Source organism: Micromonospora sp. NPDC048887 (assembly GCF_040649715.1).
Lineage (GTDB): Bacteria > Actinomycetota > Actinomycetes > Mycobacteriales > Micromonosporaceae > Micromonospora.
This window is the reverse complement of sequence record NZ_JBEZGA010000002.1, coordinates 352,166-466,397: the sequence shown is the minus strand read 5'-3', so window position 1 is coordinate 466,397 and position 114,232 is coordinate 352,166. Positions and strand designations below refer to the sequence as shown.

Here is a 114,232-nt window from a genome sequence, read left to right as displayed (position 1 = left end):
CGGCTACCACGGCTCACCCCCGGCCGCGTCGTGTCGGTCTGGGCGGTCGGTGGCCGTCACTGGGACGGCCACCGACGCGGGATCAGCGGCCGGACTCGAGCGAGCCCGCGCGGCCACCGCCGTAGGAGCCGGCCAGGCCGGCCGCGGCGAGACCGTTGCTGCCGGTGGCGCGGTTGCCCTCGCGGTTCATCTCCACCTCGAGGCCCTGGCCGCGACCGTCGAGGTCACGCAGCTGGCTCTCCAGGTAGGCCTTGAGGCGGGTGCGGTACTCGCGCTCGAACTGCTTGAGCTCCTCGATGTGCTTCTGCAGCGCGGTGCGCTTGGCGTCCAGGCCGCCCATGGCCTCCTGGTGCCGCTGGCGGGCGTCCCGCTCCAGGGCGTCGGCCTTGGCGCGCGCCTCCCGGGTGACCTCCTCGGCCTTGGAACGGGCCTCGGAGAGCAGCTGGTCGGCCTCGCGACGGGCGTCGGAGACGTGGTCGTCGGCGGTGCGCTGGGCCATCATGAGCACCCGCAGCGCCTGCTGCTCGCCGTCGCCGGTCACGCCGGCCGGGCCACCCTGCGCGCGTACCTGCTCCAGCTCGGCCTGCATCGCACGGGCCGCCTGCTCGGCGGCCGCCTTGTCCCGCTGCACCCGGTCGAGCTGGGCCTTGACGTCGTTGAGTTCCGCCGCGAGGCGGGCGTCACCGCCGGGGCCGGCGGGAGCGCCACCCCGACCGCCGCGCTCCACCTGGGCGCGCAGCTCGTTGTTCTCCTCGATCAGACGGGCCAGCTCGCGCTCGACCTCGTCCAGGAAGGCGTCGACCTCCTCCTCGTCATACCCCCGCTTGCCGATCGGCGGCTTTTTGAAGGCGACGTTGTGAACGTCGGCCGGGGTCAGCGGCATCGAAACTCCTCGGGTCAGTTGCGGCCGCGAAAGCGCTCTGGTCAGGCAAACGCGAAGATCAGGCGCCTAAACACGAACTCCATCAGCACGAACAGGATAACCAGGAGCACAAGGGAGGCCAGGTCGATGCTCACGGTACCAATTCGCAGTGGCGGGATCACACGCCTCAACGCTCGCAGGGGCGGATCAGTGACGCTCCACACGACTTCCAGTCCCGCCGACGCTCCCCGGCCCGGCTGCCAGCGGCGACCGTAGGCCAGCACCGCGCCCAGCACGAAGCGCGCCAAAAGGACAATTAGGAAGATGTACAGCACCAGGTAGAGCACCTGGAACAGGATCGACAACACGGCAGGCGACGTCCCTCGGTCATGGTCAGCTCAGGCTGAAGAAGCCGCCCTCAGCGATCTTGGCCTTGTCCTCAGCGGTGACCTGGACGTTGGCCGGTGAGAGCAGGAACACCCGGTTGGTCACGCGCTCGATCGTACCGCGCAGACCGAACGCGAGCCCGGCGGCGAAGTCGACGAGCCGGCGGGCGTCCGCCTCGTCCATCTCGGTGAGGTTGATGATCACCGGTACGCCGTCGCGGAAGTGCTCGCCGATGGTCCGCGCCTCGCGGTACGTGGTCGGGTGCAGCGTGGTGATCTGGTAGCGCTGCTCGTCCTCCGGCGCCACGCGCTCCCGCTCGCGCGGCTGGGCCTGCGGCGCGAGGGCGAGATTGTCCCGGGTGTGGTAGGTCAGGGCACCCGACGTGTCCCCGGCGGAGGACCGGGTGATCGACCGTACGCTGGAGCGATCGACCCGCTCCGGGCGCTCGGTCTCGCCCCGGTCGGTGTCGGCCGAGCGACTGGAGGCGCGCTCGGACAGCCGGCCGCGCTCGCCGAGCCGGCTACGCGTGGTCGGCGGCTCCTCGGCCTCGTCGTCGTCCTCGTCGGCGAACTCCTCGGCGTACCGGCTCGACCGGTAGCGCGACGAGTCCCGGTAGCCACCCTTGTCGTAGCCACCGTCCTCGTACGCCCGCTCGTCGTCCTCCTCGACGAGACCGAGCCAGACCCCCGCCTTGCGCAGTGCACCCATCCCCGCGCCCTTCCGTCCGCCGTGCGGCACGCGCCCCCGTGCCGTGTCGCTTGATCACGAGTGGACGATCATGCCCACCGGACCGGATCGGCAATCCCCTGACGTGCGGTTCGCGGTCCGCCCGTCACGGCCCCCGGCTACGGGAACGCCGTCCTGAACAACACTGATGTAATTTGCTTCCGTCGTGGTGAGGCTACCGCAGCGCAGGGCGCATTCCGAGCAACGCGCTGCCGACACGGACATGTGTCGCGCCGTACCCGATCGCGCTCTCCAGGTCTCCGCTCATGCCCGCCGACAGCGCCGTGGCGCCGGGATGGTCGGCCCGCAGGGCCGCCGCCACCTCGGCCAGCCGGGCGAACGCCCGGTCCGGCTCCCAGCCCAGCGGCGCCACCGCCATCAGGCCGGCCAGCCGCAGACCGTCGGCGCCGGCCACCGCCGCGGCCACCGGGTCGAGCCCGCGCTGCGGGTCGGCCGCGCCCGGCAGCGCCCCGCCCCGGGCCGCGTCGCCGTCGATGCTCACCTGCACCAGCACGTCCAGCGGCCGGTCCCGGAGGGCGCCGGCCGCGGCGTCCAGCGCGGCGGCCAGCCGGACGCTGTCCACCGACTGGACCACGTCGGCGTACCGGACCACCGAACGGGCCTTGTTGCGCTGCAGCTGGCCGATGAAGTGCCAGCGCGGCGACGCCCCGGCCGCGGCCACCGCCTCGGCCTTCGGCGCCGCCTCCTGGTCGCGGTTCTCCCCGACGTCGGTCACGCCCAGACCGGCCAGCGCGACCACGTCCGCCGCCGGGTACGTCTTCGTCACCGCGACCAGTGTGACCTCGTCGCGCTGCCGCCCGGCCGCCGCACAGGCGTCGGCGATGCGGGCCCGGACCCGGGCCAGTCCGGCCGCGAGTTCGGCGCGCCGCTCGGGCCGCACCGCCGTCTGTGACTCCGTCATCGGCGCGGCTCAGGACCCGTTCTTGAGGAAGTCGGGCACGTCGACGTCGTCGAAGAGCACCCGGCGCGACGGCTGCTGCGGCGCCGGCATGGTGGCCGGCGGGCTCGCCGGCGCGTTCGGCTGGGCCGGCGGGTTCTGGTTGCTCTTGCGCGGCGGCTCCACCGCCTTGTACGCCGGCGTGCCCCCGTCGAAGCCGGCCGCGATCACCGTGACCCGCACCTCGTCGCCGAGCGCGTCGTCGATGACCGCGCCGAAGATGATGTTCGCGTCCGGGTGGGCCGCGTCGGTGACCAGCTGCGCCGCGTCGTTGATCTCGAACAGGCCGAGGTCCGACCCGCCCGCGATGGACAGCAGCACGCCGCGCGCGCCGTCCATGCTCTGCTCCAGCAGCGGGCTGGAGATGGCCGCCTCGGCCGCCTCCACGGCGCGGTTCTCGCCGCGGGCGCTGCCGATGCCCATCAGCGCGCTGCCGGCGCCGCTCATCACGCTCTTGACGTCGGCGAAGTCCAGGTTGATCAGGCCCGGCGTGGTGATCAGGTCGGTGATGCCCTGGACACCGGAGAGGAGCACCTGGTCCGCGGTGCGGAACGCGTCCATCATGGAGATGTTGCGGTCGCCGAGCGCGAGCAGCCGGTCGTTCGGGATCACGATGAGCGTGTCGCACTGGTTGCGCAGCTCCTCGATGCCCGCCTCGGCCTGGACCTGCCGGCGCTTGCCCTCGAACGAGAACGGCCGGGTGACCACGCCGATGGTGAGCGCGCCGAGCTTGCGGGCGATGTTCGCCACCACCGGCGCGCCGCCGGTGCCGGTGCCACCGCCCTCGCCGCAGGTCACGAACACCATGTCCGCGCCCTTGAGGACCTCCTCGATCTCGTCGCGGTGGTCCTCCGCGGCGTTCTTGCCGACGTCCGGGTTGGCGCCCGCGCCCAGTCCCCGGGTCAGCTCCCGGCCCACGTCGAGCTTGACGTCGGCGTCACTCATCAGCAACGCCTGCGCGTCGGTGTTGATCGCGATGAACTCGACGCCCTTGAGCCCAACCTCGATCATCCGGTTGACGGCGTTGACGCCGCCGCCCCCGATGCCGACGACCTTGATGACCGCCAGGTAGTTGTGCGGAGGTGTCATCTCCGGTCCTTTCCCTTCGAGATTGGCATGGGCCGACCCCACACGGCTTGGCCGGATCAGCGGTCGAACATGTCCTTCGTCGTCTCCGACGGCTGAACCCTCACCCTCTACTAGAGGCTTAGAGTTATGTCAACCACTGATCTCTTCGGGGCAACGTATGCGCCGCCGCGCCAGGAGCCAAGGACCTGTTCCGGCGTGTCGCCGACCGAGCGACAGGGGACACAGCCCAGCTCGTTGAGCCACGGGTCACTCGAACGTGACCACGTCCGGCGCGCTGACGTCGATCCGGTCCGCCTTGCGGCTCAGCAACGCGGTAGCCACTGTGGACTTGTCCGCGCCCCGGGAGGCGTCGCCCCAGAAGACCTGACGCTCACCGCGCAGCAGCAGCGTGATCCGCGCCAGCCCGGCCACGTCCACCGCGACCAGCTCCGCGCGCAGCTTCCCGCCCAGCGCGGCGAGCACCGCCAGGCCGGCCCGCGTACCCGGGTCGTCGGGGCCCGGCCGGGCGACCCGGATCTGCGGCAACCCGTCCGGCGCCCGGTCCAGGCGCTGGAAGACCACGCCCGAGCCGTCGACGACGACGAAGCCCTCCCCCTGCGGCACCGCCGCCACCGGCGTGCGTTCCCGCACCCGGATCACCAGCGTGCCCGGCCAGTCCCGCTCCACGGTGGCGCTCTCCACCGGCGGCAGCGTGCCCACCCGGCGCGCGGTCGCGGCCAGGTCCACCCGGGCCAGCGGTTCGTCGTCCGGCACCGCCGCCGCGTCGCGGATCTGCACCGGGGTGACCAGCCGCGCGCCGACCACCCGTACCTCGCGCACGCCGAACAGCCCGGTGCCCAGCACCGTCCACGCGACCAGGCCCGCGACGGCAAGCACCGCGGCGGCCACCGCCCAGGGCAGCGCGGCCCGCATCCGCCGCTGCCGGGCCCGGGCCATGAACCGGCGGGTCGACGGCGGCACGGCGTCCGCGTTGGCCCGCACCAGCTGCCAGCGCCGGGCCGGGCTGCGCCGCCCGCCGCCGCCGTCCGGTCCGGGGGTACGGCCACGGGCCGGACCGGGACTCATCCGGCCGTGGTCGCCGCGCCGTCCGGGTCGACGCCGGCGCCGAGGCCCGCGCCCCCGCCGGAGCGGGCGAGCAGCGCGTCGAGCAACTGGTCACCCATCAGCGAGATCGGCGGCGCGCCCATGGTCACCACCACGTCGCCGGTGCGCGCCCGCCGGGCCACCTCGCCCGGCACGTCGTCCCACGACTCGACGAACACCTTCCGCTCGGCCGGCAACGGCACCACCTCGATCAGCGCGGCCGAGCCCTCACCGGGGCGGCGCGTCTCACCGGGACCGAAGACCTCAAGCAGCACCGCCTCGTCGGCGATGCCGAGCGCGGCGGCGATCTCCGCCTGGTTGTCGCGGGTGCGGTAGAGCCGGTACGGCTGGAACACCACGATCAGCCGGCCGTCGCCGGCCACCTCGCGCAGCGTCTGCAACGCCAGCGTCATCGAGGTCGGGTGGTAGGCGTACTCGTCGTAGACGAGCACGCCGTCGGCCACGCCCTTGCGCTCGAAGCGGCGCCGCACGCCGGGGAACGCGCCGAGCGCGGCCTCCGCCGCGGCCACCGGCAGTTCCAGCAGGTACGCGGTGAGCACCGCGCCGGCGCTGTTGAGCGCCATGTGCCGGCCCGGTACCGGCAGCCGGATCTCGCCCAGCGGCCGGCCCTCGATCTCGACCTGGTAGCGCACCCCGTGCGCGGACGAGACGACCTCGCTCATCCGCAGGTCCGCGTCGGCGGACTCGCCGTACGTCCAGACCCGGCGGCCCTCGGCCCGCAGCGTCTCGGCCAGCCGGCGCCCGCCCGCGTCGTCGGCGCAGGTGATCACGAAGCCGGCCGGGTCGGTGAGCCTGGCGAACTCCGCGAACGCCGCCTCCAGGGTGGCCAGGTCGCCGTAGGTGTTGAGGTGATCCGCCTCGATGTTCGTGATGATCGACACGAACGGGCGGTAGATGAGGAAGGAACGGTCGCTCTCGTCCGCCTCGACCACGAAGTGCTCGCCGGTGCCGTGGTGCGCGCCGGAACCCACCTCGGAGATCTCGCCGCCGATCACGAACGACGGGTCGGTGCCGGCCTGCTGGAGCACCATGGTGACCATCGACGTGGTGGACGTCTTGCCGTGGGTGCCGGCCACCGCCACCGTGCGGCGGCCGGTCATCGCGGCGGCGAGCGCCTCGGAGCGGTGCAGCACCCGCAGGCCCCGGCGACGCGCCTCGACCATCTCCAGGTGGTCCTGCGGGATGGCGGAGGAGTAGACCACCGTGTCCACCCCGTCGAGGTTGGACGCCTCGTGGCTGGAGTGGATGGTGCCGCCCAGCGCCCGCAGGCCGGCCAGCGACGGCCACTCCCGCAGCTCGCTGCCGGAGACCGGCAGACCCCGGGTGAGGAAGAGCCGGGCCAGCCCGGCCATCCCGACGCCGCCCACCCCGATCAGGTGGATCCGGCCCAGGTCCTCCGCCGTCATGGTGCCGGCGGGCGTGAACTGCGCGGTGTTCATGAGACGTACCTTCCCGTCGCGGTGTCCCACATCAGCGGGCGACCGCCTCGTAGACGAAGTTCAGCAGCGCCACGTCGCCGTCCCGGCGGCCGTACCCGGCCGCGGCGGCGCCCATCGCGTGCAGCCGCTGCGGATCCCGGATCAGCGGGATCACCGTCCGCTCCAGCCACGCCGGGGTCATCTCGGCGTCGTCGACCAGCAGCCCGCCGCCGGCCTCCACCACCGGCAGCGCGTTGCGCTTCTGCTCCTGGTTGCTGTGCGGGTAGGGCACGTAGACGGCGGGGAGGCCGATCGCGGCCACCTCGGCGCAGGTCATCGCGCCGCCCCGGGCCAGCATCAGGTCGGCGGCGGCGTAGCCCAGCTCCATCTCGGACAGGTACGGCAGCGTGACGTACGGCACCGGCAGGTCGGTGGGCACCGAGACCGGCTCGTTGCGGGCGCCGATGACGTGCAGCACCTGCACGCCGTTGCGGGCCAGTTCCTTGGCCGCGCCGGAGACCGCCAGGTTGATCGAGCGGGCGCCCTGCGAGCCACCGGCGACGAACAGCACCGGCAGGTCGGGACGGAGTCCGAAGTGGGCGCGGGCGGCGTCGCGCAGCGCCGCCCGGTCCAGCCCCGCGATGCCCCGGCGCAGCGGCACACCCACCACGCGGGCGTCGCGCAACGCCTCGGCCTGGGCCGGCTGGTGCGGGAAGCCCACCGCGACGTTCTTGGTGAACTTCATCCCGAGCCGGTTCGCCACGCCCGGCGGCACGTTCACCTCGTGGATGACGATGGGTAGTTCCCGCCGCCACGCGGCCAGGTAACCGGGCACCGAGACGTACCCGCCGAAGCCGACCACGGCGTCGGCCTGGACCTCGTCGATCACCTTGCCCGCCGCGCGCGCCGCCTTCCACATCCGGTCCGGGGTGCGCACCAGACTCATGTTGACCGACCGGGGAAGCTGGTAGGCCGGGATCTGCCGCAGGTCGTAACCGGCCGGCGGGATCAGCTCGTTCTCCAGCCCCTTCGGTGTGCCCAGGCAGGTGATCCGGACGCTCGGGTCGTGTCGGCGCAGGCAGTCGGCGAAGGCGAGCAGCGGGTAGATGTGCCCGCCCGTACCCCCTCCGCAGAGCACCACCGAACGCAGCGGACCCATCAGCGTCTCCTCTCGCTCGCCGCGCCGGCGCGCGCCCGGTCGGACCGGGCGCCGCGGGGCGCGGCCTGGTCGTCCTGCCGCCGCTGCCGGGACCGGGGCACGGACCCTCGGTCGGCCGGAGGCGGCGCCGGTCGGCGGCGCCGGCCGGGAAGCGGCGGCAACGGGGCCCACACTAGCCGGACCCATCGGGCGGGCGGACGGGCGTGCAGCGCTCGCGCGGCGTCCGGCTCGGCGCGGGCGAACGAGGCGAGCATGCCGATCGCGGCGAGCGTCACCACCAGGGCGCTGCCGCCGTCGGAGATGAACGGCAGCGGTACGCCGGTCAGCGGCAGCAGGCCGGTGACGCCACCGATGTTGATGACGGCCTGGCCGACCAGCCAGGCGGTCACACCGGCGGCGGCGAGCCGGCGGAACGGGTCCTCGACCCGGCGGGCGATCCGCATCCCGGTGTACGCGAGCACGGCGAACAGCGTCAGGACCACTGTGCAGCCGACCACGCCCAGCTCCTCCGCGACGATGGCGAAGATGAAGTCGTTGTGCGCCTCGGGCAGGTAGTTCCACTTCAGCGAGCTCTGGCCCAGGCCGACGCCGAACCAGCCGCCGTTGCCGATCGCGTAGCGGGCCTGCACGAGCTGGTAGCAGTAGTCCAACTGCTGCTCGAAGCAGGTCTTCGGATCCGGCGGGTCGAGCCACATGGTGAGACGGCCGAGCCGGTAGTTGTCGGCGTCCCGGGAGCCGGAGCCGGCGCCGAGCGAGGCGGCGGCCACCAGCAGGCCGATGCCGGCCAGACCGATCGCGGAGAGCGCGGCGAAGACCCGGCCCCGCACGCCGGCCGCCCAGAGCAGCCCGACCACGAGCGCCAGCAGGCAGAGCATGCTGCCCAGGTCGTTGAAGCCGACCAGGACGAACAGCAGGCCCACCACCGGGAACAGCGGCGTCGCCAGTTCCTTCCACCAGCCCAGCGCGGCACCCTTGCGGGCCAGCACGTGCGCCGCCCACAGCACCAGCGCGAACTTCGCCACCTCGACCGGTTGCAGCGAGATCGGGCCCAGGGAGAGCGAGAGGAGTTCGGCCTTCAACGGCCCGATCGACGTCACCCCGAACAGCGAGTTCAACGCGACGAGCAGGTTGAGGGTGAGCAGCAGCGCCACCGCCACGCCGACCGCCGGGCGGCTCACCGCCCGGAACGTGCGCGCGGGCAGCCGCTGACAGGCCCAGAACGCGCCGATGCCGATCACCGCGAACACGGCCTGCTTGGTCAGCGACGCGGACGCGTCGCCGCCCTCGGCGAAGTCCTTCACGCTGGTGGCGGAGAAGACCATGGTGAGGCCGATCAGCAGCAGCAGGCCGGCGCTGGACAGCAGCAGGTAGTACGAGGCCAGCGGCCGGGCCAGCAGACCACGCAGCGCGGCCAGGCCACCGGCCGGATCCCAGCGCGCCACGGGCGGGTCGGCCGGTGGCGTGGCCGCCGGGGCACGGCGGGCCGGCGGGTCGCTGGTCACCTGGATGTCTCGTCCCTCCCCCACAGGCCCATCATGGCCGCTCCACCCGCCCGCCCGTGGCGCAACGGCCCGGTCGGCGTGTCGGATCCGCACACCCCCGGCGTCAGCTGACCGCGGCGAGGAACTCGCTGTAGAACAGCCCCAGTGCGATGGCCACGCCGATGCCCGCGATGATCCAGAACCGGACCACGATGTTGACCTCGCTCCAGCCGGCCAGCTCAAAGTGGTGCTGCAACGGCGACATCCGGAACACGCGCTTGCCGGTGGTACGGAAGGAGATGATCTGGATGACCACGGACATCGTGACGATGACGAACAGGCCGCCCAGGATCGGCAGCAGCAGGATGGTCCGGGTGGACATCGCCATGCCGGCGATCAGGCCGCCCAGCCCGAGCGCGCCGGTGTCGCCCATGAAGATCCGCGCCGGGGACGTGTTCCACCACAGGAAGCCCACGCAGGCACCGGCCGCCGCGCCCGCGATCAGCGCGATCTCCAGCGGATCGCGCACTGTGTAGCAGTACGCCTCGGTGTAGTTCGGGTCGGCGCACCAGTGCCGGTACTGCCAGAACGCGATGAGCGCGTACGCCGCGAGCACCATCACCGAGGCGCCGGTGGCCAGGCCGTCCAGGCCGTCGGTGAGGTTCACGCCGTTCGTGGCCGCCATCACCACCATGATGATCACGATCACCGCGCCGATCTTGCCGATCTCCAGCGCCGGGATGTCCCGGATGAAGCTCAGCGTGGTGCTGCCCACCGTCTCGGTGTTCGTCGCGTTGCCGCCGGCGTCGGTCATGCTGGACGGGAAGTAGACCGCCACCGCGCCGAAGACCGCGCCGACCAGGATCTGCCCGGCCAGCTTGCCCCGCTTGTTGAGGCCACCGCTGTGCCGCTTGCGCACCTTGAGGAAGTCGTCGATGAAGCCGACCGCGCCGGAGAACACCATCAGCCCCAGCAGCACCAGCGCCGTGATGGTCGGCTCGACCTGGGCGATCTGCGCGTCCGGCAGCGTGGTCAGAGCCAGGTGCCCGGCCACGTACGCGATGACGGTGGCCAGGATGAAGACCACGCCGCCCATCGTCGGCGTGCCCTTCTTGCCCTCGTTGCTGGCGAGCCCGAGGTTCGACCGGATCGGCTGGCCGGCCTTGAGCCGGGCGAACACCTTGATCGCGATCGGGGTGCCGAACAGCGAGATCAGGAACGCGACGCCGACGGCGACGATGACCGCCCTCATGCCGCGCCGCCCTCCGTGGCCGTCTCCCGGGCGTCCGCGCGCAGCGCGTCGGCCACCTCCCAGGTCCGGTACCGGGAGCCCTTAACCAGCACCACGTCTCCCGGACGCAGCTCGCTCCGCAGCACCTCGACGGCCGCCGCCTGATCGGTGAGCAGCACCGACTCTCCTCCCCAGTTACCTACCGCTGTCGCGCCCTCGTGGATCGGCGCCGCCGGCTCGCCCACCACGAGCAGCCGGTCCACGCCCAGGTCGGCCGCGAGCCGGCCGACCTGCTGATGCCCCTGAAGTTCGAAGTCGCCCAGCTCGGCCATGTAGCCGAGCACCGCGACCGTACGCCCCTCGCCGCGCATGCTGGCCAACGCCCGCAGCGCCACGCCGGTGGAGGCGGGGTTGGCGTTGTACGAGTCGTCGATCACCGTCACGCCGTCGGGGCGCTCGAAGACGTCCATCCGCCGGGTGGAGACCAGGCCCAGCTCGTTCAGCGCCGCCGCCAGCTCGGGCAGCGGCAGGCCCAGCTCCCGGCCGACCGCCGCGGCGGCGAGCGAGTTGGAGACCTGGTGCCGGCCGGTCAGCCCGAGCCGCACCGGCGCGCTGCCCTCCGGGGTGACGAGGATGTACGACGGCCGTCCCCGGCCGTCCAGCGTCACGTCCACGGCGCGCACGTCGGCGCGCTCCGACTCGCCGTAGCGGACCACCCGGGCCCGGGTCCGCGCCGCCATCGCGTCGACCCGCGGGTCGTCGGCGTTGAGCACGGCCAGCCCGTCGGACGGGAGCGCCTCGACCAGTTCCCCCTTGGCGAGCGCGATGGCCTCCACCGAGCCGAACTCGCCGAGGTGCGCCACGCCGACGTTGAGCACCACCGAGATCCGCGGCGGCACCACGTCGCACAGGTAGCGGACGTGCCCGACCCCGCGGGCGCCCTTCTCCATCACCAGGTAGCGGGTCTCCGCAGTGGCCTGCAACGCGGTGTACGGGTGTCCCAGCTCGTTGTTGAACGAGCCGGGCGGCGCCACCGTCGGGCCGAGCCGGACCGCGATCTGGGCGATCAGGTCCTTGGTGGTGGTCTTGCCGGACGAGCCGGTCAGCCCGATCACGGTGAGCGCGGGCAGCCGGTCGACCACCGTACGGGCCAGCCGGCCCATCGCGTCGAGCGTGTCGCCGACGAGCACCATCGGCACGCCCGGCACCTCACGGGTGCCGAGCACCGCCACCGCGCCGGCGTCCACCGCGCCGGCCGCGTAGTCGTGGCCGTCCACCCGCTCGCCGGGGAAGGCGACGAACAGCCCGCCCGGGCCCACCTTGCGGGAGTCGAACTCGACGGTGCCGGTGATCCGGGCGTCCGGGTCGGCGCCGGCCAGCCGGCCGTCGACAGCTGCGGCCACCTCGGCCAGCGTCAGCGGGATCACCGCTGACCCACCAGGTCACCGAAGCGGGCGCGCAGCGCCGCCGCCAGCTCCACCCGGTCGTCGAACGGCAGCACCTCGCCGCCGATCTCCTGGCCGCGTTCCTGGCCCTTGCCCAGCACCGCCACCACGTCACCCGGTTCGGCCACCCGGACCGCCTCCTCGATCGCCGCCCGCCGTCCGGGCACCTCGATGACGCGGGCCGGGGTCGCGGCGGCGTACGCGCCGGCCAGCACCTCGGCCCGGATCGCCGCCGGGTCCTCGGTCCGCGGGTTGTCGTCGGTCACCAGCACCACGTCGGCGCCGCGCGCGGCCACCCCGCCCATCACCGGCCGCTTGCCCCGGTCCCGGTCGCCGCCGGCGCCGAGCACGCAGATCAGCCGGCCGGTGGTCAGGCCACGCAGCGCGGTCAGCACCGCCTCGATCGCGTTTGCCTTGTGCGCGTAGTCGACCACCCCGCGCACCGGGGCGTCGCCGCTGACGAGTTCCAGCCGCCCGGGTACGCCACCGCAGGCGGCCACGCCGCGCGCCGCGGTCCGCGGGTCCACCCCGGCGGCGACCAGCAGCGCGACGGCCAGCAGCGCGTTCGCGACGTTGTGCCGGCCGGGCAGTGCGACGCCGGTGGGCAGCGTCAGGCCGTCCGGCCCGTGCAGCGCGAAGCGCTGCGCGTACCCCTCGCCGTCGACGCCGTCGGCCCACCAGGTCGCGTCCGGGTCGCCGGCCGCCGAGTAGGTGACGGTGCCCGGCCTGTACAGCGGGCGCAGCGCCGGGTCGTCGTGGTTGAGCACCTCGACCCGGCAGCGGCCGTCGAACAGCTTGGCCTTGGCCGCGAAGTAGTCCGCCTCGTCGGCGTGGAAGTCCAGGTGGTCGGAGCCGAAGTTGGTGTAGCCGCCGACGTCGAACCGGACACCGCCGACCCGGCCCATGGCGAGGGCGTGGCTGGACACCTCCATGACCACGGTGTCCACCCCGTGCTCGCGGGCCACCGCGAGCATGGCGTGCAGGTCGGTGGCCTCCGGAGTGGTCCGGACGCTGTCGATCACCAGGTCGCCGAGGCGGGTCTCCACGGTGCCGATCAGCCCGGTGACGTGCCCGGCGGCGCGCAGCCCGGACTCGACCAGGTAGCTGGTGGAGGTCTTGCCGGCGGTGCCGGTCACCCCGATCACGGTCAGGCCGGCGGTCGGGTCGCCGTAGATGGTCGAGGCCACCTCGCCGAGCGCGTCGCGCGGGTCGTCGACGACGAGCACGGGCAGGCCGCTCCCGGCGGCCAGCTCCGCGCCGGCCGGGTCGGTCAGCAGGGCCACCGCGCCCGCCCGCGCGGCGGCGGCGGCGAACTCCGCGCCGTGGCGCCGGGCGCCGGGCAGGGCGGCGTACAGGTCGCCGGGGCGTACCTCCTGGCTGGCGTGGGTCACGCCGGTGACGGCCGGCTCGGCGGCCTCCTCCGGCGCTGTCGCCGCCACGCGGGCGGCGAGGTCGCCGAGCCGTACGGGACGCACGGTTGTGGGACGTGGATTGCCGGGCACGGCGTCAGACCCTACCCGGTCGTCCGGTTCCGACCGCACAGCCGCCCCGGTGGTTCGTCGCCACTCACCGATGATGTCCCGCCGTTCCCGCTCAGCGCGGAAAGACCTCGAACTTCGGGGACTTGTTGGTGAGCGACGGCGGCACCCGGTAGTGGCGGAGAGTGAAGCCCATCATCTCCCGGAACGCGGGCGCGGCGACCGCGCCGCCACCGCCGCCGGGGCTCCACACGAAGACCGCCACCACGTACCGGGGGTTCTCCGCCGGGGCCATGCCGATGAACGAGCCGACCTCGCCGGGCTGGAGCTTGCCGCCGTCGTAGCGCAGCCCGGTGCCGGTCTTGCCGGCCACCCGGTAGCCGGGCACGGCGGCGGCCAGTCCGGTCCCCTGGCCGTCCGGGCCGTCGACGGTGGTGACCGCCTCCATCATCTGGCGCAGCGCCGCCGCGTTGGCCGGGCTGAGCACCGACCGGGTGGTGGGCGCCGCGGCGGGGCTGCGCTCGCCGTCCGCGCCGATGGTCTCCTTGACCAGGTGCGGCTGCACGTACGTGCCGTTGTTGGCGATCGCGGCGTACGCGGCGGCCATCTGCAGCGGCGTGGCGTCCACGCTGTGCCCGATCGGCACCGACCCGTACGCCGAGCCGCTCCACTGGTCCGGCGGGAGCAGCCGGCCGGGTGCCTCACCGGGCATGCCCTCACCCGTCGCCTGGCCCAGCCCGAACCGCTTCTGGTAGTCGAACAGCCGTTCCTTGCCCAGTTTCTCGGCGATCTCGATGGTGCCGACGTTCGACGAGAAGGCGAGCATGCCGGGGATGCTCATGGTGCGGCCGCCGACCGGGTGTGTGTCGCGGAAGGTGACACCGCCCCGCACGATCGTGTTCGCCACCGGGAACGAGGTCTCCGGCGTGATCACGCCCTCCTGGAGCGCCGCGCCGTACGTGATCGCCTTGTGGATCGATCCGGGGTCGACCACGAACGTGGTGGCCGCGTCGTCCCGGTCGGCCGGCGAGGTGACCTTCGTGGGATTGGCCGCGTCGTACGTGGGCTGGCTGGCCTGCGCCAGCACCTCACCGCTCGGGACCTCGATGATCACCGCCGCGCCGACGCTGCCCTTCACCTTCGCCGTCTGCCGGGCCAGGATCCGCTGCGTCATGAACTGGAGGTCCCGGTCGACTGTGAGCTTCAGCGAGCTGCCCGGCTGCGGCTGGGTGGTGCGGCTGTAGCCGCCCGGGATGGGTGCGGCCAGGTCGCCCAGGCCCACCTCGTAGGTCCGCTTGCCGGCCTGCCCGCGCAGCACGTCGTCGTACTTGGCCTCCAGGCCCTCCAGGCCGTTCATGTCCTGGCTGACGAAGCCGATCAGGTTGGCGGCCAGGTCGCCGCCGGGCACCTCGCGGCGCTCGTCGCGGTGCACGTTGATGCCGGCCAGCTCCAGCGCCATGATCTTCTTCGCGGTGCTGATCTCGACACCACGGGCCAGGTAGACGAACTGCGACGGGGTGTCGCTGCCGGGCAGGGTGCGCTCGCGCATCTTCTCGGCCAGGTCGGAGGCGGGCATCCCGAGCAGCGGGGAGAGCAGGCGCGCGGTGGCGAACCGGTCCTTGACCCGGGTCGGGTCGGCGAACACGTACCGGGCCTCGACGCTGTGCGCCAGCGGCTCGCCGCCGCGGTCGAGGATCGCCCCGCGCGCGGCGGGCAGCTCGACCACGGCGAGCCGGTTGGGCAGGCCGCCGTCGGCGTACGCCGGGGTGTCCACGGTCTGGAGGTAGACCAGCCGCACGCCGATGCTGGCGAACAGCGCCAGCGCCAGCACGGTGCCGAGCCGCAGGCGCCGGCGCGGGTCGCCCAGCCGCGGCGGCCGGCGCGGCTTGCGGACCGGGCGGCGGGGCTGGGCGGCCGGGCGGCGCGGCTGGGACCGGCGGCGTGGCGGCGGCGCGTCGTCCTCGTCGTCGAACGGTTCCCGCGCCGGCCGGGACGAGACGGTCCGCACCACGCCGGCCCGGCCGCCCGCGGCGGTGGACCGGCGGCCGGACCGGGCGCCGTCGGTGGCGGGCTCGCGCGTGCCGGCCCGCCCGGCCCGGCCGCCGTCGAGCACCTGCAACGCGGGCCGGAACGGGTCGCCGGACCGGTTGCTCCGGGGGGTACGCCGTTGCTCGGCGCCGCCGCCCTCGCGCACGGTCCGCCCGCGCGGGGTGTACGCGCGGGCGTCGGAGATCCCGCCGAGGCCCGGCTCGCGCGGCTCCGACCCCCGCGACGATCCGCGCCGGGAGCCAGTGGCGTCCCGGCGCGGATCCTCCGATCTCGGCGGCATCGCTCAGCCTCCGTTGCCCTGCTGGCTGGTGACCGACGGGGCGCCCTGCGCGGGGTGCGGCACCCCGATGGTCTGCCCGTCCGGCAGCCGGATGTACGCCGGGTCCTCGGACTCGACCAGGCCGAGCTTGCGGGCGTTCGCGGTGAGGTTGCCGGGCGCCTTCTGCTCGGCGATCTGCTTCTTCAGCTCCTGCTCGTCGACGTTCAGCTTGTTCTGCTGCTGCTGGAGCTTCTCCAGCTTGAAGGCGTTCTCGTTGATCTTGGTGTTGACGGCCAGGATGCCCAGCACCCCACCGACCACGAGCACCAGGATCAACGCGACGAAGGGCGCCCGGGGAACCCGGATCGGCGCCGGCGGGGCGACCCGCAGGCGCGGCGCCGGCGTGCCGGCGACCCGGGTACGCTCGGCCGGCCGCAGGGCGGCGCTGCCCTGCGTCGGGAACTCGCGCGCCCCCCGGGCGCGAGCCTGCTCCCGGCGGTCGGCCGCCGTCGTGTCCGGCGTGGTGCGCTGCGCCGCGGTCCGGCCCCCCGACCGCGGTGCGCGCTGCCCGACGGCTCCCCGGCCGTCGCGCTTCTCGACGTTCATGTCCCCTCCCCCTCCTCGTCCGTCCCGTTCGCGTCCCCCGGGGCCGACCGCGGGTCCTCGTCGGACCCCGGTGACCCCGTCCCCGGTTGGTGCATCGCCTTCACCCGGCGGCGGTACCGTTCGCGGTCGGTACGCCCCTGCCGGGCCGCCTCCGGGTCGAGGCGTTCCGCTGCTCGCAGCCGTACCGAGGCGGCACGCGGGTTCGCGGCCACCTCCGCCTCCCCGGGCAGCTCGGCGCCCCGGCTCAACAGCCGGAACGTCGGGCCCGACCCGGGCAGTTCGACCGGGAGGTCGATCGGGCCCTTACTGCGGACCCGGTCGGCGAGCGCCTGCTTGGTGAGCCGGTCCTCCAGCGAGTGGTAGGACAGGACCACCATGCGGCCGCCCACTGTGAGCTTGTCGAGAGCAGCCGGCAGCGCCGTCTCCAGCGCTGCCAGTTCTCTGTTTACCTCGATCCGCAAAGCCTGAAACGTTCTCTTTGCCGGGTGTCCACCGGTTCGTCGGGCCGGGGCCGGAATGGCGTCGCGGACCAGCTCGGCCAGCCGGGCCGAGGACGTGATCCGGGTCCGCTCCCGCTCCCGGATGATCGCCGAGGCGATCTTTCCGGCGAACTTCTCCTCGCCGTACACCCGCAGCAGGCGGGCCAGGTCCGGGTGGGAGTAGGTGTTCACCACCTCCTCGGCGGTCACCCCCCGGGTCTGGTCCATCCGCATGTCCAGCGGCGCGTCCTGCGCGTAGGCGAACCCGCGGTCGGGCGCGTCGAGTTGCAGGGACGAGACGCCGAGGTCGAACAGCACCCCGTCGATCGCCGGGTAACCGAGCCGGTCGAGCACCTCGGGCAGCTCGTCGTAGACGGCGTGCTCCAGGTGGATCCGGTCGGCGAACCGGGCCAGGCGGACCCGCGCGTGGGCCAGCGCCTCGGTGTCCCGGTCCAGGCCGATCAGCACCGTGTCCGGGTGCGCCGTGAGCACCGCCTCGGCGTGCCCGGCCAGGCCGAGCGTGGCGTCGACGTGCACGGTGCGACCGGGCCGGCCCAGTGCGGGGGCCAGCAGCTCGAGACACCGCTCGAGCAGCACCGGCACGTGCGTGCCGCGTAGCTCCCCCATGTCGACCCCCACCCCGTTCGCCAGCCGTTCCGTCACGTGTCCGTCGTCGCCACGACGCCTCGCCATACCGCCAGATCCCCATCCGCTCCCGCCCGCCGGAGGCCGCGGCCCTCCGTGTCGGATCGTGCGCCTGGCACCGGGGAAGGGGTGCCAGGAACTCGAAAGCGGCTGGAGATCTCGCAGTACGTCGGGCGCCGTCACGCCCTACAGACCGCCGGGCAGCACCCCCTCCTCGATGTCGGCGAAGTCGTCTTCGCTCTCCGCGAGGTAGGCCTCCCAGGCCGCCCTGTCCCAGATCTCCACCCGGGTGCTCGCTCCGATCACGACCAGATCCCGGTCCAGTGCCGCGTACGACCGCAGGTGGCCGGGAATCGTGACCCGCCCCTGCTTGTCCGGCACCTCGTCGTGCGCGCTGGCGAAGAAGACCCGGCTGTAGGCCCGGGCCGCCTTGCTCGTCATCGGCTGCGCGCGCAACTGGTCGGCGATCCGCTGGAACTCGGGCATCGGGAAGACGTAGAGGCAGCGCTCCTGCCCTTTGGTGATCACGACACCCCCCGCCAGTTCGTCCCGGAACTTCGCCGGAAGGATCAACCGGCCTTTGTCGTCCAGGCGCGGAGTGTGGGTGCCGAGGAACATCGGCCCAACCCCCTCGCCCTGAGCGGCGTTCGCGGCGCCGCTGACCCCCCGGGCCGGTGTGGCCCTCCCGGCCTCACCATCGCGCCCCACTCTACTCCACTTCCCTCCACCTGCAACCAGAATCGCCCGCGTGGCGTGGCGTTTCGGCGCGCAAAACCGCACGTCAACGCGGGTGGGGCCGAGTGGAGGGGGTGGAGGGCGCCCCACACCGTCCGCTACCCGACATCGACCGCCGCCGTCCGGCCCGGCGCGCTCCGGCCGTCCGCCGCGCCGTCCCCGGCCGAACGGTTCGCCGTCGGCGGCGATCTGGTGGAGGTGGCGGTCCGGTAACCTCGCTCGCGTGACGGACGCGAAGATGCCCTTGCGGGCGAAGGTGGCCAGCTCCGTGTCGCGCACCGCCGCGGCGCTGTCGCGGGCCGCGGGTCGCGGCGACGGCTCGGTGATCGGCGGCTGGATCGGCCTCAAGATCGACCCGGACCTGCTCGCCCACCTCTCGGCCGGGCGCGCGATCGCCCTGGTGTCCGGCACCAACGGCAAGACCACCACGACCCGGCTCACCACCGCCGCGGTCGGCGTGCTCGGCCGGGTCGCCACCAACTCCTTCGGCGCGAACATGCCCACCGGCCACACCTCGGCGCTCGCAAAGGCCGGCAGCACGCCGTACGCGGTGCTGGAGGTGGACGAGCACTACCTCGCCCAGGTGCTGGAGGCGACCGAGCCGCACGTGGTGGCGCTGCTCAATCTCTCCCGCGACCAGCTCGACCGCGCCAAGGAGGTCGCCATGATGGCGCAGCTCTGGCGCGCCGCCCTGGTCCGGCACCCGCGGGTACGGGTGGTCGCCAACGCCGACGACCCGATGGTGGTGTGGGCCGCCTGCCCGCCGGCCGACCCGGCCCAGGGCCACGTGCCGCCGCACGTCACCTGGTTCAGCGCCGGGCAGCGCTGGCACGACGACTCCTGGGTCTGCCCCGAGTGCGGCTCCACCATCCAGCGCTCCGGTGAGCAGTGGTGGTGCACCGGCTGCCCGCTGCGCCGTCCCGAGCCGAACTGGACGGTCGAGGACGACGGCGTGCTCGACCCCACAGGCGCCTGGCACAAGATCCAGCTCCAGCTCCCCGGCAAGGTCAACCTGGGCAACGCGGCCACCGCCCTCGCCGTCGCCGCCGAGTTCGGCGTACGCCCGGTGGACGCGGTCTCCCGGCTCGGCAGCGTCACCTCGGTGGCCGGCCGCTACGCCCAGGTGGACCGCGACGGGCGCAACATCCGGCTGCTGCTGGCGAAGAACCCGGCGAGCTGGCTGGAGGCGTTCGACATGGCCGACGTCGCGCCGACACTGCTGTCCATAAACGCCCGCGACCCCGACGGGCTGGACACCTCCTGGCTGTTCGACGTGGACTTCTCCCCGCTGGTCGGCCGGCAGGTGCTGATCACCGGCGACCGGGCGTACGACCTGGCGGTGCGGCTGGAGGTCAACGGCGTGCCGTTCCAGCACGTACGCGCCTTCGACGAGGCGGTCCGCGCGGTGCCGCCGGGCCGGCTGGAGGTCATCGCCAACTACACCGCCTTCCAGGACATCCGAGCGGAGTTGGACCGTGTCAACTGAGAGCCTGCGCATCGTCTGGATCTATCCCGACCTGCTGTCCACGTACGGCGACCGGGGCAACATGCTGATCCTGGCCCGCCGGGCCCAGCTGCGCGGCATGCCGGTCGAGGTGCTGGAGGTCCGCTCCGACCAGCGGCTGCCCGCCACCGCCGACATCTACCTCATCGGCGGCGGCGAGGACGGCCCGCAGGCGCTCGGCGCCCAGCGCCTGATCGCCGACGGCGGCCTGCACCGGGCGGTGGCCCAGGGTTCGGTGGTGTTCGGCGTCTGCGCCGGCTACCAGCTGCTCGGCACCTCCTTCTTCGCCAAGGGCACCCGCTGCGCCGGGCTGGAACTGCTCGACCTCTCCTCCGACCGGGGCCCCACCCGCGCGGTCGGCGAGCTGGCCGGCGAGGTCGACCCGCGGCTGGGCATCCCGCACCTGTCCGGCTTCGAGAACCACGGCGGCCGCACCCACCTCGGCCCGGGCGTGTCCCCGCTGGCCCGGGTCACCGCCGGGGTCGGCAACGACGGCGCCACCGAGGGCGCGTGGCGGGGCAAACTGCTGGGCACCTACTCGCACGGCCCGGCGCTGGCCCGCAACCCGGACCTGGCCGACCTGCTGCTGCGCTGGGCGACCGGCATCCACCAGCTGCCCCCGCTCGACGACACCTGGGCCGACCGGCTCCGCTCCGAGCGCCGCGCCGCGGTGGCCGCCGCACCGAGGCCGTGACCGACGCCGCCCGGCCGGGGCGGCGACCGGTGGCCCGCCGGCTCGCCGGGTTGCTGCGGCAACCCTCGGCGCGCCGGTTCGGGCTGCTCCTGCTGCTGCTCGCCGGGTTCGGCGTGACGCTGCTGCTGGTGCCCCGGCCGGACCCGGCCGACCTGCCCCGGCTCGCCGACTCGCTCGGCGGCTACGGCCCGCCCGCAGCGGTGATCGGCGGCGCGCTGCTGCTGGTGGCGCTGGTGCCGCGCACGTTCGTCACGCTGGCGGCGGGCGCGATCTTCGGCCCGGTGCAGGGCGCCGCGTACGCGCTCGGCGCGGCGCTGCTCGCGGCAGCCATCGGCTTCACCGTCGGCCGGGTGCTCGGCCGCGACTTCGTCGCCGAGCGGGTGCGCGGCCGGCTGGCCCGCCTGGACGGCTGGTTCGCCCGGCAGAGCGTCTTCGGCGTGGTCACCGTACGGCTGCTGCCGATCGCCGGGTTCGGTCTGGTCAGCTACGGCTACGGCACCACCGCCGCCCGGGTGCTGCCGTTCCTGGCCGGCAGCGTGATCGCCTCCGCCCCGACCGCCGTCGGGTACGCGGCGATCGGCGCGGCCGCGACAAGTCCCGGTTCGATCAACTGGTACGCGGCCGCGCCTGCGAGCCTCGGCCTGATCGCCAGTGTGCTGATCATCCACCGCTGGTGGCGGGCCGAACGGCGCCGGTCTGCCGGACCGGCCGGCTGACCCGGCGGCGAAGGCGCACAAGCACGCGGAGGACCTCCGGACCGGCCCGGTAACGACCGCACGACGATCCCGCCCGCCGGGCACCGCGCGGCACCGGCGCTCCCTAGCATTCGCGAGCATGAGGCCCTCGTCCCGAGCCCGCATCCGGAGCGCCGCCGTCCTCGCTCCGGTCCTCGCGGCGGCGATGCTCGCCGCCTGCACTCCGGGAGACCCGACGGCCGCCCCGGTCACCGAGGGAACGCCGTCGACGCAGGTGACCGCCCCGCCGCGTGCCGACTTCTGCCTGGTCACCGTGCCGCAGAGCTGGCAGGACGCGGTCCGGGAGAGCCGGCTGCCGAAGGAGCCCGGGGAGAGGTGGTCAGGGTTCGCCCCGGCACCGGACGGCCGCTCCGCGTTCGCCACCGTGCAGCGCGACGGTCTCCCGATGCTGCTGGTCAAGCAGGAGAAGAACGGCGACCGACGGGTCGTGGCCACCATGCCGGACCTGTTCACCTTCCCGCTATGGGGCGACTTCGACGGGCGCTGGCTGGTCTACGCGCGCACCGACCTGTCCCGTGCGGCGCCGCACGGGGAAGGAAGCGCCGAGCTCTTCGTCTGGGACGCGGAGACCGGGGCCGAGCCACGGCAGGTCGCGAACACCGGGCAGAGGGCCGTCCCGTTCCTGTTGCAGGACGGGAAGCTCGCCGTGACCCGGATCCTCGACAAGGACCGGGCCGAGCTGACCCTGCACGACCTGGCGGCCGGAACGGTCCGCACTGTGGCCACCGGCCCGGTGAGCACTGTCGGGTTCCGCGGCGCCGACCTGATCTGGTTCGACAGGGCCACGGGCCGCCTGAACGCGATCGGCCCGGACGGGACGGCGGGCGCTTCCGCACAGCCGGCCCTGGGGCCGGGTGCGGTGGACGTGACCACCGACGGCCGTACCACCGCCTGGGTGTCCCGGGACGAGCGCGACCTGACCGTCTGGCGGCCGGACTGGACGACACCCGTGCGGATCCTGCGGGTCACTCCTCCCCCGCCGACCACGCCCTCGCTGCCACCCGGCGCCAGGCCACCGACCGTCGATCCGTTCCACCGGATCGCCGGGCCCACTGCGGTCGGCGACCTCTTGCTCTTCGACTACCACCTGGGCTGGTACGTGGCCGACCTGCGGACCGGCTCGTACGTCCGGCTGACCGCGGACCACGCCGACGCGATGGTCTCGGGCCCCGCGCTGCTGATGGACCCGGAAGACAACTCGGTCCCCGCGGAGCGGCACGCGTACTCGCTGCTGCGCCTGGACCGGCTGCCGCCACTGCCGGCGTGCCCGTGACGGAGCACGGGCAGCCGCTGCCGGGCGGGTTCGTCGCCGAGGTGGTCCGCGTCGGTGACACGTCCGACGTACGGCCCCGCCGAACGCGGGCTTCGTGGCCGCGCTCCTGCGGCACCTGGAGCCCGTCGGCCTGGCGCCCCGGTACCTCGGCGTCGACGAGCGAGGCCGGCAGGTGCTGACCCACATCGACGGGCGGGTGCCCTGGCGGGACCGGGAGGAACCGGCCTACTTCGCCGCCCCCGCGCTCACCCGGCTGGCCGGCCTCATGCGGGCGCTGCACGACGCCTGCGCCGGCACCGGCCTGGCCGGCGACGCGGAGACGGTCTGCCACCGGGACCTGTCGCCGAAGAACACCGTCTACCGGGACTCGCCGGCCGGGCCACTGCCGGTGGCCTTCCTGGACTGGGACCGGGCCGGGCCGGGCCGCCGGATCGAGGACGTGGCGTTCGCGGGCTGGCACTGGGCCGCGCTGGGCGGGGACGCCGACCCGGCCGAGCTGGCCCGGCGCTGCCGGCTGCTCTGCGACGCCTACGAGGCTGCCGGCCCCGGGGTGTCGGTGCCCCGGTCCGAACTGGTCGCCGTCATGCTCGACCAGCTCGACGGCACATGGCGGGGCATCGACGTCGGCGCCGAGCGGAACGAGCCGGGCATGCGCCGGCTCCGCGCGGCGGGCGTGGTCGACATGGTGCGCGGCTGGCACGGGTGGCTGCTCCGGCACCGCCCGACGGTCGAGGCGGTGCTGGAGGCCGGTTGAGGCGCGTCCCGCGAACAGGACGCGCCTCAAGCACACGGCCGCCGGTCAGGCGACGACCGAGACCATCCGGCCCTTCACCACGATCACCTTGCGCGGCTCCTTGCCGGCCAGCGTGCCGGCCACCGCCTCCAGCGCCGCCGCGCGCACGGTCTCCTCGGTCGCGTCGGCCGGCACCTCGACCCGGCCGCGGACCTTGCCGTTCACCTGAACGGGGTACGTGACCGACTCGGCCACCAGCAGGGCCGGGTCGGCGACCGGGAAGTCCGCGTACGCCAGTGAGTGCTCGTGGCCCAGCTTGTGCCACAGTTCCTCGGCCATGTGCGGGGCGAACGGCGCGACCATCAGCACCAGCGGCTCGGCCACCTCGCGCGGGGTACGCGCCAGCCGGGTCAGGCCGTTGGTCAGCTCGATCAGCTTGGCGATGGCGGTGTTGAACCGGATCCCGTCCATGTCGGCGCGGACCCCGTCGATCGCCTTGTGCAGCAGCCGCCGGGTCGCCTCGTCGGCCGGCTCGTCGGTGACCCGCAGCTGGCCGGTCTGCTCGTCGACGACGGTGCGCCAGACCCGCTGCAGGAAGCGGTACGAGCCGACCACCGCCCGGGTCTCCCACGGGCGGGACACCTCCAGCGGGCCCATCGACATCTCGTACACCCGGAACGTGTCCGCGCCGTACGCCGCGCACATGTCGTCCGGGGTGACCACGTTCTTCAGCGACTTGCCCATCTTGCCGTACTCACGGCGGACCTCGGTCTCGCCGTGGAACCAGCGGCCGTCGACCTCGACGACCTCCTCGGCGGGCACGTAGGCGCCGCGCGGGTCGACGAACGCGTACGCCTGGATCATGCCCTGGTTGAACAGGCGGCGGAACGGCTCGAACGACGAGACGTGGCCCAGGTCGTACAGCACCTTGTGCCAGAAGCGGGCGTACAGCAGGTGCAGCACGGCGTGCTCGGCGCCGCCGACGTACAGGTCGGTGCCACCGCAGTCGCCCGCGCCGCGCGGCCCCATCCAGTACGCCTCGTTCTCCGGCACCACGAAACGCTGCGACTCGGTCGGGTCCAGGTAGCGCAGCTCGTACCAGCAGGAGCCGGCCCACTGCGGCATCACGTTCGTCTCGCGGGTGTAGCGCTTGGGCCCGTCACCCAGGTCCAGCTCCACCTCCACCCAGTCACGCCGCCGCGACAGCGGGGTCTCCGGGTTGCTGTCGGCGTCGTCGGCGTCGAACGTCTTCGGCGAGAAGTCCTCCACCTCGGGCAGCTCGACCGGCAGCATCGACTCGGGCAGCGCGATCGGCGCGCCGGAGGAGTCGTAGACGATCGGGAACGGCTCGCCCCAGTAGCGCTGCCGGGAGAACAGCCAGTCGCGCAGCCGCCAGGTGACCGCGCCGGCGCCGTGGCCGCCTGCCTCCAGCCACTCGATGATGCGGGCCTTGGCGTCGGCCACGCCCAGGCCGTCCAGGTCGATGCCGCGCTCCGGCGCGGCGCTGTTGATCGCCGGGCCGTCCCCGGTGTACGCCTTGCCGTCGAAGCCCTCCGGCGGCTGCACGGTCCGCACGATCGGCAGCTCGAAGACCTCGGCGAACTCCCAGTCCCGCTCGTCCTGGGCGGGCACCGCCATGATCGCGCCGGTGCCGTACCCGGCCAGCACGTAGTCGGCGATGAAGATCGGGATCTGCCCGCCGGTCACCGGGTTGGTCGCGTAGGCGCCGACGAAGACGCCGGTCTTCTCCTTGCTGTCCGCCTGCCGCTCCACGTCCGTCTTGGCCGCGGCGGCCTTCCGGTACGCCTCGACGGCCTCACGCGGGCCGGCGTGCCCACCGGTCCAGGCGTCCTTCGTCCCCTCCGGCCAGGCGGCCGGCGTCAGCATGTCGACCAGCTCGTGCTCGGGCGCCAGCACCATGTAGGTGGCGCCGAAGACGGTGTCCGGCCGGGTCGTGAACACCCGCACCGGGGCCGCGTCGGTCGGGAAGTCGATGTGCGCGCCCGTCGACCTGCCGATCCAGTTGCGCTGCTGCAGCTTGATCGGCTCGGGCCAGTCCAGCGTGTCCAGGTCCTCCAGCAGCCGGTCCCCGTACGCGGTGATCCGCATCATCCACTGCTTCAGGTTGCGCTTGAAGACCGGGAAGTTGCCGCGCTCGGAGCGGCCGTCGGCGGTGACCTCCTCGTTGGCCAGCACGGTGCCCAGCCCCGGGCACCAGTTCACCGGCGCCTCCGAGACGTACGCCAGGCGGTGGTCATCGACGACCTTGCGCCGCTCCCCCACTGTCAGCTCGGCCCAGCCACGCCCGTCCGGGGTCGCGCGGGTGCCGCCCTCGAACTCGGCGATCAGCTCGGCGATCGGCCGGGCCCTCTTCGCGTCGGTGTCGTACCAGGAGTTGAAGACCTGCAGGAAGATCCACTGCGTCCAGCGGTAGAAGTCGGTGTCGATGGTCGCCACCGAACGCCGCTCGTCGTGGCCCAGCCCCAGCCGGCGCAGCTGCGCCCGGTACCGCTCGATGTTGGCCTCGGTGGTGGTCCGGGGGTGGGTGCCGGTCTGCACCGCGTACTGCTCGGCGGGCAGGCCGAACGCGTCGAAGCCCATCGCGTGCAGCACGTTGCGCCCGGCCATCCGCTGGTAGCGGGCGTAGCAGTCGGTGCCGATGTAACCCAGCGGGTGCCCGACGTGCAGGCCGGCGCCCGACGGGTACGGGAACATGTCCAGCACGTACAGCTTCTCGGCGCCCGCGCGCGGGTGACCCGGGTCGGCCAGCGGGCCGGCGGGGTTCGGGGCGTGGAAGGTGCCGTCGCGCTCCCAGGTGTCCTGCCAGCGGTGCTCGATCTCGTCGGCCAGGGCGGCGGTGTACCGGAACGGGGGAATGTCGGTCGCCGGTGCGGCTGCCTCACTCATGGCGTCTCCTCGGCGCGGATCGATACGAAATATGTGGGCGGTCTGCTGCGGGCACAAAAAAGCCCCTCGCGCAGGAGGGGCGGCCGTGCTGTCGCGCTTTTCAGCGCATCAACACGGCTCGGTAAGAAGCAGGAAGAACCCGGCCATGCACGCAGTGTACCTCGCGCCTCTCCGCACCCGCGCGCCAGTTCCGGCCCGCGCCGGTCCCCCGGTCTGGCGAATATTCCGGGCGTAACCGACCGACCACCTGCGGGAGTCGGCGATAACGACAAACATGGTTAGCCTGAGAGGCCAGTGAGATTACTGCGGCAGACGTGGCTCGGCGTCGCGAACCCAACGGCGGGTCCAGGTGCTCTATAAAGAGCTGCCGTCCAGGCGACGAGGAGGAGGCCCGTGACACAACAGACCTGGGACGAGGTGGGCGGTCTGCTGCCGCACGACGAGTTCCGCGCCGCCAGCGAGGCCATCGTGGCCAACATCGAGCAGGTCATCGAGGGCAAGACCGCCACCGTCCGGCTCGCCCTGGCGGTGCTGCTGGCCGAGGGTCACCTGCTCATCGAGGACGTGCCCGGCGTCGGCAAGACCAAGCTCGCCAAGGCGATGGCCCGCTCCATCGACTGCTCGGTCCGGCGGATCCAGTTCACCCCCGACCTGCTTCCCAGCGACGTCACCGGCGTCAGCGTCTACAACCAGGAGACGCACGACTTCGAGTTCCGCCCCGGCGCGGTCTTCGCCAACCTGGTCGTCGGCGACGAGATCAACCGGGCCTCGCCGAAGACCCAGTCGGCGCTGCTGGAGTGCATGGAGGAACGGCAGGTCACAGTCGACGGGGTCACCTACCAGTTGCAGACGCCGTTCATGGTGATCGCGACGCAGAACCCGATCGAGATGGAGGGGACCTACCCGCTGCCCGAGGCGCAGCGGGACCGGTTCACCGCCCGGATCGCCATGGGCTACCCGGACCCGCGGGCCGAGCTGGCGATGCTCGACGGGCACGGCGCCACCGACCCGCTGCCGGGGCTGCGGCCGGTCTCCGACGCGGCCACCGTCCGCCGGCTGATCGGCCACGTCCGGCAGGTACACGTCGCCGACGCCGTCAAGCAGTACGCGATCGACCTGGTCACCGCCACCCGGGAGGCACCCGACCTGCGCCTCGGCGCGTCCCCGCGCGCCACGCTCCAGTTGCTGCGCACCGCCCGCGCGGTGGCCGCCCTGGAGGGCCGCGACTACGTCCTGCCGGACGACCTCCAGGTCCTCGCGGTGCCGGTGCTGGCGCACCGGATCATCCCCACCGCCGACGCGCAACTGGCCCGGCGCACCACCGACGCGATCGTCTCCGAGCTGGTGCACCGCCTGCCGCTCCCGCACGACCGGCAGCGCTCGCCGTACGACACCCGGCCCGGCGGCGGCAACAACAGCCGCGGGCCGTACGAGCCGCGGAGGCCGTGACGTGCGCGACGGCCTGCGTGGGCTGACCACCCGCGGCCGCTCCTTCCTGGCGGCCGCGGTGGCCGCCGCGATCTCCGCCGGCATCCTCGGCGAGAAGGACCTGCTCCGGGTGGCGGTCCTGCTCGCCGTGCTGCCGCTGCTGGCCGCCGCGTACGTCGGGCGCAGCCGGTACAAGCTGGCCTGCAACAGGTCGCTGGAGCCGCACCGGGTGCCGGTCGGGGCCAGCTCCCGGGTGGTGCTGCGGTTGCAGAACCTGTCCCGGCTGCCCACCGGCACGCTGCTGCTGGAGGACCGCCTGCCGTACGCGCTGGGCAGCCGCCCCCGGGTGGTGCTGGAACGGCTCGGCGCGCACCAGGCCAGCTCGGTGGCGTACACGGTCCGGGCGGACGTGCGGGGCCGCTACGAGGTCGGGCCGCTGGTGATCCGGCTGACCGACCCGTTCGGACTGTGCGAGCTGACCCGGTCGTTCCCCAGCACCGACCACCTCACGGTGATCCCGCAGGTCACCCCGCTGCCGTCGGTGCGGCTCCCCGGTGAGTACGCGGGCAGCGGCGACAGCCGGGCCCGCTCGGTGGCGGTGCACGGCGAGGACGACGCCGCCACCCGGGAGTACCGGATGGGCGACGACCTGCGCCGGGTGCACTGGAAGTCCACCGCCCGCACCGGTGAGCTGATGGTGCGCCGCGAGGAGCAGCCGTGGGAGAGCCGCGCCACGGTGGTGCTCGACACCCGCGCCGGCGGGCACCGGGGCGAGGGCCCGACGGCAAGCTTCGAGTGGGCGGTCTCGGCGGCGGCCAGCGTCGCCGTGCACCTGCGCGAGGCCGGCTACAAGCTGCGGCTGGTCACCGGCAACGGCGCCGACGTCGGGGCCACCGAGGCCGGCGGCGAGGGACTGCTCCTCGACCACCTCGCCGACGTGCACCTGGACCGGCGCGGCGAGATCACCACGCTGGTGCAGCAGGTCCGGCAGCGGGCCGACGGCGGTCTGATCATCGCGCTGCTCGGCACGCTCGGCGCCGCCGAGGCGGAACTGCTGGCCGGCTTGCGCGGCAACGGCGCCACCTGTGTGGCGTTCCTGCTGGACAGCAACACCTGGCTCAACCTGCCACCGAACGCCCGGGCCGAGGCGGAGCGGGCACACGGCGCCGCCGCGCTCGCGCTGCTGCAGAGCGGCTGGCGGGTCATCGGGGTGGAGCACGGCACGCGCCTGCCGATGGTGTGGCCGCAGGCCGGACGGGGCTCGCAGGGCTTCGCGCTGCGAGCGGCCATGGCCGAGACGGTGGCCGGCGGACGACGATGACCGGAAGGATGTCCCTGTGACCCCGCACCGCAACATCGGGTTCGTCGCCGCGGCGGCGACGCTGCTGGCGGCGGCACCGCTGTCGGCGATCTTCGAACGCTGGACCTGGCTGATCCAGGCCGCCGTCGTGGTCGCCGTGGTGGCCGGCTCGGCCGCGTTGAGCCGCCTGGGCCGGTTCCCGCTGTGGGGGCAGGTGCTCGCCATGCTGGCCGGGCTGACCCTGGGCCTGACGTGGGTCTTCCCCGGCGGCACCGAACTGCTCGCGTTCGTGCCGACCCCTGCGACGTTCGCCCACTTCGGCGACCTGCTCCAGGCGTCGTTGCAGGACATGCGCTCGTACGGCGTGAAGGTGCCGGACGTCGACTCGCTGCTGTTCCTCGCGGTGCTCGGCATCGGCGCGGTGGCGGTGGTGGTGGACGTGCTCGCGGTCGGGTTGCGCCGGCCCGCGCTGGCCGGCCTGCCGATGCTCGCCATCTACTCGGTGCCGGTCGCGGTGTACGTGGACAGCGTCCCGGCCACCCCGTTCGTGGTGGGCGCCGCCGGTTACCTCTGGCTGCTGGTCACCGACAACGTCGACCGGGTACGCCGGTTCGGCCGCCGGTTCACCGGCGAGGGGCGGGACGTGGACGTCTGGGAGGCGTCCCCGCTGGCCGCGGCGGGACGACGGCTCGCGGTGGTCGGCGTGATCGTGGCGGTGGCGCTGCCGCTCGCGGTGCCCGGGATGACCGGCGGCCTGATGAACAACGTCGGCAACGGGCCCGGCGACGGCAGCGGGCGGCCGGGCCAGGGCGGCAGTTCGGGCCGGGTCGACCTGTTCGCGGCGCTCAGCGGCCAGCTCAACCAGAGTGAGGAAGTCGAGCTGGTCAAGGTCAGCACCGACGAGACGACGCCGTTCTACCTGCGCCTGGGCGTGGTCGACGACCTTCGGCCGAGCGGCTTCCAGGCACGCGTGCCGACCGGGCGGCCGATCACCCGGCCGCTGCCCGACCCGAGGGAACGCGCCGTGCGCGGCGTGGAGCAGCAGCGCTACCGCGCCACGGTCGAGGTGACGAAGAACCTCAACATGCCGTTGCTGCCGGTCTACGCCGAGCCGGTCAAGACCGACGACCTCAACGGCAACTGGCTGTACGACCCGAACCAGCAGGTCGTCTTCTCCAACCGGGACAACGCCCGCGGCAAGAGCTACTCGTTCGACTACGTCCGGTCCACGTTCAGCCCCACGGCGCTGCGCACCGCCCCGTCACTGCCCTCGGACAGCCCGGTGATGCGGCAGCAGACCGAGCGGCCGTCGGTCCCGGCCGTCGAGGAACTGGTCGCGCAGCTGGTGAAGAGCAAGTCGACCGACTACGACAAGGTCCGGGCGATCTACGACTACTTCTCCGTGGAGAACGGCTTCACCTACTCGCTGTCCACCCGCAACGGCAGCAGCGGTGAGGACATCACCGACTTCCTCGCCACCAAGGTCGGCTACTGCCAGCAGTACGCCGCGGCGATGGCCTGGCTGGTCCGGGCCGCCGGCATCCCCGCCCGGGTGGCGGTCGGGTTCACGAACGGCAGCAGGGCCGAGGGCGGCACGTACGTGCTGACCAACCAGAACCTGCACGCCTGGACCGAGGTCTACTTCGGCGGGATCGGCTGGGTGCCGTTCGACGCCACCCCGGCGGCGGCGGTGGCCGGCTCGGTCCGCTCGGCCTGGGCGCCGGACATCGACGCCCCCGAGGAGGTCACCCCCTCGGCCGGCAGCACCGCCGTTCCCGACGCGGCCGGCCCGTCGGCCGGGCCGAACGAGACGGACCGGCTGGACAAGGACGCCGACCAGGGCCTGGCCCTGAACCAGGGCGGCCCGGCCGAGGAGAGCCCGGTCTGGCCGTGGTGGCTGGCCGGCGCTCTGCTGGCGCTGCTGGCTCTGCTGGCCGTACCGGCCCTGCGCCGCTCCGCCCTGCGCCGCCGCCGGCGTGCCCGGACGGTCACGCCCGCGGCCACCGCGCTTCCGGTGCCAGGCCAGCGCGGCGAGACGCGGGAGGTGGTCGTCGGCGTGGACGCCGAGGCGGCCCGCGCCGACGCGCACGCCGCCTGGGACGAGCTGCTCGACACGCTCGTCGACTTCCAGGTCCGGGTGGACCGCACGGAGACCCCGCGAGCGACCGCCGAGCGACTGGCCCGGGAGGCGCTCGCCGAGCGCGGGGACGCCGCGACCGGCGTACGCCTGCTCGGCCGCGCCGAGGAGCGCGCCCGGTACGCCCGCGACCCGCTGACCGACGCGGAGCTACAGCCGGCGCTGCGTACGGTCCGGGGCGCGCTGGCGGCCGGCGCGGACCGCCGCACCCGGCTGATGGCGGCGCTGCTGCCCCCGTCGGTGCTGCAGCGCTGGCGTACCGGCCTGGCCGAACGGTCGGCAAGGGTGGTGACCACGAGCGGCCAGGTCCGCCAGCGCCTCACGCGCTGGAGCCCGCGCCGCCTCCTGGCCGGCCGCCCCGCCCGCTGACCCCCCTCCCGGCCCTCCCGGCCCTCCGGCCGTTCCCCCGGTGATCAAGGAGTTGGTGTCCGGATCCGGCTCTGCTGAGGACACAAACTCCTTGATCACCGGGGTGGGCCGCCTGCTCCGGTGCGACGCGCGCCCGTGCACGCCGCCTGGGCGGGTGAGGGCGGTCGACTGGACGCTTCCGCCCTGGCGCCCGCGAGACCTTGGTACGAAATGGCCCCCATAGGGGCGCTTTCGTACCAAGATCTTTTCTGGGTCCTGCGATGCGGGAGGCTCGTCTTGCTGGGCAGGAAGGGGTGTCGGTGATCATGGCCGAGTGGGTGCGGCGGGGTGCACGCGGGACGGAGGAGACGTCGGCAGGCGGGCGCTGCGCGACGAAAGCTCGGACGGACGGAGACCCGGCGCGCGCTGCGCGGGACGGAGGCGTGACGCCGCGCCGGACGGACGGACGCGTGACGGAAGCGTGACGCCGCGCCGGACGGAAGCGGGACGGAGGCGTGACGCGGCGGAGCGGAGCGGACGGGCCACGTCCACCGGCGGAGCCGCCCCGCCGGCCGGGTCGGAGCGGGCACGACGAAGCGCGGGCCCTCGCCCGCGCATGCCACGGCGACCCGCAGCGGGTCGCTCCGGCGGCGCTTGCCAAAGGTGCCGCCGGTATCCCGCCCCCCGGGTTCAGGGGCGGGACGTGATCAGCGGTGGCCCTCCGGGCGCTGCCGCCAGCGGTCCTCCATCCGGTCGAGGAAGGAGCCCCGGCGACCACCACCACTGCGGCCACGGGGACGACGCCGGCTCGTTGTGCCGCCGACCACGTGCAGGTCGGGCGACTGGGATCGGCGGTGCGACTGCACCGCGTAGCCCAACGAGGCCAGCATGACGACGAAACCCGCCACGGCCACCGCGGGAATCTTGATCACGGCACCGTAGATCAACAGGGCCAGACCAGCGACGACCACGCCGGCAGCGACGAGCACGCGACGCCGCGCGTGGAAACGCGGGTCGCTGGCGCGCACGGCCGAGGCGAACTTGGGGTCCTCGGCAAGCGACCGCTCGATCTGCTCGAACAGCCGCTGCTCGTGCTCCGAGAGCGGCACGGCACTCCTCCCCGGTCACGTTGGTCGGCCCGGTCGGGCCGACAGACCGTGGCAGCCATCCGGCTGCTTACCCGCAAGTCTACGAGGGCCCCCGCGCGTCGGAAAGCGGGACGACCTACGGCCGGGCCGGTTTTTCGACTTGTCGGGTATCACGACGGCCGAGAAGACTGGCCGGACCTATGACGGACCGCCCGAATCGGGCGGCCGCCGCGTCGGCCGCCGCCTCCGCCTCACGCCAGCCGCGCTCCGGCGCGCCCAGGGTGAGCTGCCGTGGAGTCTCCCCGGCCGGGGCGAGACCTTCCATCCGGACACCGACCAGCCGGACCGGCTCGCCGGGGGCGAGCGCGGTCCACAACGCCCAGGCCGTGTCGAACATCTCCCGGGCGGTGTCGGTGGGCACGGCGAGGGTGCGGGAGCGGCTGATCGTCCGGAAGTCGGCGAAGCGAACCTTGAGCGACACGGTGCGCCCGACCTGCCCGGCCGCCCGCAGCCGAGCGCCGGCCTTGTCGGCGAGCGCGAGCAGGGAGCGCCGGATCTCGGCCGGGTCGCTCACGTCGGTGTCGAACGTGACCTCGGCGCCGATCGACTTCTCCACCTGCTCGGGCGTGACAGCGCGCGGGTCACGCCCCCAGGCCAGCTCGTGCAGGTGGGTGGCGGACGCCTCGCCCACAGCCCGGCGCAGCAGGCCGGCCGGCGCCTCGGCCAGGTCGCGTACGGTGCGCAGGCCGAGGCGGCGCAGCGCGTCCGCGGAGCGCTCCCCGACGCCCCACAGGGCGGACACCGGCAGCGGGTGCAGGAAGTCCAGCACCCGGGCGGCCGGGACCACGAGCAGGCCGTCGGGTTTGGCCCGGGTGGAACCGAGCTTGGCCACGAACTTGCTCGGACCCACCCCCACCGAGCAGGTCAGTCGCTGTTCCTCGGCGACCCGGCGGCGGATCAGCGCGGCGATCTCGGCGGGCCGGCCGAACAGCCGGCGGGCGCCCGCCACGTCGAGGAACGCCTCGTCCAGCGACAGCGGCTCGACCAGCGGGGTGACGTCCCGGAAGATCCGCATGACCGCCCGCGACGCCTCGGTGTAGGCGGCGAAGTCGGGCGGGAGGTAGACCGCGCCGGGGCAGAGCGCCCGGGCGCGGGCGGTGGGCATCGCGCTGCGGACGCCGTACCGCCGGGCCTCGTAGCTGGCGGAGCTGACCACGCCGCGCGGCCCGACGCCGCCCACCACCACCGGCTGGCCGCGCAGCTCGGGGCGGCGGCGCACCTCCACCGAGGCGTAGAACGCGTCCATGTCGACGTGCAGGACGGTGCAGCCGGTGTCGTCGGCGTCCGGCCCGAAGCGCGGGTCACCGCCTCGGGGCAACGACTGGCTGCGGCCCATGCCAGCAGGCTAGCCCGCCGGTCCGACAACCCACCGCCCAGCCCGCGGCCATGCCGCCGACCCCGGACGAACCATGCTCGGCCCGCCGCCGGACCGGGCGAGGGCCGGCACCACAGCCACCGCCCCGCCGGCCCCCGGACGAGGCGGAACCGCCCCGGACCCGCAGCGCAGAGGCACGGACGAACCGGCGTCAGCCCCGGATCACCAGCAGCGGGATGGTCATCTCGGCGGCGGTGTCGGCACCGTGGTACGCGACCAGCCGCGACGCCATCGGCGGTTCGGAGCGGGTGGCGACCACCGCGTACGTGTCCCGGCAGACCACCACCACGTCACCGATGCGGGTCAGGTGTGCCTCGGGCACCGGCCCGAACCAGCCGGTCGCCACCGCCTCGGCCCGGATCAGCACCTGCGCGGCCGGGCCCAGCACCTCGGTCCAGGCGGCCGTCACGTCGGCTTCGGCACCCGGCTCGACGTGCAGGTAGCGGACCCGGGGCTCACCGGCGACCACCCGTACCCCGGCCCGCAGCCGGGGGTCGGTGTCCAGGTCGATCCGGTGCCCGGCGGGCACGTCGAGCTGGCCGTGGTCGGCGGTGACGAGCAGCGCGGCGTCCGGCGGGAGCCCGTCGACGAGCCGGGCCAGCAGCGCGTCCACGTCGGCCGCGGCGGTCCGCCAGGGTGCGGAGTCCACGCCGCTGAGGTGCCCGTGCCGGTCCAGGTCGGGGTGGTAGCCGGAGACGAGCGTGGGCCCGTCCCCGGCAGCGAGCGCCGCCAGCATCCGGGCGGCGAGCGCGTCCACGCCCGCCGCGCCCCGGTAGTCGCCGCCCCGGTTGGCGGCGAGCGTCAGGCCGCTGCCGGCGAACTCGGGGCGGCTGACCACAGTCACCGCGACCCCGGCGGCACGGGCCCGCTGGTACCAGGTGGGCACCGGCTGCCAGCTCACCGGATCGGGGTCGCCGGCCCAGTCGACGTGGTTGAGCACCCGGCCGGTGCCGGGCACCCGGACCGTGAAGCCGAGCACGCCGTGCGCGCCGGGCCCGGTGCCGGTGCCGAGGCTGACCAGGCTTGTCGGGGTGGTGGACGGGAAGCCGGTGGTGAGTGGGCGGCCGGCGGTGGCGGCCAGGCCGGCGAGCGTCGGGGCGTACGGGGCGGCGGTGGGGATCTGGTACCAGCCGAGGCCGTCGACGAGCAGCACCGCGATCCGGCGTACCCCGGCCAGGCGCGGGGCCAGGCCGAGCCGGTCGGCCGCGCCCGGTACGCCGAGCAGCGCCAACGCGCTGGGCAGCACGTCGGTCAGGGCGCCGCCGTCGTAGCGCGGCGCCACCCGGTCCAGCGGGCCGGGAGCCGGATCGGGCACCGGACCGGTCATGCCGGGCAGCGGGCGAACAGGTGCAGCTGGGCGGCGAGATCCCGGTACGGGGACCGGGCGGCGAGGGCGCGCTCCAGCTCCACCAGGGCGGCCTGCTGCCCGTCGGCCACCGCGGCCGGGAGAAGGTCGGCGAGCACCCGTACCCCGTGGATCTCCTCCACGACGAGGCCGGCGGCGGTGAGCAGCGCGCCCGCGTCGGCGGCGTCGTAGCGGCGGCGCAGCGTGTCCCGGCCGCCGGTGGTGCCGTTCGGGTCGGCGGCGAGCGCGGCGGCGGCGTCCAGTTGCCCGTTCATCGCCCGGCCGAGCACGGCGGCGGTCCGGCCGGCCACGAGCACGCTCGCCGCGCCACCCGGCCGCAACGCGGCGACCAGCGCTGACGTCACCGGTTCCGGGTCGTCGACCACCTCGAGGACGGAATGGCAGAGCACCAGGTCCACGGTGGCCGGTTCGACCAGTCCGGTGAGCGCGTCGGCGTCGCCCTGCGTCGCGCGTACCCGATCGGCGACCCCGGCCTCGGCGGCCCGTCGGGTCAGCGCGGCGAGCGCGTCGGGGCTGGCGTCGATCACCGTGACCCGGTGACCGGCCTCGGCGAGCGGGACGGCGAAGCCGCCGGTCCCGCCGCCGACGTCGAGCACGGAGAGTCGTTCGCCGGCCCGCCGGTCCAGCTCGGCCCGGAGCACCGACCAGATGACCGCGGTGCGGGGGGTGAGGGTTCGGATCTGCTCCACGCGCCGAGCCTAGTCACCCCCCGGCCCGGGTTCAGGACTCGCCGCCGCCGGCGGGGTCGTCCTCGGCGCGGGAGCGCTGGTGGTTGGCCACCGGGCCGTCGGTCACCTGGTATTCCCGCGGCTCGGCCTCGTGGGTGGGCGCCCAGTCGGCGCCGAGGCGGGTCCGCCGGGCGTTTGCCACGCCACCGGCGTTCGTGCGGTGAAAGGTCATCGGTTCATCCCCCATACCCCGGGTGGGCCACTCTGCCCACCCGCGTCGGGAGTCTCCCGCCTCCGGCTCGGAGAAACCGTAATGTGGATCACTCCATCAACGGAAATCCCTTGACGCCGGTGTGACGGGGGGCTCGATCGCGTCCAGCCGGTCCGCGGTGAGGTTCGTGACGCCCTCGTGCCGCTGCAGCCGGCCCCGCACCACAAGTGCTCCGCTGGTGCGGGCGACTCGACGGTATCTCTGCCACAGCCCCGGGGAGCAAGTGACATTGAGCATCCCGGTCTCGTCCTCCAGGTTGAGGAACGTGACGCCGCCGGCGGTCGCCGGGCGCTGCCGGTGGGTGACGATCCCGCCGACCCGGATCCGCTGCCCGGGTGGCACCTGGCCGAGCCGGGCGATCGGCACCGCGCCCAGCTCGTCGAGGCGGTCCCTGATGAACCGGGCCGGGTGGCTCTCCGGGGACAGGCCGGTGGCCCAGACGTCGGCGACCAGGCGGTCCACCGCGGCCATGCCGGGCAGGGTGGGCGGGTCCGCGCCGGTCACCGTGCCGGGCAGCCGGCCGGGCCGGTCCTGGGCCGCCGCGCCGGCGGCCCAGAGGGCCTGCCGCCGGGTCAGCCCGAAACAGGCGAAGGCGTCGGCGGTGGCCAGCGCCTCCAGCTGCGCGGCGGTGAGACCGACGCGGCGGGCCAGGTCCGGCATGTCCCGGTACGCCCCGTGCGCGGCGCGTTCCGCCTCGATCCGCTCGGCCACGTCGACGCCGAGGGTACGGACGCTGCCCAGCCCGAGCCGCACCGCCGGGCCGCCCAGCCCCCAGGCGTGCGGCGGCTCGCCCGGCACGCTGCCCCACCGGGTCTGCGGCGTGGACTCCAGCACCGCCTTGGCGCCGCTGGCGTTGATGTCCGGCCGGCGCACCTCCACACCGTGCCGGCGGGCGTCGTCGGCGAGCGTCTGCGGCGAGTAGAAGCCCATCGGCTGCGCGTTGAGCAGCGCGGCCAGGAACGGGCCGGGGTGGTAGCGCTTGAGCCACGAGCTGGCGTACACCAGGTAGGCGAAGCTCATCGCGTGGCTCTCCGGGAAGCCGTAGCTGGCGAACGCGGTGAGCTTGCGATAGACGTCGTCGGCCAGCTCGCCGGTGATGCCCCGCTCGGCCATCCCGGCGTAGAGCCGGTCGGCGATCTGCGCCATCCGCTCCACCGAGCGCTTCGCCCCCATGGCCCGGCGCAGCTGGTCGGCGCCGGCCGCGTCGAACCCGGCCAGGTCGATGGCGAGCTGCATGAGCTGCTCCTGGAACAGCGGTACGCCGAGCGTCTTCTCCAGCGCGTTGCGCATCAGCGGGTGCGCGTACGTGACCGGTTCCTGGCCGTTCTTGCGCCTGATGTACGGGTGCACCGAGCCGCCCTGGATCGGGCCGGGCCGGATCAGCGCCACCTCCACCACCAGGTCGTAGAACTCGCGCGGCTTGAGCCGGGGCAGGGTGGCCATCTGCGCGCGGCTCTCCACCTGGAACACGCCCACCGAGTCGGCCCGGCAGAGCATGTCGTACACCTCGGGGTCGTCCAGCGTCATGTCGCCCAGGTCGAGCCGGGAGCCGATCAGGTCGTAGCCGTAGTGCAGCGCCGAGAGCATGCCGAGGCCGAGCAGGTCGAACTTGACCAGGCCGACGGCGGCGCAGTCGTCCTTGTCCCACTGGAGCACGCTGCGGCCGGGCATCCGGCCCCACTCCACCGGGCACACCTCGATCACCGGCCGGTCGCAGATCACCATGCCGCCGGAGTGGATGCCCAGGTGCCGGGGGAAGGTCTGCAGCTCGTTCGCGTACGCGACCACCTGCTCGGGGATGTCCGCCACGTCGACCGCGGCGACCGAGCCCCACCTGTCGATCTGCTTGCTCCAGGCGTCCTGCTGGCCGGGCGAGAACCCGAACGCCTTCGCCACGTCCCGCACCGCCGACCGGGGCCGGTACGAGATGACGTTGGCGACCTGGGCGGTGTGCTCCCGGCCGTAGCGGGCGTAGACGTGCTGGATCACCTCCTCCCGGCGGTCGGACTCGATGTCCACGTCGATGTCGGGCGGGCCGTCGCGTTCCGGGGCGAGGAAGCGTTCGAACAGCAGCCGGTGCCGGACCGCGTCCACGTTTGTGATGCGCAGCGCGTAGCAGACCGCCGAGTTGGCCGCCGACCCCCGGCCCTGGCAGTAGATGTCCTGCGCGCGGCAGAACGCCACGATGTCGTAGACGACCAGGAAGTAGCCGGGGAAACCGAGGTCTTCGATCATCCGCAGCTCGTGTTCCAGTTGCGCGTACGCCTCCGGGTGCGCCTCGGGCGGGCCGTAGCGCTCGCGGGCGCCGTCCATGGTCAGCCGGCGCAGCCAGCTCATCTCGGTGTGCCCGGGCGGTACCGGGTACGCGGGCAGCCTCGGCGCCACGAGCTGGAGGTCGAAGGCGAGTTCCGCGCCGTACTCGGCGGCCCGCGCCACAGCGCCCGGGTACGCGGCGAACCGCGCCGCCATCTCCGCGCCGCTGCGCAGGTGGGCGGTGGCCGCGGCGGGCAGCCAGCCGTCGATCTCGTCGAGGCTGCGCCGGGCCCGGACCGCCGCCACGGTGGTGGCCAGCCGACGGCGGCCCGGGGTCGCGTAGTGCGCGTTGTTGGTGGCCACTGTGGGCAGCCCGGCGGCGGCGGCCAGCTCGGCGAGCGCGTCGTTGCGGTCGGCGTCGACCGGGTGGCCGTGGTCGGTCAGCTCCACCGCCACCGTCTCCGCGCCGAACAGCGCGGTGAGCCGGTCGAGCTCGCGGGCCGCCGCGTCGACGCCCTCGGTGAGCAGCGCCGCGGGCACGTGCCCCTTGCGGCAGCCGGTGAGCACCAGCACGTGGTCGCGCAGCTCGGCGGCGATCTCCTCCAGCTCGCCGTAGACCGGGCGGCCCTTCTCCCCGCCGCGCAGCTGGGCCCGGGAGATGGTGGCGGCCAGGCGCGCGTACCCCTCGTGGCCGTGCGCGAGCACCAGCAGGTGCCGGCCGAGCGGGTCCGGTTCGCCGTTCTGCGGGCCGGGCAGCCCGAGGGACAGTTCCGCGCCGAAGATCGTCGGCAGCCGCAGCGCGCGGGCCGCCTCGGCGAAGCGCACCACGCCGTAGAAGCCGTCGTGGTCGGTGACGGCGAGCGCGGTCAGCCCGAGCCGGGCCGCCTCCTCGGCCAGTTCCTCCGGGTGGCTGGCCCCGTCGAGGAAGCTGAAGTTGGAGTGCGCGTGCAGCTCCGCGTAGGGCACCACGCCGTCCGGACGGGTCAGCTCCGGCGGCTGGTATTCCTGGCGCTTGCGGCTCCACGCCGGTGAGTCGCCGCCGTCGGCGTCGACCGCGAGCGGGTCGACCACGTGCAGGTGCCGCTCGCCCTTGGCCCGCCCGGACAGCACCTGCTCCAACTTGGACCACGGCATCTTCGGGTTGTGGAAGCTCACCGGCGCCTCCCCCACCCGGCGGCCAACCGCCTGAGATCTTGGTACGAAACGGCCCCCCGAGGGGCACTTTCGTACCAAGATCTCTCCCGGCGCTCAGTCATAGATCGCCTCCACCAGCCACTGCCCGCCCTCCACCGCGAGCAGCAGGGCGGCGCCGTCGGCCAGGCTCACCTGGAACCGGGCCCGGCGGCGCGCCTCGGCCGGCGCCCACCAGCGTTCGTCCACGGGCCACGGACCGGCCCAACCGGTGATCTCGGCCGGACGCCCGTCGCCGACGGTGAGCCGGGCCGGCGCCGCGCTGACCGCCAGCCGCGCGGTCACCACGACCGGCTGCCCGGCCGCGTCGCGCACGTCGGCCGGCAACGGGGTCGGCAGCACCACGGCCGGCGACGGTGGCGGGATCCGCCCCGGCCACGGCGGCTCGGCCACCGCCCGGCCCCGCCGGGCTCGCCGTCCGGCCCGCGCCCCGGCATCGGGTACGGCGACCGAGGCGGACGCGGCACCCGGAGCGGCCCCGATGCCCGGGATGAGTGACGCGGCCGGGGACGACAGCCCTGTCGGGGACGGCGACGCTGCCGGGACCGGAGCCCGGGACGGCGGCGCGGCCGGAGCCTGGGACGCCGGGACCGGGGGCGCCGCGTCGGCCGGCAGGGGTGGCGGGCCGGGGCGCGCGGGCACCCGCTCGTCGCCCCACGGGACCAGGCGCACCTGGTCGGCCGGGGAACGCCCGCCGCCGAGCACTGCGGTGACCACCGCCTCGGGACCGAGGATGCCCTGTACCCGGTTCAACGCGCGATGCGCCCGCTCCCGCTCCTCACCGGTCTCCCCCCACAGCCCGGCTTGCAGGCCCGCCTGGGCGAGCACCCCGTCGGGCACCAGCCGCAAGCGGACGATCCCGGCGGTGGGCCGGGCCGGACGCGCCCCGCCCCGGCCGTTGCTGCCGGAGAGCCAGCCGTCGAGCTGCCAGCGGACCCGGTCGGCGATGGCCGCGGCGGTGAGCAGGCCGTCGTGCCGCCAGACCCGGTGCAGTTCCTGGCCGTGCGCGGTGACCGCCTCGATGCCGAGCCGGGTGCAGGCCAAGCCGTATCCGGCCAGCCGCTCGTGCAGCCGCTCGGCGAGTGTGCGGGCGGCGAACGCGGCCGCGTCGACCCGGTCGATCGGCTCGTCGTTGTCGGCGGTGACGGTCAGGTCGGCGGGCGGCTGCCGGACCGCCAGCGGACGGTCGTCCCGGCCGCCGGCGAGCCGGTGCGCCAGTGCCCCGTCGAAACCGAACCGGGCCAGCACGTCCCCGGCGGGCAGCGCCGCGAAGTCGCCGAGCGTGCGGACGCCGAGCCGGCGCAGCAGGTCGGCCAGGGCGGGCCGGCCGAGCGCCTCGACGGGGCGGCCGGCCAGGAACCCGCGGGTGCCGCCGGGGGCCACGATCCGCCCCTCCCGGGCGGCCAGCCCGGCCGCGAACACCCCGTCGGCGATGCCGGCCTGGCTCTCCACCGCGCAGCTCTGCGCGACGTGCTCCACGATCCGCTCGGCCGCCGCCTCCTCGCCGCCGAGGTAGCGGCTCGGCCCCCGGGCCGCCGTGGCGCAGGCGCCGGGCCGGATCACCTCGACGCCGGCGACCACCTCCTCCACGGCGGCCACCACCGGCTCGAACGCGCGCACGTCCCGGGCGGGGTCGTGGTCGACAACGGTGAGGTGCGGGCAGCGTCCCTGTGCCTCGCGGCGGCGCAGCCCGCGCCGGATCCCCTCGGCGCGGGCCCGCTCGGAGCAGGCGATCACCCGGTTGGCGTGCAGCACCACCACCGGGTCGGTGGCGGGCACCCCGTCGACGATCTCGGCGGCGAGGACCGGCCAGTCCGGGCACCAGAGCAGCAGCGTCCGCTGCGGTACGCCGCTCACGCCGGACCGGCAGCGGCGAGCGTACGGGCGGGTGGGGCGACCACGCGCAGCCGGCGCGGCGGCGCGGCGGCCGGGGTGCCGAGCCCGGCCGAGCGGGGGATCACCCGGGTCAGTTCGTCGCCGGGTAGCCACACCTTGATCTCCTTGGGGCGGGCGGCGGCGCCCCGGCCCCGGGCCGAGACGGTCACCTCGCGGCGGCGCAGCCGCCCCCGACCGGGGCCGAGCCCCTGCCAGACGCCCCGGACCACCTGGAGCGTGACGTCCGCGCCGTCCCACCGCCCGTACGGGACGAGCACGCTTCCGCGCTGCCGGGCACGGGCGGCCAGCCGGGTCGCGACCGAGGCGGAGACGGTGGCCGGCACGGCGGTGACCACCACGTCGACCCCGTCGATGAGCGCGGCGACCACAGTTGGCCACTCCGGCCCGGGGTCGGGCACCAGGGCCAGCCGGTCCAGGGCGATGCCCGCCTCGGCCGCAGCGCCCGCCCCGAATGTGGGTACGCCGACCACCGCGCACCACGAGCCGGCCCGGGACGCCTCGGCGAGCAGCGCGAGGATCAGCGAGGTGGTGCCGCTGCGCCGGGGCCGGCCGGCACCGACCGCGACCGTGCTGCCGCGCCGCAGACCCCGGTTGGGCAGCAGCCCGGTCAGCTCGGCCCGCACGGGCAGCACCCGGTGGCCGCCGGCCGGATCGGGTGCGCTCGCCGGCCGGACCAGATCGGCCAGGGCGGCGGAACCGACCACCATGCGGCCCGCCATCGGACCAACCCCCCGTCGTGTTTCGCCACGGGCCTCACCCGTGGATGGTGCTGTGGATCGTGTCGTGCGCGGCACGCGTGTGCCGTGGCGCGGCGCCCGGCCACCCGGAGTCCCGCCGGTGGTGGCCGGGCGCCACGGATCAGGCGGCGGCGGCTCCGGGCCGGGGCGGGGTGTCGGAGGCGCCGCGGCGCAGCGGGCGGGGCAGGCCGTCGAGCGCCGGCTGGTGGGCCACGCCGAGCGCGGTCTCCACCACCGTCACGAACTCCTCGGCGGCGCGCAGCAGGTCGTCGGCCTCCCGGGCGGTCACCACGCGGGGGATGCCGGCCTCGGCGGCGGCCCGCTTGCTCGCGCCGGCGGCGAAGTAGGCGGCCCACTCGTCCAGCTCGGGGGCGACGGTGGCGAGCAGCACCCAGACGCTGGTGATCCGGTTCCGGCGGGTGGGCGCGGGGCGAGCGCGGGCGGCGAGCACGGCGGCGGCGGCACGCAGCGCCGCGAGGTGGGCGGCGGCGTACCGGAGGCCGTCGGGACGGGTGCGGGTGGCCTCGGCCAGCCCGTCGCGGGCCACCGCGAGCAACTGGGCGGGGGTGCGGTGCGGCAGCACGTGCGCGGGCACCGTGGGCGCCTGGGCCGGACTGGTCGGCATGGGTCTCTCCTCCGCGTGTGGCCGGGGCGGGCGCTCGTGCGACGGGAACGTCGCCCGGTCGCCCGGAGCGGTCGGTGCGGAGGAAGACGCACCTTGTGGCGGCCGGCCGGATGTGGACGCTTCCCCACACCCACACCCGGCCGGCGTGCCGGCGGGTCCGTCGCCCGCCGCCCGGGGGTCGTGGGCGGCGGGCGACGACCTGCCTGACGGGCCCGGACTCGCGACTGTCCGAGACCCGGTGCGGCCCGCGGTGCCGCACCTCCCGGAAGCCGGTGCCGCGAAACACCGCTTCCGGAGCGTTCGACGGGTGCGCGACCGGCTCGGACAGGCCGGGCCAGCCGGGGAGCTGAGCCGCTTGCCGTCTGAGCCGAACCCGGCTTCGAGGCGAACCTGACTTCGAGCCGGAATCGAACACTCGTTCTAACTACCCTGACAGTACACCTCCCCACCGACGAAAACGCAACGTGTGACGCGCCGGGACGCACGGGAGGGCGACGGCCCCCGGCGGGCCCGCGCGCGGGTGGGGGAAGAATGGGGGGATGCAGCCACACCCGAACGTGCAGGCGGTGCAGCGCGCGCTCGACGAGGCGGGCGCGCGGAACGGATCGGGCGAGGCCAGCCTCGTCCGGCTGCTGCCCGACGCGGTGCACACCGCCGCCGCGGCGGCCGAGGCGCTCGGTGTCGCCGTCGGCGCCATCGCCAACTCGCTGATCTTCGACGCGGACGACGCGCCGCTGCTGGTGCTCACCTCCGGCGCGCACCGGGTGGACACCGCCGGACTGGCCGCCACGCTGGGCGTGACCCACCTGCGCCGGGCCACCCCGGAGTTCGTCAGGCGGCACACCGGGCAGGTGATCGGCGGCGTCGCCCCGGTCGGCCACCCCGCGCCGCTGCGCACCGTCGTGGACACCGCGCTGGCCGGGTACGACGAGGTGTGGGCGGCCGGCGGCGTACCCCGGGCGGTGTTCCCCACCACGTACGCGGAACTGCTGCGGATCACCACCGGCACCCCGGCCGAGGTGGCGTGAACCCCGGACTCGTCACGCTGCACGTGTGGCGTGTGCCCCGGCGGGCCGTACCCGGTGTGCTGACCCGGATGGCCACCCACCCGGCCCGGCTGCGCCGGCTGCCCGGCGTCCGCTTCGCCAAGCTGCTCGGCACCGGGACCGGCACCGGCTTCGGCCCCGGCGACGCCGATCTGACCCGGTGGGCCGCGCTCGTGGTCTGGGACTCCCCCGCCGACGCGGCCGGCTTCGACGCCTCCCCGGTCGCCCGTTCCTGGGCCCGGATCGCCCGCGCCGCGGTACGGGTCGACCTGCGCCCGCTGACCAGCCGCGGCCGGTGGTCCGGCCGGGAGCCGTTCGGCGCGCCGTCCGGCGGGCGGGTCACCGGGCCGGTGCTGGCGCTGACCCGGGCCCGGCTGCGGGCGCACCGGGCGGCCACGTTCTGGCGCGCGATCCCGCCGGTCGCCGGCGCGCTGCACAGCGCCCCCGGCCTGCTCGCCCGCTTCGGCGTCGGCGAGGCGCCGCTGGGCTGGCAGGGCACGGTGAGCGTGTGGCGCGACCCGGCGGACCTCGTCGCGTTCGCGTACCGTTCCCCGGAGCACCGCGCCGCGATCACCCGCACCCCCACCGAGGGCTGGTACGCGGAGGAACTGTTCGCGCGGTTCGCGGTGGGCGACGTGGTCGGCGACCGTACGGTGCTCGGCTGGGCCGCCGAGGGCGACCCGGAGACGGCGAGAGGGCGCGCATGAGACTGGTGCGGTGGACCCCGGACGACCTCGTCCGGCGGCTGGACGACGTGGTGGCCGTCTACGGCGAGGCGATGGGCTACCGGCCCGACCTGCTGGAGGCCCGCCGCGGCTACATCGCCACCCACGTACGCCGCCCCGGCTTCCGCGCCGTCGCCAGCCTGACCAACGAGGGACACCTGGCCGGTTTCGGGTACGGCTACCGGGGCGCCACCGGGCAGTGGTGGCACGACCAGGTGTACCGGGCCCTGAACACGCAGGCCCGGCAGCGCTGGCTGACCCACCCGTTCGAGGTGGTCGAGCTGCACGTCCGCCCGCCCGCGCAGGGCCACGGCCTGGGCGCCCGCCAGTTGCGCGCCCTGCTCGCCGTGGCCGAGGGCGACACCACCCTGCTGTCCACCCCGGAGGCCGACGAGGAGAAGTCCCGGGCCTGGCGGCTGTACCGCCGGTTCGGCTTCGTCGACGTGCTGCGCCACTTCCACTTCCCCGGCGACGAGCGGCCGTTCGGCGTGCTCGGCCGGGACCTGCCGCTGCCCCCGCCGGACGCCCCGTGAGCGCGAGGAGTGAGCCGGGTTCGCGAGCCCCGCAGTCGCGAACGAAAGGTCGGCACAGTGAGCGCGAGGAGTGAGCCGGGTTCGCGAGCCCCGCAGTCTCGAACCGGAAGCGTCATGAGGGCCCGGCTGCCCTGGGCGCTGCTGGCCGTGCTGGTGCTCGCCCAGATCTGCTACCCGCTCACCGGCGGCGCGACCCGGGCCGGGCTCACTGTGGCCACAGTGGTGCTCGGCTGGCTGCTCTCGGTCGGCCACGCGCTGCTCACCCGGGGCGCCCGTACCGCCGTCGCGCTGGTCGCTGTCGTCACCGGCGGCGGGTTCGCGGTGGAGGCGATCGGCGTGGCCACCGGGTTCCCGTTCGGCACCTACGACTACTCCGGCGAGCTGGGCCCGAAGCTGGCCGGGGTGCCGCTGATCATCCCGCTCGCCTGGACCTGGATGGCCTGGCCCGCCTGGCTCACCGCGGTCCGGCTGGTCCGCTCGCGGGCTGCCCGGATCGCGCTGTCGGCGGTCGGGCTCGCCGCCTGGGACCTGTTCCTCGACCCGCAGATGGTGGCCGAGGGCTACTGGACCTGGCGCGACGCCACCCCGGCGCTGCCCGGGCTGCCCGGCATCCCGGTCAGCAACTACCTGGGCTGGCTGGGCTTCGCGGTGCTGCTCGCCGTCGCGCTGCGCCCGCTCGCCGGGCCGTCGGTGGACCGGGTCGACGGCCGGGACGCCCCGATGTTCGCGCTCTACCTCTGGACGTACGCCTCCAGCGTGCTGGCGCACGCGGTGTTCCTGCGGCTGCCGGCGTCGGCGCTGTGGGGCGCGGCCGGGATGGCGGTGGCGGCGGTGCCGCTGGCGGTGACGCTGTGGCGGGCCCGCCGGGACCGGGCCACCGAGCCGCAGCCGGCGCCGCGCGTCGACGCCCCGGCATGATCGCCGCCCTCGCGCTGGCCGTGGCGGTCGCCGCGCTCACCGGGCACACGCTCGTCAACGCGCTCGCCTGGCTGCGCCGACCGGCCACCGGCCCGGCCGAGGTGACCGAGCCGGTGGCGGTGCTGCTGCCGCTGCGCGACGAGGCCGACCGGGTCACCCCGTGCCTGCGCGCGCTGCTGGCCCAGCGCGGGGTGCCGGACCTGCGGATCGTGGTGCTCGACGACGGCTCGACCGACGGCACCGCCGACGTGGTCCGCGCGGTGGCCGGCGACGATCCCCGCCTCACGCTGCTCACCGGCGTCGCCCCGCCGCCCGGCTGGCTGGGCAAGCCGCACGCCTGCTGGCAGCTCGCCACCCGTACCGCCCCGGAGCCGACAGCGCTGACCTTCGTCGACGCGGACGTGGTGCTCACCCCGTACGCGGTGGCGGCGGCCGTGACCGAGTTGCGCGCGGCCGACGCGGCGCTGCTGTCGCCGTACCCCCGGATCGTGGTGCGGACGGCGGCCGACCGGCTGGTGCAGCCGCTGCTGCAGTGGTTGTGGCTGACGTTCCTGCCGCTGCGCGCGATGGAACGCTCGCGGCGGCCCTCCCTCGCGGCGGCGGGCGGGCAGTTCCTGGTCGTGGACCGGGCCGGCTACCTGCGGGCCGGCGGGCACGCGGCGGTGGCCGACAAGGTGCTGGAGGACATCGAGCTGGCCCGGGCGGTGAAACGGGCCGGCGGGCGGATCGCGCTCGCCGACGGGTCCCGGCTGGCGTCCTGCCGGATGTACGACACCTGGCCGCAACTGCGCGACGGCTACACCAAGTCGCTGTGGGCGACGTTCGGGCACCCTGCCGCCGCGGCGGCCGTGCTGGCGGTGCTGTTCGCGCTCTACGTCGCGCCGCCGCTGCTGGCCCTCGGTGCGCTGCTCGCCGGCGCGCCGGCGGTGGCCGCCGTGGCGTTCCTGGCCTACCTGGCCGGGGTCGCCGGGCGGGTGGTCAGCGCCCGCGCCACCGGCGGACGGGCGTGGCCCGACGCGCTGGGCCACCCCGTGTCGGTCGTGGTCCTCGGTTGGCTGACCGTCCGGTCGTACCATCTGCGGAAGCGACGCCGGCTCACCTGGCGGGGTCGCCCGGTCACCTAGGAGGGGCACGCCATGGCGCGCATCGTGGTCATCGGCGCCGGTGTGGGCGGGCTCGCCGCCGCCGCCCGGCTCGCGGTCACCGGGCACGAGGTCACCGTCCTCGAACGGGCCGGCACGGTCGGGGGCAAGCTCGGCCGGTACGCCCACCACACCCCGGAGGGGGTGTGGCACTTCGACACCGGGCCGAGCCTGCTCACCCTGCCGCAGGTCTTCCACGACCTGTTCGAGGCGACCGGGGCGAAGCTCGACGAATACCTCGACCTGGTCCCGCTGGACCCGATCGTGCGGCACGTCTTCCCCGGCGGCGAGCAGGCGCTCGACTCCTGCGCCGACCCGGACGAGTTCGCCGCCCGGATCGGCGCCGCGTTCGGCGACCGGTCCGCCGCCGACTGGCGCGGCCTGTGGCGACGCGCCGGCCGGGTGTGGGCGGCCTCACACCGGGACATCCTGCGCCGTACCGTCGACTCCCCCCGCGACCTGGCCGCGCTAGCCTGGCGGCTGGGCGACCTGGCCGCCATCGGCCCTGGCCGCAGCCTGCGCGGGCTGGGCCGCCGCCACCTGTCCGACCCGCGGCTGCGGATGCTGCTGGACCGGTACGCCACGTACACCGGCGCCGACCCGCGCCGCGCCCCGGCCGCGCTCGTCGCCGTCCCCTACGCCGAGCTGGCGTACGGCGGCTGGTACCTGCGCGGCGGGCTGGGCACGCTCGCCGACGCGCTGCTGTCGCGCTGCCTGGACCTGGGCGTGGTGGTGCGCACCGACGCCACTGTCACCAGGATCGACGCCGCGGGCGGGCGGGTGCACGGGGTACGCGTGGCCGGGACGGCCGCGCCGGTGCCGGCCGACGTGGTGGTGGCGAACGTGGACGCGCTCACCGTCTACCGGGACCTGCTGCCCGACCCGCGCCGGCTGGCCGCGCTCACCGACCGCAGCCTGGCCGGGTTCGTGCTGCTGCTGGGCGTACGCGGCGACTCCGGGCTGGCCCACCACACCGTCTTCTTCCCCGACGACTACGACGCCGAGTTCGACGCCGTGTTCGGCAACCCGGGTCGCGGGGTGCGGGCCCGCCCGGCGCACGACCCGACCGTGTTCGTCACCGCCGCCGACGACCCGGCGGTCCGCCCGGAGGGCCACGAGGCGTGGTTCGTGCTCGTCAACGCGCCCCGGCACGGCACCGCCGCGAGCGCCGTGGACTGGCGGCGGCCCGGCCTGGCCGAGGCGTACGCGGACCGGATCCTCGACGTGCTGGCCGAGCGCGGCGCCGACGTGCGGGACCGGCTGGTGTTCCGGGAGATCCGCACCCCGGCCGACCTGGACGCGGCCACCGGCGCACCCGGTGGGGCGATCTACGGCACCGCGGGCGGGCTGCTGCGCCCGGCCAACCGGGGCCCGGCGGCCGGGCTCTGGCTGGTCGGCGGTTCCAGCCACCCGGGCGGCGGCCTGCCCATGGTGACGCTGTCGGCGGAGATCGTCGCCGAGGCGGTCGGCCCGGCCTGGTGAGCCGGGCCGGCCCCCGTCAGCCGGCGTCGACCAGGGCGCGGCGGACGGCGGAGAGCAACTGGCCGAGACCGAACCCGGCGAGCAGCACCCAGACCGTGGTGGCCATGGTGACGGTCCCGGCGGTCAGGTCGACGTCGATCAGGCCGGTGAGCCCGGCGACCAGCAGCCCGACCAGCGCCACACAGACCCGGGTCGGCCGCTCCCCCACCGTCACCGCGCCGATCTCCCGCATCCCGGCCGAGACCGCCCGCGCCCGCACGTACTCGTGCAGCCAGGACAGGCCGCCGGCCGCCGCCACCAGCGCGCCCGGCGCCCCGAGCAGCCAGAACGCGATCAGCCAGGCCACCTCGCCGAGCCGGTCGGCGACCGAGTCGTACACGTAGCCCAGCCGGGTGGTGCGGCCGGTGGCCACCGCCACCGCACCGTCGACGCTGTCGGCCACCGCCGCCAGCAACACGAACAACGCACCCAGGAACGGTCCGTCGCCGGGCCGGCCCACAAGCAGCGGTACGCAGAAGCACAGCAGCACCCCGAACACGGTCACCGGGGTCGGGCCGACGCGCAGCCGGCCCAGCACGTAGCCCACGTGGTAGGCGAAGCGCAGCCAGGCGCGCACCACCGGCGCGGCGGTACGCGGATCGAAGCCGCCGTGCAGCCGCGCCCACGCGGTCGCGTACTGGTCCCAGTTCAGCTGTGTGCCCACCACGGATCAACCGTAGAAGCACGGCGCGGGTGTCGTGTGGCGGGTGGTCACACCCGTGCGGCGGCGCGCAGCCGCTGCCACACCTCCCGGGTGGCCGTGGACCGGTTGAGCGTGATGAAGTGGATCCCCGGCACACCCTCGTCGAGCAGCTTCTCGCACATCTCGCTCGCCTGCTCGACGCCGAGGCGGCGTACCGCCTCCGGGTCGTCGGCCACCCGCTCGAACCGCTCGGCCAGCGCCGCCGGGAACGGCGCGCCGGACAACTGCACCGACCGTTCGATGGTGCCGATCTGGGTCACCGGCATCACCCCGGCCAGGATCGGGGTGTCGCAGCCGGCCGCTGCCACCCGGTCACGCAGCCGCAGGTAGTCGTCGGCGTCGAAGAACATCTGGGTGATCGCGAACTCCGCGCCGGCCCGGCACTTGCGGACGAAGTGCGCGGTGTCGCTGTCCACGTCCGGCGAGCGCGGGTGCTTGTACGGGAACGCGGCCACGCCGACGCTGAAGTCGCCGCTGTCGCGGACCAGCCGGACCAGGTCCTCGGCGTACCGGACGCCCTCCGGATGGGCGATCCACTCGCCGCCCGGGTCGCCCGGCGGGTCACCCCGCACGGCCAGCACGTTGCGCACCCCGACCGAGGCCAGCCGGCCGATCACGTGCCGCAGCTCGGCCACCGAGTGGTTCACCGCGGTCAGGTGCGCCATCGGCAGCAGCGTCGTCTCGGTGGCGATCCGCTCGGTCACCGCCACAGTGGTGTCGCGGGTCGAGCCGCCCGCGCCGTAGGTGATCGACACGAACGAGGGACGCAGTGACTCCAGCTCGCGGATGGCCTGCCAGAGCAGCTTCTCCCCGGCGGGGGTCTTCGGTGGGAAGAACTCGAAGGAGAAGGTGGGACGGCCGTCACGGATCAGCTCCCCGATGGCCGGCTGGGGATTGGGAAGGACCGAGGGAAGACCGAGCGCCACAGACCGACTGTAACCGGGACGGCACGCCGTGCCGAGATCTTCCCAGCCCGCGAACACCTGGCCGGTGCGACGTCGTACCCCGGGGGTAGAAACGACGGCAGCGCGGAGGGGCGGCCGGCGGCCGTCCCGGGGGCCCGCGCGGGGGTCGCCACGACGGCGACGCACGGCGCCACCACCTGGCCGGGCGTCCACGTCGCCATCCGCGCCGTCGCTCCCGGAGGTTCCGATGATCCCGTCCCCGCCGCCCGGCCCGCGCCTGCTCGGGCCGCTGCTGGCCGAGTTGCGGGCCGCCCGTGGCTGGAGCCAGCAGCGGATGGCCGCCGAGCTCTGCGCCGCCTCGGGCGTGCCCACGCTGACCCGGCACGAGGTGTCCCGCTGGGAACGCCAGCTCCGGCTTCCCGGCGACTTCTGGTCGGCCTGGCTGGCGACGGTCCTCGGGGTGCCGGGCGAGCTGGTCGCCGAGGCCGCCGCCCGCAGCCGCCGGCTGGGCGTGACGCCCGCGGCGGTCGACCCGGCCGGGTCCCGCGCCCGGCTGGCCCTGCTCACGCTCGCGTACCGCTGGGCCGCCGACCCGGACGGCCGCACACTGGCCGGTCCGTTCGCCGCGGCAGCTCCGCCGGCGGTCCACACCCGGCCCGGTCGGCCCGGGCCGCACGACGTGGGCGCGCCGGCCGGGCCGTTCGCCCACGGCACGGCCGGGCCCGGGGCGGACGGCGGACCGGGGACGTCAGTGCCGGACAACGCCCGCCACCCCGGGGACGGGTGGCACCCGGCGGACGGGGTGACGCTCGCCACGCTGCGGCGCTGGGACGACCTGCTCGGCGGCGGGGATCTCGCCGGGCACGGCGCCCGCCGGCTGCGGCGGGCGGTCCGCGGCTACCGTCGCGCCGGGCCCGCCGGCCGGCGCGCGCTGCTGCCCGCGCTCGCCGAGTCGGCGCAGCTCGCCGGCTGGCTGGCCGCCGACGCGGGCGACCCCGGCGGGGGCCTGGTCGCCTACCGGCTGGCGCTGCGGGCGGCGGTGGCCGCCGGGCAGCCCTCGCTGGCCGGGCACGTGCTCGCGTCGGCCAGTCACCTGCTGGCCGACGCCGGCGACCCGGCCGGCGCGCTGGTCCTGGCCCGGATCGGGTACGCCGCCGGCCGCGCCACCGCCTCGCCCGGCCTGCGGGCGCTGCTGCTGCACCGGGTCGCGCTCGCCGCCGCGCTCGCCGGGCGTCCCCGCGCCGCCGGGCGGGCGCTGGCCGGGGCGGACCGGGCCGGTACGCCGGAGCCCGGCCGGGAGCCGCCCTGGCTCTACTGGCTCGACGCGGCCGAGCTGGCGGCGATGACCGGGCGCACGCTCGTCGCGCTGGGCCGTCCGGCCGCCGCGGTGCCGCTGCTGACGCCGGTGGCAGCCGCGCGTGACCGTCCCCGCCGGGCCGCCGTGTACGGCGCCTGGCTGGCCCGCGGGCACCTGGGCCTGGGTGCGGTGCCCGAGGCGTGCGCGGTGGCCGGCGAGGCGCTGCTCGACGCGGTCCGGTCCGGCTCTCCCCGGGCCGTCGGCCAGCTCACCGCGTTCCGCCGCGGCTTGGCGCACGCTGCGCCCGGTCCGGCCACCCGGGGGTACGCGCGACTGTTCACGGCGGCCCGCCCGTACCTGCCGCCCGGCGTGCCGCGCCACCGGCGGGACCGTCCGGGCCGGTGAGCCACGAGGCACGCCGGGACGCCGGGCGCGGCGATATCGGGTGTGAACCGCTAGCGTCGTGGCGTGACCGACGCTGCTCCCGTATCCCCCGTCGACCGTGCCGGCCTGCGCCAGCGGATCGACAAGGCGCTCACCGAGTTCCTCGCCGGCCAGCGCGGCCGGCTGACCGCCGTCGACGACGGCCTGCTGCCGGTCGCCGAGGCGATCGAGGCCTTCGTGCTGGGCGGCGGCAAGCGGCTGCGCCCGGCGTTCGGCTACTGGGGTTACCGGGGCGCCGGCGGGGTCGACTCCGACCAGGTGGTCGCCACCCTTGCCGCGCTGGAGTTCGTGCAGGCCAGTGCGCTCATCCACGACGACCTGATGGACCGGTCGGACACCCGGCGCGGTGAGCCGGCGATGCACAGGCGGTTCGCCGCCCGGCACCGCGCGGCCGGCTGGGGCGGCGACGCGGACTCCTTCGGCGACGCCGCCGCGATCCTGCTGGGCGACCTCTGCCTGGTCTGGTCCGACGAGCTGCTGCACTCCTCCGGCCTGCCGCCGGCCACCGTGGCCCGGGCCCGGCCGGTCTTCGACGAGATGCGCACCGAGGTGACCGTCGGGCAGTACCTGGACGTGCTGACCCAGGCCACCGGGGACACCTCGCTGGACCGGGCCGCCAAGGTGGCCCGGTACAAGTCGGCCAAGTACACGGTCGAGCGCCCGCTGCTGCTCGGCGCCGCGCTGGCCGGCGCGCCGGCCGAGGTGCACGCCGCCTACTCGGCGTACGGGCTGCCGCTGGGTGAGGCGTTCCAGCTCCGCGACGACGTGCTGGGGGTCTTCGGCGACCCGGAGCGCACCGGCAAGCCGGCCGGCGACGACCTGCGTGAGGGCAAGCGGACGTACCTGGTGGCGGCGGCCCTGGAGACGCTCGACCCGGCCGGCCGGGAGACGCTGCTGGCCGGGCTCGGCGTACCGGACCTGGACGCGGCCGGGGTGGACCGGCTGCGCGAGCTGATCACCACGAGCGGCGCGCTGGAGCGGGCCGAGCGGCACATCACCGCGCTCACCGAGAGCGCCCTGGCCGCGCTGACCGCTGTCGACCTGGACACCGAGGCCCGCCAGGCCCTGGTCGACCTGGCCATCGCCGCCACCCGCCGCCCCGCCTGACCCTCCGCTCTCCCACCCCTCCCACCCCCACACCCGCCCTCCCCACGCCCGCCCCCGAAGCGGTCGATCATGAAGTTGGCGGCACTTCCGGAGATCGACTTCGCCGCCAACTTCATGATCAACGGGAGCGGGCGCGGGTGGGCGCGGGTGGGGAAGGGCGCTAGAAGGCGACGGCCTGGGCGCGGCGTTTGACCTCGCGGGCCAGGTCGCCGCCGAGGGCGACGGCGGGGGTGCCGGGAAGCGTCGGGTCCTCCCGGTAGAGCCAGCGCAGCGCCTCCTCGTCGTCGTACCCGGCGTCGGCGAGCAGGTTGAGCACGCCGGGTAGGTGCTTGAGCACGGTGCTGTTGGCCACCAGGTCGGCCGGGATCCGGCGGACGCCGTCGCGGCGCACCGCGATCAGTTCCCGGTCGCGGATCATCTGGTGCACCTTGCTGATCGACAGGTCCAGGCGCTCGGCCACGTCGGGCAGCGCCAGCCAGCCGGCCGGGTCGGCCGGTCCGGCCAGGTCGGGGCCGGTCTCGGCGGGTACGGAATCGGTCACCCGACCACCCTGCCACGTGCCCGCCGGGGCCGGTGCACGGCACCCCGCACCGCCGCCGGGAGCGCGGCGGTCCCCCCGTGTCGCAACCCGGCGGTAGCATCCTGTTCAACCTTCATCCTTCCGACACATAGACTGCCTGCCGATGGACACACAGGTCGCCGACACGTTGCTGGGCTCGCTGATCGAGGGGCGCTACCGCATTCGCGGTCGCGTCGCCCGTGGCGGCATGGCGACCGTGTACACCGCCACCGACGAGCGCCTGGAGCGCACCGTGGCGGTCAAGATCATTCACCCGACCCAGGCGCCGCAGGCCCAGGCCCGGATGGCCGGCTTCGTCGAACGCTTCACCGACGAGGCGAAGACGATCGCCCGGCTCACCCACCCGAACGTGGTGGCGGTCTACGACCAGGGCATCCACGCCGGCCTGCCGTACCTGGTGATGGAGTACGTCCGGGGCCGCACGCTGCGCGACGTGCTCGCCGAGCGCCGCCGGCTGAACCCGGACGAGGCGCTCGCGATCACCGAGCAGATGCTCGCCGCGCTCGCCGCCGCGCACCGGGCCGGCCTGGTGCACCGCGACGTCAAGCCGGAGAACGTGCTCGTCGCCGAGGTGCCCACCGGGGGCAGCCGAAACCTGGTCGACAGCGTGGTCAAGGTGGCCGACTTCGGGCTGGCCCGGGCCGTCGAGGCCAGCGCCGAGGACGAGAACGGCAACCAGCTCATGGCGACCGTGGCGTACGTGGCGCCGGAGCTGGTCACCCAGGGCCACGCGGACCCGCGCACCGACGTCTACTCCGCCGGCATCGTGCTGTTCGAGATGCTCACCGGCCGGGTCCCCTACGACGGCGACCGCCCGGTGGAGGTCGCGTGGCAGCACGTCGACCGGGACGTACCGGCGCCGTCGACGCTGGTGCCGGCACTGCCGCCGGTGCTCGACGCGCTCGTCGCCCGGGCCACCCGGCGGGATCCGGCCGGCCGGCCGGCCGACGCCGCGGCGCTGCTGAGCGAGGTGCAGGCGGCCCGCGAGCAACTGGGCGACCCGCACGCGCACACCACTGTGCTGCCGCAGCTCAGCGACGAGACAGCCGTCCTGAGTCAGCCGACCCAGATGGTGGCCGCGCTCCAGCCGGTCGAGCGCCCGGCGTGGGCCCGGCTGCCCGAGGGCGGCGCCGCGCAGCGCCCGCACCGGCGCCGCGCCGCCGAGGAGGACGCCGCGGGGACCGGGTTCGCCGCCCTGCGTACCCGGATCATGGGCTCGCCGCGCGGACGGCTCGCAGTCGCCGCGGTGGTCGTGGTGCTCGGCCTGGTCGCCGCGGGTGGCGGCTGGTGGTTCGGGGTGGGCCGCTACACGGTCGCGCCGCAGCTGGTGAGCCTGAGCAAGGCCGACGCGGAGGCGCAGGCCCAGCGCGGCGGCTTCACGCTGCGGTACGCCGCCCCGCGCTACGACGAGAAGGTCCCCAAGGACACGGTGCTCGGGCAGGCTCCCGGATCGGCCGCGCGGATCGTCAAGGGCGGCACGATCACGCTGACCCTGTCGCTCGGTCCGGAGCGGCTGCCGGTGCCGGACGTGGTGGGCAAGGACTACTCGCTGGCCCAGGCCGAGTTGGAGGGCGTCAACCTGGTCGTGGTCAAGGGCTCCTCGCGGTACGACGACGCCCTGCCGGCGGGCGTGGTGCTGGCCACCGACCCGAAGGTGGGCACGGTGGTCAAGCCCGACACGAAGGTGACGTTGATCCTGAGCAAGGGTCGTGCGCCGGTCTCCGTGCCCAACCTGGTCGGCAAGAGCCTCACCGAGGCACGGACCATCCTCGCGCAGCTCGGGCTGAGGCCGGTGGAGACCGTCAAGGACTCCGACAAGCCGAAGGACGAGATCCTCGGCCAGAGCCCGGCCGACGGCACCGGCGTGGAGAAGGGCGCCCAGGTCAAGCTGGAGATCAGCAAGGGCCCGCCGCAGGTGGCCGTCCCCCGGGTGATCGACATGCCGTGCCAGCAGGCCAAGCAGACGCTGGAGAGCCAGGGCTTCCCGGTCAACGTCCAGCTCAACCCGAACGGCGTCGTCCGGATCCAGAACCCGGCCGAGAACACGCCGGTGCCGCCGGGCACGACGGTCACGGTGACGTGCCTGTGAGCGGCTGCGACGGTCGCCGCCGGGTGGGGTCGCACACCCCCACCTCCGGCGGCCTGGCCCGGGCGGCCCTGCCGTACGCCGAGGCGGCCGAGTCCGAGGTGGTGCAGGTCTACGTCTCGAACTCGCGCGGCTGGGCGCTGCCGCCGGGCGACCCGGCGCAGGACGCGTTGTTCCGCGACGGGTGCGGCGAGCGCGGCCTGCCCGTCTTCATCCACGCCTCACTGCTTGTCAACCTCGGCTCCCCCACTCCGGCGACCGTCACCCGGTCGGCCGATACGCTGGCCCACGCGTTGCGGCGAGGGCGGGCGATCGGCGCCGAGGGCGTGGTCTTCCACGCCGGCAGCTCGGTCGACGCCGGTCACGCCGAGGCGGCCATGCGGCAGGTCCGCGCGGCGTTGCTCCCACTGCTCGACGAGGCAGCGGCCACCGGCGGGCCGATGCTGCTGGTCGAGCCGAGCGCCGGGGGCGGCCGGTCACTGGCGTCCCGGGTCGAGCACCTCGGCCCCTACCTGGACGCGGTCGACCGCCACCCGATGCTCGGCGTCTGCTTCGACACCTGTCACGCCTGGGCGGCCGGGCACGACCTGGCCGCCGAGGGTGGCATGACCGCCACGCTCGACACGCTGGTCGCCACGGTGGGCGCGGACCGGTTGCGGCTGGTGCACGCGAACGACTCGAAGGACCTGTGCGGTTCCACCCGGGACCGGCACGAGAACATCGGCAAGGGCACCATCGGCGAGCCGGCGTTCGCCGAGCTGATGCGTCACCCGGCGACCGCCGGGGTGCCGGTGCTGGTGGAGACCCCCACGGAGAAGCACATCGGCCACGCCGCCGACATAGCCACCCTCAAGCGCCTCCACCCCTGACGGGCCCCTCCCCCTCCCCCGCACCACTGCGTTGATCAAGGAGTTTGTGTCCGGCTCCGGCGCGGAATCAGACACAAACTCCTTGATCAACGGGCGTGGGCGGGGCGGGGGCAGGCGCGCGGGGTCAGGCGCGCAGGGCGGTGTGCAGGATGGTGGCGGCGCGGTCGATCTGCGCGTCGGCGACGTCCAGGTGGGTGACCAGCCGGGCGGTACGCGGGCCGAGCACCGAGATAAGCAGCCCTTCCGCCCGCGCGGCGGCAGCCAGCGCGGGCGCGTCCAGCGGGTGCTTGGTCAGGTCGAGCGGCACGATGTTGGTCCGCACCACCGCCGCGAGCACCCCGTGCGGGGCGACCGCCTCGGCCAGCCGGGCCGCCTTGGCGTGGTCGTCGGCGAGCCGCTCGACGTGGTGCGCCAGCGCGTACCGGCCGGCGGCGGCGAGGATGCCGACCTGCCGCATGCCGCCGCCCATCCGCTTGCGGAGGAACCGCGCCCGGGCGATCTTCTCGGCGCTGCCCACCACCAGCGAGCCGACCGGCGCGCCGAGGCCCTTGGAGAGGCAGACCGAGAGCGTGTCGAACAGCACGCCGTACTCGGCCAGCGGCACCCCGTCGGCCACGTGCGCGTGCCAGATCCGCGCGCCGTCGCAGTGCAGCGCCACCCCGTGCTCGTCGGCGACCTCCCGCATCCGGCGCAGCGTCGGCAGCGGGATCACCCCACCGCCGCCCCGGTTGTGGGTCTGCTCCACGGCGATCGCGCGGGTGGGCACCGCGAAGTAGCCGTCCGGCCGGATCATCCCGGCGACCACGTCGGGGTCCAGCTCCGCGCCGACCGCCGGCCACGTCCGCGAGGAGATCCCGCCGTACGCGGCGGCGGCGCCGACCTCGTACGTGACCACGTGCGCGTCGGCGTCGCAGAGCAGCTCGTCACCGGGGGGTACGTGCAACTGGAGCGCGATCTGGTTGGCCATCGAGCCGCTCGGGGCGAACAGCGCCGCCTCGTGGCCGAAGAGCGCGGCCACCTCGGCCTCCAGCGCGGTGACGGTCGGGTCCTCGCCGTAGACGTCGTCGCCCACCTCGGCGGCGGCCATCGCCTCCCGCATCCCCGGCGTCGGCCGGGTCACCGTGTCCGTCCGCAGGTCGATGACCTCAGCCACGGAGCATCTCCGCCACCAGGAACGCCAACTCCAGCGACTGCTGGGTGTTCAGCCGGGGGTCGCAGGCGGTCTCGTACCGGTCGGGCAGGTCCAGGTCCTCGATGCCCTGGGCGCCGCCGAGGCACTCGGTGACGTCCTCGCCGGTCAGCTCGACGTGCAGGCCGCCCGGGTGGGTGTCCAGACCGCGGTGCACCTCGAAGTAGCCGAGCACCTCGTCGACGATCCGGTCGAAGTGCCGGGTCTTGTAGCCGTTTGAGGACTCGTGTGTGTTGCCGTGCATCGGGTCGCACTGCCAGACGACCTTCGCGCCGGCGGCGGTGACCTTGGCGACGATCGGCGGCAGCGCGTCGCGGACCCGGTGGTTGCCCATCCGGCTGATCAGCGTGAGCCGGCCGGGGATGTTGTCCGGGTTGAGCTTCTCGCAGAGCTCGATCGCCTCGTCCGGGGTGGTCGTCGGGCCGAGCTTGACCCCGATCGGGTTGGCGATGCGGGAGATGAAGTCGATGTGCGCGCCGTCGATCTGCCGGGTCCGTTCCCCGATCCAGAGGAAGTGCCCGGACAGGCCGTACGCCTTGCCGTTGGAGATCCGGGTCAGCGCCCGGTCGTACTCCAGCGCCAGCGCCTCGTGTGAGCAGTGCAGCGTGACGGTACGCAGCGCCTCGTCGTCGGTCATCCCGCAGGCCCGGATGAAGGCCAGCGCCCGGTCGATCTCGCGGGCGATCGCGTCGTAGCGCTCGCCGGCCGGGGACCGCCGCACGAAGTCCTTGTTCCAGTCGTGCACCGCGTGCAGGTCGGCCAGCCCGCCGGCCAGGTACGCCCGGAGCATGTTCATCGCGGCGGCCGAGTTCGCGTACGCCCGGATCATGCGCTGCGGGTCGGCGACCCGCGCCTCCGGCGTGGCCTCCAGCGAGTTGATCATGTCGCCGCGGTAGGCGGGCAGGCCCCGGGCGTCGGTCGGCAGGGACCGGGGCTTGGTGTACTGGCCGGCCACCCGGGCGACCTTGACCACCGGCAGCGACGCGCCGTAGGTGAGCACGATGGCCATCTGGAGCAGCGTGCGGGCGTTGGCGAGCAGGTGGCTCTCGGTGTTGTCGGCGAAGGTCTCCGCGCAGTCGCCGCCCTGGAGCAGGAACGCCTTGCCCTCGCAGACCAGCGCGAGCCGCTGCCGCAGCTGGTCGACCTCGTAGGGCGCGACCACCGACGGCACCGTGTCCAGCACCCGGCAGACCTCGGCGACCTGGGCCGGGTCGTCCCACGGCGGGGTCTGCGCGCGCGGCAGCTCCCGCCAACGGTCGAGGCCGAGGGCCGCGTCCTCGGCGGAGTCGGCGGTCGGGCGGCTGGTCTGCAGACCAGGGCTGCCCACGGCGGGGTGACTCAGCTGATGCCACTCATGGCGCATGAGAGAAAGCGTACGGCGACCGAAGCGATCACTCGCCGCCGAGGGGGATGGTTCCGGTCACTGGGAGGACACCGGCGAGGCCGGCGCGGCCGGCGGCGGTCCCGTCGGGTCGGTGGTCCCGCCGCCCGATGCCGGCCCTGCCGGTTCGGGGGTCGGCTCGACCGGAGTGTCGACGGGCACCTCGCCGGAGATGCACCAGTCCGCCCCGTTCCGGGTGACGGTGAACAGCAGCGACCGGGCGACCGTACGCGATCCGGCGGTGACAGTGACCGAGGCGCTGACCTCCTGGCCGTTCGGGCCGGAGCGGACGTCGGTGATGGTCGCCTGCGGCACCGTGAAGTGGTCGGCGAAGTCGCCGTTCGGGCCGGTGGCGGCGGAGTCGAAGGCGGCGTGCATGGGCGCGCAGAGCTGGCTGCGGCCGGCGTCGGCGTCGCGGGCGGTCAGCGCGTCCAGGTACGCCTGCACGCGTTCCCGGCTCTTGGCCGCCGCCTCCTCGGCGGGCGCCTTCTCGCTGGGCCGGGCGTCGCCGCCCTCCTGACCGTTCGAGCCGCAGGCGGCCAGGGCCACCGGCAGGAACGCGAGGAGAGCGAGGCCGGCGAACCGGCCCCGGTGGCTGCGACCCATCTGTCCTCCCGTCGCGTGGACTCGTCGAGCGGCGAGTGTGCCACACCCGGCCCGCGCCGCCGGGTGACTCCCCATCCTGACCCGGATCGGTGCGCTCGGCCAGGACGGCACGCGGGCGGGGAGGGGCCGGTGTGGCCCCTCCCCGCCGGGTGGGTGGTGCGTCGGCCCTCGGCTCAGCCGAGACCGCCCTTGATGGCGCCGATCAGCTCGCCGTTGCCTGTGTCACCGGAGAGCTCCCAGAAGAACGCGCCACCGAGGCCCTGGCTGTTGGCATAGCTCATCTTCCCGCCGATGGTCGACGGGGTGTCGTAGCTCCACCAGTTGCTGCCGCACTTGGCGTACGCCGTGCCGCCGACGGTGCCGGTGGCCGGGCAGCTGTTCTTGAGCACCTTGTAGTCCTCGATGCCCGCCTCGTAGGTGCCCGGTGCCGCGCCGGTGGCGCTGCCGCCGGGTGCGGCCTGGGTCACGCCGGTCCAGCCGCGTCCGTAGAAGCCGACGCCGAGCAGCAGCTTGCTGGACGGCACGCCCTTGGACTTGAGCTTCTGGATCGCCGCGTCCGACCAGAAGCCCTGCTGCGGGATCCCGGTGTACGAGTAGAGCGGCGAGTGCGGCGCGGTCGGTCCCTGGGCGTTGAAGGCGCCGAAGTAGTCGTACGTCATCGGCATCAGCCAGTTGAGGTTGGTCGCGGCGCCGGCGTAGTCGGTGGCGTCGATCTTGCCGCCGTTGCTGCCGTCGGCGGTGATCGCCGCGGTGACCAGGAAGCTGGAGCCGAACTTGCTCCGCAGCGCCGAGACCACGTTCTTGAACGCGTTCGGGCCGCTGCTGTCGCACTGGAGGCCGCAGGCGTTCGGGTACTCCCAGTCGACGTCGATGCCGTCGAAGACGTCCGCCCAGCGCGGGTCCTTGACCAGCGAGTAGCAGGAGTCGGCGAACGCGGCCGGGTTCTGCGCGGCCTGGGTGAAGCCGCCGGACCAGGTCCAGCCGCCGAAGGACCAGAGCACCTTCAGGTTCGGGTACATCTTCTTCAGCTTGCGCAGCTGGTTGAAGCTGCCGCGCAGCGGCTGGTCCCAGGTGTCGGCGACGCCGTCGACGCTGTCCGCGGCGGTGTACGCCTTCTCGTAGTCGGCGTAGCTGTCACCGATGCTGCACCGGCCGCCGGTGGTGTTGCCGAAGGCGTACAGGATGTGGGTCAGCTTCGCGGCCGAGCCGCTGGTGTGGATGTTCTTGACGTGGTAGTTGCGGGCGTAGACGCCCCACTCGGCGAAGTAGCCGACGATCTTCTTGCCACCGGGCGGCGGCGTGGTGGGCGGCTGCGTCGTCGGCGGGGTGGTCGTCGGCGGCGTGGTGGTGGGCGGCGTCGTGGTCGGCGGGGTCGTGGTCGGTGCGGCGGTCGTCGGCGTGCCGCCGCCGGTGCAGGAGCCACCGTTGACCGTGCAGCTCACCGGCGCCTTGTACGCGCCGGTGCCGTTGTAGCCCCAGCTGAAGCTGGCGCCCGGGGCGAGCGTGGCCGCCCAGCTCTTGTTCACCGCCACGTAGCGGTCGCCGCTACGGGTGATGTCGGCGTCCCAGGAGCTGCTGATCGAGGTGCCGGAGGGCAGCGTGAACTCGATGCGCCAGCCGTTGACCGTGGAGCTGGTGCCGTTTGTGACTGTCACCCGTCCCTCGTGGCCGGTCCCCCAGTCCTGCACCTTGGCGAACGTGGCGGTGACGCTGCCGGCGGCCGACGCGGTGGTCATGGGCACCGCGGCGACCGCGAGCGCGACCACGGCGCCGGTGGCCCACAGGGCCCGGCGGAGCGATCTCTTCATACGGCGTCCCTCCAATAGTTAGGAAACTTTCCAAATTGATTGCTGAGACGCTACTCACACCGTCGCCACTTCGTCAAGATGTCGATGCATCGATTTCCCGGACGGCACGGCACCGCCCACGCGGGGGCCCGTAGCCTCGTGCCATGACCGTTTTCGACGTCCAGATCGACGCCCTCACCGGCGGCCCGGCCGGCCTCGGCAGCTACCGCGGCCGCGCCCTGCTCGTGGTCAACGTGGCCTCCCGCTGCGGCCTCACCCCGCAGTACGCGGGCCTTCAGGAACTCGCCGACACGTACGCCGGACGCGGGCTGACCGTGCTCGGGGTGCCGTGCAACCAGTTCGCCGGCCAGGAGCCGGGCAGCGCCGCCGAGATCGAGGAGTTCTGCCAGGTCAACTACGGCGTGACGTTCCCGCTGACGGAGAAGGTCGACGTCAACGGGCCGGACCGGCACCCGCTCTACGCGGAGCTGGTGTCCACGCCGGACGCCGAGGGGCACACCGGCGACGTGCGCTGGAACTTCGAGAAGTTCCTCGTCGCGCCGGACGGCACGGTGGCCGCCCGGTTCGGCCCGCAGGTCACGCCCGAGGATCCTGAGCTGCGCGCGGCGATCGAGAAGGTCCTGCCGGCCTGAAGAGGCACACCCGCCGCCGGGCACGGCGAAGCGGCACGCCCCCGCGGGGAGGCGTGCCGCTGCCGCGGACCGGGTCAGCCGGCGGCGGACCGGAAGACCGGGTAGTAGCCGCCGGACTGCCCCGCGGCCGTCGGGTGGTACGACTTGCTCAGGCTCAGCACGTTCAGGGCGTGCAGCCACTTGGTCCCGCCGCTGCACAGCTGGTGGCCGACGAAGATGGAGCGGACGTCGGCGAATTTGAAGCCGGCCGAGACGGCGGCCGTACGGGTGATGTCGTCGAGCAGGTTGATGCCCTCGTTGATCTTCGCCCGGGACGTCGCGCTGAGCCCGACGCAGGTGGTGCCGAGCTGGTAGAAGACCGGGTAGCCGACCACCACGACGCGGGCCGAGGGCGAGCGGCTCTTGATGCCGTTGTAGACGTTGGCGAGGCGGCCCGGCATCGAGGTGCGGGCCACGTTCATGGCGGACTGCACGGCCGCCACGCACTGGGTCTCCCCCTGGAGCACGCAGGTGCTCATGATGTTGGCGAAGCCGACGTCGTTGCCGCCCACTGTGACGCTAACCAGCGTGGTGGTGGAGGAGAGCGCGGAGAGCTGGCTGTTGATGACGTCCGCCGTGGTGGCGCCGGAGCAGGCGACCGAACGGTACGACGCGGGCTTGATGTTGGTGTTGTAGAGCGCCGGATAAGCGTTCGTACTGCGCAGGCAGTTACCGCTCTCGGACGTGTAGCTGTCGGCGCCGACGCCGGAGGCGTACGAGTCGCCGAGCGCGACATAGCGGTCGGACGGGGCCGCCTGGGCGGGGGCGGCCAGAGACAGAGTGACCCCGACCGAGGCGGCCAGGGTCAGGGCGAGGGTGGCAAGACGGGATCTCCGCACGTCGCACTCCTGGGGGCGTGAAGTGGTGGTGAGAGATAGATATCAATAAGATCACAGGGCATGGAAGATCACCGATTTGCGGCCCGGCGCGCATAGCGACTTACGCCTACAAATCGTTGCCGGGCTCGCGGAGCGGGATGAAGGATTGTTCCGGCGGGAAGGTCAGCCGCATCGCCGGGTCGGCGGTCTCCCGGAAGCCCAGGGCACAGTAGAGCGGCCGGCCCGCCGCCGAGGCCCGCAGGTCGACCCGGCGTACGCCCCGGCCCCGGAACCACGCCAGCAGGGCGGTCAGGCAGGCACGACTGTGGGCGCGCCGCCGGTACGCCGGGTCGGTGCTGACGTTGAAGACGTACCCGATTAGGCCGCTCGGGTCGTCCGGCCCGCCGAGCCGACGCTCCACAGTGCCCCCCGCGCAGGCCGCCAGCGAGGGACCGTCCGGCGCGTCGACCACGAAGGCGGCGAGCCGGGGATCCGGCTCGGCCAGCCAGGTCCGCAGATTGTCTCGGGCGACGTCCTGCCAGCGGCCCGGCGCCGTCGGCACGCCGCTCATGCCGGCGAGCATCAGCCCGCGCAGCCGCACCAGCTCCTCGGCGTCGGACGGCACCGCCCGGCGCGCGTCACCCACGGGCCGGCTCAGACCGGACGGCGGCCGGCGAACCCGCACTCGACCCGGTGGTACCACCGGATGTCGGTGTCCCCCTCCAGCCAGCACCACAGCACCGCCCGGCCGTCACGCTCACCGGGGAAGTCGAGCAGCACCGGGGCGATCCCCTTGACCGCGATGTCGTGCTGGTGGAACTCGTCCACCACCACGTGCAGCCGCGCTTCCAGCGCCTTCACCTCGGCGAGCCCGCCGTGCGCGCTGACGCCGTGGTCGGCCAGGTCGACCCGCAGCTCGGCCAGGTCGGCCCGCAGCCGGATCAGCTCGTCGACTCGCGGCCGCAGCGTGGCCACCAGGTGTCGCGCCTGGGCGAGAGTGAACACCGGGCCAGTATGCGGCACGACCGGTGTCGTCCGGGTCACCGCTCACCCGCACGTCGACCGTCAGGGCCGGGACGAGACGGTGGGTCCGGAATGGCCGCGGGAGACCAGACGACGCCGGCAGCCTCCCGCACCTCGGCCTGCCAGGCGCGCAGGGCCCGCTTGATGCGGTCGTTCTCGCCCCGGGCGTCGTCGAGCAGCCGGGTCCGCTCCCCCAGTTCGTAGACGAGCCGATGCAGCAGCGCATCGACGTCGTCGGTCCGGTAGCCGCGTCGGCCCAGCGACGTGCGGGGCAGTTCGACGGCGCTGAGCCGGTCCGCGGTGAGCGGGCCGGCCAGCGCGTTGCGGCTGCGGTAGACGCCCATCAGACGCCGAACCCGTCCGGCAGGTGGATCCGCTCGGCCGGCACCCCACCGGCGAGCAGCCGCAGCCGCGACCCGGCCACCATCAACGGTGGCCCGCACAGGTAGACCTCCTGACCGGGCCGCCAGTGGTCCAGCGCGACGGTGAGTGCGTCGCCCTGCTCTCCCGCCTCCGCCACGGGATCGTGCGAGAACGCGGGTACGACGGTCAGCCAGTCGTAGCCGCTCTGGAGCTTGTCCAGGCTGATCGGGTCGTAGAGGTCGGCGAAGGTGCGGGCGCCGACGACCAGGGTGACCCGGCGACCGGCCGGCGCGGCGGCGACCTGCTCGACCAGGGCGCGCAGCGGCGCCAGCCCGGTGCCCCCGGCGACGAGCAGCAGGTCCGCATTCGACGCCGGATCGAGGGTCAGGCCGGTCGACCGGGGCGGGCCGAGCCAGATCCGATCACCGGGGCGTACCCGGTGCACGAGCGTGCGGGAGACGGCGGCGACGGCACGGACGTGGAGTTCGACGGTGCCGTCGGCACGCGGAGCGTTGGCCGGCGAGTACCAACGCCACCGGCCGGGCCGGCGCTCGGTGCAGACGGGCAGCGCCTGACCGGGCCGAAACGCCAGACGGCGCCAGGGGCGCACGGTCACCACGGCGATACCGTCGGCCGCCCGGTCGTGGTCGACGACCTGCGCCGGCCACCAGGGCGGGCCGTCGTCGGCCCGCTCGACCGCACGGCTCACCGCCGCCGTGGCCCGCCGGGCGGCCCCAGTCCAGGCCGCCGCCAGCTCCGGTGTCCACCTCACCTGCCGGGACACCGTGGCGACGAGCGCGGCCTCGACGGTGAGTAGGTGCGGCACCAGCCGGTAGCGGCGGCAGGCGCGGCCGAGCACAGCCAACAGCGCCGCCCGCCCGGCCGGGTCGTCGCCACCGCTGACCAGCCGTCCGAACGCGGTGAGGAACACCGCTGCCTCCCGCTCCGGCAGCGTCCCGGGGCAGCGGTCCTCGACCGCGCACCAGAAGTGGCCGGCTGCCTCGCGGGCGTACCGCATGGTGGCGGACCACGACGCGGCCAGGGCGGCGGTCACGAGCCGGCCTCGTCCGAGAAGGCCCGCCGGGCGGCCGTCACCGAGCCCGCCGGCACGTCGAGCGCCCAGAGCACCCCGGCCAGGTAGTCGACCATCCGGCGGTGCTGCGCCTCGGTCAGGCCCAGGCCCCGCCACGCCCCGGCCGCCGGGCGAGCGATGTCGCCCGCCGGTCCGCCGAGCGCCACCGTGAGAGTGAGCGCCAGGTGTCCGGCGAGCCGGGCCCGATCAACCCCGACGAGATACGGCGCCAGCTCGGCGTCCGCCGCCACCAGCCGCAGCCACCGGGCCACCGCCTCGCGCACCGCCGTCGAGCCGGGCCAGCTCTCCGTCGGGTACGCCCCGAGCCCGGTCACGCCCACGGCCAGGCGCCCGGGTCGCCGGCGGCGACCAGCTCGTCCACGCGCTCCTCGGTGAGCCCGGCCGCCCGTAGCGTGCCGCGGCCCCAGCGGGCCAGCCGGCACGGATGCGGCACCCGCTCACTGCGGCACAGTGGACCCGCCGGCCACCGCTCCGGCACATGCACCGCCACCGCGCGTACGGCCAGCGCCACGTCCTCGTCGCTGACCGGGGTGAGCACCGGGAAGTCGTCCAGCACCGCCGCCATGAGAAGCCCTTCCGTCGAGAGTCGGAGCGGCACCGGGGCGGGCGGGGACGGCGGGCGCGCTCGGGTGACGCCCCACCGGAGCCCAGCACCCGCCCCGGGCCATGCGTCCACCCTCGCCAGCTTGCGGCTCATCGGGTACGACTACGCTCTGCACTTGCGCTGTACCAGCTCTGAAGTCGAGTCGCTAAGCTGCTGGCGGCCGGTCTCGACGCACTCGGAGGCGAGCCGATGACGACCGTGCAGAAGTGGACCGGGCGGGAAACCCGGATGCTGCGGCACGCGCTGCGAATGAGCATCCGCGACTTCGCCGAACACCTCGGTGTCAGCAAGCGCACGGTATCGAAGTGGGAAGCCGGTCGGGAGGCGGTGCAACCTCGACCGGAGATGCAGGCCGCTCTCGACACCGCGCTCGCGCGGGCGGGGAACGAGGTTCATCGGCGATTCCGGTCAGGCTTGGGATTGGCCGATGCCGCCGAGCTGCGGCAAGGTGCTGCCGATGTCCAGGCGGAAGGGAACGGTGGCACCTCAATAGCGGACGTCACGGCGGTTTTCCGCAATCGGGCTGAGCTCTCTGCGCACCTGCCCGCGGATCGCATCCTGGACGGCGCCCGAAAGGTTCGAGCGATGGGACTCTCCCTGAACCTGCTGTGCCAGCACTACCCCGATCACCGCTGGCGTCAGCTCATCGAAGGCGGCGCACAGGTCCGATGCCTGTTCCTGGATCCTGATGGCTCGGCGATCCAAGCCAGGGAACGTGAGGAGAGCTTCCCGGCCGGCCAACTCGCGGCACTGACGAAGCTCAACATCGAGACGATGTTGCGGGTGCGTGACCGCCTGTCGGGCGACCTGTACGGCAGCGTGCAGGTCGCCCTCTACGACGAGACGCTTCGGTTCAACGTGCTCCTCATCGACGACCTCTGCCTTGCCCAGGCGTACCTGCCCGCGAGCCGAGGGGTCGACTCTCCGACCTTCGTGATGCGACGCCGAGAACCCACGACGGGGTTGTATCCGGTGTATGAGCAGATCTTCGACTCTCAGTGGGAGCGGAGCCGCCAACTGTGACCTCGTATCGTGAGCTGCTGCCGGTTGCCCTCGATGCTGTTGGCCGGGCAGCCACCTTCATGCGCCGCCAGGCACCAGTCACCTCTACCAGTAAGGGCGACCGCGATCTCGTCTCGGATGTCGACTACGCGATTGAGCGAGACCTTCGATCGTTCCTGCGCGATGCGACGCCCGGCATCGCCTTCCTCGGGGAGGAGGAGGGAGTCAGCGGCACCGGGGATTTGCAGTGGACGCTTGATCCGGTCGACGGAACGATCAATTTCGTTCGCGGTCTCCCCTTGTGCGGCATCTCCCTCGGCTTACTCCACGGAACACGTCCAGCCCTCGGCGTCGTGGACCTACCCTTCCTCGGTGCTCGATACTGGGCCGCCGAGGGTTGTGGGGCATTCGCGAACGGCAATCCGGTCAAGGTGAGCGACACCACCAGCCTGGGCGAAGCCGTCGTAGGGATCGGCGATTTCGCCGTCGGAGCGGATGCCGCGAACAAGAATCGGATCCGGCTGGCACTGATGGCGCGGCTCGCCGCGACGGTGCAGCGCGTGCGGATGAGTGGATCAGCGGCAGTGGATCTCGTCTGGTTGGCGGAGGGGAAGATCGACGCCGCCATCACCCTCTCCAACCACACCTGGGACATGACAGCCGGGGTGGCCATCGCCCGCGAGGCGGGAGCCGTCGTCGTCGACAGCAGAGGGGCCGAGTACACCGTCGAGTCAACGACCACCCTCGCGATCACCCCTGGGCTGGTCGGTCAGATGTTGCAGCACCTGCGGGAGAACGAGACGGCGTGAGCCGATGACGACTGGCAGAGTCCGAGCATGAGCGGCAAGCAGGCGGCCCTGATCGTCATCGACATGCAGAACGGCTTCATCAACGACCGAAGCCGGCATGTCATCCCGAAGGTCGTGGAGCTCGTCGAACGGTGGGAGGCCACGGGTAGGCCGATCGTCTTCACGCGCTACTACAACTATCCGGACAGCCCATTCGAAAGGCTGATCCACTGGTCGAAGATGCAGCACGCGCCGGAGACAGAGATTGTGCCCGAACTGCGTCGACACGCTGCTCGCGCACGAGCCGTTCTCGACAAGCCCATCTACTCGTACTTCACGAGCGAGGGCGCGGACCTGACTGCTCGGGAGGGCTGGACCGATCTGCTGTTCTGCGGCATGGCCACCGAGAGTTGGGTGCTGAAATCAGCGGTGGACACATTCGAGCGCGATCTGACGCCATGGCTCGTCACGGATGCGTCGGCCAGCCACGGCGGTCCGGCCGCACACGAGGCGGGCATCCTGGTGGCACAGCGTTTCGTCGGTGCCGGCCAGCTCATCAACACGAAGACGGTCAGTGAGCTGTTCGATGGTCGATGATGGCGATGGACCGGTTACACGGACGGGTCCCAGGCCGCGAGCTGGTCGAAGATGCGACGGTCGCCTACGAACTGCAGGGAATCCAGCGGTATGCGGCCGTAGAAGAACAGGACCAGGTCACTGGCCGTGCCCCGGGCGGAGACGTCGGCAGTGTCCGCGGCCTCGCCGGCAGCGGGCGTGAGGTGGGCGACCTGCGCCCCGTCGGCGGACAGCCGGAGGCGCCAGGAGCGGCCCTCGGTGGCGTGGTAGTCGACGACGGCAGGCTGGTGCGGCCAGGCGACAGTTGTCGCGCAGAGGGTGAACTGGCAGTCGTCGAAACCGTCGAGGGCGACCTCCTCCGGCAGCGGCTGCGGGGCGCCCACCGTGAGCTGGACGTCGTAGGTGTGCACCGCGATCTCGGGAACCTGGCGCCGCGCCCAGGCACCGGCGGTCTGTGGTGACGGCGAGTCGTCCCACCACGTCCAACAACCGCGATCGGGACCGGCCGCACGCAGCGTGCTCGTCAGCCGCTCGACGGACTCGGTCCACCAGGCAAGCAGAGCCTCGCGTTCCCGGGGCGCACCCACTCCGTCCTCCCAGGCCGACTTCTCCGGCGGCCCGTCCGCAGGCCCCGCGGCGACGATCGCGGCTGTCTTGCGGCGGCCCGTGCCCACGTGTTGGACGAGATCGAACAGCGTCCGCTCCGGATGGGTCGGAACCTTCATGTCGAGGCTGGGCGCCGCGGCGACAGCGGTGCGGAAGGCGGTCGACCGTTCGTCGATGAGCCGCAGATGATCGGAGAACGTCAACGTCTTGTGCACGTCGGCTTTCTACCAGTGCACCCGGTGACCGGACAGCGGTTTTCGCAGCCGGCTGTCAGGACTGGACGCGCTCCGCCTCCTGCACGAACGTGTCGGTCCGGCGCGCGCCCATCCGGTCCAGTTCGTCCAGCACCGCGCCCACCCCGTCCGCGCCGACCAGCACCGTGACCCGCAATCGGGCGGCGAGGGGCTGGTCCTGCCAGTAGCCGCGCGGCAGCAGGCTCGCCTGCGGCGTGGTCGTCGCCACGGCGGCGTCGCTGACGATCACCGAGATCGCGCCGGCGGCAAGCAGGGCGTCGCGCAGGTCGGCGCTGTTGGCCGCCGGATCCGGTTCCAGCAGCGCGGTGACCACCCGTACCCGCTGGCCTGGTGGCACTGCCGGTTCGCCGGCCGGCGCCGCTCCGGTACGGCGGCGGGGCGCGCCCGGCGCGGTCAGGCTGGTGACCCCGCCTAGGTGGTACGCGTCGGCGCCCTGTTGCGCTTGGTCGAGGCGTTCCTGGTCGGCGAGCGGTACGCGCAGGCCGATGAGCGCCTGCACTCCGGCGGCGATCAGCCAGGTCAGGACGAAGGAGAACGCGACCACGCTCACCACGCCGACGAGTTGGCGCCACAGCAGGCCGCCCCCGCCGCCGAGGAACAGCCCGTCGGCGCCGAGCGGGTTGACCCCGCGGTTGCCGAACAGGCCGAGCAGGAGCGTGCCGAGCATGCCGCCGACGAAGTGCACGGCGAGCACGTCGAGCGCGTCGTCGAGGCGCAGCAGGTACTTCAGCTTCAGCGCGAAGTGGCAGACCAGGCCGGCCAGCGCCCCGATCGCGACGGCCGAGGCCGCGTTGACGTACCCGGCGGTCGGGGTGACCGTCGCGAGGCCCGCCACCGCGCCGGAGACCGCGCCCACGACGGTGCTGTGCCCGTCGGTGACGCGTTCCAGCCCCAGCCAGACGAGCATCGCCGCCGCGGCGGCGAGGTGCGTGTTGAGGACGGCCTGCGCGGCCAGGCCGTTGGCCTGGAGGCCGTCGCCGCCGTTGAAGCCGAACCAGCCGAACCAGAGGATCCCCGCGCCGACGATGGTCAGCGGGATCGAGTTCGGTGGCGCGGCGGTGTGCGGCCAGTCCCGGCGGCGGCCGACGACGAGCAGGACGGCCAGCACGGCGGCGCCGGCGCTGGCGTGCACGACGAGCCCGCCGGCCCAGTCCTGGGTGCCGAACTTCGCCAGCCATCCGCCGGGGTGCCAGAGCCAGTGCGCGATCGGCGCGTAGACCACCACCGACCAGACCGCGAGGAACAGCACCCAGCCGCCGAAGCGCAGCCGGCCCGCTGTGGCGCCGGTGACGAGCGCCGGTGTGATCACCGCGAACATCATCTGGAACAGGACGAACGCCAGCGTGGGGATGGTGATCCGGCCGTCGACCACGTGCAGGTTGGGCGCGGGCGGCACCTTCAGATCGGTGAGCCCGAACAGCTCCAGGTTGCCGAACAGCCCGCTGCCGGCGTCGTCGCCGAAGGCGATGGTGTAGCCGACGAGCACCCACGTCAGGCTGACCACGCCCAACGCGATCATGTTCTGTTGCAGCATCGCCAGCACGTTGCGGGTGCGGACCATACCGCCGTAGAAGGCGGCCAGGCCCGGTGTCATGAACAGGACGAGGCCGGCGCACACAAGCACCCAGGCGGTGTCACCCGCGTTCGGAGCGGACATGGTTTCCCCCCTTGTCTCGCAGGTGGACGGAGTCACGAGCGGTGGCCAGGAAGGTGTCCTTCACCCGCTCGTGGTTGGGCAACGGCGCGAAGTGCCGGTCCGGCAGCAGCAACAGCCAGGTGGCGATGTTGAACGGACCGGTCAGCACCGGAATGCCCAGCGGGGTGAGCATGGTGGTCAGCGCCATCTGTACGAACAGCGTCAGCGCGATGCCGAACAGCGTGTAGACGGTCACCAGCGTGCCGGGGCGGTGCGCGACAGCGCCCACCACGATCGCGGTCAGCACGGCGTTGAAGGCGAACAGGCCCTTGTCCAGCGACGCGCCGTCGGCGCCGAACCAGAGCGCCAGCAGTGTCGCGCCGACGGTGCCGATCACCGCGAACAGCGCCGACCAGCGGGAGTTGATCAGCAGGGCGATGAGGATGAGCAGTCCGGTGACCCAGCTCTCGATCAGGTAGACCTGGGACACGCCCTTGAGGAAGGTCGGGATGAGGCCCCAGCCGAAGGTGCCGCCGGTCAGCGGTCCCTCGCCGGGGAACGTCGGTGTCAGCTTGGTCAGCACCGTGAACTTGTCGAACTGGTACGCGCCCATCAGCAGGAACCAGGTCGTGAGCACGAACGGGAAGGTGTAGGCGGTCAGGTTCCAGCGTTTGAAGACGGCGTTGAGGGCGAGCGTGACCACCACCGTGCCGATCGCGCCGAGCACCAGGTAGAGCCACATCATCGGGCGCTTGTCGAGGAACGTGGGCACCGCCAGGCCGGTCAGCAGCGGGCTGAAGCCGAACAGGCCCTTGCGCCAGCTGGCCGGGTCGACCCGCAGCGCCAGCGCGGTGGCGGTGCCCACGACCAGGGCGAGCACGCCGCCGCCGATCACCCGGGGTGTGCCGGCCTCGAACGCGCCCCAGGCGAGCGCGATCAGGATGAGCAGGCCGCTCAGCGGATTGTTCTGCAGCACCACCTGGGCGGCGCCGCGCAGGCACGCGTCGACGAACCGGACCAGTGGGTTCCGGTCGGCCAGGTGGCGCCAGCCTCGTCCGATGTCGGCCATGTCGGTCTTCTCCTCGCCTCAACGCCAGCTGAAGACCGGCGGGAAGGTGCAGCCGGTCACCTCTTCACGGGCGGCCGTGCAGAACGCGCGTACCGCGGCGCGGACCGGTTCGGTCTCCTGGCCCAGCACCTTGAACACCAGGCCGGCGTCGTTCGGCAGCCGGCTGACAGCGGTGGCCAGCGGCGTCTGCTCGTCCCACACCGGCGTCGCGGTCCGCTCGAAGACCCGGGCCGCCCGGTCCGGGTCGGTGAGCAGCACGGCGTTGCCGAAGACGTGGAAGCGGTCCATCACGCCGATCCGCGTCACCGGGACCCGGCCGGGAGTGATGACGAACTTCTCCACGAACAGCGGGCGTCCGTCGGGCCGCTGCGCCCGCAGCGTGGTGGAGAACAGGTCGTACGCGAAGATCTCGCCGTCGCGGTAGTACTTGCGGCCGGGCTGGAGCACCTCGGCGTACAGCATCGTCGCGGTCTGCGGCAGGCGGACCACGGTGTCGGAGACGAACCGGCTGCGCCGGAACGGGATCACCGGCTCGGGCAGGAACTCCAGGTAGGCGTCGTCGGCCAGGGTGAAGCTCTGGGTCTGGGTGCCGTAGTTGGCGTCCATCTCCTGGATCTTGGTGGCAGCCTGGGTGACCAGGTGCGCCTGCGCGCCGGGCCCGAGGCCGACGTCCATGCGCAGCCGGTCGCCCTGGAGCACGCCGCCGGAGGTGGTGAGGATCATGACGCAGGGCAGGCCCGGCATCTCCTCGTCCCAGTACAGCGCGCGCTGCACCAGCAGCGGGGACTGCCGGAAGACGTCGCGCATGATGGTCCGGTCGCCGCGCCGCTCGAACCCCAGCCGGAGGATGCCCACCTTGCCGTTCGCGGCAGCCGGCAACTGCGCCGGCTGGTCCTGGTACGGCGCGAGTTCCCGGACGGAGTCCAGAGTGGTCATGCCAGGACTTCGGCGTCGAAGAGCGCGTTGCGGCGGACCAGGTCCACCAGGTCGTCGATGCCCTCACCGGTCTTGCAGTTGGTGAACACGAACGGCTTGCCGCCGCGCATCAGCTCGGCGTCGCGGGCCATCACGTCCAGGTCGGCGTCGACGTACGGGGCCAGGTCGGTCTTGTTGATCACGAGGATGTCGGACTTGGAGATACCAGGGCCGTTCTTGCGCGGGATCTTGTCGCCGGCCGCCACGTCGATCACGTAGATGAAGTAGTCGACGAGCGCGGGGCTGAAGGTGAGCGTGAGGTTGTCCCCGCCGCTCTCGATGAGCACGACGTCGCTGTCCGGGAACCGCGCCTCCATGTCCTCCACCGCGGCGAGGTTCATGCTGGGGTCCTCGCGAACAGCGGTGTGCGGGCAGGCGCCGGTCTCCACCCCGACGATGCGTTCCTCCACCAGCACGCCGGTCAGGGCGCGGCGGACGTGCTTGGCGTCCTCGGTGGTGACCACGTCGTTGGTGATGACCAGGATGCGCAGGCCCTGCTCGACCAGGCGGGGCACGACGGCCTCGATGATGGCCGTCTTGCCGCTGCCCACCGGGCCGCCCACGCCGATCCGACTCGCTGATTTCATTGTTGAGAAAGCCCTTCAGGTGATGAGCGTTCAGCTCATGAACATCCGTACGTGTGCGTGCTGGTGCGCGCCGGCCAGCACGTCGAGGTGCGGCGCGAAGCTCTGCATGTCGTCGAGCCCGGCGGTGCGCACCTCCTCGTAGTCCTCGCCGACCCGCTCGTTCACCGCGAAGAGGATCGACTGGGTGTCGAGGTGGTCCACCCGCATCAGCCGGACCGCCGCGCCGAGCACCATGGAGGCCGCGCCGTACTGGTGGGCGGCGAACGCGTCCGCCTCGTCCACGCCGAGTTCGGCGAAGAGCACGCCGAGCGCGACCGGGTAGGTGACCGGGACGCCGGTGCCGCTCTCCGCGACGCGCTTGCGCAGCAGGGACTCCCCCACCACCCGTTCGGCGGCCTCGGCCAGCTTGCGCCCCATGCGGACGGTCATCGTCCGCGTCTCCTCGTTGATCTTGCGCAGGTGTACGGCCTCGTCGGCCGCCCGGATCCGGTCGGGGTCCCCGGCGAGGGCGGCGCGGTGCGCCACGAGCAGCGCCACCCCGTCACCGGTGGCGGCGGCGCGGGTGACAGTACGCACGAACTCCTGCAACGTGGCCCGGTCGTGCACCGCGCCCTGCTCGACCGCCGTCTCCAACCCGTTGGAGAAGGAGAAGGCACCGACCGGGAAGACCGAGTCACCGAACTGGAGCAGCTTCAGGGCCTCGGTCACCGTGGACACCCCGGCCCCTCAGTTCAGATCGGCGGGCAGGTGCGTGTGCGGGGTCGAGTCGGCCCCGCCGAACAGGCGCCGCGACTCGTGCGGGGCCAGGTACGCGATGATCTCGGTGCCGGGGATGAACTCGTGGGTGAGGCCGGTGAACGCGTGCGTGCGCATCACCGAGTCCATGACCTTGCGGTCCACAGTGAGCGGGACGTACATCTTGGTGCCCTTCACCACCGCCGGCCAGTGCTGGTTGCCGATCGCGTGGCCGAGTTCGACGGCCGAGCGGATCACCATGTCCAGGGACTCACCGTGCAGCGTGTCGAGGTGCACGACCATGACCTCGCCGAGCGCGATCCGGGCCACCACCGCCGTCGCCGTGGCGTCGTCCCAGGCCAGCACGTCACCGTCGCGCAGCCGTACACCGCGGGCCAGGGACAGCGCCAGTTCGGTGCCGAGGCTGGTGGTCCGGCGCAGCCGGCTCTTCTGGGCGTCCCACTGGTCGAGGACCAGGTCGTCGACCTTGGCCTCCCGGAGCCGCTCGGTCCAGGCCGGCTCGTTCACGTTGCCGAGTACCGTTTCGACGAGCATGTGTTCTCCTTTCACGCGACCCCGCCACCGGACGGGCCGGCTGCGGGCACCGCGCCGGGTCAGCTGAAGAAGTAGAGCTGGCTGAGGGGGAGGTTCTTGGCCGCCGGCACTGTCGCGTGCACGCCGTCCATCTTCACGGCGAAGGTCTCCGGGTCGACTTCGAGCTTCGGCGTACGGTCGTTGCGCACCATGTCGCGCTTGGTCAGGTTGCGGCAGCCGTATACCGGCATCACCTGCCGTTGCAGGCCGAGCTGCTCGGCCACACCCGACTCGTGCGCGGCGCGGGACACGAAGGTCACGCAGTTCCTGGCGAGCTGGGAGCCGGTGGCGCCGAACATGGGCCGGTAGTAGACCGGCTGCGGGGTGGGCAGCGAGGCGTTCGGGTCGCCCATGATCGACCAGGCGATCATGCCGCCCTTGAGCACCATCTTCGGCTTCGTGCCGAAGAACGCGGGCTCCCAGAGCACCAGGTCGGCGAGCTTGCCCGGGCTGACCGAGCCGATGACGTGCGAGACGCCCTGGGTGATCGCCGGGTTGATGGTCATCTTGGCGACGTAGCGCAGGACCCGGAAGTTGTCGTTGGCGTCGGAGTCCTCGGCCAGCTTGCCGCGGACGTTCTTCATCTGGCCGGCGAGCTGGACGGTCCGCAGCCAGGTCTCCCCAACCCGGCCCATGGCCTGCGAGTCGCTCTGCATCATCGAGATGACGCCCTCGTCGAGGAGCACGTCCTCGGCGGCGATGGTCTCGGTGCGGATCCGGCTCTCCACGAAGGCGACGTCCGAGGGCACCTTCGGGTTGAAGTTGTGACAGACCATGATCATGTCGTACAGCTCGGACTGGCTGTTGATGCCGTACGGCACGGTGGGCGTGGTCGACGCGGGCAGCACGTTCATCTGGCCGGCGACCTTGATGATGTCCGGCGCGTGCCCGCCACCGGCGCCCTCGGTGTGGAAGGTGTGGATGGTCCGGCCCTCGAAGGCGGCGATGCTGTCCTCGATGTAGCCGCTCTCGTTGAGCGTGTCGGTGTGGATGCTGATCTGGACGTCGTACTCGTCGGCCACGGCGAGGCAGGACCGGATCACCGCGGGCGGGGCGCCCCAGTCCTCGTGGATCTTGAAGCTGGGCACCCCGGCCATGATCTGCTCGACGAGCGGCGCCCGGCCACTGCTGTTGCCCTTGCCCAGCAGGCCGATGTTGATCGGCAGGTCCTCGAAGGACCGCATCATGTTCTGGATGTTCCACGGGCCGGGCGTGATGGTGACGCCGTTCGTGCTGTCGGTGGGCCCGGTACCGCCGCCCCAGAGGGTGGTAACGCCGTTGCTGAGCGCGGCCCACACCTGCTGCGGGGTGACCAGGTGGACGTGCGCGTCGATGCCGCCGGCGGTCAGGATCAGGTGCTCACCGGAGATCGCGTCGGTGCCCGGACCGGTCACCAGGCCCGGTGTCACCCCGTCCATGATGTTGGGGTTGCCGGCCTTGCCGATCCCGGCGATCTTGCCGTCCTTGATCCCCACGTCCGCCTTGACCACACCGAGCAGCGCGTCGACGATCGTCACATTGGTGATCACCAGGTCCACCACGCCCTCGGCGCTGGTGGCCTGGCTGGCACTGCCCATGCCGTCGCGCAGGGTCTTGCCACCGCCGTACATGACCTCGTCACCGAGGACCCGCAGGTCCTTCTCGATCTCGATGTAGAGGTCGGTGTCACCCAGCCGGATCTGGTCGCCCGTGGTCGGGCCGTACATTCCGGCATATTCCTGCCGTGAGATCTGACTCATGCGTTCTCGCTCCAGCTCTGGCGCGTCGAAGGAAGGCCGGGCTACTTCTTGCCCTTGCCGCTCTTGTCCTGGTCCTTGCCCTTGGCCTGGTCCTTGCCCTGGTCCTTGGCCTGGCCCTGCTGCTGCGTCGTCGTCTTGAAGCCGCGCGTCTGGGCCTGGTGGAGCGCCTCGGCCCGGTCCGGCCGGTACCCGGGGATCGGCCCGTCGCCGGTCCAGCCCTGGACCAGGCCGTTGAAGCCGTAGACCCGCTGGGAACCGCCGTACGGGATCAACTGGACGGTCTTGCGGTCGCCGGGCTCGAACCGGATCGAGGTGGTGGCCGGGATGTTCAGCCGCTTGCCGAACGCCGCCGGGCGGTCGAACTCCAGGAAGCGGTTGGCCTCGAAGAAGTGGAAGTGGGAGCCGACCTGGATGGGCCGGTCACCGGTGTTCCGCACGACCACCTCGGTCACCGGCCGCCCGGCGTTGAGTTCCAGAGGTTGGTCGCTGAGCTTGTAGCCGCCGATGGGCCGAAGGTGCTTGGAGTTCGGTCCCGGGTGTTGCTTCGCCATGTCGCCCCCGCTCTGCCGGAGACCGCGGCCTCCGGTCGCTGCTCTACTGGATGGGTGAGTGGACGGTGATCAGCCGCGACCCGTCGGTGAAGACCGCTTCGACCTGGAGCATCGGGATCATGTCCGCCACGCCGGGGATCACGTCGTCGGCGGTGAGCACATGGCTCGCGTCGTTCATGACCTCCTCGACGGTCTTGCCCTCGCGCGCGCCCTCCAGCGCCGCGGCGCAGATCACCGCCACGGCCTCGGGGTGGTTGAGCTTGACCCCGCGCGCCTTGCGGGCGTTTGCGACCATCGCCAACGAGTGGATCGTCAGCTTGTCGAATTCCTTCGGCGTGAGATGCACTTCGTGACCCCTTCGTCCGCACCTTCTGTACGGTTTCAGCTATCCCGTCACGGTAAGAGAGCTTTGGCCGGTTCGAAGCCCGTTCAGGGAGATTTCAGGGGTTGGTGTGCGCCCGCTCGCGCCGGTCGTAGTCGGCGACCCACATCTGCTGGATCTGCTCCAGCGTCCGGCCCCTGGTCTCCGGCAGGTAGCGCCGCACGAACAGGAAACCGAGCACGCACAGCCCGGCGAAGAGCGCGAACACGCCCGACCGGCCGAGCGCGTCCAGCAGGCTCAGGAAGAACTGCGTGATCAGGTACTCGGTGCCCCAGTGGGTGGCGGTGGCGATCGCCACGCACCGGCCGGGCCGATCGACACGGCGTAGAACGCGACGAAGAAGATCACGCCGACCAGCAGGAACAGGCCCGCGGTGGTGACCCGGCCCTCGCCGCGCCCGGCACCGGCACCGGCACCGGCACCCAGGAAGCTGACGCTGACCACGGCGAGCGAGACCGCCATCCCGGCCAGGCCGACCAGCAGCAGCGGCCGGCGGCCGACGCGGTCGAGCAGGCCGACCGCGACCAGCGCGAACGCGGCGTCCACCGCGCCGACCGCCCAGGTGGTCGCGGAGAGCTGCGCCTGCGGGGTACGGAACCCCGCCGCCGCGAAGATCGAGTCGGCGTAGTAGATGATGCCGTTGATCCCGGTCGCCTGCTGGAACAGCGCCAGCCCCACACCCAGCGCCAGCGGACGCCGCCACTGCGGGGACAGCAGTTCCCGCCAGCTCGCCGTGCGGCCGTGCAGGCTCTTCTCGATCTCGCCGAGGCGCTGCTCCACCCGCTGCTCGGGGACGGTGCGGCACAACGACTCGCGGGCGCGACGGCGGTCGCCCCGCTTGAGGTACCAGACCGCCGAGTCCGGCACCACCACAGTCACCAGGATCAGCGCCACGCCCAGCACGACCGCCGCGCCGAGCAGGTACCGCCACGAGTCGCCGCCGGTGAAGAGCTCGTCCGCCAGGTAGCCGATGAAGATCGCGAAGGTGATGGAGAACTGGTAGACCCCGAGCAGGCCACCGCGGACCCGTTCCGGCGCCGCCTCGGCCGCGAACATCGGCCCGGCGACCGAGGCCACGCCGATGCCCACCCCGAGGAGCACCCGCGCGCCGAGCAGCGCGCCGATGGTCGGCGCCGCCGCCTGCACGATCGCGGCGACGACGTACGCGCCGCCGGCGACCCACAGCGCGCCCCGCCGGCCGGCCCGGTCGGCGAGGTGACCACCGGCGAGCGCGCCGGCCAGCGCGCCCACAGTCACCCAGCTCGCCGCCTCCTCCACCTCGAAGGTGCCCACGTCGAACGTGCGGCGGATGTCGTGCAGCGCGCCGCTGATGACGCCTTGGTCGTAGCCGAAGAAGGCGCCGGAGAGGACGACGATCGACAGGATCGCCACGAGGTTGCGACGGGACGGCCGGCCGGCCGCGCGTCCGCTCGCCGCCATCTCACCCCGTCCGCCGGCGACCGCCAACGAAACGGCCGAAGACCCACATATGCGACATATAGTAGGTTCGCCGCTGCGGTCCGACAGTGAAACGGCCGGACGCCGCCGGGGTGGCTCCTGCACACGGACGGGGGAAGGGTGAACCGGTCGGCGCCGTACGGCTCCGCGGACTCCTACCGCGAGTTCCGCCACCCGATCGCCGCGCTGGTGCTCGCCGTCGTCACCGCCGGCGCGCTGGACGCCTTCGCGTTCCTGCGGTACGGCGCGTTCGTCGCCAACCAGTCCGGCAACGCCATCTTCTTCGGCATGGGACCGGCCGGCGCGCATCCCACCTGGCCGGTCTCGGCCGCGTCCATCGTCGCGTTCGCCACCACCGCCGGGCTGGTCAACCTGCTGCGCCGCCGCACGCGGCCGACCGCGGCCCCACTCGTCGACATCGCGGTCACCGAAGCCGCAATGGCCGTCTGGACGGTGCTCAACCTGGCCCTCGCGTACGGCCGGCACGGGACGGCCGCACGGGTGCTGCTCGCCGCCGCCGGAGCGGTCGCCATGGGCAGCCTGACCACGGTGGCGACGCGTACCGCGGGCATCGCGACGCCGATCACCTACCAGTCGGACACCACGACGAAGACCGGTGAGCGGGCCGCCCGCTGGCTGTTCGGCCCCACCGCCGGCCGGGGACGGGCCCGGCGCGGCACCCTGCTCGGGCTGCTCGCCCTGGTCAGCTACAGCGCCGGCGGCGCGATCGGCACGCTGGCCCAGCACCGGCCCCGCTGGGTGCCGCTGTGGGGGCTGATCGCCCTGGCCGTGCTGATCCCGCTGCTCCGCCGGCACCCGCGGCCGGCGTCGCCGCCCGGCTGAGCGTCAGTCGGCCTGGGCGGCGATCTCCCGGGCCCGGTCCCGGGCCGCCTCCAGCGCCGCCAGCATCGCCGCGCGTACGCCGTGGTTCTCCAGCTCACGGATCGCGGAGATGGTGGTGCCGGCGGGCGAGGTGACCGCCTCACGCAGCTTCACCGGGTGCTCGCCGGAGTCGCGCAGCATCACCGCCGAGCCGATGGCGGTCTGCACGATCAACTCGTGCGCCACCTGGCGCGGCAGGCCGAGCAGGATGCCGGCGTCGATCATGGCCTCGACCAGCAGGTAGAAGTAGGCCGGGCCGGAGCCGGAGAGCGCGGTCACCGCGTCCTGCTGCGACTCGGGCACCCGTACCGTCGCCCCGAGCGGGGAGAACATCCCCTCCGCCAGCGCCAGGTGCTCGCCGCTGGCGTACGCGCCCGCCGAGATCGCGCTGATCGCCTGGTCGACGAGCGCCGGGGTGTTGGTCATGACCCGGACCACCGGGGTGCCCTCGGGCAGCCGGCGGTTGAAGAAGGCGGTCGGCAGGCCGGCGCAGAGCGAGATGACCAGCTTGTCGGCCGGCACCTTCGGGCCGATCTCGTCCAGCAGCGCGGCGGCGTCCTGCGGCTTGACCGACACCGCCAGCACCTCGGCCTCGGCCACCGCGGTCAGGTTGTCCACCACCCGTACGCCGTAGCGCTCGGTCAGTTCCCGCGCCCGGGCCGGCCGCCGCGCGGTGGCGAGCAGCCGCTCCACCGGCCAGCCGGAGCGCAGCAACCCGGAGAGCATCAGCTCGCCGATCTTGCCCGCGCCGATCACCGCGACCGTATGCACCTGACCTGCCATCAGCCGTACCCCTTCCCGGGTCACGTGGGCGCGGCGTGGCGGGCCGGTCGACGGCCCGCCACGCCGCGCGCCGTCGATCAGCTACCGAAGAAGACCTCGGCCTCGGCGTACCGCTCCAGCGGCACGGTCTTCAGCTCGCGGGTGGCGTCGGCCAGCGGGACGCGGACGATGTCCGTGCTCTGCATCGCGACCATCTTGCCCCAGTCGCCCTCGTGCGCCGCGTCGATGGCCTGGAGGCCGAGCCGGGTCGCGAGCACCCGGTCGAACGCGGTCGGGGTGCCACCGCGCTGGATGTGGCCGAGCACCACGGTGCGGGCCTCCTTGCCGGTCTTGGCCTCCAGCTGCTCGGCGAGCCACTGGCCGATGCCGCCGAGACGGACGTGGCCGAACGCGTCCAGCTCCTGGTTGTGCAGCACCATCTGGCCGTCCAGCGGCTGGGCGCCCTCGGCGACCACGACGATCGGGGCGTACTGGTGCTGGAAACGCTTCTCGACGTAGCCGGCCACCTGCTCGACGTCGAACTGCCGCTCCGGCAGCAGGATCACGTTGGCGCCACCGGCGAGGCCGGCGTGCAGGGCGATCCAGCCGGCGTGCCGGCCCATGACCTCGACCACGAGCGTGCGGTGGTGGCTCTCCGCCGTGGTGTGCAGCCGGTCGATCGCCTCCATGGCGATGTTGACGGCGGTGTCGAAGCCGAACGTGTAGTCGGTCGCACCCAGGTCGTTGTCGATCGTCTTCGGCACGCCGATGACGTGGACGCCCAGCTCGTGCAGCTTGGTGGCGACGCCGAGGGTGTCCTCGCCGCCGATCGCGATCAGCGCGTCCACGCCCTGCGCGGCCAGGTTCTCCTTGATCCGCTCCACGCCGTTCTCAATCTTGAACGGGTTGGTGCGGGACGAGCCGAGGATGGTGCCGCCGCGGGGCAGGATGCCGCGCACCTCGGGGATGCCGAGCGGCTTGGTCAGGCCTTCGAGCGGGCCCTTCCAGCCGTCCCGGAAGCCCACGAACTCGTGACCATAGGTGGCGACGCCCTTGCGGACCACCGCCCGAATCACCGCGTTGAGACCTGGGCAGTCGCCGCCGCCGGTGAGCACGCCGATACGCATGATCTGCTCATCCTCCTGGAGCATCAGGTGAAGCCCGGATAAGCCCCAGGATATGTGTCAGATCAGACCATCGGCGCCGTTGCCGGCCCGGGGCGGGCCGTCACTGCGCACTGTAGTCGGCACAGGTGTACGCCGACACCGCACCCCGGGCCGTTCCGGACGGCGGACGGGCTACCCGTCAGTAGCTGACCTCGTGGTTCTCCCCCGACTTCGGCGGCTTGCCGGTCACCGCCGCCTTGGCGAAGCCGAGCAGATTCACCACGGCGCTGCCGGGCGAGTCCCAGTACTCCGCCGACCCGGCGTGCACCTTGATCAACGTGATCCCGGGCGTGTCCAGCCCGTCCGGGAACCACGCCTTCAGCAGCGGGTTCCACAGCTTCTTCGCCCGCTCGGCGTCCCACTCCTCCGTGGCGGTGCCGGCCACGGAGACCCAGGCATGGTGCCGCTGGTCGGAGAAACCGACGTTCACCTGCGGGTTCACCCGGATCTGCCGCACCTTCGCCGAGTCGGCGTACGCGAAGAACCACAGGTCGCCGTCGAACTCCGCCTCCTGCAACCCCATCGGGCGGCTGACCAGACGCCCGTCCACGCCGGTGGTGGTGAGCAGGCAGATCCGGGCGTCCCGGATCAGCTCGGTGACCCGGCGACGGGCGTCCGCGGCGTTTGTCGGCTCCTTGCTCATGGGGCACTCCTGTCCTCGGATCGGCGTAGCTGCCGCTCCGGTGCCCTGGGCGGAACCGGTCAAACCTCCCGCGCGGTCATCGCCCGCCACCGCGCCAGGTTGTGCCGCGCGTCGACGAGCGCGTCGTGCCGGTCGGCCTCGGCGTCCGGCAGCCGGGGACGTCCCCGGTCGTCCCAGAGCTGACGCAGCTCCTTGGTGAAGCGGGGGATCTCCCGGGGCAGCGCCGGCATCGCGCCCCAGAGCTGGGCCAGCACGACGTGGTCGTACGCGGCGTACCAGGCCCACAGCTCCAGCTGCTCACCCGGCCGGTCCCGCACCGGCGCCAGCAGGAACTCGTGCAGGTCGTCACGGATGCGCTCGCGGGAGCGCCAGGCCCGGTCGGCCGGCGAGGGGAGCTTGTCCAGCACGTTGCGCCGCACCCAGGGCACCGCCCGGGAGTCGTCGAACTCGGTGGAGACCGCGTAGAACTCGCGGCCGTACTCGTCGACGACGCCGATCGACACCAGGTCGACGATGCGGCCGTCCTCGATGAATTCGCAGTCGTAGAAATAGCGGTAGACCATCGCACCCATCCTCGCCCATCGGTCGCGCGGACCGGTCGCCGGGGCGTCCGCCGAGGTCGGCGGCGTGCCGGCGGCGACCGGGCATGGTCACGGAAGTGTTTCCGGGGGTGTACAGCACGCGACGGGAGCGTCATGATCTGATGTGTACCGCCGTCGGGCGCCGAACCGGTTGAGCTGCTTCGTACCGGGACTGAGAGCTTCACCCGGTGTGCGAGTCGTGACTTCTGACCGGGGAGGGGTTGAGCCGTGGAGTCTCGCCTGCCGGAGCCGGGTGACGCGCTCACGGGTGTGGAGATGTTCGCCGGGCTTGAGCCGGAGGTGCGGCAGCGTGTCATCGCTGCGGCCGTACCGCGCACCTACCGCAAGGGCCAACTGCTCTTCGTCGAGAACGACCCCGGCGAGTCGTTGATCGTGCTGCGCCGCGGCGCGGTGGCGGTGTTCCGCACCGCCCCCACCGGTGAGCGCGCGGTGCTGTCGGTGATCCGACCGCCGGACGTGCTCGGCGAGGTGTCCCTGTTGGACGCCTCCACCCGCTCGGCGTCGGCCGAGGCGATCGAGGACTGTGCCGCGCTGGCGCTGTCCCGGCCCGCGTTCATGGAGCTCGTGCACTCCAACCCGCGCATCCTGGACGCGGTGATGCGCTCGCTGGGCCAGTTGATCCGCCGGCTCACCGAGCAGAACGCCGACCACGTCTTCCTCGACCTGCCCGGCCGGGTCGCGAAGACGCTGGTCCGGCTGGCCGGTGAGAGCCAGGCCCCGATGATCACGATCGAGCTGAACCAGAGCCAGCTCGCCGAGATGGCCGGCGGTTCCCGGCAGAGCGTCAACCAGGCCATCGGCTCGTTCGCCAGCCGGGGCTGGCTGCGTACCGAGGGACGCCGCATCGTGGTCACCGACGTGGCCGCGCTGCGCCGCCGGGCCGGCATGAACGACCGCTGACACGACGACGGCGGGGGCCGGCGGTCGTCCCGCCGGCCCCCGCCGCGTTCGTCGTACGCCCCGGTCAGTCGTCGTCGGTGTCGGCCGGGGGCGCGGTGGGCCCGGGGCCGATCTTCGACGGGTCGGTCTTCTTCGGCGGCGTGGTCGTGGTGGTCGTGGTCTCGGTCGATCCGCTACCGGCGGGCTGCTCCACCATGCCTTTTTCCTCCAGTTCGGCGAGCGTGACGGCGTCCACGTCGACAGTGTCGCCCACGGCCCACACCGTCCCCCGTGGATCGGTCCATGAGGTGGACAGCCGGACGTGCACGGCAAACTCCCTGTCGAAAGGACTTCCTGCTAGGGGAGACTAGACCCGGCCGAACAGCCGTGACGTCCCGCCGACCCGTCGGGTACCCGACTGCGCGGCCGCGCGGGACACTGGGGACCTCACGCGTACGGAGCCGGACATCGACCTCACCTGTGGACACTGCGCCCGGACCGCCGGGCCGGACGACCGCTTCTGCGGCGGGTGCGGGCGCCCGCTCGCGGCGGCCTGCCCGGGCTGTGGGCACGCCAACGACACCGGCGCCAACTTCTGCACCAACTGCGGGCAGCCGCTGCGCGACCACACCGTCGCGGTGCAGGAGGACCGCCGTCAGGTCAGCGTGCTCTTCATCGACATCGTCGACTTCACCACGTACGCCGAGCGGGCCGACCCGGAGCAGGCCCGCGGCCTGCAACAGGCCTACTTCTCCACCGTGCGCCGGCTGGTGCACCAGTACGGCGGCGTGGTGGAGAAGTACATCGGCGACGCCGTCATGGCGTTGTTCGGCGCGCCGGTGGCCACCGACAACGACGCGCTACGTTGCGTCCGCGCCGGGCTGGAGCTGCAACGCAGCCTGGCCAAGCAGCCGGCCGGACCGCATCCGCCACTCGGGTTCCGCGTCGGCATCGCCACCGGCGAGGCCCTGGTCGACCTGGCCGCGGCCCGCGACGGCGGCCAGGCGTTCGTCACCGGCGACGTGGTGAACACCGCCAGCCGGTTGCAGGGGCTGGCCCCGGTCGGCGGCGTGGTGGTCGACGAGAGCACCTGGGCGGCCACCCGGCGCGAGATGGAGTACGACGACCAGCCGCCGGTGACGTTGCGCGGCCGGTCCACGGTGAGCCGGATCTGGCTGGCCGTGCGGGCCCGGCCCCGGCGCGACGGGCAGACCGCCGAGCTGACCCCGATGGTCGACCGCGACCACGAGCGCGGCCTGCTGGTCAGCGCGTTGCACCGCACGCTGACCGAGCGCACCTCGCAGCTGCTCACCGTCTTCGGCCCGGCCGGGGTGGGCAAGAGCCGGCTGCTGCGCGAGCTGGCCCGGCACGCCGCCAGCCTGCCCGGCACGCACGTCACCTGGCTGACCGGCCAGTGCCCGCCGTTCGGCGAGAACGTCACCTACGCGGCGCTGGCCGACATCGTCCGGGGCTGGGCCGGGCTGACCGGCGTCGACGACCCGGCCACCGTCCGGGAACGGCTGCGCGAGCGGCTGGGCCGCCTCGCCGACCCGCACGCGGTACGGCTGGCCGAGGCGCTGGGCCCGCTCGTCGGCGTCTCCGGCGAACGGCTCACCTCGGCCGAGACCGAGGCGGCGTGGCGGCGTTTCCTGCTCACGCTGGCCACGACCGGCCCCACAGTGCTCGTCTTCGAGGACATGCACTGGGCCGACGAGGCGATGCTGTCCTTCGTCGAGCAGCTCGGCGCGGCGGCCCGCAACGTGCCGCTGCTCGTCGTCGCGACCGCCCGCCCGGAGCTGCGCGAGCGGCACCCCGCCTGGACCGGCACGATCAGCGGGGCGATGTCCATCTCGGTGCCGCCGATGCACGACGGGGACATCGACACGCTCTACTCGCTGCTGCTCGGCCAGGCCACGCTGCCGCAGGACGCACGGGCACCGCTGATCGAGTTCGCCGACGGCAACCCGCTCTACGCCCAGGAGTACGCGCGGATGCTGCTCGACGGCGGCCTGGCGGAGCGGACGGCCCCGCTCACGCTCGTCGACCCGTCCGGGGGCGCCGGGATGCCGCGTACCGTGCAGGCGGTCATCGCCAACCGGCTGGACCTGCTCGACCCGGCCGACCGCGCGGTGCTCCAGGCCGCCTCGGTGGTCGGCGTGCAGTTCTGGGCGGCGCCGGTGGCGCTGGCGCTCGGCCGCCCGGTGGAGTGGGTCGAGCGCGCGTTGCATCGCCTCCAGCGCCGTGACCTCGTCTACGAGCTGCCCGTCTCGACGATGCCCGACCAGGCGGAGTACCGGTTCCGGCACGTGCTGGTCCGGGACGTCTGCTATCAGCGGCTGCCCCGGGCCGAGCGGGTCGGCCGGCACCAGCGCACCGCCGACTGGCTGGAGCAGCTCGCCGACGGCCGGCAGCACGACCGGGCCGAGGTGCTGGCCAACCACAGATGGACGGCGCACGAGATCGCCCGCACCGTCGGGCTGGATCAGACCGCGCACGCCGGCGCGACCCGGTCCGCGCTGCACCGGGCCGCGCGCCGGGCGTACGAGCTGCACGCGCTGGAGACCGCGGCGACGCTGGTGGACCGCGCGCTGAGCGTGGAGTGCGGTCCGGACCCGGCACTGGAGCTGTTCCGGGCCGAGCTGGCGTTCTACCGGGACCGGGACGGCTTCCTCGACGGCGGCGGGACGGCGCTGCTCACCGACCTGGCCGGCCGGCTGGCCGACACCGGTGACCGGCAGGGCGCGGCGAAGGCGTGGCGGCTGCTGGCCACGGCGGCCTTCGCCCGGGCCGACCGCTCGGAGCTGATGCGCTGCCTGGACCGGGCCATCAGGCTGCACGCCACGCTGCCGGACAGCGAGGACAAGGTGGGCGTGCTGCTGGAGCTGGCCCGGGCGCACATGCTCGACGCGGAGACCGAGCCGGCGTGCATCGCCGCCCGCACCGCGGCCGAACTGGCCGAGCGGCTGGGGATGCGGGAGGCCCGGGCGAACGCGCGCATCACGCTCGCCGTGGTCCGTTACCAGGCCGGCGCCGAGGAGGCGTACGCCGAGCTGGCCGAGGTGACCGAGGAGTGCCGGGTGGAGCGGCTGACCGGCCGTAGCCGCGCGGTGCAGAACCTGGCCTGGGTGCTGCAGGAGGAGGGCGACCTGGCCGGCTCGGCCCGGCTTGTCGACGAGCAGCGGTCACTGGACCTCGCCGGCGAGCACGCCCTGACGGTGAACTTCAGCGACCAGTGGGCCCGGTCGTACTACAGCGGGGACTGGACGGCGGCGCTGCGGATGGCCGAGGGGTCGACGCGGCGCCCGACCGACGAGTGGGACATGCACATCGTGGCCGTGTCCGGCTGGATCCGGGCGCTCAGCGACGACCCGGCCGGTCCGGGCACCGGCGAGGACCTGGTGGACCAGGCGCTCGTCGCGGCCCGGCGCAGCGGCTTCCAGCGGGTGCTGCGCTCCACGCTGGCGCACGCCGCGCTCTGCCGCGCGGTGCAGGGCCGCCGGGAGGAGGCGATGGCGCTGCTGACCGAGCTGGACGAGGACTGGCGGCAGACCCGGATGATCCCGTTCGCCGAGTGGGTGCCGGCGATCGGCCACGTCGCCGCGCTGCTCGGCGGCGACGCCGCGGTGCTGGTGCGCGACCTGCTGGCGAGGTCGCCGCGCACCACCCGCTGGGCGCGCTCGGCCGGGCGGTCGGCCGAGGCGGCCCTGGCCCGGGACGACGGCGACGCCGCGCGGGCGGGCCGGCTGCTCACCACAGCGGCCGAGGGGTACGCGGAGATGACCGACGTGACCGACCAGATGATCGCGTCCGCGCTGGCTGTCGTGCCGCTGACCGAGGCGGATCCGCCGGCCGGCGCGGCGACGCTGGACCGGGTACGCGCGTTCGCCGGCCGGCACGCCGCAGCGGGCCTGCTGCGGATCGCCGGGGCGACCTGAGCCGGGGCGGCCTGCGGATCCGGCCGGGACCGGTGAGCGGGCCCTTGAGTCCCCTTACCGGGGAAGTATTCGGCTTTGGCGATGAATGTGACTTTTCGCTTGACGATCAGCGGAGTGAGGAGGGCATCCGAGGAAAAGAGGTGGCTGCTGGCCAGTACAGCACCGGCCTCCGTCCCGTGTCGGTGGCGGCGGACGGGTCGCCGCACGGCCCCGGAGCGCCGTCGGTGCCGGCGGGACACCGGGAAGAGAGCACGAACGACGAGCGGCACGCCACAACGCACTCCCGGAACCGGGTGCCGACGTGTCACGATTCAGGGCACGGGCAGGGATCGGCGAAGGGGGTGTCCGTTGTCAGGGGGCGGGCCCCGTCGGGGACGACGGGACAACGGGCTCGACGCGGCCGAGTACGCGGTCGCGGGCGACGTCGATCCACGCGTCGGCGAGCACCTGCTCGACGTGCTCGCCGCCGGTGGCATCGCGGCCTACCTCCAGCCCTCGGCCGACCTGAATCCGGTGACCCGCACCACCACCGTCCCGGCCCGCCCGGTCGACCGGCTCTACGTCGACAGGTCGCACCTGACCACCGCCCGCGACTACCTCACCCAGCTCGCCGACGAGGGCGGGGGTGACGCGCCGCGCGCCGACGAGCCGGACATCGAGGCCGAGTGGGCGAAGATCGTCGCCGGTTTCCACACCGCGCCGAGCGCCGGCAGCCACCCCTGGCCCGCCGCGGAGGACGTGGACGACCCGCCCGCGCCGGGCACCGTCGCCGGTGGCCGGGCCGAGGAGCCCGCCGGCCCGACCGCCACCGACGTACGCCGGCTGCCGTACGCGGCCGACGTCTCCGGCGTCTCGCTCAGCCGGGACCGGCACGACGAGCCCTCGCTGCTCGACGGCCTGGACACGTTCGGCGCGAACCTGCCCGACGAGGCGTCGGACGAGGAGCACTACACCCCGCCCCCGCCGCCCCCGCTGCCCCGCTTCTCCAAGTACGCGGTGCTCGGCGTGGCCTGCATCGTGCTCGGCTTCCTGCTGTTCCTCTCCCCCACCGTGGTGTCGCTGGTCGACCCGCAGGTGGTGACGCTGCTCGGCTTCACCGGCATCCTGGCCGGTTTCGTGATGCTGATCTGGCGGCTGCGTCCGGGCGACCGGGACGACCACGACCCGGACGACGGCGCGGTCGTCTGACAGCCGCGTCACCGGGCGCTGCCCGGATGCCGGGACGCCGGGGGCCCTGGGCCGGGGCGTAACAAGCGTGTAACTTACAGTCAGTAGGAATAGGCTGAACGTCACGTCCCGCACCGGCTGTCCGGCTTGCGTCTCCTTCCGGGTCGCCGGTCCCCTGCTGAGCGGATTGCCCGAGATGCGACAGAGCCCCCTCGTGGTGGTGGCCAACCGCCTCCCCATCGACGACAGCGTGGCGCCCGACGGCGCCTTCGAGTGGCGCCGCAGCCCCGGCGGCCTGGTGAGTGCCCTGCACCCGCTGCTGCGGCACACGCCCGCGACCTGGGTGGGCTGGGCCGGCGGCACCGGCCCCGCACCCGAACTGCCGGACGTGGACGGCGTCCGGATGCACACGGTGCCGCTGAGCGCCGAGGACTTCCGCGACCACTACGAGGGCTTCGCCAACGCCACCCTCTGGCCGCTCTACCACGACGCCGTCGAACAGCCGGAGTACCACCGCCGCTGGTGGGAGGCGTACCAGCGGGTCAACCAGCGCTTCGCCGAGGCGGCGGCCCGGGTGGCCGAGCCGGGCGGTCTGGTCTGGGTGCAGGACTACCACCTCCAACTGGTGCCCGGCCTGCTCCGCGAGCTGCGCCCCGACCTGCGGATCGGATTCTTCCTGCACGTGCCGTTCCCGCCGCCGGAACTGTTCATGCAGTTGCCCCGCCGGGCCGAGTTGCTCCGCGGCATGCTCGGCGCCGACCTGGTCGGCTTCCAGCGGGCCCAGGCCGCGCACAACTTCGCCCAGCTCGCCACCAAGGTGCTCGGCCTGCCCGCCACCGACCGGCGGATCGGCGTGGACGGCCGGGTGGTGCGCGTGGGCGCCTTCCCGGTCGCCATCGACACCGCCGAGATGTCCGCGCTCGCGTCACGTCCCGAGGTCGCCGAGCGGGCCCGCCGGCTCCGGCAGGACCTCGGCCAGCCGGAGCAGGTGATCCTCAGCGTCGACCGGATGGACTACACGAAGGGCATCGAGCAGCGCCTCAAGGCGTACCGCGAGCTGCTCGCCAACGGCGACATCAAGGTGCGCGACACGGTGCTGGTCCAGGTGGCGGTGCCCAGCCGCGACCGGGTGGCGCAGTACCAGATCCTGCGCGACCGGGTGGAGCACCAGGTCGGCCGGATCAACGGCGAGTTCGGCCGGGTCGGCGAGCCGGCGATCCACTACCTCACCCAGCCGTTCGACCGTGCCGAGCTGGTGGCGCTCTACCGGGTCGCGGACGTGATGGCGGTGACGCCGCTGCGCGACGGCATGAACCTGGTCGCGAAGGAGTACGTGGCGGCCCGGGTCGACGGCACCGGCGCGCTGCTGCTGAGCGAGTTCGCCGGCGCCGCCGCCGAGCTGGAGCAGGCGTACCTGGTCAACCCGCACGACCTCGACGGCCTCAAGCAGGGGTTGCTGGCCGCGTTGCGCGCCGGTCCGGAGGACGTGACGGCCCGGATGCGCGCGATGCGCGAACACCTGGCCCACAACGACATCCACGCCTGGGCGGCGTCCTACCTCAGCGCGCTGGAGGAGAGCGGAACGCTCGTCGGCCGCCGCCCCGCCACCAGGTGACCGGCGCCCGGCGCTCACCCGCTGGTGGGCGCCGGGTCCTTCTCCAGCCAGTCCAGGATGGCGTCGATCGGCTCCCGCCAGCGGGCGTCGAGCATCATGTCGTGGCCCATGCCGGGGAACAGCAGCGGCGCCGAGGCGTACCGCCGGGCCGCCTTGGTCAGCGCCGTCGCCGGCAGCACCCGGTCGTCCGGGCTGCCGAGCACCAGCACCGGTGGCCGGCCCACCGCGGGCTCCGGTGACCGGCCGGTCAGCAGCTGCCACTGCGCCCGCCGCCCGGCGCGGCCCAGCCGGGCCAGGTGCCGCCGCGCGTCGGCGTCCGGCAGCTCCGGGCTGAACAACTGCCGCCGGTTGAGCCGCAGCCCGCCGCCGAACACCGCCGGCACCGTGCCGACCGGGTTGCGCCGCAACGCCGTACCGAACGTCGCCCAGCCGCCGAGCACCGGCGCCACCAGCACCGCGGCCCGCGCCGGGTAGCGGGCCAGCGCGTGCGCCACGACCCGGGCGCCGGCGCCGTGCCCCACCAGCACCGCCTGCCGCGGCAGGCTCGCCGCCACCTGCGTCACATCATGGGTGTACGAGCGCAGCGTCGCCTCCGGCGCCGGCTCGCTGCCGCCGTGCCCGCGCAGGCTCAGCGCGTACGCCGGGAAGCCGCGACCGGCGGCATGCCCCAGCCAGTGCTCGGCGAACGCCCACGCGCCGTGCCCGAACCCGGGCACGAACAGCAGCGGCGGCTTCGCCTCCTCCCGGTCCGGTACGGCGGCGAGCACCTCGCGGCGGGCGGGCCGCTCCGGGCGGGCCCACTCCCACGACCGGACCACCCGCACCCGCTCGGTCGTCATTTGGAGCCCTCCAGCTCGTGCAGCGCCCGCTGGAGCGCGCGCAGGTAGTCGGCGTGCCCGACCTCGAACCAGTGCCGGGTGCTGTCCTTGACCTTCGCCGAGTACCGCTCACCGAGGCCGGCCCGGACCCTGCCGTCGAACGCGGCGGCCCGCTCCGGCCGGGTGGCGCGCAGCGTGAGCAGCCGGGCGAACAGCACGCTCTGCCAGTGCGAGATCGCGAAGATGCCGGAGTCCGGCTGCACCAGGCCGACCACGGCGAGCGTGGGATGACCGGCGGTGAACGCGTTGAGCCACAGCCGGGGCCGCCCGGAGCCGTCCTCGTCGCCGAGCACCCGGCCCTTGAGGAACTCGAAGCGCGGCAGGTAGCCGGTGGCGAAGACGACAAGCTCCGGGTCGATGCGCCGGCCGTCGGTCAGCTCCACCGCGCGGTCGTCGAACCGGGCCACGTCCGGCACCGGGGTGACCTCGCCGTGGCCGACGTAGTAGACGAGCTGGCTGTTGGCGATCGGGTGCGTCTCGTAGACCCGGTGGTCCGGCTTGGGCATGCCGAACCGGGTCAGGTCGCCGACGGTCAGCCGCAGCGTCCAGTGGTAGAGCCACTGCCGCACCCGCAGCGGCACCCGCAACGCCAGCAGCGTGTCGTTGACCTGGTCGGCGGGGCGGCCGAGGACGTACTTCGGGGCGTACCAGTAGCCACGTCTGGTGGAGTGCCAGCACTGCGACGCCTGCTGGGCGGCCTCCACCGCGATGTCGCAGCCGGTGTTGCCGGCGCCGACCACGAGCACCCGCTTGCCGCGCAACTGAGCCGGGTCCTTGTAGGACGAGGCGTGCATGACCTCGCCGCGGAACTCCTCAAGCCCTTCGTAGCGAGGCAGCTTCGGCGACCAGTTGTGGCCGTTGGCGAGCACCACGGCGGCGTACCGGGAGGTGCGCTCGGGGCCGTAGCCGCCGGTGCTGCGCGTGGTCACGTCCCAGCGGTCCCCCTCGACCGGCTCGACGCGGACCACCTCGGTGCCGAACCAGATGTGCTGGCGCAGGTCGAAGTGGTCGGCGTACCGCTCGAAATAGGACAGCAGCTGACTGTGGTGCGGGTAGTCCGGCCAGTCGTCGGGCATCGGGAAGTCGGGGAACTGGGTGAACGGCCGGGACGAGATCAGGTGCGTGCTGGCGTACACCGGACTGCGGTCGTGCCGCCAGTTCCAGGCGCCGCCGACACCCGTCTCCCGCTCGTAGCAGTCCACGCCGAAGCCGGCCTCGCGCAGGTTCTTGACGGCGGTCAGACCGCTGGCGCCGGCGCCGATGACGCAGACCGTTTCGCCCCGGTCGGAGACCGGGCGCTCGTCACGGCTCGGTGCGACCGTCCGGTCCGGATCGGGACGGCCGGGGTCGGGGTCGGTGGAGGAGGACACCGCGAAATCCTGCCGAGAATGCCCGCCGTTGTCCAGCCACCGATTCGGCACCGCCCGCCCGCCCGGTGCCGTTGACAGAGCGTCACCGCAGAGCCGGTGACCGAGCGTGAGTGGACCGGCCGCGCCGAAGGCGTACACTCGTCGGCCCTTTGCTCTGCCGCCACTGACGCAGCACCGTCTTTAGCTGCGCTGATGCCTCGCGGCCGTCTGGCCGGACGCGACCCGTCGGTCACGGCGGGTAGCTGGCGCGTATGTGGCGGCAGAGCAAAGGCGGCGAAGCGGTACGCCTTCCGGCAGCCGATCACATGACTGTGCGTAACGGCAGTCGCCCCGGCTGGGACGCGCTCGGCGGTCCGCGCCGGTCAGGCGGTGGGCAGCAGCAGGTCGACCAGGACCGGGAAGTGGTCGCTGGCGCGGCGGGTCAGCGGTGTGTCCACCACGTCGTAATCCACGACGGTGATCCGGGGGTCGACGAACAGCGCGTCGATGCGGCGGCGCGGGTCGGCGCAGGAGAACGTGTGCCGGTCGGCCCGGTCGGCGGCGAGCGCCGTGTCGGTCAGCCCTTCGGCGAGGGTCTGCCAGGCCGGGCCGTCCGGGCCCTCGTTGAGGTCCGCGCCGGCCACCACGGGCAGCGTGGACGCGGCCAGCTCCCGCTTGAACGCCGCCGCCTGGGCGGGCCGTTCGGCCGGGTCGGTGGACAGGTGCGAGCCGGCCAGCAGCACCTCGACGCCGCCGACGCGGCACTGCGCGTACGCGGCGCCGCGCATGTGCCGCCCGGGCGTCAGCGGGTACTGCTGGCACCTGGTGTCGGTGACCCGCACCCGCAGGCTGGTCAGCAGCACGTTGCCCAGCGACGGCAGGCCACCGGTGGCCACCACCATGCCGAACGACTCGGCCAACGCGGCGCACTTCTGCCGCCACCGGAACCGGCGCGGTCCCTCCTGGACGATCACCACGTCCGGCGCCGCCGTCCGGACCACCTCGGCCAGGGCGGCGGTGTCGTCGCGCTGGCTGTGGATGTTGTACGACACCACCCGCAGCGGCACACCCGCGTCAGTCATGTCAGATCCGCCGGGCCAGGTCGGCGGCGCCGATGACGCCTGCGGTGTTGCCCAGCTCGGCCGGGCGCACCTCGGCGACGGGCAGGCGGCTGCGCTGGGCCAGTGCGTCGGCGAACGACCGCCGGGTCGGGCCGAGCAGCAGGTCACCGGCGTCGATCACGCCGCCGCCCACCACCAGCACCTGCGGGTCGAGGATCTGCGCCATGTCGGCGAGGCTGGTGCCGAGCCAGCGGCCGACCTGGGCGAACGCCTCGGTGGAGACCGGGTCGCCGCCCTTGGCCGCGGCGGTCACCATCGGGCCGGTGATCGTCTCGGCCTCGCCTCCGGCCAGCTCCAGCAACGCGGTGGCCCGGTGCGGCTCCTGCCGGGCGGCGGCGCGTGCGAAGCGGACCAGGGCGCTGCCGCTGGCGTACTGCTCGATGCAGCCCAGCCGGCCGCAGCCGCACTGGTGGCCGTCCGGCACGGTGAGCATGTGGCCCAGTTCGGCGGCGATGCCGTTGGCGCCGCGGACCAGGTCACCGCCGAGCACGATGCCGCCGCCCACGCCGGTGCCGATGGTGAACATGACCATCGAGTCGTCGGCGTCGCGGGCCGCGCCGTAGCGGAACTCCGCCCAGGCGGCCACGTTCCCGTCGTTCTCCACGATCACCGGCAGGCCGGTGGCGTCGCCGACGTACGTGCGCAGCGGCTCGTCCCGCCAGGCCAGGTTCGGCGCGAACAGCACTGTGGAGCGGGAGGCGTCGATCCAGCCGGCGGCGCCGATGCCGACCGCCTCCACGGCGTGACCGGCGGCCAGCTCGGTGACCACCTCGATGATGACGTCGCGGGTCTTCGCCACGTCGTCGGCGGGGGTGTCCCGTCGCGTCTGCACGAGTACCGTGCCGGCGTCGTCCACGACACCGCCGGCCACCTTCGTGCCACCGACGTCGACTCCGATGGTCAGCGTCACCGCTGCCACTCCCCTCTGCTGTGCTGCCCGCGAACCGGCCGAACCGGCCGTACGGTCCCGGGATGTCCGGTGGTCAGGCCCCGTCGCCTGGTGCGTCCGCGCCCACCTCGCCGGACGCCCGCGAGGCGGGCACCACGGGACGGCCGGCCGGTGACCGGCTCGTGTCCGGCTCCGGCGGCCCGGCGGCGTCGGCGTCGGCACCCGAATCGGCCGCGCCCTCCCCCCGGGTGGCGGCGGACCACACGTCCTGCTCGGGTGCCGGCTGAGAATCATGCCCGGTACGGGTCCCCTCGCGCCACACGTGGTCCCCGGATCCGGCCGGAGCGGCAGGGCCGTCGTCGGCCGTTCGCTCCGGCTCGGCCGGGTTGAACGCGCGCAGCAGGCTGGCCACCCCGGCCGCCAGGTCCCCGGCGCCGGTGGCGAGCCGCTCGGTGAATTCCGGACTCGGGTCGCGCAACGCGGCGATACCGCGACAGACAGGACAGACACAGCATTCCGGGGAGCCGGTGGCGAAACCGGCACTGCCGGACGGCTCCGGGGCGGGACCGGCGCCGGGCGGGGTGTGACCGAGGACACCGGAGATGATCCCACCGAGCGGACCCCAGGCGCCGGAGCCGGGTGCGGCGGCGGCCAGCTTCGCACCGGCGAGCAGGGTGGCGACGAGGCGCTCGGCCTCTTCCCGGGCCGAACCCGGATCAGTGGTGCCCATGGTTCGGCTCCTTCAGCGTGACTACCGGGACGACGATCGGTCAGTGCGCCGCACCGGGTGCTTCTACCCGGCGCTTGAGCTGCTTCAACGCCGCGTCCATGATCATTTTCTCGGCCTTGCGGCGGAACATGCCGAGCATCGCCACGGACAGCTCCACCTCGAGCGTGTACGTCACCGTGGTCGTCCCGTCCGGGTTGCCCACCAGGTCGTACGAGCCGCGCTGGGAGCGCTGCATCTTCGACGGGGCGACCAGGTGCCACTCGATCCGGGAGATGTCCTCGGCGTACTCGTAGGCCAGCACGTACTCGTCGGCCATCACGCCCGCGTCGAGGGTGAACCGGACCTGGCTGGCGTAGCCGTCCTCGTACTCCTCGATCACCTCGGCCCGGCGTACCGCCTCGGCCCACTCGGGATAGCTCGGGAAGTCGCAGATGACGGCCGCCACCCGGTCCGGTGACGCGCCGATGATGATCGACTGGGTGGAGGAGTCCGCCATGGGGGGAGGCTACCCGGCCGCGTCCCGGCCGGTCCCGCTCCACCCGCCGGACGGCGTCCCACCAGCCGGGCGGGCAACCTCCCTGGCAGACCCCCCGGGGTGTGCGGGTAGGTTTCGACAGAGCCGACCAGGCCGGCCCCGCCGGTAGAGCACGAGGGAGTGCAGGTGCGCGAGTTCTCCGTCCCGCCGATCGTCACCGTCGGCGACGCGGCCAACCTGACCGACCCGGTCTGGGAAAACGCCGAGGTCGCCCCGGACACCGTGCAGTTCGTCCGCCCCGGCGCGGGGACGGCGGTGCGCGAGGAGGTGACCTGCCGCCAGTTCCGCGACGAGGTGGTGGCGCTGGCGCAGGGCCTGATCGCCGCGGGTGTCTCCCCCGGTGACCGGGTCGGCCTGATGAGCCGCACCCGCTACGAGTGGACGCTGTTCGACTACGCGATCTGGGCGGCCGGCGCGGTGACCGTGCCGATCTACGAGACGTCCAGCGCCGAGCAGGCCGCCTGGATCCTCGGCGACTCCGGCGCCGTCGCCGTGGTGGTGGAGAGCACCGCGCACGCCACCCTGGTCGCCGGTGTCCGGGACCGGCTGCCGGACCTGCGCGAGGTCTGGCAGATCGAGCTGGGCGCGGTCGACGAGCTGGTCGCCTCCGGCGCGTCGGTGGACCCGGCCGAGGTGGCGACCCGCCGCTCGCTGCTCAAGGCCGACGACGTCGCCACGATCATCTACACCAGCGGCACCACCGGCCGGCCCAAGGGCTGCGTGCTGACCCACCGCAACATCTACACCGACATCGCCAACGCGGTGCCGGTGCTGCCGAACCTGTTCCGGCAGGGCGCCTCGACGCTGCTGTTCCTGCCGCTCGCGCACGCCTTCGCCCGGCTCATCCAGGTCGGCGTGGTGCACGCCCGCGCCACCATGGCGCACTGCGCGGACACCAAGAACCTGGTCGCCGAGCTCCAGGACTTCAAGCCGACGTTCGTGCTCTCCGTACCCCGGGTCTTCGAGAAGGTCTACAACGGCGCGCGGCAGAAGGCCGAGGCCGAGGGGAAGGGCAAGATCTTCGACCGGGCGGAGAAGGTCGCCATCGCGTGGAGCGAGGCGCAGGAGCTGCCCGGCGGCCCCGGCCTGGGCCTGCGCGCGCAGCACGCCCTCTTCGACAAGCTGGTCTACCGCAAGCTGCGGGCGGCGATGGGCGGCCGGTGCCGCGACGCCATCTCCGGCGGCGCGCCGCTCGGCGCGCGGCTCGGCCACTTCTTCCGCGGCGTCGGGGTGACCATCTGCGAGGGGTACGGGCTCACCGAGACCTCGCCGGCCGCCGCCGCCAACCTGCCCACCGGCACCCGGATCGGCACCGTCGGCCGGCCGCTGCCCGGCGTCACCATCCGGATCGACGACGACGGCGAGGTCCTGATCGCCGGCGACATCGTCTTCCAGGGCTACTGGCACAACGACGCGGCCACCGCCGAGGCGATCACCACCGACGGCTGGTTCCGCACCGGCGACCTCGGGCATCTCGACGACGACGGCTACCTGAGCATCACCGGCCGCAAGAAGGAGATCATCGTGACCGCCGGCGGCAAGAACGTCGCCCCGGCGGTGCTGGAGGACCAGGTACGGGCGCACCCGCTGATCAGCCAGTGCGTGGTGGTCGGCGACCGGCAGCCGTTCATCGCCGCCCTGGTCACCATCGACGAGGAGGCGCTGCCGAAGTGGCTGGCCGGGCATGGGCTCCCGGAGACCACCAGCATCGCCGAGCTGCGCGAGGACGCGGCGCTTCGCGCCGAGGTGCAGTCCGCGATCGACCAGGCCAACCAGGCGGTCTCCAAGGCCGAGGCGATCAAGGTGTTCCGGATCCTGCCGCAGGACTTCACCGAGACCACCGGTGAGCTGACCCCGTCGTTGAAGGTCAAGCGTCAGGTCGTGCACAAGACGTACGCCTCGGAGATCGCCGAGATCTACCGGGGCTGACTACCATCCGTCACGTGCCCGCCTCCACATCCCGCCAGCCGTCGACGCAGCCCCTCGCGGTAGCGGCTCGCGCGGTCCTCCTCGCGCTGGTCGCCGCCCTGACCCTGTTCGCCACCCGTGACGCCGCCCAGCTCTGGTGGATCGCGCTGCTGGGCGTCGCGGGCCTGCCCGCCGTGCTCGCACCGCAACACCGGCTGCTCGCCCCGTTCAGCCGCTTCGCCGAGGTGGTGGTGCTCGGGCTGGCCGCCAGCCAGGTCGCCGCCGACACCCACCTCACCGGCGTGACCGGCGGGCTGGGCGCCTCGGCGGTGCTGCCGTACCTCGCCGTGCCGGTCACCGTAACCGCGCTGAGCCGCCGGTTCCGCGAGGGCGCCGCGCTGCTCGTGGTCGCGGCGGCGACGCTGCTTGCCAGTGCCGCGTTCACCAAGGTCGACGGCGGGCCGCAGCTCGGCCAGGTCGGCTACCTCACGGTCTGCGCCCAGTGGCTGATCCTGGCCGGGCTCGGCCTCTACACCGCGGGCACGCTCCAGCGCGTCATGCGGGTGCGCGGCGAGGGCAAACCCCAGCCGTACGCCGAGGCGACCCGACTGCTCACCCAGCTCCGTACGGTGGCCCGGCAGTTGCCCGGCGCGACCCTGGACCCGGGTGGCATCTCCGAGCACCTGCTGGAGGAGCTGCGGGTGGTGGCCAAGACCGACCGGGGCGCGGTGCTGTCCGCCAGCGGCGGCGGCCGGCTCGTGGTGCTCGCGCAGATCGGCGCGGACCGGGTGGACTGGGAGACCACGCTCGACGCCGACTCGGCCATCGCCGACGCCTGGGCCAGCCAGCAGCCGACCGTCTCGTCGCGCTCGCAGGCCCGGTCGCGGCGCTCCGGCGAGGTGTCCGCGCTGATCGTCCCGCTGGTGGCGGGCGTACGCACTGTCGGCCTGGTGGTGATCGAGGCGGACACCGCCGCCGCGTACCCGCCGCCGGTGGTGTCCCGGGTGACGGCGCTGACCGGCCCGGCGGCGCTGCGGCTGGAGGCGGCGCTGCTCTTCGACGAGGTGCGCTCGCTGGCCACGAACGAGGAGCGGCAGCGGCTGGCCCGGGAGATCCACGACGGGGTCGCCCAGGAGCTGGTCATGGTCGGCTACGGCATCGACAACGCGCTGGCCACCGTGCACGAGGACGCGGACGAGACCGCCGACTCGCTGCGTACGCTGCGCCAGGAGGTCACCCGGGTGATCACCGAGCTGCGGCTGAGCCTGTTCGAGCTGCGCAGCGAGGTGGACCGGCACGGCGGCCTGGCCGCCGCCATCGCCGAGTACGCCCGCACCGTCGGCGCCTCCGGTGGCCTGCGGGTGCACCTGTCACTCGACGAGTCCACCGCCCGGCTGCCCGCCGCCACCGAGGCCGAGTTGCTGCGGATCGCGCAGGAGGCGGTGACGAACGCCCGCAAGCACGCCGGCGCCTCGAACCTGTGGGTCACATGCGAGGTGGATCCCCCGTTCGCCCGAATCGAAGTGTCGGATGACGGTCACGGCATCGGTGACCAGCGCCCGGACGGGCACTATGGCCTTGCGATCATGGCGGAGAGGGCGGAACGTATCCGAGGCCGGTTGGAGATCAGGCCGCGGCAGCCGAGTGGGACGACTGTGGCGGTGGTGCTCGGTTCGTCGCCCCGGCGCGATAAGGTGCGCGGCAGCGCCGCAGCAGCAGAAGGGGAGTAACCCGAGGATGACCAGCAGTCCGACACCGGCCACCCGTACCAAGGTTCTCCTGGTCGACGACCACGACCTCATCCGCAAGGGGCTGCGTCACGCGTTCGAGCGCGACCGTCAGTTCGAGGTCGTGGGCGAGGCCGCCACCGCCGCGGAGGGCGTGCGCCAGGCCGGCGCGCTCCAGCCCGACGTGGTGATCATGGATCTGCGCCTGCCCGACGGCAGCGGCCTGGAGGCCACCCGCGCCCTGCGCAAGTCCAGCGCGTCAATGGGCATCGTCGTGCTCACCATGTACGCCGGCGACGACCAGCTCTTCGGCGCCCTGGAGGCGGGTGCGAGCGCGTTCGTGCCGAAGACCGCCCCGGCCGACGAGGTGGTGGCCGCCGCCCGGCACGCCGCCTCCTCCCCCAGCGCGTTCACCGCCGCCGACCTGGCCGAGGCGATGAAGCGCCGGCTGGCGCCGTCCGGCCCGCAGCTGTCCCCCCGCGAGGGCCAGGTGCTGCGCCTGCTCGCCGACGGCATGAGCGTGGCCGGCATCGCCAAGCAGCTGTTCGTCAGCGAGTCGACCGCCAAGACCCACATCTCCAAGCTCTACGAGAAGCTGGGCGCGGCCAACCGGGCGCAGGCGCTGATGACCGCGCTGCGGCTGGGGCTCCTGGAGGCCCCGGACGCCCCGAAGTTCTGACGCACCGCCGCGAGAGGCCCGGTCCGCCACGGACGCGGGCCTCTCGCGGCGTTCACGCCATGCGTGGTCGCGTACGGTGAACGGCCGGACGCGTAGCGACGGCGGTCTTTGCACCGCGACGGCGGAGGGGCAGAATACCCGGGTGGTCCACGCGGCGGCGGGGACCGCGTGTCGCCGACACCCGAGGGGCAGGACATGCAGCGGCCGGACTGGGCACCCGAGACGATCGACATCGAGCGCCCCAGCGTCGCCCGGATGTACGACTACTACCTCGGCGGCTCGCACAACTTCGCGGCCGACCGGGCGGCCGCCCGCGCGATGGTGGAGGCGGTGCCGGAGGCGCCGCTGATGGCCCAGGCCAACCGCGCGTTCCTGCGCCGGGCGGTGCAATACCTGGCCCAGGCCGGCGTCCGCCAGTTCCTGGACATCGGCTCGGGCATCCCGACCGTCGGCAACGTGCACGAGATCGCCCAGCGGATCGATCCGGAGTCGCGCGTGGTCTACGTCGACGTGGATCCGGTGGCGGTGGCGCACAGCCAGGAGATCCTGGCCGGCAACGGGAACGCCACCGTGCTCCAGGAGGATCTGCGCAGGCCGGAGGCGATCCTGGCGCACCCGGAGGTCACCCGGCTGCTGGACTTCACCGAGCCGGTCGCCGTGATGATCGTGGCGGTGCTGCACTTCATCCCGGACGCCGACCGCCCCGAGGAGATCCTGCGGAAGCTGCGCTCGGCGCTGGCGCCCGGCAGTCACCTGGTGCTCTCCCAGGCGAGCGAGGACGGCCGTGCCGGCACCGGCGAGCGGGCCGAGGCGGAACGGGTCTATCGGCGCACCGACAGCCGGCTCTGGATCCGCAGCCGGGCCGAGCTGACCGCGCTGTTCGACGGCTTCGAGCTGGTCGACCCGGGCGTGGTGTGGGTGCCGCAGTGGCGGCCGGACTCCCCCGACCAGGCGGAGAACGCCGAGCGGGCCGTCTTCATGGGCGGGGTGGGGCGGCTCGGTGCGTGACGACGCGGCCCCCTGCCGCCCGGGCGTCTTCGCCCGGGCCTGGGCCAAGGCGGTCTCCGGCACCAGCTACCTGCCGATGACCCAGTCGCAGCTCGAGGAGATGCTGCAACGGCTCACCGAGCGGCTGGCCGAGGCGCTGCGTGCCGAGCCGTTCGACCTGCGGATCGGCCAGCAGGTCGGCGCGGAGCTGGTGCAGGCGCACATCGCCTCCGCGGAAGGGCTGGGCCGCACCGTCGAGGTGATCCAGCTGCGCCTGGTCCGCGACCTCGACCTGGTCGTCGACGACGTCGAGGACCGGATGGCGCGGCTGCTCGCCACGGTGGCCACCGGGTACGCCCGCGCCCTGCGCGACCGCACGCTCGACGAGCAGGAGTCCATCCGCCGGGCCGCCATGATGGCCCGGGCGCAGGCGGAACGGGCACTGCGCGACAGTGAGGCCCGGTTCCGGCACCAGGCCACCCACGACCCGCTCACCGGCCTGCCGAACCGCACGCTGTTCACCGAACGGCTGACCGACGCGATCACCGCGCCCGGGCGGGGCGCCGACCGGGTCGGTGTCTGCTTCCTCGACCTGGACCGGTTCAAGGTCGTCAACGACTCCCTCGGCCACCAGGTCGGCGACTCGCTGCTGGTGACAGTGGCCCAGCGCCTGCACCGGGCGCTCGGTGAACACCTGGTGGCCCGACTCGGCGGCGACGAGTTCGTGATCCTCGTGGAACGCACCGCCGGCACCGACGACGCGGTGAAGGTCGCCGAGGCGGCGCTGGCGACGGTACGCGAGCCGGCGCTCGTCGAGGGCCACGAGCTGACCGTGTCCGCGAGCATCGGCATCGTGGAGCGGCCGGTCGCGGGCACCTCGCCGATGGATCTGATGCGCGCGGCCGACAGCACGCTGCACTGGGCCAAGGCCGCCGGCGGGGCCCGCTGGTCGTTGTTCGACGCCGACCGCAACCGAAGGGAGCTGGCCCGGTACGCGCTGTCCGCGGCGATTCCCGCCGCGCTGGACCGGGGCGAGTTCTACCTCGACTACCAGCCGCTGACGTCGTTGCGTGACGGGCGGGTGCTCGGCATGGAGGCGCTGGTGCGCTGGCGTCACCCGGAGCTGGGTGTGCTGCGGCCGGACAGCTTCATCCCGCTGGCCGAGGAGACCGGGTTGATCGTCCGGCTCGGCAGCTGGGTGCTGGCCGAGGCGTGCCGCGAGGCGGGCAGCTGGCCGGGCGTGGACGGGGACGCGCCGTTCGTCAGCGTCAACCTCGCCGTCCGGCAGTTGCACCGCAGCGACCTGGTGACCGAGGTACGCGGCGTGCTCGGGCACACCGGCCTGCCGCCGCACCGCCTGCAACTGGAGATCACCGAGAGCACCATGATGAGCACTGTGGTCGAGCCGGTGCGGGCCCTGCGGGTGCTCCGCGACCTCGGTGTCCGGATCGCCATAGACGACTTCGGCACCGGATACTGCAACCTCGCGTACCTGCGGGACCTGCCGGTCGACGAGTTGAAGGTGGCGGGCGAGTTCGTGACCGGCCTGCGCGCGCCGGGCAGCCGCACCGACGAGCGGATCCTCGCCTCGCTCGTCGCGCTGGCCCACGCGCTGGACCTCACCGTCACCGCCGAGGGCGTGGAGACGGCCGACCAGGCCGACCGGCTGCGCGCGATCGGCTGCGACGCCGGTCAGGGCTGGCACTTCGGCCGTCCCGGCGCGGCCGCGCCGCACCTGGGCCGGGTACCCGCCCACGTAGACGCCGCCTCCTGACCCGGCCGGCGCCGCTCCTGACCGGCCGGCCCGCCGCCTGATCCGGCCCGCGCCGCCTGATCCAGCCGGCGCGCGGGATCCGGCCAGCGCGCGGTCAGCCGGCCAGCAGGGCGGCCATCCGCTGCGCCTGCGTCTCCCAGCGCCATTCCCGCTCCACCCAGGCACGGCCGGCGGCGCCGAACTGCCGGGCCAGATCCCGGTCGGCGAGCAGCGTGGCCACCCGGTCGGCGAGCTGCGCCACGTCCCGGCCACCGACGACGTACCCGGTCTCCCCCTCGCGGACCGCGTCCGGGGCGCCACCGGAGTCGCCGGCCACCACCGGCAGTCCGGTAGCGCTCGCCTCCAGGTAGACGATCCCGAGACCCTCCACGTCCAGGCCCCGGTTGCGGGTGCGGCACGGCATCGCGTAGACGTCTCCGGCCGCGTAGTGGGCGGGCAGCTCGGCCGAGGGCACCGACCCGGTGAAGACCACGTCGCGTTCCAGCCCGGTCTGCCGGGCCAGCTTCTCCAGCGTCGAGCGGTACGGTCCGCCGCCGACCACGAGCAGCGCGGCGTCGGGCACCCGGCGGCGGATCGCCGGCAGCGCGCGGATCAGCATGTCCTGGCCCTTGCGGGGCACCAGCCGTGACACGCACACCACCACCGGGCGGTCGGCCAGCCCGAGCCGCGATCGGACCTGCCGGCCGTCGACGTCCGGGTGGTAGGTGTCCACGTCCACGCCGGGTGCGAGCCGCCGCAGCTCGGTCAGCCCGTCCAGCACGCGGGCCAGCCGCTCCCGGGTGTACTCGCCGAGGTAGGTGGTCACGTCCACGCCCCGGCCGATCCGGCGCAGCGCCGACCGGGCGCCGGGCAGCGCCGCCCAGCCGACCTCGTGCCCGTGGGTCAGCGCCACCGCCCGGCGGATCCCGGCCCGCCGCCGCAGGCCCGCGGCGAGCAGCCCCAGCGGGGCCGCCGCGCCGAACCAGACGGTGTCGCAGTCGTACGCGCGGGCCAGCCGCGCCGCCCGCCGGGCGATCAGCGGGGTGGGCAGCAGCACCCGGGTCCGCTCCCGGACCACCTCGAACGGCTGGTCGGCGTCGAACTTCTCCGCACCGCGCCAGCTCGACGCGTACACCACGACCGAGCCGGGCGGCTGGCGCACCGCCAGGTTGTGGACGAACGACTGGATGCCGCCGGGGCGCGGCGGGAAGTCGTTGGTGATCAGCAAGGTGCGGCTCATCGGCCGTGCTCCCTGGCGTAGGCGCGGGCGGCGGCCATCCGCTCCACGGTGGACGGGTGGGTCGCCGACCAGAGGCGCTCCCAGCGCGGCGGGTCGGGGTCGGCCAGGTTGACCCCGGCCAGCCGCCGCTGCATCGCCTCGAACGTCGCGGGGTCGCCGGTGAGCGCCAGCGCGTGGGCGTCGGCCCGGGACTCGATCCGGCGGGAGACGAGCGCCTGTGCCGGCGTGGCGAGCAGGCCGGCGACCGTGACCAGCGCGATCAGCAGCGGGAACGCCCGGGGCTGGGCGATCGAGTCGACGCCCGCGAGCCGCAGCAGCGGCGTCCAGGACCCGATCAGGTAGAGCGCCACCACCGCGGCGGCGGCACCGAGCGCGCCGAGCAGCGTGCCGGTCCACACGTCCCGGTCCTTGGCGTGCCCCAGCTCGTGGGCGACCACGCTGGTCACCTCCGCCGGCTCGGCCTCGCGCAGCAGCGTGTCGTAGACGACCACCCGGCGCGTCGGGCCGAGCCCGGAGACGTAGGCGTTCACCGCGCTGGTACGCCGGGACGCGTCGGCGACGAGCACGTCGCGCACCGGCACGCCGTCCCGGGCGGCCATCGCGGTCAGCTCGCTGCGCAGCGGGCCCGGCTCCATCGGGGTGAACCGGTTGAACACCGGCTCGACGAGCACCGGCAGCACGAACGACAGCACCACCACGAGGACGGCCGCGCCGGCCGCGCCGAACGCCCACCACCAGCGCGGGGCGAGCCGGACCACGGTGTAGAAGCCGAGCAGGACCAACGCGCCGATCACCGCGCTGACCGCGTACGACTTGAGCAGGTCGACCGCCCAGCCACCCCAGCTCTGGGTGCTCAGCCCGTAGCGAACCAGCACGGTACGGCGCCAGGCCGCGAACGGCAGCGTGAGCAGGTCGGCGAGGAACATGACGGCCAGCCCGCCGAGCACCGCCTGCGCGACCCAGTGCCCGCCGAAGGGCCGGCCGACCAGTTCGACCAGGCGGCCGCCCAGCGGGGTCAGCCCGAGCAGCAGCGCCACCACCAGCCCGACCGCGAGCGCCGACCAGGCCGCCGGACGCAGCGCGCCGTGGAACTCCCGGCCCCGGGCCACCTGCCCGGCCGGAAGGTCCCGCAGCGCCGCGAGCTGGTCGGCCCGGGGCGCCGGCGGCCGGCTCCACGGCACCAGCAGCACCACCGCCACGAGCAGCGCGACCGCCAGGCCGCCCAGGGTCAGCAGCGCCCAGGCACGCGGGGTCACCGAATCACCCCGCCGTGGTACCCCGTCCGCGTCATGCCGCTCCCCTCCCGCCGTGACCGCCCATCATATTGACCGGCGGCGCACCGCCCCGCCTCAGTCCCGACGGGCGTGCGCCGCCGCCGCGACGAAGGCCGCCGCCGCATGGATCACCACGAGTCCCGCGACGGCCCAGACGGGTGTGGGGGCGCCGGCGCAGATGAGGCCCACGGTGACGGGGATTCCCAGCAGCACCAGAAGGATCGCGCCGCCGAGGTAGCCGCTGCGCGGTGGGTCGTACCGGGCGCGGTCCACCGCTGCGGCCGGAACGAGGTCGGCCTTGGCTTCCAGGTATGCGCTTGCCCGCGCAAGCTGTGAAGCCCTGCGGCCGGCCTCGGCGCGTACACGGGCGAATTCATCCCCGTACGCCGCGAGACCGGTGTGCTGAGGATCGACCGCGTACCAGCCGGTGTGCTGGGCGAGGTCGTAGGCGGCACGGATCTGGGCGGCGAGTGTCTGCCATTCCCTGACGCCGGTCCGTGTTCCGAGTTCGGAGAGCCAGTTCAGGACGACGGTGAGATCCGCGTCGCCACGGTTGCCGGCCGGGATCGGGTCGTTGGTGAAGAGCAGGACGAGCCGCCTCAGGTAATCGGTGAGATCGGCCCAGCACTCCGCCGCGTTCCGCCCGTTCTTCTCCGTCGCCGTCGGCAGCTCCTCGTCGAGTTCGGCCAGCAGTGGCTCGGCTTTGAGCAGAGCGAGCCGGCGCTGTTCCAACTGCCTGACGCCAATGGCACGCAGCAGTGTCTCCGCGTCCGCGGCCGCCTCCCTCAGCGCCGCGCGGTCCGGCGACTCACCGCGTTTGGGGAGCAGGTCCTGCCGCCCCGCCGCTTCCAGGTGCAGGTAGGCCAGTCCCCACCTGAGATTCCACTCTTCTTCGTCACCGCCGCAGTACTTGGCCACGGCCACCACGACGGCACGCGACTTGAGCACCTCACCCCGGCAGGCACCTGCCACGCCCTCGACAGAGCGGTAGATCGCCCGGGCGACCTCGTCGAACGACCGGTCGCCCACCAACGCGCGGAGGTCTTCCGCGAGCACTCGCAGGTGCGGATCGAGGCCCGCGCGGTCGAGTGGCTTGCGCGGGCGCCCGCGCTTCCCGCCGTGCTGCACCGCCATCTGCTGACCCATCGAGGCAGGAGGAACGGATGCCCTGTCGGCCTCAGGCTACTCGCGTGAGCAATCGGCCGGCGTTCCGGAGCGCCGGCCGCCGCTCCGTGGAAAATTCCTGACCTGCGCTTTCTGCGCGCTCGCGCAGGCGTGGAAAAAGCTCGGCTCTCAGCCCGTCCGGCTGCGGCTACAACCGAATCACACCCCCCGAGCGGCGGGGCAGAGGACTCTCGAAAGGTAAGGCCATGAGCACGGACCGGACGCTGCACCGCAGCCGCCATCTCGACGTGATCGTCTTCCTGGCCGTTCTGGCCACCGGCATCCTGCTGACTCTCATCGGCACCCCGACCAGCGACCTGGTGACGATCGCCACCGCCCTCTCCGGGCTCTATCACACCTGGAACACCAGGCGGCTCGCCCCGCTTCCGTCGGCGAAGCAGACCCGAGACCGGACGGTGCCGGCTGACCCGAAGGGGCCTCGGCCGGACCCGCGCCGACGGTGACCCGCGGACCCTCGCCTCGGCGTACGCGGCAGCGGGCAGCGGGCGTGTCAGGCGATCCGGCGACGGCCGGGACGGCGGGGTGCCGGCGCCCGTGTCGCGGCGGGCACGGGCGCCGCGACCGGTGCGGGTGGCAGCACCTCGACCTCGAATCCGGCCCGGGCGAACACCTCGATCGCCCGGTGCTCGGCCGGACCCAGGTCGGCCGGGTCGGAGTCGAGCAGTGCGGTCACCAGGCAGCCGGAGCAGCCGGCGCCGCGGTTGCCGCAGGTGTCGCAGTCGATCAGCATCAACGCCTCCTGACGGGTCGCCGGTGGCGGTCGGGGAAGGAGCCACCACCGTCGGTCACCACGACGCTAACGCTCGGGTACGACAGAACCGGACAACGAGGCAGCAGCCGCCGCGAACACGAACCAGTACGCCGAAGTGGCGCGATCGGCACGCACGCGACCCCGCCACCGCACCGAGCTGGAGCCGATCAGGCAGCGGGAGGAGGAGCGGGCTCAGGACCGGGCGAGGCGCCGCAGCAGCGAGTCGGCGCCCAGCGGGTACGCGCCGTGCCGGCGTACCCCGTCGGCGACCTCGCGGTCGGAGGACACCACGACCACCGGCCGCCCGGACGGCTCGGCACGCACCAGGCGGCGGATCAGCTCGTCGGCGGTCTCGCCCTTGCGGGAGAACAGCACCCGCACGCCGCGCGGCGCCGGGGGCAGGCCGTGCATCCGCTCCGCACCGTCGAAGACGACAGTGACCTCGTCCCCGGTCTGCGCGGCGATCCCGCCCAGCCCGGTGATCAGCCGCTTGCGCTGCTGCTCCAGCGACATCTCGCCGAAGCCGCGCTTCGTCACGTTGTAGCCGTCCACCACCAGGTGCGCCCGCGGCAGCGCGAGCAACTGGTCGAGGCGGGCCGGGTCGTCGGTGTCGCGGGCCCGCGTCGACGGCCCGGCCGGTGCGGTGCCCGGCTGCTCGGCGAACGCGTCGGCGACGAAGTCGGCCGGGAGCTTGTCCACCGGGTCGAGCGCCAGCTCCCGGCGCAGCCCCACGGCGGCCTGACCGATGGTCTCCAGCAGCAGCCACAGCCGCGCGTCGTCGACCGAGCGGGCCTCCTTGGCGCTGGCCCGGGCCACCCCGGCGGCGGCCTCCGCCTCGGCCAGCCGGGCCCGGGCGCGGCGCAGCTCGGCGTCCGCGTCGGCGGCGGCGCGGGCCGCCCGCCCCCGCTCGGTGGCGAGCAGCTCGGTGGCCTTGCGCTCGCGGGCCTGGGTCTCCCGCAGGGTACGTGTCAACTGGCGGGCCTCCTCGCGGAGCTGACCCAGCTCCTCCCGGACCCGGGCCAGCTCGTCGCGCAGCTTCTCCGCCTCGACCCGGGCCACGGCCCGGTCGTGCTCAGCGCGGGCGGCCCGCTGCTCGGCCTCGCGGACCAGCTCGGCCACGACCGCGCTGTCGGCCTCGGCGCGTACCGCCTCGCCGCTGGCCTCGATCAGTTCCCGCCAGCCCCGGGGCCGGGCCAGGTAGGCCAGGGCGGCCACCTCGACCGGGTCGGCGGCGGCCGGCGCGGTGCCCTCGACCACCGCAGCGCCCAGGTCACCGGCGTCGGCGAGCACCCGGGCGGTGATCCGCTGCCGGAACAGCGGGTCGGCGGTGAGCTGGGCGGCGATCGCTGGCGCGCCGAGGCGGGCCCGGCGGTTGGGGGCGAACTTCGCGACCCGCCGCAGTGGCACCGGCACCTCGTCGGCGGGCAGGCCGGGCAGCACGGCGGCGGTGAGCGTGACGATCCGCTGCCGGACCGGCTCGGGCAGCACGGGCTCGGGTTCGGCAGCGGGCGGTGTGCCCTCGTCAGCGGGCACGCCGACCACCGGCTCCTCCGCGGAGGAGTGGTCGTCGTACGGCTCGGTGAGGGGCATGAGGCAAGTCTCCCACCCCGAACGGGCCCACCGCCCGGTGAGTGAGCCGATCTCTCATCGTACCCCCGTGGTATCTCCTGGGGCCGCAGTGACAGGAGTGTCGGACCGTGCCGCTAGCGTCCCGCGGGTGACACGAGCGGAGTACGTCCAGGAGTCGCTGGCCGGCCTGGACCCGGCGGGCAGCGGTGTCGACCCGGCGCTGCCGCTCTACGCGACCACCTTCGTCGTGGTCGACCTGGAGACCACCGGGGGCGCGCCCGACGGCGGCGGGATCACCGAGATCGGCGCGGTGAAGGTCCGTGGCGGGGAGGAGCTGGGCGTGCTCGCCACACTCGTCAACCCGGGCGTGCCGATCCCGCCGTTCATCACCGTGCTCACCGGCATCACCCAGGCCATGCTGCTGCCCGCCCCGCCGATCGAGCAGGTGCTGCCGAGTTTCCTGGAGTTCATCAGCGACGCCGTGCTCGTCGCCCACAACGCGCCGTACGACGTGGGTTTCCTCAAGGCGGCCTGCGCGAAGCACGGCTACCGCTGGCCCAACCCCCGGGTGCTGGACACGGCCGCGCTGGCCCGGCGGGTGCTCACCCGCGACGAGGTGCCCAACCGCAAGCTGGGCACGCTCGCCGCCTACTTCCGCACCGCCACCCAGCCCAACCACCGGGCGCTGGACGACGCAAAGGCCACCGTCGACGTGCTGCACGGGCTGATCGGCCGCCTCGGCGGGCACCGGGTCGACACGGTCGGCGAGGCGATCGAGTTCGCCCGCGCGGTCACCCCGACCCAGCGCCGCAAGCGGCACCTCGCCGACGGGCTGCCCAAGGTGCCGGGCGTCTACATCTTCCGGGCCGCCGACGACCGGCCGCTCTACGTCGGCACGTCCGGCGACATCGCCACCCGGGTCCGCAGCTACTTCACCGCCGCCGAGAAGCGGGCCCGGATCTCCGAGATGCTCGCCGCAGCCGAACGGGTGGAGGCGGTCGAGTGCGCCCACTCACTGGAGGCGGAGGTCCGCGAGCTGCGGCTGATCGCGGCGCACGCGCCGCCGTACAACCGCCGGTCGAAGTATCCGGAGCGCCAGGTGTGGCTGAAGCTCACCGACGAGGCGTACCCCCGGTTGTCGATCGTGCGCGACATCGCGCCCACCGACACGGCCTACCTGGGGCCGTTCCGGTCCCGGCAGGCCGCGGAGCTGGCCGCCGCCGGCTTCCACGACGCGGTGCCGCTGCGGCAGTGCACGCACCGGCTCTCCCGGCGCACCACCCTGCCGGCCTGCGCGCTGGCCGAGCTGGGTCGCTGCCCGGCGCCCTGCGAGCACCGGATCACCCCCGAGGAGTACGACGACCGCGCGGCGACCCCGTTCCGCACCGCCACCAGCGACGACCCCGGTGTGGTGGTGGACGCGCTGCTCGCCCGCATCGAGGTGCTGTCGGCCGCCCAGCGCTACGAGGAGGCGGCGGTGGTACGCGGCCGGCTGGTGGCGGTGCTGCGCGCGGCGGTCCGGATGCAGCGGCTGGCCGCGTTGACAGGCATCGCCGAGCTGGCCGCCGCCCGCCCGGCCGCCCGGGGCGGCTGGGAGCTGGCGCTGGTGCGGCACGGCCGGCTCGCCGGGGCCGGGGTGTCCCCGCCCGGTGTCCACCCGCGACCCACGATCACCGCGATCCGGGCCACCGCCGAGACGGTGCTGCCCGGGCACGGTCCGGTGCCGGCCGCGACCGCCGAGGAGACCGAGCGGATCCTGTCCTGGTTGGAGCGACCGGAGACAAGGCTGGTCGAGACGACCGCCGGATGGGCCTCGCCGGTGGCCGGCGCGGGGCGTTTCCGCGACCTGCTGGCGAAGGCGGAGGGTGGCGGATCCGCCAAACTCTCGACCGAACGCTCATGACCAACTGACCGATCGGACTACCTCGCCTCCCTTAGTCTGTTAAAGGAGTGCAGACCTGCCCGATTCGCGGGCTCTGCTCCCGGCCGCCGGTTCCCGGTGGCCGAGGGCCGGGGTGAGGAGGTGTCCCAGGTGGACGTCGACGCCGGACACGGCGCCGCCCTGGGTGGCGCGCTCCCGACCCAGGGCGAGTTGCCGCTCACCCGCCGCCTGCGTTCCCTGCTCACCTGGCCCACCGCTGACGGCGACCCGGTCACCACACTGGTCCGCGCCCATCGCGGCATCCATTCGAGCGCCGACGCCTCGGTGCTGCGCCGGGCCTACACGATCGCCGAGAACATGCACCGCGGCCAGTTCCGCAAGAGCGGCGAGCCGTACATCACCCATCCGCTGGCGGTGGCGCAGATCTGCGCCGACCTCGGCATGGACACCATCACGCTGGTCGCCGCCCTGCTGCACGACACGGTGGAGGACACCCGCTACACGCTCCAGGCGCTCCAGGAGGACTTCGGCCGCGAGGTCGCCCACCTGGTCGACGGCGTGACCAAGTTCGACAAGGCGTTCTACGGCAAGGCCGCCGAGGCGGAGACCGTCCGCAAGATGATCGTGGCGGCCGGCAAGGACGTCCGGGTGCTGGTGATCAAGCTGGCCGACCGGCTGCACAACATGCGTACGCTCGGCGTCCGTTCGGCGGCGTCCCGGGAGCGGATCGCCCGCAAGACCCAGGAGGTGCTGGTCCCGCTCTGTGACCGGCTGGGCATCCAGACGCTCAAGCGCGAGCTGGACGACGTGGTGCTGCTGCACCTGCGGCCGGAGGAGCACGCGCGGATCGCCCGGTTCGTGCACGACCGGCCCGGCTGGGACGCCTACCTCGCCGACGTCGTGGCCCGCACCCGGGTGGCGCTGCGCCGCAACCGGGTCGACGCCGAGGTCTCCCCCCGCCCCCGGCACCTCTACTCGATCTGGAAGGACACCGTCGCCGGCGACCACGCCGCCCCGTACGACCTGCCCCGCATCGCGATCGTGGTGGACGGTCCGGCGACCGACTGCTATGCCGCGCTGGGTGCCGTGCACGGGCTCTGGCGTCCGGTGCCGGGCCGCTTCAAGGACTTCATCGCCTCCCCGAAGAACAACCTCTACCGGTCGCTGCACACGAGCGTCTGCGGGCCGCAGGACCGCACCGTCGAGGTGCTGATCCGCACCACCGAGATGCACCGCTCGGCGGAGTACGGCGTGGCCGCCCACTACCGTTTCCCCCGCACCGCGGGCCGGGCCGTCGACCGGACGGACGAACTGGCCTGGCTGCGCCGGGTGCTCGACTGGGAACAGGAGACGGTCGACCCGACGCAGTTCATGGAGTCGCTGCGCTGCGACCTGTCCGAGGCGCAGATCCAGGTGGTCGCCGACGGGCGGCAGGTGGTGCTGCCGGCCGGCGCGACCCCTGTCGACCTCGCGTACGAGCTGGGCACCGAGCGCGGCGACCACTGCCTGGCGGCCCGGATCAACGGCCGGCTCGCGCCGCTCGCCTCCGAACTGGAGGAGGGCGACGTGGTGGAGATCTTCACCGAGAACGACGCGGAGAGCGGATTCGAGGCGGACGTGGCCCCGCGCGGCCCGCGCCGGGAGTGGCTGGGCTTCGTCAAGTCCCCGCACGCCCAGATGCAGATCAACCGCTGGTTCGCCGAGCACACCGAGCCGGGCATCTCGATCGCCGACAAGGTCCGGCTCGGCCGGGCCTCGATCGGCCTGGCGTTGCGCAAGCACAACCGGGGGCTGGCCAACGACCTTCCGCTGCTGCGGCTGTCCGAGGAACTGGGCTACCCCGACCTGGAGACGCTGCTGGTGGCGGTCTTCGACCGCACCGTCGAGCCGGACACGGTGGTCCAGCAGCTGATCGATCTGGTCGACCACAGGCAGTAGACGGAGCCGGCCCGCGCCCGGACCACTAGCCTGAACGGCATGATCCCCCGCGCGCGTGCCACCGGACGGGCCCTCGGCTACAAGTTCTTCTACCGGCTTCCGGTCCCGCTGCGGCGGCGGCTGGTCCGGCTGGCCGTACCGAAGTACATCGTCGGCGCGGTCACCCTGCTGCGGGACGCGGAGGCCACCGGCGCGGGCCGTCTCCTGCTGCTGCGCCAGCCGCCGGGGTACAGCTGGACGCTGCCCGCCGGGCTGCTGCAACGCGGCGAGGCCCCGGTCGTCGGCGCCGCCCGCGAGCTGTACGAGGAGTCCGGCGTCCGCCTGTCCCCCGACGCGCTGCGCCCGGCGGTGCCGAACGCGGTGGTGCACGCCAAGGGCTGGGTCGACGTGGTCTTCGAGGCGGAGGTGCCGGCGTCGCGCACCGAGCTGAAGGTGGACGGGGCCGAGGTCATCGAGGCGGCCTTCCATCCGCTCGACGACCTGCCCCGGCTCAGCCGCGCCACCGCCAACCTGCTCGGGTACTACGGCATCGGCCCCCGCGCCGGCGAGCACCCGCCGGCCCCGTGAGCACCCCGGTCCCGTACGCGGGTGTCGCGGCCCCGGCCGTCGTGTGCGCCGTGGTGCTGGCCGCGGGCGAGGGCACCCGGCTGCGTCCGCTCACCGAGCGGGTGCCGAAGGCGCTCTGCCCGGTCGGCAACGTCCCGCTGTTGGACCGGGCGCTGGCCCGGCTGGCCGGGCTCGGCCTGACCGGCCCACGCCGAGTCGCGGTGAACGCCTGCTACCTGGGTGACCAGGTGGTCGCACGGGTGGGCGGGCGGGCGCACCTGTCCGTCGAGCCGGGCGCCCCGCTGGGCACCGCCGGTGGTGTGGGCCGGCTGCGGGACTGGATCGACGGCCGGGGCGTGCTGGTCGGCAACGCCGACGCTTACCTGGCCGATCCGCAGGCGCCACCCGGCGAGGACATCGCCGCGCTGCTGGACGGGTGGGACGGGCATGGCGTACGCCTGCTCGGCCGGCCCGCCGGCGACCCGGACGCCCCCGGCACCTTCGGCGGCCACGACTTCGTGGGTTTCTCGCTGCTG

102 protein-coding genes and 3 pseudogenes (2 of these 105 cut by a window edge) are annotated in these 114,232 nt (G+C 73.7%); 37 read left to right on the top strand and 68 right to left on the bottom strand.

Features of this window, described 5'->3' with window-relative positions:
• The 17 genes from AB0C17_RS05345 to mraZ form a co-directional block, all read right to left on the bottom strand.
• Nucleotides 1-10, bottom strand: the 5' end (the start) of a protein-coding gene (locus AB0C17_RS05345) for a hypothetical protein (RefSeq protein ID WP_357476750.1). 677 nt of this gene lie to the left of the window's left edge; only the first 10 of its 687 coding nucleotides appear in the window; it begins with the start codon at nt 8-10; the stop codon falls past the left edge of the window.
• Nucleotides 11-82: 72 nt separating this feature from the next.
• A complete protein-coding gene (locus AB0C17_RS05340) occupies nt 83-883 on the bottom strand; it encodes a DivIVA domain-containing protein (RefSeq protein WP_357380797.1) in 801 nt (266 codons plus the stop codon).
• Nucleotides 884-924: 41 nt separating this feature from the next.
• The gene (locus AB0C17_RS05335) at nt 925-1,230 is read right to left on the bottom strand and encodes a YggT family protein (protein ID WP_357380794.1); all 306 of its coding nucleotides are present in this window, start codon (nt 1,228-1,230) and stop codon (nt 925-927) included.
• 25 nt (nt 1,231-1,255) lie between these two features.
• Entirely contained in the window at nt 1,256-1,957 is a 702-nt protein-coding gene (gene sepF / locus AB0C17_RS05330; protein ID WP_357469552.1) for a cell division protein SepF, read from the bottom strand.
• A gap of 193 nt (nt 1,958-2,150) precedes the next feature.
• Nucleotides 2,151-2,897, bottom strand: coding sequence for a YggS family pyridoxal phosphate-dependent enzyme (locus AB0C17_RS05325; RefSeq protein WP_357469554.1), 747 nt, complete (start codon nt 2,895-2,897; stop codon nt 2,151-2,153).
• 9 nt (nt 2,898-2,906) lie between these two features.
• Nucleotides 2,907-4,022 (bottom strand): cell division protein FtsZ, encoded by a 1,116-nt coding sequence (ftsZ, locus tag AB0C17_RS05320; RefSeq protein ID WP_357380788.1) that lies wholly within the window; start codon nt 4,020-4,022, stop codon nt 2,907-2,909.
• A gap of 246 nt (nt 4,023-4,268) precedes the next feature.
• Nucleotides 4,269-5,087 carry an FtsQ-type POTRA domain-containing protein gene (locus AB0C17_RS05315; RefSeq protein WP_357380786.1) on the bottom strand — a complete coding sequence of 273 codons (819 nt, stop codon included), beginning with the start codon at nt 5,085-5,087 and terminating at the stop codon, nt 4,269-4,271.
• Complete coding sequence (gene murC / locus AB0C17_RS05310) at nt 5,084-6,565, bottom strand: UDP-N-acetylmuramate--L-alanine ligase (RefSeq protein ID WP_357476747.1); 1,482 nt, start codon at nt 6,563-6,565, stop codon at nt 5,084-5,086. Before murC ends, AB0C17_RS05315 begins: the two co-directional genes overlap by 4 nt.
• A 31-nt stretch (nt 6,566-6,596) precedes the next feature.
• Nucleotides 6,597-7,703 carry an undecaprenyldiphospho-muramoylpentapeptide beta-N-acetylglucosaminyltransferase gene (murG, locus tag AB0C17_RS05305; protein ID WP_354870154.1) on the bottom strand — a complete coding sequence of 369 codons (1,107 nt, stop codon included), beginning with the start codon at nt 7,701-7,703 and terminating at the stop codon, nt 6,597-6,599.
• The gene (locus AB0C17_RS05300; RefSeq protein WP_357381166.1) at nt 7,703-9,145 is read right to left on the bottom strand and encodes a putative peptidoglycan glycosyltransferase FtsW; all 1,443 of its coding nucleotides are present in this window, start codon (nt 9,143-9,145) and stop codon (nt 7,703-7,705) included. The genes murG and AB0C17_RS05300 overlap by 1 nt, the downstream gene beginning before the upstream one ends.
• A gap of 163 nt (nt 9,146-9,308) precedes the next feature.
• Nucleotides 9,309-10,436: a phospho-N-acetylmuramoyl-pentapeptide-transferase gene (mraY, locus tag AB0C17_RS05295; protein ID WP_357380781.1), complete on the bottom strand. Its 1,128-nt coding sequence runs from the start codon at nt 10,434-10,436 to the stop codon at nt 9,309-9,311.
• Nucleotides 10,433-11,842 carry a UDP-N-acetylmuramoyl-tripeptide--D-alanyl-D-alanine ligase gene (gene murF / locus AB0C17_RS05290; RefSeq protein ID WP_357380779.1) on the bottom strand — a complete coding sequence of 470 codons (1,410 nt, stop codon included), beginning with the start codon at nt 11,840-11,842 and terminating at the stop codon, nt 10,433-10,435. Before murF ends, mraY begins: the two co-directional genes overlap by 4 nt.
• The gene (locus tag AB0C17_RS05285; protein WP_357380777.1) at nt 11,839-13,401 is read right to left on the bottom strand and encodes a UDP-N-acetylmuramoyl-L-alanyl-D-glutamate--2,6-diaminopimelate ligase; all 1,563 of its coding nucleotides are present in this window, start codon (nt 13,399-13,401) and stop codon (nt 11,839-11,841) included. The genes murF and AB0C17_RS05285 overlap by 4 nt, the downstream gene beginning before the upstream one ends.
• Before the next feature lie 52 nt (nt 13,402-13,453).
• The gene (locus tag AB0C17_RS05280; protein WP_357476744.1) at nt 13,454-15,667 is read right to left on the bottom strand and encodes a penicillin-binding protein 2; all 2,214 of its coding nucleotides are present in this window, start codon (nt 15,665-15,667) and stop codon (nt 13,454-13,456) included.
• A gap of 3 nt (nt 15,668-15,670) precedes the next feature.
• Nucleotides 15,671-16,252, bottom strand: a complete 582-nt coding sequence (locus tag AB0C17_RS05275; protein WP_357380773.1) for a hypothetical protein — start codon at nt 16,250-16,252, stop codon at nt 15,671-15,673.
• Nucleotides 16,249-17,358, bottom strand: coding sequence for a 16S rRNA (cytosine(1402)-N(4))-methyltransferase RsmH (rsmH, locus tag AB0C17_RS05270; protein WP_357381164.1), 1,110 nt, complete (start codon nt 17,356-17,358; stop codon nt 16,249-16,251). The genes AB0C17_RS05275 and rsmH overlap by 4 nt, the downstream gene beginning before the upstream one ends.
• A gap of 204 nt (nt 17,359-17,562) precedes the next feature.
• On the bottom strand, nt 17,563-17,994 hold the full coding sequence (gene mraZ / locus AB0C17_RS05265) for a division/cell wall cluster transcriptional repressor MraZ (protein ID WP_073831045.1): 432 nt from the start codon (nt 17,992-17,994) through the stop codon (nt 17,563-17,565).
• A 355-nt stretch (nt 17,995-18,349) separates the two neighbouring features.
• On the opposite strand from mraZ, the gene AB0C17_RS05260 reads away from it, so the two are divergent.
• From AB0C17_RS05260 to AB0C17_RS05240, 5 genes are all read left to right on the top strand, one after another.
• On the top strand, nt 18,350-19,597 hold the full coding sequence (locus tag AB0C17_RS05260; RefSeq protein ID WP_357476813.1) for a MurT ligase domain-containing protein: 1,248 nt from the start codon (nt 18,350-18,352) through the stop codon (nt 19,595-19,597).
• Complete coding sequence (locus tag AB0C17_RS05255) at nt 19,587-20,309, top strand: glutamine amidotransferase (RefSeq protein WP_357380771.1); 723 nt, start codon at nt 19,587-19,589, stop codon at nt 20,307-20,309. Before AB0C17_RS05260 ends, AB0C17_RS05255 begins: the two co-directional genes overlap by 11 nt.
• Nucleotides 20,306-21,025 carry a VTT domain-containing protein gene (locus AB0C17_RS05250; protein WP_357380769.1) on the top strand — a complete coding sequence of 240 codons (720 nt, stop codon included), beginning with the start codon at nt 20,306-20,308 and terminating at the stop codon, nt 21,023-21,025. Before AB0C17_RS05255 ends, AB0C17_RS05250 begins: the two co-directional genes overlap by 4 nt.
• 118 nt (nt 21,026-21,143) lie before the next feature.
• Entirely contained in the window at nt 21,144-22,337 is a 1,194-nt protein-coding gene (locus AB0C17_RS05245; protein WP_357380767.1) for a hypothetical protein, read from the top strand.
• Nucleotides 22,338-22,431: 94 nt separating this feature from the next.
• Complete coding sequence (locus AB0C17_RS05240; protein WP_357380765.1) at nt 22,432-23,091, top strand: phosphotransferase; 660 nt, start codon at nt 22,432-22,434, stop codon at nt 23,089-23,091.
• 45 nt (nt 23,092-23,136) lie between these two features.
• Here AB0C17_RS05240 and leuS read toward each other — a convergent pair whose 3' ends face one another.
• Entirely contained in the window at nt 23,137-25,977 is a 2,841-nt protein-coding gene (gene leuS, locus AB0C17_RS05235) for a leucine--tRNA ligase (protein ID WP_357476741.1), read from the bottom strand.
• 393 nt (nt 25,978-26,370) lie between these two features.
• Between leuS and AB0C17_RS05230 the strand changes: the two genes are divergently transcribed.
• The 3 genes and pseudogenes from AB0C17_RS05230 to AB0C17_RS05220 all read left to right on the top strand — a co-directional run bounded on the left by AB0C17_RS05230 (nt 26,371) and on the right by AB0C17_RS05220 (nt 31,211).
• Nucleotides 26,371-27,426 (top strand): MoxR family ATPase, encoded by a 1,056-nt coding sequence (locus AB0C17_RS05230; RefSeq protein WP_357380761.1) that lies wholly within the window; start codon nt 26,371-26,373, stop codon nt 27,424-27,426.
• Nucleotide 27,427: 1 nt separating this feature from the next.
• Entirely contained in the window at nt 27,428-28,726 is a 1,299-nt protein-coding gene (locus AB0C17_RS05225) for a DUF58 domain-containing protein (protein WP_357380759.1), read from the top strand.
• Nucleotides 28,723-31,211: pseudogene (locus tag AB0C17_RS05220) on the top strand (DUF3488 and transglutaminase-like domain-containing protein). The gene AB0C17_RS05225 and the pseudogene AB0C17_RS05220 overlap by 4 nt, the downstream one beginning before the upstream one ends.
• 686 nt (nt 31,212-31,897) lie before the next feature.
• Here the strand turns inward: AB0C17_RS05220 and AB0C17_RS05215 are convergent.
• The 9 genes from AB0C17_RS05215 to AB0C17_RS05175 form a co-directional block, all read right to left on the bottom strand.
• The gene (locus AB0C17_RS05215) at nt 31,898-32,299 is read right to left on the bottom strand and encodes a DUF3040 domain-containing protein (protein WP_128139017.1); all 402 of its coding nucleotides are present in this window, start codon (nt 32,297-32,299) and stop codon (nt 31,898-31,900) included.
• Between the two features lie 115 nt (nt 32,300-32,414).
• Nucleotides 32,415-33,674, bottom strand: coding sequence for a DNA polymerase IV (locus AB0C17_RS05210; RefSeq protein WP_357476737.1), 1,260 nt, complete (start codon nt 33,672-33,674; stop codon nt 32,415-32,417).
• A 190-nt stretch (nt 33,675-33,864) separates the two neighbouring features.
• Nucleotides 33,865-35,040 (bottom strand): nucleotide pyrophosphatase/phosphodiesterase family protein, encoded by a 1,176-nt coding sequence (locus AB0C17_RS05205; RefSeq protein WP_357476734.1) that lies wholly within the window; start codon nt 35,038-35,040, stop codon nt 33,865-33,867.
• Nucleotides 35,037-35,768, bottom strand: coding sequence for a methyltransferase domain-containing protein (locus AB0C17_RS05200; protein ID WP_357476732.1), 732 nt, complete (start codon nt 35,766-35,768; stop codon nt 35,037-35,039). The genes AB0C17_RS05205 and AB0C17_RS05200 overlap by 4 nt, the downstream gene beginning before the upstream one ends.
• Nucleotides 35,769-35,799: 31 nt before the next feature.
• Nucleotides 35,800-35,979, bottom strand: a complete 180-nt coding sequence (locus tag AB0C17_RS05195) for a hypothetical protein (RefSeq protein WP_013287622.1) — start codon at nt 35,977-35,979, stop codon at nt 35,800-35,802.
• A gap of 96 nt (nt 35,980-36,075) precedes the next feature.
• The gene (locus tag AB0C17_RS05190) at nt 36,076-39,426 is read right to left on the bottom strand and encodes an error-prone DNA polymerase (RefSeq protein WP_357476729.1); all 3,351 of its coding nucleotides are present in this window, start codon (nt 39,424-39,426) and stop codon (nt 36,076-36,078) included.
• Nucleotides 39,427-39,519: 93 nt separating this feature from the next.
• Nucleotides 39,520-41,319 (bottom strand): DNA polymerase Y family protein, encoded by a 1,800-nt coding sequence (locus AB0C17_RS05185; protein WP_357476726.1) that lies wholly within the window; start codon nt 41,317-41,319, stop codon nt 39,520-39,522.
• Complete coding sequence (locus AB0C17_RS05180; RefSeq protein ID WP_357476723.1) at nt 41,316-42,077, bottom strand: hypothetical protein; 762 nt, start codon at nt 42,075-42,077, stop codon at nt 41,316-41,318. The genes AB0C17_RS05185 and AB0C17_RS05180 overlap by 4 nt, the downstream gene beginning before the upstream one ends.
• Before the next feature lie 139 nt (nt 42,078-42,216).
• Complete coding sequence (locus AB0C17_RS05175) at nt 42,217-42,720, bottom strand: SAV_6107 family HEPN domain-containing protein (protein ID WP_357380743.1); 504 nt, start codon at nt 42,718-42,720, stop codon at nt 42,217-42,219.
• Nucleotides 42,721-43,259: 539 nt separating this feature from the next.
• Here AB0C17_RS05175 and AB0C17_RS05170 point away from each other — a divergent pair.
• The 6 genes from AB0C17_RS05170 (at nt 43,260) to crtI (ending at nt 48,566) form a co-directional block, all read left to right on the top strand.
• Nucleotides 43,260-43,748, top strand: a complete 489-nt coding sequence (locus AB0C17_RS05170) for a YbaK/EbsC family protein (protein WP_357380741.1) — start codon at nt 43,260-43,262, stop codon at nt 43,746-43,748.
• A complete protein-coding gene (locus tag AB0C17_RS05165) occupies nt 43,745-44,473 on the top strand; it encodes a monooxygenase (protein WP_357380739.1) in 729 nt (242 codons plus the stop codon). The genes AB0C17_RS05170 and AB0C17_RS05165 overlap by 4 nt, the downstream gene beginning before the upstream one ends.
• Nucleotides 44,470-45,024, top strand: a complete 555-nt coding sequence (locus AB0C17_RS05160) for a GNAT family N-acetyltransferase (protein ID WP_357476720.1) — start codon at nt 44,470-44,472, stop codon at nt 45,022-45,024. Before AB0C17_RS05165 ends, AB0C17_RS05160 begins: the two co-directional genes overlap by 4 nt.
• A 114-nt stretch (nt 45,025-45,138) precedes the next feature.
• On the top strand, nt 45,139-45,942 hold the full coding sequence (locus AB0C17_RS05155) for a carotenoid biosynthesis protein (RefSeq protein WP_357380735.1): 804 nt from the start codon (nt 45,139-45,141) through the stop codon (nt 45,940-45,942).
• Nucleotides 45,939-47,066 carry a glycosyltransferase family A protein gene (locus AB0C17_RS05150; protein ID WP_357476717.1) on the top strand — a complete coding sequence of 376 codons (1,128 nt, stop codon included), beginning with the start codon at nt 45,939-45,941 and terminating at the stop codon, nt 47,064-47,066. Before AB0C17_RS05155 ends, AB0C17_RS05150 begins: the two co-directional genes overlap by 4 nt.
• A gap of 12 nt (nt 47,067-47,078) precedes the next feature.
• Complete coding sequence (gene crtI, locus AB0C17_RS05145; protein ID WP_357476715.1) at nt 47,079-48,566, top strand: phytoene desaturase family protein; 1,488 nt, start codon at nt 47,079-47,081, stop codon at nt 48,564-48,566.
• A gap of 16 nt (nt 48,567-48,582) precedes the next feature.
• On the opposite strand, the gene AB0C17_RS05140 is transcribed toward crtI, so the two are convergent.
• A complete protein-coding gene (locus AB0C17_RS05140) occupies nt 48,583-49,272 on the bottom strand; it encodes a CDP-alcohol phosphatidyltransferase family protein (RefSeq protein ID WP_357476712.1) in 690 nt (229 codons plus the stop codon).
• Between the two features lie 44 nt (nt 49,273-49,316).
• On the bottom strand, nt 49,317-50,234 hold the full coding sequence (gene metF / locus AB0C17_RS05135) for a methylenetetrahydrofolate reductase [NAD(P)H] (protein ID WP_357380727.1): 918 nt from the start codon (nt 50,232-50,234) through the stop codon (nt 49,317-49,319).
• Between the two features lie 226 nt (nt 50,235-50,460).
• Here metF and AB0C17_RS05130 point away from each other — a divergent pair, with 226 nt between their 5' ends.
• Both AB0C17_RS05130 and AB0C17_RS05125 read left to right on the top strand, forming a co-directional pair.
• Nucleotides 50,461-51,915, top strand: coding sequence for a helix-turn-helix domain-containing protein (locus AB0C17_RS05130; protein ID WP_357476709.1), 1,455 nt, complete (start codon nt 50,461-50,463; stop codon nt 51,913-51,915).
• 63 nt (nt 51,916-51,978) lie between these two features.
• Entirely contained in the window at nt 51,979-53,061 is a 1,083-nt protein-coding gene (locus tag AB0C17_RS05125; protein WP_357380723.1) for a polyprenyl synthetase family protein, read from the top strand.
• A gap of 160 nt (nt 53,062-53,221) precedes the next feature.
• On the opposite strand, the gene AB0C17_RS05120 is transcribed toward AB0C17_RS05125, so the two are convergent.
• A complete protein-coding gene (locus tag AB0C17_RS05120) occupies nt 53,222-53,602 on the bottom strand; it encodes an Rv2175c family DNA-binding protein (RefSeq protein ID WP_357469585.1) in 381 nt (126 codons plus the stop codon).
• A gap of 142 nt (nt 53,603-53,744) precedes the next feature.
• Here AB0C17_RS05120 and pknB point away from each other — a divergent pair, with 142 nt between their 5' ends.
• Together pknB and AB0C17_RS05110 are read left to right on the top strand one after the other, a co-directional pair.
• Entirely contained in the window at nt 53,745-55,730 is a 1,986-nt protein-coding gene (gene pknB / locus AB0C17_RS05115; RefSeq protein WP_357469588.1) for a Stk1 family PASTA domain-containing Ser/Thr kinase, read from the top strand.
• Complete coding sequence (locus tag AB0C17_RS05110; protein WP_357469592.1) at nt 55,727-56,596, top strand: deoxyribonuclease IV; 870 nt, start codon at nt 55,727-55,729, stop codon at nt 56,594-56,596. Before pknB ends, AB0C17_RS05110 begins: the two co-directional genes overlap by 4 nt.
• Before the next feature lie 124 nt (nt 56,597-56,720).
• On the opposite strand, the gene AB0C17_RS05105 is transcribed toward AB0C17_RS05110, so the two are convergent.
• The 4 genes from AB0C17_RS05105 to AB0C17_RS05090 all read right to left on the bottom strand — a co-directional run bounded on the left by AB0C17_RS05105 (nt 56,721) and on the right by AB0C17_RS05090 (nt 61,580).
• A complete protein-coding gene (locus tag AB0C17_RS05105) occupies nt 56,721-57,749 on the bottom strand; it encodes a GntG family PLP-dependent aldolase (protein WP_357469595.1) in 1,029 nt (342 codons plus the stop codon).
• Nucleotides 57,742-59,148 carry a class II 3-deoxy-7-phosphoheptulonate synthase gene (locus AB0C17_RS05100; protein ID WP_013475760.1) on the bottom strand — a complete coding sequence of 469 codons (1,407 nt, stop codon included), beginning with the start codon at nt 59,146-59,148 and terminating at the stop codon, nt 57,742-57,744. Before AB0C17_RS05100 ends, AB0C17_RS05105 begins: the two co-directional genes overlap by 8 nt.
• 57 nt (nt 59,149-59,205) lie before the next feature.
• Complete coding sequence (locus tag AB0C17_RS05095) at nt 59,206-59,772, bottom strand: hypothetical protein (protein ID WP_357469598.1); 567 nt, start codon at nt 59,770-59,772, stop codon at nt 59,206-59,208.
• Between the two features lie 173 nt (nt 59,773-59,945).
• Nucleotides 59,946-61,580 carry a glycosyl hydrolase family 18 protein gene (locus AB0C17_RS05090; protein ID WP_357476706.1) on the bottom strand — a complete coding sequence of 545 codons (1,635 nt, stop codon included), beginning with the start codon at nt 61,578-61,580 and terminating at the stop codon, nt 59,946-59,948.
• A 143-nt stretch (nt 61,581-61,723) separates the two neighbouring features.
• Between AB0C17_RS05090 and AB0C17_RS05085 the strand changes: the two genes are divergently transcribed.
• Entirely contained in the window at nt 61,724-62,212 is a 489-nt protein-coding gene (locus tag AB0C17_RS05085; protein WP_357476704.1) for a glutathione peroxidase, read from the top strand.
• 74 nt (nt 62,213-62,286) lie between these two features.
• Here AB0C17_RS05085 and AB0C17_RS05080 read toward each other — a convergent pair whose 3' ends face one another.
• The 7 genes from AB0C17_RS05080 to AB0C17_RS05050 form a co-directional block, all read right to left on the bottom strand.
• Nucleotides 62,287-63,090 (bottom strand): SGNH/GDSL hydrolase family protein, encoded by an 804-nt coding sequence (locus tag AB0C17_RS05080; protein WP_262013278.1) that lies wholly within the window; start codon nt 63,088-63,090, stop codon nt 62,287-62,289.
• Nucleotides 63,091-63,196: 106 nt separating this feature from the next.
• Nucleotides 63,197-63,715, bottom strand: coding sequence for a GNAT family N-acetyltransferase (locus AB0C17_RS05075; RefSeq protein WP_357476701.1), 519 nt, complete (start codon nt 63,713-63,715; stop codon nt 63,197-63,199).
• 8 nt (nt 63,716-63,723) lie between these two features.
• On the bottom strand, nt 63,724-64,074 hold the full coding sequence (locus AB0C17_RS05070; RefSeq protein WP_357476698.1) for a DUF2203 domain-containing protein: 351 nt from the start codon (nt 64,072-64,074) through the stop codon (nt 63,724-63,726).
• Between the two features lie 35 nt (nt 64,075-64,109).
• Nucleotides 64,110-64,436 (bottom strand): DivIVA domain-containing protein, encoded by a 327-nt coding sequence (locus AB0C17_RS05065; RefSeq protein ID WP_357476694.1) that lies wholly within the window; start codon nt 64,434-64,436, stop codon nt 64,110-64,112.
• The gene (locus AB0C17_RS05060) at nt 64,436-65,509 is read right to left on the bottom strand and encodes an FAD-binding oxidoreductase (protein ID WP_357476691.1); all 1,074 of its coding nucleotides are present in this window, start codon (nt 65,507-65,509) and stop codon (nt 64,436-64,438) included. Before AB0C17_RS05060 ends, AB0C17_RS05065 begins: the two co-directional genes overlap by 1 nt.
• The gene (locus tag AB0C17_RS05055; protein WP_357476688.1) at nt 65,506-65,868 is read right to left on the bottom strand and encodes a hypothetical protein; all 363 of its coding nucleotides are present in this window, start codon (nt 65,866-65,868) and stop codon (nt 65,506-65,508) included. Before AB0C17_RS05055 ends, AB0C17_RS05060 begins: the two co-directional genes overlap by 4 nt.
• Nucleotides 65,859-66,113, bottom strand: coding sequence for a hypothetical protein (locus AB0C17_RS05050; RefSeq protein ID WP_357476685.1), 255 nt, complete (start codon nt 66,111-66,113; stop codon nt 65,859-65,861). Before AB0C17_RS05050 ends, AB0C17_RS05055 begins: the two co-directional genes overlap by 10 nt.
• 228 nt (nt 66,114-66,341) lie before the next feature.
• Here AB0C17_RS05050 and AB0C17_RS05045 point away from each other — a divergent pair, with 228 nt between their 5' ends.
• Genes AB0C17_RS05045 through AB0C17_RS05035 form a run of 3 tightly spaced genes read left to right on the top strand, consistent with a single transcriptional unit; the run spans nt 66,342 to nt 68,539 of the window.
• Nucleotides 66,342-67,175, top strand: a complete 834-nt coding sequence (locus AB0C17_RS05045) for a DUF5919 domain-containing protein (protein ID WP_357476682.1) — start codon at nt 66,342-66,344, stop codon at nt 67,173-67,175.
• Nucleotides 67,172-67,963 (top strand): inositol monophosphatase family protein, encoded by a 792-nt coding sequence (locus tag AB0C17_RS05040; protein ID WP_357476679.1) that lies wholly within the window; start codon nt 67,172-67,174, stop codon nt 67,961-67,963. The genes AB0C17_RS05045 and AB0C17_RS05040 overlap by 4 nt, the downstream gene beginning before the upstream one ends.
• Nucleotides 67,964-67,990: 27 nt before the next feature.
• Nucleotides 67,991-68,539, top strand: coding sequence for a cysteine hydrolase (locus AB0C17_RS05035; protein WP_357476676.1), 549 nt, complete (start codon nt 67,991-67,993; stop codon nt 68,537-68,539).
• Nucleotides 68,540-68,553: 14 nt separating this feature from the next.
• On the opposite strand, the gene AB0C17_RS05030 is transcribed toward AB0C17_RS05035, so the two are convergent.
• The 11 genes and pseudogenes from AB0C17_RS05030 to AB0C17_RS04980 all read right to left on the bottom strand — a co-directional run bounded on the left by AB0C17_RS05030 (nt 68,554) and on the right by AB0C17_RS04980 (nt 79,086).
• A complete protein-coding gene (locus tag AB0C17_RS05030; protein ID WP_357476673.1) occupies nt 68,554-69,339 on the bottom strand; it encodes a maleylpyruvate isomerase family mycothiol-dependent enzyme in 786 nt (261 codons plus the stop codon).
• A gap of 55 nt (nt 69,340-69,394) precedes the next feature.
• On the bottom strand, nt 69,395-71,035 hold the full coding sequence (locus tag AB0C17_RS05025) for an ammonium transporter (protein ID WP_357476670.1): 1,641 nt from the start codon (nt 71,033-71,035) through the stop codon (nt 69,395-69,397).
• Complete coding sequence (yut, locus tag AB0C17_RS05020) at nt 71,013-72,083, bottom strand: urea transporter (RefSeq protein WP_357476667.1); 1,071 nt, start codon at nt 72,081-72,083, stop codon at nt 71,013-71,015. The genes AB0C17_RS05025 and yut overlap by 23 nt, the downstream gene beginning before the upstream one ends.
• 18 nt (nt 72,084-72,101) lie before the next feature.
• Nucleotides 72,102-73,019 (bottom strand): urease accessory protein UreD, encoded by a 918-nt coding sequence (locus AB0C17_RS05015; RefSeq protein WP_357476664.1) that lies wholly within the window; start codon nt 73,017-73,019, stop codon nt 72,102-72,104.
• Entirely contained in the window at nt 73,016-73,645 is a 630-nt protein-coding gene (gene ureG / locus AB0C17_RS05010) for an urease accessory protein UreG (protein WP_013287653.1), read from the bottom strand. Before ureG ends, AB0C17_RS05015 begins: the two co-directional genes overlap by 4 nt.
• 30 nt (nt 73,646-73,675) lie before the next feature.
• Nucleotides 73,676-74,353: an urease accessory protein UreF gene (locus AB0C17_RS05005; protein ID WP_357469625.1), complete on the bottom strand. Its 678-nt coding sequence runs from the start codon at nt 74,351-74,353 to the stop codon at nt 73,676-73,678.
• An 18-nt stretch (nt 74,354-74,371) separates the two neighbouring features.
• Nucleotides 74,372-74,935 carry an urease accessory protein UreE gene (gene ureE / locus AB0C17_RS05000; protein ID WP_013475749.1) on the bottom strand — a complete coding sequence of 188 codons (564 nt, stop codon included), beginning with the start codon at nt 74,933-74,935 and terminating at the stop codon, nt 74,372-74,374.
• Between the two features lie 59 nt (nt 74,936-74,994).
• Nucleotides 74,995-76,713 carry an urease subunit alpha gene (locus tag AB0C17_RS04995; RefSeq protein ID WP_357469628.1) on the bottom strand — a complete coding sequence of 573 codons (1,719 nt, stop codon included), beginning with the start codon at nt 76,711-76,713 and terminating at the stop codon, nt 74,995-74,997.
• A gap of 215 nt (nt 76,714-76,928) precedes the next feature.
• Nucleotides 76,929-77,264 (bottom strand): annotated as a pseudogene (locus tag AB0C17_RS04990) (urease subunit beta); the annotation flags it as partial.
• 43 nt (nt 77,265-77,307) lie between these two features.
• Complete coding sequence (locus AB0C17_RS04985) at nt 77,308-77,610, bottom strand: urease subunit gamma (RefSeq protein ID WP_013287657.1); 303 nt, start codon at nt 77,608-77,610, stop codon at nt 77,308-77,310.
• 94 nt (nt 77,611-77,704) lie between these two features.
• A pseudogene (locus AB0C17_RS04980) lies at nt 77,705-79,086 on the bottom strand (sugar porter family MFS transporter).
• A gap of 138 nt (nt 79,087-79,224) precedes the next feature.
• Between AB0C17_RS04980 and AB0C17_RS04975 the strand changes: the two are divergent.
• A complete protein-coding gene (locus AB0C17_RS04975) occupies nt 79,225-79,947 on the top strand; it encodes a YoaK family protein (protein ID WP_357469633.1) in 723 nt (240 codons plus the stop codon).
• Between the two features lie 3 nt (nt 79,948-79,950).
• Here the strand turns inward: AB0C17_RS04975 and proC are convergent, their stop codons facing one another.
• From proC to AB0C17_RS04955, 4 genes are all read right to left on the bottom strand, one after another.
• On the bottom strand, nt 79,951-80,769 hold the full coding sequence (proC, locus tag AB0C17_RS04970; protein ID WP_357380678.1) for a pyrroline-5-carboxylate reductase: 819 nt from the start codon (nt 80,767-80,769) through the stop codon (nt 79,951-79,953).
• A gap of 77 nt (nt 80,770-80,846) precedes the next feature.
• Nucleotides 80,847-81,875 carry a 6-phosphofructokinase gene (locus AB0C17_RS04965; RefSeq protein WP_030500172.1) on the bottom strand — a complete coding sequence of 343 codons (1,029 nt, stop codon included), beginning with the start codon at nt 81,873-81,875 and terminating at the stop codon, nt 80,847-80,849.
• 178 nt (nt 81,876-82,053) lie between these two features.
• A complete protein-coding gene (locus AB0C17_RS04960; RefSeq protein WP_357380676.1) occupies nt 82,054-82,557 on the bottom strand; it encodes a pyridoxamine 5'-phosphate oxidase family protein in 504 nt (167 codons plus the stop codon).
• A gap of 59 nt (nt 82,558-82,616) precedes the next feature.
• Nucleotides 82,617-83,120, bottom strand: coding sequence for a polyadenylate-specific 3'-exoribonuclease AS (locus AB0C17_RS04955; protein WP_357380674.1), 504 nt, complete (start codon nt 83,118-83,120; stop codon nt 82,617-82,619).
• Between the two features lie 246 nt (nt 83,121-83,366).
• Between AB0C17_RS04955 and AB0C17_RS04950 the strand changes: the two genes are divergently transcribed.
• A complete protein-coding gene (locus AB0C17_RS04950; RefSeq protein WP_013287664.1) occupies nt 83,367-84,059 on the top strand; it encodes a Crp/Fnr family transcriptional regulator in 693 nt (230 codons plus the stop codon).
• Between the two features lie 64 nt (nt 84,060-84,123).
• On the opposite strand, the gene AB0C17_RS04945 is transcribed toward AB0C17_RS04950, so the two are convergent.
• A complete protein-coding gene (locus tag AB0C17_RS04945; protein WP_357380671.1) occupies nt 84,124-84,312 on the bottom strand; it encodes a hypothetical protein in 189 nt (62 codons plus the stop codon).
• A 193-nt stretch (nt 84,313-84,505) separates the two neighbouring features.
• On the opposite strand from AB0C17_RS04945, the gene AB0C17_RS04940 reads away from it, so the two are divergent.
• The 3 genes from AB0C17_RS04940 (at nt 84,506) to AB0C17_RS04930 (ending at nt 90,755) form a co-directional block, all read left to right on the top strand.
• Nucleotides 84,506-87,973 (top strand): adenylate/guanylate cyclase domain-containing protein, encoded by a 3,468-nt coding sequence (locus AB0C17_RS04940; RefSeq protein ID WP_357469736.1) that lies wholly within the window; start codon nt 84,506-84,508, stop codon nt 87,971-87,973.
• Between the two features lie 348 nt (nt 87,974-88,321).
• Nucleotides 88,322-89,161 carry a DUF308 domain-containing protein gene (locus AB0C17_RS04935; protein ID WP_357380669.1) on the top strand — a complete coding sequence of 280 codons (840 nt, stop codon included), beginning with the start codon at nt 88,322-88,324 and terminating at the stop codon, nt 89,159-89,161.
• 175 nt (nt 89,162-89,336) lie between these two features.
• Nucleotides 89,337-90,755, top strand: a complete 1,419-nt coding sequence (locus AB0C17_RS04930) for a trehalose-6-phosphate synthase (RefSeq protein ID WP_357380667.1) — start codon at nt 89,337-89,339, stop codon at nt 90,753-90,755.
• Between the two features lie 14 nt (nt 90,756-90,769).
• Here AB0C17_RS04930 and AB0C17_RS04925 read toward each other — a convergent pair whose 3' ends face one another.
• The 6 genes from AB0C17_RS04925 to AB0C17_RS04900 form a co-directional block, all read right to left on the bottom strand.
• A complete protein-coding gene (locus AB0C17_RS04925) occupies nt 90,770-91,594 on the bottom strand; it encodes an alpha/beta fold hydrolase (protein ID WP_357476660.1) in 825 nt (274 codons plus the stop codon).
• Nucleotides 91,591-93,003, bottom strand: a complete 1,413-nt coding sequence (locus AB0C17_RS04920) for an NAD(P)-binding domain-containing protein (RefSeq protein WP_357380663.1) — start codon at nt 93,001-93,003, stop codon at nt 91,591-91,593. Before AB0C17_RS04920 ends, AB0C17_RS04925 begins: the two co-directional genes overlap by 4 nt.
• A gap of 362 nt (nt 93,004-93,365) precedes the next feature.
• Nucleotides 93,366-94,064: an endonuclease/exonuclease/phosphatase family protein gene (locus AB0C17_RS04915; RefSeq protein ID WP_357476658.1), complete on the bottom strand. Its 699-nt coding sequence runs from the start codon at nt 94,062-94,064 to the stop codon at nt 93,366-93,368.
• 1 nt (nt 94,065) lies between these two features.
• Complete coding sequence (locus tag AB0C17_RS04910; protein WP_357380658.1) at nt 94,066-95,013, bottom strand: ROK family glucokinase; 948 nt, start codon at nt 95,011-95,013, stop codon at nt 94,066-94,068.
• A gap of 73 nt (nt 95,014-95,086) precedes the next feature.
• Entirely contained in the window at nt 95,087-95,722 is a 636-nt protein-coding gene (locus AB0C17_RS04905; RefSeq protein ID WP_357476654.1) for a hypothetical protein, read from the bottom strand.
• A gap of 40 nt (nt 95,723-95,762) precedes the next feature.
• Complete coding sequence (locus AB0C17_RS04900; protein WP_357469645.1) at nt 95,763-96,218, bottom strand: SRPBCC family protein; 456 nt, start codon at nt 96,216-96,218, stop codon at nt 95,763-95,765.
• Between the two features lie 165 nt (nt 96,219-96,383).
• Between AB0C17_RS04900 and AB0C17_RS04895 the strand changes: the two genes are divergently transcribed.
• From AB0C17_RS04895 to AB0C17_RS04875, 5 genes are all read left to right on the top strand, one after another.
• Nucleotides 96,384-98,186: an AMP-dependent synthetase/ligase gene (locus AB0C17_RS04895; protein WP_357476651.1), complete on the top strand. Its 1,803-nt coding sequence runs from the start codon at nt 96,384-96,386 to the stop codon at nt 98,184-98,186.
• A 14-nt stretch (nt 98,187-98,200) separates the two neighbouring features.
• Complete coding sequence (locus AB0C17_RS04890; RefSeq protein WP_357476648.1) at nt 98,201-99,895, top strand: GAF domain-containing sensor histidine kinase; 1,695 nt, start codon at nt 98,201-98,203, stop codon at nt 99,893-99,895.
• A gap of 7 nt (nt 99,896-99,902) precedes the next feature.
• Complete coding sequence (locus AB0C17_RS04885; RefSeq protein WP_013287678.1) at nt 99,903-100,571, top strand: response regulator transcription factor; 669 nt, start codon at nt 99,903-99,905, stop codon at nt 100,569-100,571.
• A 195-nt stretch (nt 100,572-100,766) separates the two neighbouring features.
• A complete protein-coding gene (locus tag AB0C17_RS04880; protein ID WP_357476645.1) occupies nt 100,767-101,579 on the top strand; it encodes an SAM-dependent methyltransferase in 813 nt (270 codons plus the stop codon).
• Between the two features lie 76 nt (nt 101,580-101,655).
• A complete protein-coding gene (locus tag AB0C17_RS04875; RefSeq protein WP_357476811.1) occupies nt 101,656-103,332 on the top strand; it encodes a bifunctional diguanylate cyclase/phosphodiesterase in 1,677 nt (558 codons plus the stop codon).
• A gap of 94 nt (nt 103,333-103,426) precedes the next feature.
• Here AB0C17_RS04875 and AB0C17_RS04870 read toward each other — a convergent pair whose 3' ends face one another.
• The 3 genes from AB0C17_RS04870 to AB0C17_RS04860 form a co-directional block, all read right to left on the bottom strand.
• A complete protein-coding gene (locus tag AB0C17_RS04870) occupies nt 103,427-104,551 on the bottom strand; it encodes a glycosyltransferase family 4 protein (protein WP_357380645.1) in 1,125 nt (374 codons plus the stop codon).
• Nucleotides 104,548-105,807, bottom strand: a complete 1,260-nt coding sequence (locus AB0C17_RS04865) for a M48 family metallopeptidase (RefSeq protein WP_357380643.1) — start codon at nt 105,805-105,807, stop codon at nt 104,548-104,550. The genes AB0C17_RS04870 and AB0C17_RS04865 overlap by 4 nt, the downstream gene beginning before the upstream one ends.
• Nucleotides 105,808-105,900: 93 nt before the next feature.
• The gene (locus AB0C17_RS04860; protein WP_357476642.1) at nt 105,901-106,971 is read right to left on the bottom strand and encodes a hypothetical protein; all 1,071 of its coding nucleotides are present in this window, start codon (nt 106,969-106,971) and stop codon (nt 105,901-105,903) included.
• A 224-nt stretch (nt 106,972-107,195) separates the two neighbouring features.
• On the opposite strand from AB0C17_RS04860, the gene AB0C17_RS04855 reads away from it, so the two are divergent.
• Entirely contained in the window at nt 107,196-107,453 is a 258-nt protein-coding gene (locus AB0C17_RS04855) for a hypothetical protein (RefSeq protein WP_357380639.1), read from the top strand.
• 47 nt (nt 107,454-107,500) lie between these two features.
• Here AB0C17_RS04855 and AB0C17_RS04850 read toward each other — a convergent pair whose 3' ends face one another.
• The gene (locus AB0C17_RS04850; protein WP_357380637.1) at nt 107,501-107,740 is read right to left on the bottom strand and encodes a hypothetical protein; all 240 of its coding nucleotides are present in this window, start codon (nt 107,738-107,740) and stop codon (nt 107,501-107,503) included.
• Between the two features lie 213 nt (nt 107,741-107,953).
• Nucleotides 107,954-109,351: an NYN domain-containing protein gene (locus tag AB0C17_RS04845; RefSeq protein ID WP_357380636.1), complete on the bottom strand. Its 1,398-nt coding sequence runs from the start codon at nt 109,349-109,351 to the stop codon at nt 107,954-107,956.
• Nucleotides 109,352-109,478: 127 nt separating this feature from the next.
• Between AB0C17_RS04845 and AB0C17_RS04840 the strand changes: the two genes are divergently transcribed.
• The 4 genes from AB0C17_RS04840 to AB0C17_RS04825 form a co-directional block, all read left to right on the top strand.
• On the top strand, nt 109,479-111,233 hold the full coding sequence (locus tag AB0C17_RS04840) for a DEDD exonuclease domain-containing protein (RefSeq protein WP_357380633.1): 1,755 nt from the start codon (nt 109,479-109,481) through the stop codon (nt 111,231-111,233).
• A gap of 129 nt (nt 111,234-111,362) precedes the next feature.
• Nucleotides 111,363-113,150, top strand: coding sequence for a RelA/SpoT family protein (locus AB0C17_RS04835; protein WP_357469739.1), 1,788 nt, complete (start codon nt 111,363-111,365; stop codon nt 113,148-113,150).
• Between the two features lie 39 nt (nt 113,151-113,189).
• Nucleotides 113,190-113,717, top strand: coding sequence for an NUDIX domain-containing protein (locus tag AB0C17_RS04830; protein WP_357380631.1), 528 nt, complete (start codon nt 113,190-113,192; stop codon nt 113,715-113,717).
• On the top strand, nt 113,714-114,232 hold the 5' portion of the coding sequence (locus tag AB0C17_RS04825; protein ID WP_357476640.1) for a sugar phosphate nucleotidyltransferase. The gene runs 360 nt beyond the window's last position; 519 of the gene's 879 nt are visible here — the first part of the coding sequence; it begins with the start codon at nt 113,714-113,716; its stop codon lies beyond the right edge, outside the window. The genes AB0C17_RS04830 and AB0C17_RS04825 overlap by 4 nt, the downstream gene beginning before the upstream one ends.

Excerpts from the sequence above, each read along its gene's own strand:
- AB0C17_RS05340 (WP_357380797.1), bottom strand. The coding sequence starts at position 883 with ATGCCGCTGACCCCGGCCGACGTTCACAACGTCGCCTTCAAAAAGCCG.
- sepF (WP_357469552.1), bottom strand. The coding sequence starts at position 1,957 with ATGGGTGCACTGCGCAAGGCGGGGGTCTGGCTCGGTCTCGTCGAGGAG.
- AB0C17_RS05325 (WP_357469554.1), bottom strand. The coding sequence starts at position 2,897 with ATGACGGAGTCACAGACGGCGGTGCGGCCCGAGCGGCGCGCCGAACTC.
- ftsZ (WP_357380788.1), bottom strand. The coding sequence starts at position 4,022 with ATGACACCTCCGCACAACTACCTGGCGGTCATCAAGGTCGTCGGCATC.
- AB0C17_RS05315 (WP_357380786.1), bottom strand. The coding sequence starts at position 5,087 with ATGAGTCCCGGTCCGGCCCGTGGCCGTACCCCCGGACCGGACGGCGGC.
- murC (WP_357476747.1), bottom strand. The coding sequence starts at position 6,565 with ATGAACACCGCGCAGTTCACGCCCGCCGGCACCATGACGGCGGAGGAC.
- murG (WP_354870154.1), bottom strand. The coding sequence starts at position 7,703 with ATGGGTCCGCTGCGTTCGGTGGTGCTCTGCGGAGGGGGTACGGGCGGG.
- mraY (WP_357380781.1), bottom strand. The coding sequence starts at position 10,436 with ATGAGGGCGGTCATCGTCGCCGTCGGCGTCGCGTTCCTGATCTCGCTG.
- AB0C17_RS05280 (WP_357476744.1), bottom strand. The coding sequence starts at position 15,667 with ATGCCGCCGAGATCGGAGGATCCGCGCCGGGACGCCACTGGCTCCCGG.
- AB0C17_RS05275 (WP_357380773.1), bottom strand. The coding sequence starts at position 16,252 with ATGAACGTCGAGAAGCGCGACGGCCGGGGAGCCGTCGGGCAGCGCGCA.
- rsmH (WP_357381164.1), bottom strand. The coding sequence starts at position 17,358 with ATGGGGGAGCTACGCGGCACGCACGTGCCGGTGCTGCTCGAGCGGTGT.
- mraZ (WP_073831045.1), bottom strand. The coding sequence starts at position 17,994 with ATGTTCCTCGGCACCCACACTCCGCGCCTGGACGACAAAGGCCGGTTG.
- AB0C17_RS05260 (WP_357476813.1), top strand. The coding sequence starts at position 18,350 with ATGCCCTTGCGGGCGAAGGTGGCCAGCTCCGTGTCGCGCACCGCCGCG.
- AB0C17_RS05245 (WP_357380767.1), top strand. The coding sequence starts at position 21,144 with ATGAGGCCCTCGTCCCGAGCCCGCATCCGGAGCGCCGCCGTCCTCGCT.
- leuS (WP_357476741.1), bottom strand. The coding sequence starts at position 25,977 with ATGAGTGAGGCAGCCGCACCGGCGACCGACATTCCCCCGTTCCGGTAC.
- AB0C17_RS05210 (WP_357476737.1), bottom strand. The coding sequence starts at position 33,674 with ATGGGCCGCAGCCAGTCGTTGCCCCGAGGCGGTGACCCGCGCTTCGGG.
- AB0C17_RS05205 (WP_357476734.1), bottom strand. The coding sequence starts at position 35,040 with ATGACCGGTCCGGTGCCCGATCCGGCTCCCGGCCCGCTGGACCGGGTG.
- AB0C17_RS05195 (WP_013287622.1), bottom strand. The coding sequence starts at position 35,979 with ATGACCTTTCACCGCACGAACGCCGGTGGCGTGGCAAACGCCCGGCGG.
- AB0C17_RS05180 (WP_357476723.1), bottom strand. The coding sequence starts at position 42,077 with ATGGCGGGCCGCATGGTGGTCGGTTCCGCCGCCCTGGCCGATCTGGTC.
- AB0C17_RS05175 (WP_357380743.1), bottom strand. The coding sequence starts at position 42,720 with ATGCCGACCAGTCCGGCCCAGGCGCCCACGGTGCCCGCGCACGTGCTG.
- AB0C17_RS05170 (WP_357380741.1), top strand. The coding sequence starts at position 43,260 with ATGCAGCCACACCCGAACGTGCAGGCGGTGCAGCGCGCGCTCGACGAG.
- AB0C17_RS05160 (WP_357476720.1), top strand. The coding sequence starts at position 44,470 with ATGAGACTGGTGCGGTGGACCCCGGACGACCTCGTCCGGCGGCTGGAC.
- AB0C17_RS05155 (WP_357380735.1), top strand. The coding sequence starts at position 45,139 with ATGAGGGCCCGGCTGCCCTGGGCGCTGCTGGCCGTGCTGGTGCTCGCC.
- AB0C17_RS05150 (WP_357476717.1), top strand. The coding sequence starts at position 45,939 with ATGATCGCCGCCCTCGCGCTGGCCGTGGCGGTCGCCGCGCTCACCGGG.
- crtI (WP_357476715.1), top strand. The coding sequence starts at position 47,079 with ATGGCGCGCATCGTGGTCATCGGCGCCGGTGTGGGCGGGCTCGCCGCC.
- AB0C17_RS05130 (WP_357476709.1), top strand. The coding sequence starts at position 50,461 with ATGATCCCGTCCCCGCCGCCCGGCCCGCGCCTGCTCGGGCCGCTGCTG.
- pknB (WP_357469588.1), top strand. The coding sequence starts at position 53,745 with ATGGACACACAGGTCGCCGACACGTTGCTGGGCTCGCTGATCGAGGGG.
- AB0C17_RS05100 (WP_013475760.1), bottom strand. The coding sequence starts at position 59,148 with ATGCGCCATGAGTGGCATCAGCTGAGTCACCCCGCCGTGGGCAGCCCT.
- AB0C17_RS05095 (WP_357469598.1), bottom strand. The coding sequence starts at position 59,772 with ATGGGTCGCAGCCACCGGGGCCGGTTCGCCGGCCTCGCTCTCCTCGCG.
- AB0C17_RS05090 (WP_357476706.1), bottom strand. The coding sequence starts at position 61,580 with ATGAAGAGATCGCTCCGCCGGGCCCTGTGGGCCACCGGCGCCGTGGTC.
- AB0C17_RS05085 (WP_357476704.1), top strand. The coding sequence starts at position 61,724 with ATGACCGTTTTCGACGTCCAGATCGACGCCCTCACCGGCGGCCCGGCC.
- AB0C17_RS05065 (WP_357476694.1), bottom strand. The coding sequence starts at position 64,436 with ATGGGCGTCTACCGCAGCCGCAACGCGCTGGCCGGCCCGCTCACCGCG.
- AB0C17_RS05050 (WP_357476685.1), bottom strand. The coding sequence starts at position 66,113 with ATGGCGGCGGTGCTGGACGACTTCCCGGTGCTCACCCCGGTCAGCGAC.
- AB0C17_RS05045 (WP_357476682.1), top strand. The coding sequence starts at position 66,342 with ATGACGACCGTGCAGAAGTGGACCGGGCGGGAAACCCGGATGCTGCGG.
- AB0C17_RS05035 (WP_357476676.1), top strand. The coding sequence starts at position 67,991 with ATGAGCGGCAAGCAGGCGGCCCTGATCGTCATCGACATGCAGAACGGC.
- AB0C17_RS05025 (WP_357476670.1), bottom strand. The coding sequence starts at position 71,035 with ATGTCCGCTCCGAACGCGGGTGACACCGCCTGGGTGCTTGTGTGCGCC.
- yut (WP_357476667.1), bottom strand. The coding sequence starts at position 72,083 with ATGGCCGACATCGGACGAGGCTGGCGCCACCTGGCCGACCGGAACCCA.
- AB0C17_RS05015 (WP_357476664.1), bottom strand. The coding sequence starts at position 73,019 with ATGACCACTCTGGACTCCGTCCGGGAACTCGCGCCGTACCAGGACCAG.
- ureG (WP_013287653.1), bottom strand. The coding sequence starts at position 73,645 with ATGAAATCAGCGAGTCGGATCGGCGTGGGCGGCCCGGTGGGCAGCGGC.
- ureE (WP_013475749.1), bottom strand. The coding sequence starts at position 74,935 with ATGCTCGTCGAAACGGTACTCGGCAACGTGAACGAGCCGGCCTGGACC.
- AB0C17_RS04995 (WP_357469628.1), bottom strand. The coding sequence starts at position 76,713 with ATGAGTCAGATCTCACGGCAGGAATATGCCGGAATGTACGGCCCGACC.
- proC (WP_357380678.1), bottom strand. The coding sequence starts at position 80,769 with ATGGCAGGTCAGGTGCATACGGTCGCGGTGATCGGCGCGGGCAAGATC.
- AB0C17_RS04965 (WP_030500172.1), bottom strand. The coding sequence starts at position 81,875 with ATGCGTATCGGCGTGCTCACCGGCGGCGGCGACTGCCCAGGTCTCAAC.
- AB0C17_RS04960 (WP_357380676.1), bottom strand. The coding sequence starts at position 82,557 with ATGAGCAAGGAGCCGACAAACGCCGCGGACGCCCGTCGCCGGGTCACC.
- AB0C17_RS04955 (WP_357380674.1), bottom strand. The coding sequence starts at position 83,120 with ATGGTCTACCGCTATTTCTACGACTGCGAATTCATCGAGGACGGCCGC.
- AB0C17_RS04930 (WP_357380667.1), top strand. The coding sequence starts at position 89,337 with ATGCGACAGAGCCCCCTCGTGGTGGTGGCCAACCGCCTCCCCATCGAC.
- AB0C17_RS04925 (WP_357476660.1), bottom strand. The coding sequence starts at position 91,594 with ATGACGACCGAGCGGGTGCGGGTGGTCCGGTCGTGGGAGTGGGCCCGC.
- AB0C17_RS04915 (WP_357476658.1), bottom strand. The coding sequence starts at position 94,064 with ATGACTGACGCGGGTGTGCCGCTGCGGGTGGTGTCGTACAACATCCAC.
- AB0C17_RS04905 (WP_357476654.1), bottom strand. The coding sequence starts at position 95,722 with ATGGGCACCACTGATCCGGGTTCGGCCCGGGAAGAGGCCGAGCGCCTC.
- AB0C17_RS04900 (WP_357469645.1), bottom strand. The coding sequence starts at position 96,218 with ATGGCGGACTCCTCCACCCAGTCGATCATCATCGGCGCGTCACCGGAC.
- AB0C17_RS04885 (WP_013287678.1), top strand. The coding sequence starts at position 99,903 with ATGACCAGCAGTCCGACACCGGCCACCCGTACCAAGGTTCTCCTGGTC.
- AB0C17_RS04880 (WP_357476645.1), top strand. The coding sequence starts at position 100,767 with ATGCAGCGGCCGGACTGGGCACCCGAGACGATCGACATCGAGCGCCCC.
- AB0C17_RS04875 (WP_357476811.1), top strand. The coding sequence starts at position 101,656 with ATGACCCAGTCGCAGCTCGAGGAGATGCTGCAACGGCTCACCGAGCGG.
- AB0C17_RS04870 (WP_357380645.1), bottom strand. The coding sequence starts at position 104,551 with ATGAGCCGCACCTTGCTGATCACCAACGACTTCCCGCCGCGCCCCGGC.
- AB0C17_RS04860 (WP_357476642.1), bottom strand. The coding sequence starts at position 106,971 with ATGGGTCAGCAGATGGCGGTGCAGCACGGCGGGAAGCGCGGGCGCCCG.
- AB0C17_RS04855 (WP_357380639.1), top strand. The coding sequence starts at position 107,196 with ATGAGCACGGACCGGACGCTGCACCGCAGCCGCCATCTCGACGTGATC.
- AB0C17_RS04850 (WP_357380637.1), bottom strand. The coding sequence starts at position 107,740 with ATGCTGATCGACTGCGACACCTGCGGCAACCGCGGCGCCGGCTGCTCC.
- AB0C17_RS04845 (WP_357380636.1), bottom strand. The coding sequence starts at position 109,351 with ATGCCCCTCACCGAGCCGTACGACGACCACTCCTCCGCGGAGGAGCCG.
- AB0C17_RS04830 (WP_357380631.1), top strand. The coding sequence starts at position 113,190 with ATGATCCCCCGCGCGCGTGCCACCGGACGGGCCCTCGGCTACAAGTTC.